93 protein-coding genes, 4 tRNA genes and 2 pseudogenes (2 of these 99 running past the window's edge) are annotated in these 115,343 nt (G+C 56.6%); 65 read left to right on the forward strand and 34 right to left on the reverse strand.

The window, feature by feature from the left end; genetic code table 11:
• The 3 genes from ABRZ26_RS10290 to ABRZ26_RS10300 form a co-directional block, all read right to left on the reverse strand.
• Positions 1-1,816 carry the 5' portion of a TonB-dependent siderophore receptor gene (locus tag ABRZ26_RS10290; protein WP_319604165.1) on the reverse strand. It extends 656 nt beyond the left edge of the window, so the window shows 1,816 of its 2,472 coding nt (coding positions 1-1,816); its start codon is at positions 1,814-1,816; its stop codon lies beyond the left edge, outside the window.
• A 142-nt stretch (positions 1,817-1,958) separates the two neighbouring features.
• Positions 1,959-2,921 carry a FecR domain-containing protein gene (locus tag ABRZ26_RS10295; protein WP_319604166.1) on the reverse strand — a complete coding sequence of 321 codons (963 nt, stop codon included), beginning with the start codon at positions 2,919-2,921 and terminating at the stop codon, positions 1,959-1,961.
• Positions 2,914-3,456: a sigma-70 family RNA polymerase sigma factor gene (locus ABRZ26_RS10300; RefSeq protein WP_319604167.1), complete on the reverse strand. Its 543-nt coding sequence runs from the start codon at positions 3,454-3,456 to the stop codon at positions 2,914-2,916. The genes ABRZ26_RS10295 and ABRZ26_RS10300 overlap by 8 nt, the downstream gene beginning before the upstream one ends.
• Positions 3,457-3,746: 290 nt before the next feature.
• On the opposite strand from ABRZ26_RS10300, the gene ABRZ26_RS10305 reads away from it, so the two are divergent.
• On the forward strand, positions 3,747-5,993 hold the full coding sequence (locus ABRZ26_RS10305) for a TonB-dependent receptor (RefSeq protein ID WP_319604168.1): 2,247 nt from the start codon (positions 3,747-3,749) through the stop codon (positions 5,991-5,993).
• A gap of 394 nt (positions 5,994-6,387) precedes the next feature.
• On the opposite strand, the gene rimI is transcribed toward ABRZ26_RS10305, so the two are convergent.
• Both rimI and ABRZ26_RS10315 read right to left on the reverse strand, forming a co-directional pair.
• Positions 6,388-6,831 carry a ribosomal protein S18-alanine N-acetyltransferase gene (gene rimI / locus ABRZ26_RS10310; protein WP_319604169.1) on the reverse strand — a complete coding sequence of 148 codons (444 nt, stop codon included), beginning with the start codon at positions 6,829-6,831 and terminating at the stop codon, positions 6,388-6,390.
• Positions 6,776-7,213 (reverse strand): DNA polymerase III subunit psi, encoded by a 438-nt coding sequence (locus tag ABRZ26_RS10315; RefSeq protein ID WP_319604170.1) that lies wholly within the window; start codon positions 7,211-7,213, stop codon positions 6,776-6,778. The genes rimI and ABRZ26_RS10315 overlap by 56 nt, the downstream gene beginning before the upstream one ends.
• Positions 7,214-7,392: 179 nt before the next feature.
• Here ABRZ26_RS10315 and rsmC point away from each other — a divergent pair, with 179 nt between their 5' ends.
• Positions 7,393-8,439 (forward strand): 16S rRNA (guanine(1207)-N(2))-methyltransferase RsmC, encoded by a 1,047-nt coding sequence (gene rsmC, locus ABRZ26_RS10320; RefSeq protein WP_319604171.1) that lies wholly within the window; start codon positions 7,393-7,395, stop codon positions 8,437-8,439.
• A 57-nt stretch (positions 8,440-8,496) separates the two neighbouring features.
• Here rsmC and ABRZ26_RS10325 read toward each other — a convergent pair whose 3' ends face one another.
• Positions 8,497-9,489 (reverse strand): aldo/keto reductase, encoded by a 993-nt coding sequence (locus ABRZ26_RS10325; protein ID WP_319604172.1) that lies wholly within the window; start codon positions 9,487-9,489, stop codon positions 8,497-8,499.
• Between the two features lie 114 nt (positions 9,490-9,603).
• Between ABRZ26_RS10325 and ABRZ26_RS10330 the strand changes: the two genes are divergently transcribed.
• The 4 genes from ABRZ26_RS10330 to ABRZ26_RS10345 all read left to right on the forward strand — a co-directional run bounded on the left by ABRZ26_RS10330 (position 9,604) and on the right by ABRZ26_RS10345 (position 10,994).
• On the forward strand, positions 9,604-10,506 hold the full coding sequence (locus tag ABRZ26_RS10330; RefSeq protein WP_319604173.1) for a LysR family transcriptional regulator: 903 nt from the start codon (positions 9,604-9,606) through the stop codon (positions 10,504-10,506).
• 115 nt (positions 10,507-10,621) lie between these two features.
• Positions 10,622-10,708, forward strand: a tRNA-Leu gene (locus ABRZ26_RS10335).
• Positions 10,709-10,777: 69 nt separating this feature from the next.
• Positions 10,778-10,864 (forward strand) — tRNA-Leu (locus tag ABRZ26_RS10340).
• 43 nt (positions 10,865-10,907) lie between these two features.
• A tRNA-Leu gene (locus tag ABRZ26_RS10345) sits at positions 10,908-10,994 on the forward strand.
• 35 nt (positions 10,995-11,029) lie between these two features.
• Here the strand turns inward: ABRZ26_RS10345 and ABRZ26_RS10350 are convergent.
• The gene (locus ABRZ26_RS10350; protein WP_319604278.1) at positions 11,030-11,320 is read right to left on the reverse strand and encodes a DUF1435 domain-containing protein; all 291 of its coding nucleotides are present in this window, start codon (positions 11,318-11,320) and stop codon (positions 11,030-11,032) included.
• 87 nt (positions 11,321-11,407) lie between these two features.
• Complete coding sequence (locus tag ABRZ26_RS10355; protein ID WP_319604174.1) at positions 11,408-12,325, reverse strand: LysR family transcriptional regulator; 918 nt, start codon at positions 12,323-12,325, stop codon at positions 11,408-11,410.
• Positions 12,326-12,453: 128 nt separating this feature from the next.
• Between ABRZ26_RS10355 and budA the strand changes: the two genes are divergently transcribed.
• The 8 genes from budA (at position 12,454) to ABRZ26_RS10395 (ending at position 23,810) form a co-directional block, all read left to right on the forward strand.
• A complete protein-coding gene (gene budA / locus ABRZ26_RS10360) occupies positions 12,454-13,236 on the forward strand; it encodes an acetolactate decarboxylase (RefSeq protein ID WP_319604175.1) in 783 nt (260 codons plus the stop codon).
• 27 nt (positions 13,237-13,263) lie between these two features.
• On the forward strand, positions 13,264-14,943 hold the full coding sequence (gene alsS, locus ABRZ26_RS10365) for an acetolactate synthase AlsS (RefSeq protein ID WP_319604176.1): 1,680 nt from the start codon (positions 13,264-13,266) through the stop codon (positions 14,941-14,943).
• Between the two features lie 127 nt (positions 14,944-15,070).
• Positions 15,071-15,859 (forward strand): siderophore-iron reductase FhuF, encoded by a 789-nt coding sequence (gene fhuF / locus ABRZ26_RS10370; protein WP_319604177.1) that lies wholly within the window; start codon positions 15,071-15,073, stop codon positions 15,857-15,859.
• A gap of 90 nt (positions 15,860-15,949) precedes the next feature.
• Positions 15,950-17,416, forward strand: coding sequence for an alpha/beta hydrolase (locus tag ABRZ26_RS10375; RefSeq protein WP_319604178.1), 1,467 nt, complete (start codon positions 15,950-15,952; stop codon positions 17,414-17,416).
• 429 nt (positions 17,417-17,845) lie between these two features.
• Entirely contained in the window at positions 17,846-18,946 is a 1,101-nt protein-coding gene (gcvT, locus tag ABRZ26_RS10380; protein ID WP_319604179.1) for a glycine cleavage system aminomethyltransferase GcvT, read from the forward strand.
• An 86-nt stretch (positions 18,947-19,032) separates the two neighbouring features.
• Positions 19,033-19,425, forward strand: a complete 393-nt coding sequence (gcvH, locus tag ABRZ26_RS10385; RefSeq protein ID WP_319604180.1) for a glycine cleavage system protein GcvH — start codon at positions 19,033-19,035, stop codon at positions 19,423-19,425.
• A gap of 109 nt (positions 19,426-19,534) precedes the next feature.
• Positions 19,535-22,408, forward strand: coding sequence for an aminomethyl-transferring glycine dehydrogenase (gene gcvP / locus ABRZ26_RS10390; protein ID WP_319604182.1), 2,874 nt, complete (start codon positions 19,535-19,537; stop codon positions 22,406-22,408).
• Between the two features lie 355 nt (positions 22,409-22,763).
• Positions 22,764-23,810, forward strand: coding sequence for a YopT-type cysteine protease domain-containing protein (locus tag ABRZ26_RS10395; protein ID WP_319604184.1), 1,047 nt, complete (start codon positions 22,764-22,766; stop codon positions 23,808-23,810).
• 49 nt (positions 23,811-23,859) lie between these two features.
• On the opposite strand, the gene ABRZ26_RS10400 is transcribed toward ABRZ26_RS10395, so the two are convergent.
• Positions 23,860-24,468 carry an HD domain-containing protein gene (locus tag ABRZ26_RS10400; RefSeq protein WP_319604186.1) on the reverse strand — a complete coding sequence of 203 codons (609 nt, stop codon included), beginning with the start codon at positions 24,466-24,468 and terminating at the stop codon, positions 23,860-23,862.
• Positions 24,469-24,810: 342 nt separating this feature from the next.
• Here ABRZ26_RS10400 and trhA point away from each other — a divergent pair, with 342 nt between their 5' ends.
• Positions 24,811-25,458 carry a PAQR family membrane homeostasis protein TrhA gene (gene trhA, locus ABRZ26_RS10405; protein WP_413556194.1) on the forward strand — a complete coding sequence of 216 codons (648 nt, stop codon included), beginning with the start codon at positions 24,811-24,813 and terminating at the stop codon, positions 25,456-25,458.
• Between the two features lie 40 nt (positions 25,459-25,498).
• Here trhA and ygfZ read toward each other — a convergent pair whose 3' ends face one another.
• Positions 25,499-26,485, reverse strand: a complete 987-nt coding sequence (gene ygfZ, locus ABRZ26_RS10410; RefSeq protein ID WP_319604189.1) for a tRNA-modifying protein YgfZ — start codon at positions 26,483-26,485, stop codon at positions 25,499-25,501.
• 207 nt (positions 26,486-26,692) lie between these two features.
• On the opposite strand from ygfZ, the gene sdhE reads away from it, so the two are divergent.
• The 3 genes from sdhE (at position 26,693) to rlmF (ending at position 28,539) form a co-directional block, all read left to right on the forward strand.
• Positions 26,693-26,959 (forward strand): FAD assembly factor SdhE, encoded by a 267-nt coding sequence (sdhE, locus tag ABRZ26_RS10415; protein ID WP_319604190.1) that lies wholly within the window; start codon positions 26,693-26,695, stop codon positions 26,957-26,959.
• Positions 26,940-27,353 (forward strand): protein YgfX, encoded by a 414-nt coding sequence (locus ABRZ26_RS10420; RefSeq protein ID WP_319604191.1) that lies wholly within the window; start codon positions 26,940-26,942, stop codon positions 27,351-27,353. Before sdhE ends, ABRZ26_RS10420 begins: the two co-directional genes overlap by 20 nt.
• Before the next feature lie 232 nt (positions 27,354-27,585).
• Positions 27,586-28,539 (forward strand): 23S rRNA (adenine(1618)-N(6))-methyltransferase RlmF, encoded by a 954-nt coding sequence (gene rlmF / locus ABRZ26_RS10425; RefSeq protein ID WP_319604192.1) that lies wholly within the window; start codon positions 27,586-27,588, stop codon positions 28,537-28,539.
• A 95-nt stretch (positions 28,540-28,634) separates the two neighbouring features.
• Here the strand turns inward: rlmF and fldB are convergent, their stop codons facing one another.
• Positions 28,635-29,153 carry a flavodoxin FldB gene (gene fldB, locus ABRZ26_RS10430; RefSeq protein WP_319604193.1) on the reverse strand — a complete coding sequence of 173 codons (519 nt, stop codon included), beginning with the start codon at positions 29,151-29,153 and terminating at the stop codon, positions 28,635-28,637.
• A gap of 304 nt (positions 29,154-29,457) precedes the next feature.
• Here fldB and ABRZ26_RS10435 point away from each other — a divergent pair, with 304 nt between their 5' ends.
• From ABRZ26_RS10435 to ABRZ26_RS10455, 5 genes are all read left to right on the forward strand, one after another.
• A complete protein-coding gene (locus ABRZ26_RS10435; RefSeq protein WP_319604194.1) occupies positions 29,458-30,315 on the forward strand; it encodes a YPO3983 family protein in 858 nt (285 codons plus the stop codon).
• Entirely contained in the window at positions 30,316-30,786 is a 471-nt protein-coding gene (locus ABRZ26_RS10440; protein ID WP_319604195.1) for a DUF943 family protein, read from the forward strand.
• A gap of 73 nt (positions 30,787-30,859) precedes the next feature.
• Positions 30,860-31,321, forward strand: a complete 462-nt coding sequence (locus tag ABRZ26_RS10445; protein WP_319604196.1) for a DUF943 family protein — start codon at positions 30,860-30,862, stop codon at positions 31,319-31,321.
• A 67-nt stretch (positions 31,322-31,388) separates the two neighbouring features.
• The gene (locus ABRZ26_RS10450; RefSeq protein WP_413556193.1) at positions 31,389-31,844 is read left to right on the forward strand and encodes a DUF943 family protein; all 456 of its coding nucleotides are present in this window, start codon (positions 31,389-31,391) and stop codon (positions 31,842-31,844) included.
• Between the two features lie 165 nt (positions 31,845-32,009).
• A complete protein-coding gene (locus ABRZ26_RS10455; protein WP_319604198.1) occupies positions 32,010-32,315 on the forward strand; it encodes a hypothetical protein in 306 nt (101 codons plus the stop codon).
• Between the two features lie 172 nt (positions 32,316-32,487).
• Here ABRZ26_RS10455 and ABRZ26_RS10460 read toward each other — a convergent pair whose 3' ends face one another.
• Together ABRZ26_RS10460 and ABRZ26_RS10465 are read right to left on the reverse strand one after the other, a co-directional pair.
• Positions 32,488-32,805 carry a YdhR family protein gene (locus tag ABRZ26_RS10460; protein WP_319604200.1) on the reverse strand — a complete coding sequence of 106 codons (318 nt, stop codon included), beginning with the start codon at positions 32,803-32,805 and terminating at the stop codon, positions 32,488-32,490.
• Positions 32,806-33,030: 225 nt separating this feature from the next.
• Positions 33,031-34,356 (reverse strand): MFS transporter, encoded by a 1,326-nt coding sequence (locus ABRZ26_RS10465; RefSeq protein WP_319604201.1) that lies wholly within the window; start codon positions 34,354-34,356, stop codon positions 33,031-33,033.
• A 382-nt stretch (positions 34,357-34,738) separates the two neighbouring features.
• On the opposite strand from ABRZ26_RS10465, the gene xerD reads away from it, so the two are divergent.
• The 5 genes from xerD (at position 34,739) to lysS (ending at position 41,078) form a co-directional block, all read left to right on the forward strand.
• On the forward strand, positions 34,739-35,638 hold the full coding sequence (gene xerD / locus ABRZ26_RS10470) for a site-specific tyrosine recombinase XerD (protein ID WP_319604202.1): 900 nt from the start codon (positions 34,739-34,741) through the stop codon (positions 35,636-35,638).
• A gap of 82 nt (positions 35,639-35,720) precedes the next feature.
• Entirely contained in the window at positions 35,721-36,437 is a 717-nt protein-coding gene (dsbC, locus tag ABRZ26_RS10475) for a bifunctional protein-disulfide isomerase/oxidoreductase DsbC (RefSeq protein ID WP_319604203.1), read from the forward strand.
• 7 nt (positions 36,438-36,444) lie between these two features.
• On the forward strand, positions 36,445-38,178 hold the full coding sequence (recJ, locus tag ABRZ26_RS10480) for a single-stranded-DNA-specific exonuclease RecJ (RefSeq protein ID WP_319604204.1): 1,734 nt from the start codon (positions 36,445-36,447) through the stop codon (positions 38,176-38,178).
• Positions 38,179-38,452: 274 nt separating this feature from the next.
• Positions 38,453-39,551, forward strand: a protein-coding gene (gene prfB, locus ABRZ26_RS10485) for a peptide chain release factor 2 (protein WP_319604205.1) whose coding sequence is annotated in 2 segments (ribosomal slippage) — positions 38,453-38,527 and positions 38,529-39,551 — 1,098 coding nt in all. Because the reading frame shifts where the segments join, the coding sequence is not laid out codon by codon here.
• A gap of 9 nt (positions 39,552-39,560) precedes the next feature.
• Positions 39,561-41,078: a lysine--tRNA ligase gene (gene lysS, locus ABRZ26_RS10490; RefSeq protein WP_319604206.1), complete on the forward strand. Its 1,518-nt coding sequence runs from the start codon at positions 39,561-39,563 to the stop codon at positions 41,076-41,078.
• Positions 41,079-41,158: 80 nt separating this feature from the next.
• Here the strand turns inward: lysS and ABRZ26_RS10495 are convergent, their stop codons facing one another.
• Complete coding sequence (locus ABRZ26_RS10495) at positions 41,159-42,337, reverse strand: 5-methyltetrahydropteroyltriglutamate--homocysteine S-methyltransferase (RefSeq protein ID WP_319604207.1); 1,179 nt, start codon at positions 42,335-42,337, stop codon at positions 41,159-41,161.
• Between the two features lie 341 nt (positions 42,338-42,678).
• Here ABRZ26_RS10495 and ABRZ26_RS10500 point away from each other — a divergent pair.
• The 5 genes from ABRZ26_RS10500 to ABRZ26_RS10520 all read left to right on the forward strand — a co-directional run bounded on the left by ABRZ26_RS10500 (position 42,679) and on the right by ABRZ26_RS10520 (position 48,664).
• Positions 42,679-42,752, forward strand: a tRNA-Gly gene (locus ABRZ26_RS10500).
• 457 nt (positions 42,753-43,209) lie between these two features.
• Complete coding sequence (locus tag ABRZ26_RS10505; RefSeq protein ID WP_319604208.1) at positions 43,210-44,394, forward strand: winged helix-turn-helix domain-containing protein; 1,185 nt, start codon at positions 43,210-43,212, stop codon at positions 44,392-44,394.
• Positions 44,395-44,713: 319 nt separating this feature from the next.
• Positions 44,714-45,037 carry a Dabb family protein gene (locus ABRZ26_RS10510; protein WP_319604209.1) on the forward strand — a complete coding sequence of 108 codons (324 nt, stop codon included), beginning with the start codon at positions 44,714-44,716 and terminating at the stop codon, positions 45,035-45,037.
• A gap of 167 nt (positions 45,038-45,204) precedes the next feature.
• Positions 45,205-46,149 carry a DMT family transporter gene (locus ABRZ26_RS10515; protein ID WP_319604210.1) on the forward strand — a complete coding sequence of 315 codons (945 nt, stop codon included), beginning with the start codon at positions 45,205-45,207 and terminating at the stop codon, positions 46,147-46,149.
• A gap of 325 nt (positions 46,150-46,474) precedes the next feature.
• Complete coding sequence (locus ABRZ26_RS10520; RefSeq protein WP_319604211.1) at positions 46,475-48,664, forward strand: TonB-dependent siderophore receptor; 2,190 nt, start codon at positions 46,475-46,477, stop codon at positions 48,662-48,664.
• A gap of 76 nt (positions 48,665-48,740) precedes the next feature.
• On the opposite strand, the gene yghX is transcribed toward ABRZ26_RS10520, so the two are convergent.
• Both yghX and ABRZ26_RS10530 read right to left on the reverse strand, forming a co-directional pair.
• Positions 48,741-49,628, reverse strand: coding sequence for a YghX family hydrolase (gene yghX, locus ABRZ26_RS10525; protein ID WP_319604212.1), 888 nt, complete (start codon positions 49,626-49,628; stop codon positions 48,741-48,743).
• Positions 49,629-49,808: 180 nt separating this feature from the next.
• On the reverse strand, positions 49,809-51,434 hold the full coding sequence (locus tag ABRZ26_RS10530) for a Na/Pi cotransporter family protein (RefSeq protein WP_319604213.1): 1,626 nt from the start codon (positions 51,432-51,434) through the stop codon (positions 49,809-49,811).
• Between the two features lie 415 nt (positions 51,435-51,849).
• Here ABRZ26_RS10530 and cbpA point away from each other — a divergent pair, with 415 nt between their 5' ends.
• Positions 51,850-52,806: a curved DNA-binding protein gene (cbpA, locus tag ABRZ26_RS10535; RefSeq protein ID WP_319604214.1), complete on the forward strand. Its 957-nt coding sequence runs from the start codon at positions 51,850-51,852 to the stop codon at positions 52,804-52,806.
• Positions 52,803-53,108 (forward strand): chaperone modulator CbpM, encoded by a 306-nt coding sequence (locus ABRZ26_RS10540; protein ID WP_319604215.1) that lies wholly within the window; start codon positions 52,803-52,805, stop codon positions 53,106-53,108. The genes cbpA and ABRZ26_RS10540 overlap by 4 nt, the downstream gene beginning before the upstream one ends.
• A gap of 105 nt (positions 53,109-53,213) precedes the next feature.
• Here ABRZ26_RS10540 and pfkB read toward each other — a convergent pair whose 3' ends face one another.
• The 4 genes from pfkB to ABRZ26_RS10560 form a co-directional block, all read right to left on the reverse strand.
• Positions 53,214-54,161, reverse strand: coding sequence for a 6-phosphofructokinase II (pfkB, locus tag ABRZ26_RS10545; RefSeq protein WP_319604279.1), 948 nt, complete (start codon positions 54,159-54,161; stop codon positions 53,214-53,216).
• Positions 54,162-54,564: 403 nt separating this feature from the next.
• Complete coding sequence (locus tag ABRZ26_RS10550; protein ID WP_319604216.1) at positions 54,565-55,269, reverse strand: EAL domain-containing protein; 705 nt, start codon at positions 55,267-55,269, stop codon at positions 54,565-54,567.
• Positions 55,270-55,891: 622 nt separating this feature from the next.
• Positions 55,892-56,587, reverse strand: coding sequence for an EAL domain-containing protein (locus ABRZ26_RS10555; RefSeq protein ID WP_319604217.1), 696 nt, complete (start codon positions 56,585-56,587; stop codon positions 55,892-55,894).
• 605 nt (positions 56,588-57,192) lie between these two features.
• Positions 57,193-57,423: a YnaE/YdfK family cold shock protein gene (locus ABRZ26_RS10560; protein WP_319604218.1), complete on the reverse strand. Its 231-nt coding sequence runs from the start codon at positions 57,421-57,423 to the stop codon at positions 57,193-57,195.
• Positions 57,424-57,862: 439 nt separating this feature from the next.
• Between ABRZ26_RS10560 and cspA the strand changes: the two genes are divergently transcribed.
• From cspA to ABRZ26_RS10680, 24 genes are all read left to right on the forward strand, one after another.
• A complete protein-coding gene (cspA, locus tag ABRZ26_RS10565) occupies positions 57,863-58,081 on the forward strand; it encodes an RNA chaperone/antiterminator CspA (RefSeq protein WP_009114380.1) in 219 nt (72 codons plus the stop codon).
• 376 nt (positions 58,082-58,457) lie between these two features.
• Positions 58,458-59,381 carry a kdo(2)-lipid IV(A) palmitoleoyltransferase gene (gene lpxP, locus ABRZ26_RS10570; RefSeq protein WP_319604219.1) on the forward strand — a complete coding sequence of 308 codons (924 nt, stop codon included), beginning with the start codon at positions 58,458-58,460 and terminating at the stop codon, positions 59,379-59,381.
• A 422-nt stretch (positions 59,382-59,803) separates the two neighbouring features.
• Positions 59,804-61,171 (forward strand): NCS2 family permease, encoded by a 1,368-nt coding sequence (locus ABRZ26_RS10575; protein WP_319604220.1) that lies wholly within the window; start codon positions 59,804-59,806, stop codon positions 61,169-61,171.
• A 433-nt stretch (positions 61,172-61,604) separates the two neighbouring features.
• Positions 61,605-63,251, forward strand: coding sequence for a Na+/H+ antiporter (locus tag ABRZ26_RS10580; RefSeq protein WP_319604221.1), 1,647 nt, complete (start codon positions 61,605-61,607; stop codon positions 63,249-63,251).
• A 305-nt stretch (positions 63,252-63,556) separates the two neighbouring features.
• Positions 63,557-64,267 (forward strand): response regulator transcription factor, encoded by a 711-nt coding sequence (locus ABRZ26_RS10585; RefSeq protein WP_319604222.1) that lies wholly within the window; start codon positions 63,557-63,559, stop codon positions 64,265-64,267.
• Positions 64,245-65,702 carry a sensor histidine kinase gene (locus ABRZ26_RS10590; protein ID WP_319604223.1) on the forward strand — a complete coding sequence of 486 codons (1,458 nt, stop codon included), beginning with the start codon at positions 64,245-64,247 and terminating at the stop codon, positions 65,700-65,702. Before ABRZ26_RS10585 ends, ABRZ26_RS10590 begins: the two co-directional genes overlap by 23 nt.
• Positions 65,703-65,931: 229 nt before the next feature.
• A complete protein-coding gene (locus ABRZ26_RS10595; RefSeq protein ID WP_319604224.1) occupies positions 65,932-66,153 on the forward strand; it encodes a Flp family type IVb pilin in 222 nt (73 codons plus the stop codon).
• 5 nt (positions 66,154-66,158) lie between these two features.
• Positions 66,159-66,713, forward strand: coding sequence for an A24 family peptidase (locus tag ABRZ26_RS10600; RefSeq protein WP_319604225.1), 555 nt, complete (start codon positions 66,159-66,161; stop codon positions 66,711-66,713).
• A gap of 47 nt (positions 66,714-66,760) precedes the next feature.
• Complete coding sequence (cpaB, locus tag ABRZ26_RS10605; RefSeq protein WP_319604226.1) at positions 66,761-67,705, forward strand: Flp pilus assembly protein CpaB; 945 nt, start codon at positions 66,761-66,763, stop codon at positions 67,703-67,705.
• A 73-nt stretch (positions 67,706-67,778) separates the two neighbouring features.
• The gene (locus tag ABRZ26_RS10610; protein WP_319604227.1) at positions 67,779-69,290 is read left to right on the forward strand and encodes a type II and III secretion system protein family protein; all 1,512 of its coding nucleotides are present in this window, start codon (positions 67,779-67,781) and stop codon (positions 69,288-69,290) included.
• Between the two features lie 24 nt (positions 69,291-69,314).
• On the forward strand, positions 69,315-69,998 hold the full coding sequence (locus ABRZ26_RS10615) for a CpaD family pilus assembly lipoprotein (RefSeq protein WP_413556171.1): 684 nt from the start codon (positions 69,315-69,317) through the stop codon (positions 69,996-69,998).
• A gap of 14 nt (positions 69,999-70,012) precedes the next feature.
• On the forward strand, positions 70,013-71,212 hold the full coding sequence (locus ABRZ26_RS10620) for a CpaE/TadZ family protein (protein WP_319604228.1): 1,200 nt from the start codon (positions 70,013-70,015) through the stop codon (positions 71,210-71,212).
• Between the two features lie 37 nt (positions 71,213-71,249).
• The gene (locus ABRZ26_RS10625) at positions 71,250-72,647 is read left to right on the forward strand and encodes a TadA family conjugal transfer-associated ATPase (RefSeq protein WP_319604229.1); all 1,398 of its coding nucleotides are present in this window, start codon (positions 71,250-71,252) and stop codon (positions 72,645-72,647) included.
• Positions 72,648-72,668: 21 nt separating this feature from the next.
• Positions 72,669-73,649 (forward strand): type II secretion system F family protein, encoded by a 981-nt coding sequence (locus ABRZ26_RS10630; RefSeq protein ID WP_319604230.1) that lies wholly within the window; start codon positions 72,669-72,671, stop codon positions 73,647-73,649.
• Between the two features lie 19 nt (positions 73,650-73,668).
• Positions 73,669-74,631, forward strand: a complete 963-nt coding sequence (locus ABRZ26_RS10635; protein ID WP_319604231.1) for a type II secretion system F family protein — start codon at positions 73,669-73,671, stop codon at positions 74,629-74,631.
• A 73-nt stretch (positions 74,632-74,704) separates the two neighbouring features.
• Positions 74,705-75,574 carry a tetratricopeptide repeat protein gene (locus tag ABRZ26_RS10640; RefSeq protein WP_319604232.1) on the forward strand — a complete coding sequence of 290 codons (870 nt, stop codon included), beginning with the start codon at positions 74,705-74,707 and terminating at the stop codon, positions 75,572-75,574.
• Positions 75,571-76,077, forward strand: coding sequence for a hypothetical protein (locus tag ABRZ26_RS10645; protein ID WP_413556169.1), 507 nt, complete (start codon positions 75,571-75,573; stop codon positions 76,075-76,077). Before ABRZ26_RS10640 ends, ABRZ26_RS10645 begins: the two co-directional genes overlap by 4 nt.
• Positions 76,067-76,678, forward strand: a complete 612-nt coding sequence (locus ABRZ26_RS10650) for a TadE/TadG family type IV pilus assembly protein (protein WP_319604233.1) — start codon at positions 76,067-76,069, stop codon at positions 76,676-76,678. The genes ABRZ26_RS10645 and ABRZ26_RS10650 overlap by 11 nt, the downstream gene beginning before the upstream one ends.
• Entirely contained in the window at positions 76,668-78,233 is a 1,566-nt protein-coding gene (locus tag ABRZ26_RS10655) for a TadE/TadG family type IV pilus assembly protein (protein WP_319604234.1), read from the forward strand. The genes ABRZ26_RS10650 and ABRZ26_RS10655 overlap by 11 nt, the downstream gene beginning before the upstream one ends.
• 41 nt (positions 78,234-78,274) lie before the next feature.
• Entirely contained in the window at positions 78,275-87,058 is an 8,784-nt protein-coding gene (locus ABRZ26_RS10660) for a beta-propeller fold lactonase family protein (RefSeq protein WP_319604235.1), read from the forward strand.
• A 516-nt stretch (positions 87,059-87,574) separates the two neighbouring features.
• Entirely contained in the window at positions 87,575-89,284 is a 1,710-nt protein-coding gene (locus ABRZ26_RS10665) for a TolC family protein (RefSeq protein ID WP_413556167.1), read from the forward strand.
• Positions 89,284-90,024: an efflux RND transporter periplasmic adaptor subunit gene (locus ABRZ26_RS10670; RefSeq protein WP_319604237.1), complete on the forward strand. Its 741-nt coding sequence runs from the start codon at positions 89,284-89,286 to the stop codon at positions 90,022-90,024. The genes ABRZ26_RS10665 and ABRZ26_RS10670 overlap by 1 nt, the downstream gene beginning before the upstream one ends.
• 13 nt (positions 90,025-90,037) lie before the next feature.
• Positions 90,038-91,378, forward strand: coding sequence for an efflux RND transporter periplasmic adaptor subunit (locus ABRZ26_RS10675; RefSeq protein WP_319604238.1), 1,341 nt, complete (start codon positions 90,038-90,040; stop codon positions 91,376-91,378).
• A complete protein-coding gene (locus ABRZ26_RS10680; RefSeq protein ID WP_319604282.1) occupies positions 91,378-93,513 on the forward strand; it encodes an HlyD family efflux transporter periplasmic adaptor subunit in 2,136 nt (711 codons plus the stop codon). Before ABRZ26_RS10675 ends, ABRZ26_RS10680 begins: the two co-directional genes overlap by 1 nt.
• Before the next feature lie 82 nt (positions 93,514-93,595).
• Here ABRZ26_RS10680 and proR read toward each other — a convergent pair.
• A pseudogene (proR, locus tag ABRZ26_RS10685) lies at positions 93,596-93,724 on the reverse strand (transcriptional regulator ProR); the annotation flags it as partial.
• A 492-nt stretch (positions 93,725-94,216) separates the two neighbouring features.
• Between proR and ABRZ26_RS10690 the strand changes: the two are divergent.
• Both ABRZ26_RS10690 and ABRZ26_RS10695 read left to right on the forward strand, forming a co-directional pair.
• A complete protein-coding gene (locus ABRZ26_RS10690) occupies positions 94,217-95,935 on the forward strand; it encodes a polysaccharide lyase family protein (protein WP_319604239.1) in 1,719 nt (572 codons plus the stop codon).
• A 47-nt stretch (positions 95,936-95,982) separates the two neighbouring features.
• Positions 95,983-96,732, forward strand: coding sequence for an oligogalacturonate-specific porin KdgM family protein (locus ABRZ26_RS10695; protein ID WP_319604240.1), 750 nt, complete (start codon positions 95,983-95,985; stop codon positions 96,730-96,732).
• Between the two features lie 52 nt (positions 96,733-96,784).
• Here the strand turns inward: ABRZ26_RS10695 and actP are convergent, their stop codons facing one another.
• The 3 genes from actP to acs form a co-directional block, all read right to left on the reverse strand.
• Entirely contained in the window at positions 96,785-98,443 is a 1,659-nt protein-coding gene (gene actP, locus ABRZ26_RS10700; protein WP_319604241.1) for a cation/acetate symporter ActP, read from the reverse strand.
• Positions 98,440-98,751: a DUF485 domain-containing protein gene (locus ABRZ26_RS10705; protein ID WP_319604242.1), complete on the reverse strand. Its 312-nt coding sequence runs from the start codon at positions 98,749-98,751 to the stop codon at positions 98,440-98,442. Before ABRZ26_RS10705 ends, actP begins: the two co-directional genes overlap by 4 nt.
• Positions 98,752-98,846: 95 nt before the next feature.
• The gene (gene acs, locus ABRZ26_RS10710; RefSeq protein ID WP_319604243.1) at positions 98,847-100,808 is read right to left on the reverse strand and encodes an acetate--CoA ligase; all 1,962 of its coding nucleotides are present in this window, start codon (positions 100,806-100,808) and stop codon (positions 98,847-98,849) included.
• 703 nt (positions 100,809-101,511) lie between these two features.
• Between acs and ABRZ26_RS10715 the strand changes: the two genes are divergently transcribed.
• A complete protein-coding gene (locus ABRZ26_RS10715) occupies positions 101,512-101,898 on the forward strand; it encodes a transcriptional regulator (protein ID WP_319604283.1) in 387 nt (128 codons plus the stop codon).
• A 1,256-nt stretch (positions 101,899-103,154) separates the two neighbouring features.
• Positions 103,155-104,165 carry an AI-2E family transporter gene (locus tag ABRZ26_RS10720; RefSeq protein WP_319604244.1) on the forward strand — a complete coding sequence of 337 codons (1,011 nt, stop codon included), beginning with the start codon at positions 103,155-103,157 and terminating at the stop codon, positions 104,163-104,165.
• 42 nt (positions 104,166-104,207) lie between these two features.
• On the opposite strand, the gene ABRZ26_RS10725 is transcribed toward ABRZ26_RS10720, so the two are convergent.
• The 9 genes from ABRZ26_RS10725 to ABRZ26_RS10765 all read right to left on the reverse strand — a co-directional run bounded on the left by ABRZ26_RS10725 (position 104,208) and on the right by ABRZ26_RS10765 (position 112,063).
• Positions 104,208-104,558 (reverse strand): hypothetical protein, encoded by a 351-nt coding sequence (locus ABRZ26_RS10725; protein WP_319604245.1) that lies wholly within the window; start codon positions 104,556-104,558, stop codon positions 104,208-104,210.
• 14 nt (positions 104,559-104,572) lie between these two features.
• Positions 104,573-105,052 (reverse strand): efflux RND transporter periplasmic adaptor subunit, encoded by a 480-nt coding sequence (locus tag ABRZ26_RS10730; RefSeq protein WP_319604246.1) that lies wholly within the window; start codon positions 105,050-105,052, stop codon positions 104,573-104,575.
• Positions 105,053-105,262: 210 nt separating this feature from the next.
• Positions 105,263-105,673 carry a MarR family winged helix-turn-helix transcriptional regulator gene (locus tag ABRZ26_RS10735; RefSeq protein ID WP_319604247.1) on the reverse strand — a complete coding sequence of 137 codons (411 nt, stop codon included), beginning with the start codon at positions 105,671-105,673 and terminating at the stop codon, positions 105,263-105,265.
• Positions 105,674-106,205: 532 nt separating this feature from the next.
• Positions 106,206-107,312: a L,D-transpeptidase family protein gene (locus tag ABRZ26_RS10740; RefSeq protein ID WP_319604248.1), complete on the reverse strand. Its 1,107-nt coding sequence runs from the start codon at positions 107,310-107,312 to the stop codon at positions 106,206-106,208.
• A 226-nt stretch (positions 107,313-107,538) separates the two neighbouring features.
• Positions 107,539-108,345 (reverse strand): amino acid ABC transporter ATP-binding protein, encoded by an 807-nt coding sequence (locus tag ABRZ26_RS10745; RefSeq protein ID WP_319604249.1) that lies wholly within the window; start codon positions 108,343-108,345, stop codon positions 107,539-107,541.
• The gene (locus ABRZ26_RS10750) at positions 108,342-109,301 is read right to left on the reverse strand and encodes an amino acid ABC transporter permease (protein ID WP_413556165.1); all 960 of its coding nucleotides are present in this window, start codon (positions 109,299-109,301) and stop codon (positions 108,342-108,344) included. The genes ABRZ26_RS10745 and ABRZ26_RS10750 overlap by 4 nt, the downstream gene beginning before the upstream one ends.
• A 10-nt stretch (positions 109,302-109,311) precedes the next feature.
• Positions 109,312-110,205 (reverse strand): ABC transporter substrate-binding protein, encoded by an 894-nt coding sequence (locus ABRZ26_RS10755; RefSeq protein WP_319604251.1) that lies wholly within the window; start codon positions 110,203-110,205, stop codon positions 109,312-109,314.
• Positions 110,206-110,285: 80 nt separating this feature from the next.
• Positions 110,286-111,080, reverse strand: coding sequence for a deaminated glutathione amidase (locus ABRZ26_RS10760; protein ID WP_319604252.1), 795 nt, complete (start codon positions 111,078-111,080; stop codon positions 110,286-110,288).
• An 11-nt stretch (positions 111,081-111,091) separates the two neighbouring features.
• Positions 111,092-112,063, reverse strand: coding sequence for a substrate-binding domain-containing protein (locus ABRZ26_RS10765; RefSeq protein ID WP_319604253.1), 972 nt, complete (start codon positions 112,061-112,063; stop codon positions 111,092-111,094).
• Positions 112,064-112,207: 144 nt separating this feature from the next.
• Here ABRZ26_RS10765 and ABRZ26_RS10770 point away from each other — a divergent pair, with 144 nt between their 5' ends.
• Together ABRZ26_RS10770 and ABRZ26_RS10780 are read left to right on the forward strand one after the other, a co-directional pair.
• The gene (locus tag ABRZ26_RS10770; protein WP_319604254.1) at positions 112,208-113,539 is read left to right on the forward strand and encodes an aminotransferase class I/II-fold pyridoxal phosphate-dependent enzyme; all 1,332 of its coding nucleotides are present in this window, start codon (positions 112,208-112,210) and stop codon (positions 113,537-113,539) included.
• 273 nt (positions 113,540-113,812) lie between these two features.
• A pseudogene (locus tag ABRZ26_RS10780) lies at positions 113,813-114,210 on the forward strand (type II TA system antitoxin MqsA family protein).
• Positions 114,211-114,703: 493 nt separating this feature from the next.
• On the opposite strand, the gene nifJ reads toward ABRZ26_RS10780, so the two are convergent.
• Positions 114,704-115,343 carry the 3' portion of a pyruvate:ferredoxin (flavodoxin) oxidoreductase gene (gene nifJ / locus ABRZ26_RS10785; RefSeq protein WP_319604255.1) on the reverse strand. Its footprint extends 2,894 nt past the window's final position, so 640 of the gene's 3,534 nt are visible here — the last part of the coding sequence; the start codon falls outside the window, past its right edge; it ends in the stop codon at positions 114,704-114,706.

Consider the following 115,343-nt stretch of genomic DNA (forward strand, 5'->3'; position numbering starts at 1 on the left):
CGCTGTAGCTGGCGTACCAGGTGTAATTGTCGGCGAAATCCCACAGCAGACCCGCGTAAGGAATGAGTTTATCGCGAACTTTGTAGCTGCTGGGATGGGTCGTATTGCCGGTGGCGCGGTTGGTATTGTACATATCGTAGCTGAACGCGCTGTAGCGGCTGCCGAGGATCAGCTTCCAGTCGTCGGCCAGTTCCAGCCGGGTGGTGGCGAACAGGGCGCGTTGATAGATATCGTACTGGTAGCGACGGGTATAATCCGACCAGTCAGGTTCAGCCAGTGAGCTGGGATTCCATTGAAAAATATTGACATTATCGCTATAGGGTGACGTAGTTATTCTACCAAACAGATTATCAAAGTTTTCTTTCTGATAATCGCCGCCCAATACCAACTCGTGGTTACGTCCCAACAGCTCAAACGGACCGCTCAGGCTCAGGTTATAGCCCCATTGGTCTGACTGGTTATCCCGTTGGATGCCGTTATTCAGCTTTGCGCTGCCGCTGCCGTCCACCCCGTTGATACCGTTGCCGAATATCCCGATGAATTTTCCTTCAGAGGTAGACCTGCTGTAATTCAGCGCGCTTTTTAACGTCCAGTCATTATCAAAAGTATGTTCGATTTCGGCGAAGGGATTGATCTTTTCAAAGGTGATGCGGTTCCAACTGGCCCCCAGGAATGTTGAGCGGGGCAGCTTCAGACTGGCGTAGTTGGTGGAGAGCGGCAAGCCGTAGAGATCGGGAACGGTAGCGGTTTTTTGCCAGTTAATCCCGGCGGTAAGCGTGGTGTTGGGCGTCATATCCCAGGCCAGCGTACCGAACAGCACTTTGCGTTCGCTGTCGACATAATCGACGAAACTCTGTTTATCCTGATACACCCCGACAATGCGTCCGCGCAGGCTGGCATCGTCATTGAGCGGGCCGGAAATGTCCATTTCGCTACGGTAATTGTCCCAACTGCCGGCGCCGACGCTGCCGGAAGCGTGAAAATCATAGGTGGGTTTTTTGCGCACCAGATTGACGGTGCCGCCTGGTTCTCCGTTGCCCTGGGTCAGACCGGACGCGCCGCGCAGGATTTCCACGCGATCGTAAATCGCCAAATCGGGCGATTCGCTGGATGCTTCAGAGAAGCCCATACCGGATACGCTGTTTTGGAAAGATGAACTGGCGCCATCTTCTTTAACATTATCCATGGTAAAACCGCGCGACTGGAATTTGGTCTGATAAGAGCTTTCATTCACCACATTGACCCCGGTGGTCTGGCTCATCGCCTCGTCCAGCGTGGTCATATTCTGATCGTCCATGCGCTGGCGGGTGACCACGCTGACCGACTGCGGCGTTTCGCGCGGCGACAGATTCAACTGCGTGGCGGTATTCATGCTGCGCGTGGTGTAAGAGCGGGTGCCTTCCGTCATGCCGTTCTGGTTGATGTTGGCGATCACCAGCATTTCGTCGCTCTTTGGCGCTTGCTGCAAGATATAGGTATTATCCGACTGCCGCACCGCCTGTAGGCCGCTGCCGGCCAGCAGGGCGCGGAATCCGTCCTCCACGCCATAATTCCCCTGTAACGCCGCGCCGCTTTTCCCGCTCGCCAGAGCGGCATCGCCGACCAGATAGACGCCGGACTGAGCGGCGAACTGGTTTAACTGAGCGTTCAGCGAACCCGCCGGGATGGCGTAGGCGTGCGGCGTCTGTACATCCGCCCGCGCCATGCCGGGAGAGATGAGTAAAGGCGCGCCGCACAGCAGAATCCGTATGGCGACGGCGATGGTTTTGGGCGTCCGGCCTGCGCCGCGCCGGGAGAAATATGGTGTGATTGACATAGTGATCCAGCCTTCTGACCCAGAGTGAAAAAAGAGTGCTTTTACTGTGAATCGAAGGACAAGACCAAAAGGGGAACCGAAATGATAATTTTTTTTATTTCCCGTCACCCTTTGGGCCGCCGCAAGCGATGTTGAAGGTTTCTTATTTCCTCTCGACCGTTACCCACCAGGCAAAGCGGCGGTTGATGCGAACGGGGAAGGTTTGCGCCAGCATCGCCAGGGCTTTATCCGTATCCGTCAGTGGGAAGGTACCCATCACCCTTAGCGCCGCAATGTCCGGTTGGCATGCCAGATAGCCGTGTCGGTAGCGCGAAAGTTGCTCGATAACCTCGCCCAGCGGCATGTTATCCGCCTGTAGCAGACCTTTCGACCAACTGGCGTCGGTTTGTCGGTGGGGCAGCAACGATCCCTGACCCTGAAGATCGAAGTTCAACTGTTGGCCGGCATTCACCCGGCGCGAGACATGCCCGTCGCGCGCGGTGACTTCAACCGCGCCTTGATAAACGGTAAGGCGCGTGGCCGCAGCGCGCTGCTCGACGCCGAAGCGGGTACCCAGCGCCTGCATTTGTCCCTGAGCGCTGGAAACAAAAAACGGGCGCTCGTCATGGGCGGTTTCAATCAATACGTCGCCCGCCAGCAGCGCAATCCGGCGGCGTTGATTGTCGTAGTGGATGTCGATGGCGCTGGCGGTATTCAGCCAGATCTGCGTGCCGTCCTGTAGCCTGAGGTATTTGATTTCACCGGTGGCGCTGTGGTGATCCGCGGTTATCGCCAGCAGCGTTTCGTGCAGCGGCGTGTGGCGGTAGGTTGCCCAGGATAAAAGCGAACCGACGCCCAGGAAAGCCATCAGCTTGAGGGCGGCGCGACGATTAACTTCAGCCGGTTGGCGCAGCAGGGCGCTGATGGCCGGTTGCCGAGTATCGCCGCGTAAGGGCTGAAAGCGCTGGCTGACTTTCCGCACGTACTCCCAGGCGAGGCGATTTTCCTCGCTCTCCTCCAGCCAGCGCCGCCAGTGACGGTGCTGTTCATCGTCGGGCGCAAGATCAAGCAACCGGGCGTACCATTGCGATGCCTGTTGTAAGGCGATGAAACCGGGTTTACTCATTGTTTTCCGGCGTGATGCCTTCCAGCTCCGCTTCCAGCAGCACGCAGTGCAGCATGGCCTGCGCCATGTATTTTTTCACCATCCGCTCGGAAACGCCGAGCTGCGCGGCGATATTCCGATAGGTCAGCCCCTGAATCTGCGCCATCACAAAGGCGGCGCGCACTTTTTCCGGCAGCGAGCGCAGCATGGCGTCCACCTGATACAGCGTTTCGAGGATGATGTTGTTGTATTCGGCCGAGAGCGCGACGATTTCCGGCTGATTAGCCAGCGAGCTCAGCCAGACGCGCTCAATTTCCCGTCTGCGCCATAAATCTACGCACATCCCTTGCGCCATCACGCTCAGGTAGGCGCGCGCGCCGGCATGACTGTCGAATTGCCGCGGTTTGATCAACAGGCGTAAAAAAACATCCTGCGCCAGATCGGCCGCATCGCAAAAGTCGCCCAGACGTTTGCGCAACAGCCCCTGCAACCAGCCATGATGCTGGTGATAGAGCTGATTGATATCTGCTGCGGTATCAATAGGGACTGATGACATGTCAATAACCTGAAAGCGAACCGGCAAGGAGAAATGAGATCTGTATCTCAATTTTAATTGAGAATGATTTTTGTTTCAAGCCGATGGCGCTGAGAAGCTTAACGGCGGACTTTTCCACCCGAGGCCACGGCTCATTTTACCGGGTTTTATCGCCCCCCGTTTATGCAGAAAGTTGATCCAGATAAAAAGTTTGCATTGAAATTATTATCCTGCTTGCAATAACGGGAATCACTCGCATAATCACGAAAGCAAATAGTTATTATTTATATTTAACTTTCCCGGAACCCTTCATGACAATTTCAGCGATATCCCAACAGGCGGTCATTCCCCGCAGCGCGCCGACGCTGCTTGCATTGCTGATCGGCGCGGCGGTCGGCGTCGTCGCCATGCCGCTGGCGGCGCAGACTTCCGCCGCCGCGGCGCAGCCCGGCGCATCAGGCAGTAAAGACACCATTACGGTTATCGCCCAGCCGGAGGATAATTTCCGTTCCGGCGGCGATGAGCTGGTTCCCGCCTATCTGGACGGCCAAATCGCCAATGGCGGGCGGGTAGGGTTCCTGGGGCAGCAAAACGCGCGCGATGTGCCGTTCAACGTTATCAGCTATACCGATAAGATGATTCTTTCGCAGCAGGCGGAAACGCTGGCCGACGTCGTGAAGAACGACGCCTCGATCCAAAGCCTGAAAGGGTATGGCAATTTTGCCGAACAGTACCGCATTCGCGGCTTTGTGCTGGACGGCGACGATATCACCTTCGGCGGCCTGTACGGCGTGATGCCGCGCCAGATGGTCTCCACCAATATGATCGAGCGGGTGGAAGTGTTTAAGGGCGCCAATGCCTTTGTCAACGGCGTGTCCGGCGGCGGCGTAGGCAGCGGCGTCGGCGGTTCGGTCAACGTGGAGCCGAAGCACGCCGCCGATGATGCGCTGACGCGCGCGACCGTTGACTATGAACCCGAAGGCAAGGTGGGCGGCGCGTTGGATATCGGCCGGCGTTTTGGCGATAACAATGAGTTCGGCGTACGCGCAAATGTGTTGCATCGCGAAGGGGAAAGCGCCATTCACGACCAGAAAGAGCGCATGTCGCTGGCCTCCGTCGGGCTGGATTATCGCGGCGATCGTTTCCGCACCTCGCTGGACGCCGGCTACCAGCATCAGTCTGTGCATGGCGGGCGCATCGGCGTCGGGATCGGCAGCGCCACCCGCATCCCGGAGGCGCCGGACGCCACGCTGAACTATAACCCCAGTTGGGTTTATACCGATCTGAAAACCACCTTCGGCATGTGGCGCGGCGAATATGACGTGGCCGATAACTGGACGATTTATTCCGGGGTCGGCGGCAGCCGCGCCGATGAAGAAGGGAATTACGGCGCGCCGAGGTTAACCGACGATAACGGCAACGCCACTATTTCCCGCATGTATGTACCCTTCATTCGCGACGCGTTCTCCGGCATGTTGGGTCTGCGCGGGCAGTTTGATACCGGTTTTATCAAGCATAACGTCAATCTGGGCTATTCCGGCGTCTATACCAAAGCGCGCACCGCCTGGGATTACTCATCATCCCGCGCCACCAATATTTATCGTCCCGGCCATATCGACTCCCCGCCGGCGGCCAGCTCGGGCGGCGATCTGCGCGATCCGAAAGTGAGCGCGCGCGTGAGAAGCACCGGGCTGGCGATTTCCGATACCCTATCCGTGCTGGATGATAAGGTCGCGCTGACGTTGGGCCTGCGTCGCCAGGAGATCATGGTGCGCAATTATACTAACAACGGCATCGAAAGCAGCGTATTCAACAGCATGAAGGTCACTCCCGCTTATGGTCTGGTGGTTAAACCGTGGCAACATATTTCATTGTACGCCAACCATATCGAGGCGCTGTCGCCAGGAAAAACCGCGCCGTCCTCATTTGACGGTTTACCGGTGGTTAACGGCGGGAACGTTACCGGCATCTATGTCGCCAAACAGAATGAGGTCGGCGTCAAGTTTGACTACCAACGCGTAGGCGGATCGCTGGCGCTATTCGAAATCAAGCGGCCATACGAATCCGTCGATCGCGCCAGCATGACCTACGGCCTGTACGGCGAGCGCCGCCATCGCGGGATGGAGCTGAACGTCTTCGGCGAACCGACGTTCGGCCTGCGCCTGAACGGCAGCGCCACCTGGATCGCGGCGCAGCAGATTAAAACGCAGGACGGCGGCAACGACGGTAATGATGTACCCGGCGTGCCGCGCTACCAGTTGGTGTTCGGCGCGGAATACGATATCAAACCGGTGGAAGGGCTGACGGCGACGGGAACGGTGATCCGCTCCGGTTCGCAATATGTCAAACAGGATAACTCCCTGAAGCTGAAACCCTGGACGCGGCTGGATCTCGGCGTGCGCTACAGCATGCCGCTGAACGAGCAGACGCTGACCTGGCGCGCCAATATCGAAAACGTCACCAATGAGAACTACTGGGCTTCCGTCGACGATTCCGGCACCTATCTTTACCAGGGCGACCCGCGTTCGTTGAAGCTGTCGATGTCGATTGATTTCTAAATCGTCGCCACCCCTCCCAGCCTCCCCCTTCGCACTGTCTCTTAGTCACATTTTTATGCGGACTCAGAGGCAGTTTCGTGCGCCACAATGCCGCCATTTCCATGCTACGTCGTAGCACGCGCCCGACATAGGGGGCTCAAGCGCCAGCCCCCTATGAACCTGGGCTTGCGGCTAAATTATGCCGCTGCGCGGTGCCATCGGTGTTCTTGACCGCTATTCGAGCCGCCAGTGACGCGTTCCCGACGCGGCACTGGCTTTCGCCGCATCCATGCGGCTCACTCGGCGGCCAAGTCCACCGCTGCATAATTTTTTACGCCGCGTAACAACCAAACCCGTCAGCACTCCCGTATTTGTGTATAAGAGACAGCCCTTCGCAAGGGGAGGCGCTAAACCGTTATCCCAGCGGCAGCGCCATAATAACGGCGTCTTCGCGGCCGGCGGCGGCGGGGTAGTAGTCGCGCCGTAGCGATACCTCATTAAAACCCAGGCTTTCATACAGCGCGATCGCCGGTTGGTTCGAGGCGCGCACCTCCAGCCACAGCGTGAGGATGGCGCGTTTTTCCAGTTCCTGAATCAGATGCTCCAGCAGCGCGCGTCCGTGGCCGTTGCGCTGGTAGTTCGGATGTACGGCCAGATTGAACAGCGTGGCTTCATCCAGCACCGTTTGCGTAATGGCGTAAGCCACCATCTGCCCGTCGCGGCTCAGCTTGAGGTTGAAGTAACGCTCGCCCTGGTTGCCGGCAAAGGTTTTTTCGCTCCAGGGAAACGCGTGGCTGGCTTGTTCAATCTGGCAGGCTTGCGCCAGATCGGCCGGTATCAGGGGGGATATCTCGTTCATGTTCACAGATCTGCCGCCAGAGCGCCCGTTTGGCGTCGGCGTTATGGTATAGCTCGGTTAAGGCCGGGCTGGTGAATTGGACGCCTTCCAGCGCAAGCGGTTCGTCGATGCCTAATCGCCAGCTAGGGCAGCGGGCGGCGGCGGGAAGCATTTCGACCTGTTGCGGCGTCAGGCTGTAGGCTTGATCGGGCGTCAGCGCCAGACTGCGCAGGACATCGGCCAGCAGCGGTTCGTCGGCGGCCAGCGGTTCGGCCGACACGATGATCAGGCGAACCTGCTCAGGCAGACTGACGGCGATTTCGCCCTGCAATACGGCCGGGCGCTTCAGGGTCCACTGTGTAATGCCCAGTTGCTGTAGCAGCCAGTCACGTCTTGATGTCATGCTTTACCCTGTCTGGAACGCGATTATGCCGGGCTATGCCCTTCATCTTTCAAGTTGCGCAGGTGCGCTGGCCGCCTTCCCGCATCTTGAAATCTATTGGGCATATGCTAGCAAACTCATCGAACATGCGCCAACAAAGCACTATAATCCCCGCTCAATTATTAAGGAGCCTCAGCCTGATGTCTGCATTAACCCCAGCCAGTGAAGTCATACTGCGCCATAGCGACGAATTTATCCCACGCCGGGTACTGTTTGCCGGTGATTTACAAGACACCTTGCCCGCGGAGTTTGAAGCGTCTGATGTTCGTGTCCATGCCACGCAGTTTCACCACTGGCAGCAGTTGAAAGGCGTGCTGAAGGACAACGTGCAGTATGGTCTGGTGGCGGATGCCGAGCTGGCGGCGGATTGCGACACGCTGATTTACTACTGGCCGAAGAGTAAGCAGGAAGCCGAGTTCCAACTGTTCAACCTGTTGTCGCTGATGCCGGTCGGCAGTGAAATCTTTGTGGTGGGCGAGAACCGCAGCGGCGTGCGCAGCGCGGAGGCTATGCTGGCCGATGTCGCGCCGCTGACCAAAATCGACGGCGCCCGACGCTGCGGGTTATACCACGGTCGGATTGAAAAACAGACCGCCTTTAATCTTGACGACTGGTGGGAAGAGTATGCTATCGATGGCGTCATCGTGAAGGCGCTGCCCGGCGTGTTCAGTCGCGACGGACTGGATCCGGGCAGCCAGTTATTGCTTTCGACCTTTGAGCCGCATATGAAAGGTAAAGTGCTGGATGTCGCCTGCGGCGCCGGCGTACTGGCGGCGGTGCTGGCGAAGCAGTCGCCTAAAATCCGTCTGACGCTCAGCGACGTCAGCGCCGGCGCGCTGGCCTCCAGCCGGGCGACGCTGGCCGCGAATCAGTTGGCAGGCGAGGTTATCGCCAGCAACGTTTACTCGGAGATTAACGGCCGTTTTGATCTGATCGTCTCCAACCCGCCGTTCCACGATGGGTTGCAAACCAGCCTACAGGCGGCGGAGATGCTGATCCGCGGCGCGGTGGCCCACCTGCCGATCGGCGGCCGGTTACGCATTGTCGCCAATGCGTTTCTGCCTTATCCGGCGCTGCTGGATGCGGCGTTCGGCAGCCATGAGGTGCTGGCGCAGACGGGGCGATTCAAGGTCTATCAGGCGACCGTAGGCCGCCCGCCGCGCACGGCCGGCAAAGGTCGTCGCTAAGGACTGGCGGCGACGCGTGCGGATATCGCGATGTGGCGGCGATGGCGGGGCGAGAGCTTAGCGGTTGATCGTCGCCATGCCTTCTGTGCCGTAACGTTCTCCCGCTGCGGCATTGAAGGGAAAGATGGTTTCAATCGCCGCCAGATCGTCCGCCGTCAGCGTGACATCCAGCGCGGCGACGTTTTCCTCCAGATAGCGGCGTCGTTTGGTTCCCGGAATCGGCACAATGTGTTCGCCCTGCGCCAGCACCCAGGCCAGCGCCAGCTGCGACGGGGCGACGCCTTTTTGCGCGGCCAACTGATTGACCTTCTCGACCAGTTGCAGATTTTTGGCGAAGTTTTCCCCTGCGAAGCGCGGATTATCGCGGCGGAAATCGTCGGCGGCCAGATCGTCCGGGCTGCGGATGGCGCCGGTCAGAAAACCGCGGCCTAGCGGGCTGTAAGGCACGAAACCTACGCCGAGACGTCGGCAGGCGGGCAGGATTTCGCTTTCCACGTCACGCGTCCACAGCGAGTATTCGCTCTGCAAGGCGGTGATGGGATGCACCTTGTGCGCGCGTTCAAGCGTTTGCGCGGAGGCCTCGCTCAGGCCGATATAGCGAATTTTCCCTTCCTTGACCAAATCGGCCAGCGCGCCGACGCTCTCTTCTATCGGCACCGTCGGATCGATGCGGTGTTGATAGTAAAGGTCGATTTCTTCTACGCCCAGCCGTTGCAGGCTGCCTTCAATGGCGCGGCGAATATATTCCGGTTTCCCGCAGACGCCGCGTTCGACGTGGTTGTCCGGGTTGCGCACGATGCCGAATTTGGTGGCGAGAAACACCTGGTCACGCTTGCCCTTGATGGCCTTGCCGACCAGTTGCTCATTGGTGTAGGGGCCGTACATGTCGGCGGTATCCAGCAGCGTGATGCCGAGTTCCAGCGCGCGGTGCAGGGTAGCGATGGATTCTTTTTCATCCTGCGCGGTGAAATAAAAGTCGCTCATACCCATGCAGCCCAGCCCAAGCGCGGAAACCGTTGGGCCGTTCAGGCCTAGTTGACGTTGTTGCATCCTGTCATCCTCATGTTGGTTTGGAAAGCAAGATGAGTGTGGTTGTTTATCAGATAAAGATAAATAACGCATTTCATGCAACACTATTCAAAAATTCACAACAATGGAGGCGTGATGGACCAGATTCAGGCGATGCGCGTCTTTGTCCGCATTGCGGAGCTGGGCAGCTTCAGCCGCGCGGCCGAAATGCTGTCTCTGCCGCGCGCGACGGTCAGCCACACCATCAAACAGCTGGAATCCCGTCTGGGCGTCCGTCTGTTGCAGAGAACCACCCGTCAGGTACAGATCACCGCGGAAGGCGAGATTTATTATCAGCGCTGTATCCAACTGTTGGCGGAAATTGAAGAAACGGATGCGCTCTTTAGCCATCAGCGGCAGCAGCCCGCGGGGAATGTGCGGGTGGATATGCCGCATTCGCTGGCGCGTGAGGTGGTGATCCCGGCGCTGGGCGAGTTTTACCGGCGTTATCCGCGCATTACTCTGTCGCTGAGCGCCAACGATTCGGCTATTAACGTGCTGCGCGAGGGAGTAGATTGCGTACTGCGCGCCTGGAGGATAGAGGATGATTCGCTGGCGACCCGGCATTTACCGTCGATGCCGCAGGCGACCTGCGTGTCTGCCGCTTATCTTGCCGAGTTCGGCATGCCCCGGTCGTTGGACGATCTGGCCGCGCATCAGGCGGTGGGCTACTTTTCATTGCGCACCGGGCGGCGCTATCCGCTGGAGTTTATGCATAACGGCGAGCGCGTCACGCCTATGCTGCCCGGCAAGCTGGAGGTGAACGGGGCCGATGCCTACGTTGCGGCCTGCCGCGCTGGGTTCGGGCTGATTCAGGCGCCGCGTCACAGCTTGCGGCGCTGGCTGGACAGCGGCGAACTGGTTGAAATTCTTAAGGATACGCCGCCGCCGGATATGTCGCTGTATGTGATGTATCCGCCGGGACGTTTCCTTGCTCCGCGCATCCGGGTATTTATCGAATGGTTGAATGAACGCTTTATCCGGCCATCGTCATCCTGAAGGTGATGAATTTTGCAGCAAACCCCGCATTTCAGAGGAAATAATCATTGACCTTGACGCTAAAACCTCTAGAATTCGCCCCCGTGGTGGCATTGCTTGGCAATGTTGCTGGATTGCGAAGGTGGCGGAATTGGTAGACGCGCTAGCTTCAGGTGTTAGTGCCTTAACGGGCGTGAGGGTTCAAGTCCCTCTCTTCGCACCAACATCACCACAATCGTGTTTCACGCCGGTTTGATGTGTGGCATGATAATTTGTATCGCACGGCATTACTGCGAAGGTGGCGGAATTGGTAGACGCGCTAGCTTCAGGTGTTAGTGTCTTAACGGACGTGAGGGTTCAAGTCCCTCTCTTCGCACCATGCGGCGATATAAATTCATAGCGGTAGACGTAGCTTTATCTGTGCGAAGGTGGCGGAATTGGTAGACGCGCTAGCTTCAGGTGTTAGTGCCTTAACGGGCGTGAGGGTTCAAGTCCCTCTCTTCGCACCACGCCTTTCCCTGGCTCCTTTCTTTGTTATATCGTTTTATCCCAACGTAATCTTAAACATCACGGACAACGCCGCCAGTCCGCCGGCCAGCGCCACGCAGGACGGCAACAGCAAGTAAGGTCGTAAGCGACGGTGAAGCAGCATCACTAGCGTCGCCAGCAGCGCGACGGCGATAATCACTTTCAGATGCAGCAGATTAATATCCAGCACGGCCAGCAACGGCATGATGGCGCAGGGCAACAACACGCCCCAGGCGCTCGACAGATGTTTTCCCATACACCAGCTCACGCCCCATAAACCACAGGCGGTAATCATCGCGGTCAGCATTTTATGTTCGCCATGCATGATAATGATAATTAATATCATATAAGAATCTGTGCTGATTGTCAGTTTTTTGGCGAGGGCGAGACCTGGTCAGCGGGGAACAGCGGCGCGGGCGGGTTTTTCCCGGAGATGACTTCGCAATAGTTGCACCATATTCATGACGATGTGCGAGTGTTCGTGCTGGCGCCAAACCAGGGTGATCTGCGTGTTCAGGCCGGCGTCGTCTATATTATGGTACGACACGCCATTCATCCTGATGCAGGACAGGGATTTGGGGATAATGGTAATGCCGAAGCCGGCCGACACCATGCCGATGGTGGCCGTTAACTGCGGCGCCTCCTGGCTCAATTTGGGCTCGTAGCCTGATAAATAGCAGGTACGCAGAATCATGTCGTGCAGAACCGGACAAACCTCCCGCGGAAACATAATCAGCGGATTCTGTTTCAGTTCGCTTAGCTGGATATGGCGCTTGTCATGCAGCGGATGATCGGCGGGCAACACCAGCGTCATAGGTTCTTCGAGCAATGCCTCGCGGTTTAATTCGCTGCTGACATCGCACGGCAGGCGGAGAAAAGCGGCGTCGATATTCCGGTTGTGAAGGGCGGTGATCAGATTCGGGGTATTTTCCTGTCGCGGGTTTAATGATACATGCGGATATCGCTGGCGGTAGGCATGCAAAAGCTGTAGCACGGTAGGGTGGAAGGAGGATGAGGCGGAAAAGCCGACGTTGAAGTTCCCCTCTTCTCCTCTGGCAATGCTTCTGGCCCGGTCAACGGCCGTATCCGTCAGTTTCAGGATCTGACAGGCATCTTCATACAACATTTTTCCCGCTTCCGTCATTTCAACGCCCCGCGTAAGCCTTTTGAATAACGGCGTGCCTATTTCATTTTCGAGCTTTTTGATTTGCTGACTCAGGGGAGGCTGCGAGATGCCCAGCTTTTCCGCAGCCCGGGTGAAATGCCTGGCCTCGGCGACGGCGACAAAATAGCGCAGGTAACGAAACTCCATCAATGCGACTCCATATCTTTTAGATCTTGAAATGACGATCTTTGTATATTGGAACTTTCACGATATTCACGCAATCTTTAAACATGAATTAGAAAAATTTAAGTATGAACAGTCGAAAGAGAAAGCATATGAAAGAAGATATCGGCGTCAACTCTTGTGCGGAAGAGATCGCATCCTATGCTATTAACCATCAGGCGCACCATCCTGATTGCGTTATCTATCAAACATCTTTAATGAGTGGATTGATAAATGGCGTCTATGAAGGTAGCCGGACGATGGCCGAATTGCTGGAGCATGGCGATTTTGGATTAGGCACATTTAACTATCTGGACGGCGAATTGGTGGCGTTTAACAGCCGCATTTTCCAACTGCGCGCCGACGGCAGCGCACGGGCCGCCGAGCCGCACCAGAAGACGCCATTCGCGGTAATGACATTTTTCCGTCCGACGGAAGAGATTCATTTCAGCAGCCGCATCGATCGCCACAGTCTTCATCAGAAGATTGATGCCCTTGTCGGTACGGATAATCTGTTCTGCGCGCTGAGGGTCGACGGGCATTTCGATTACGTTGAAACCCGCACCGTTCCGCGCCAGACGCGACCTTATAAACCGATGCTGGAGGCGATAGCCCAGCAGCCGAAGTTCCATTTTGAATCCTGTCGGGGAAGTATCATCGGCTTTCGCAGCCCGGCTTATACGCAGGGCATCAACGTTGCCGGCTATCACGAACATTTTATTACCGATAATCGTGAAGGCGGCGGTCATGTACTTGATTATAAAATAGAAAGCGGCGTTTTAACCTTTGGGGTGATCTCTAAACTGATTATCGATTTGCCACAGGATCGAGATTTTCTCAGCGCTGACTTGTCACCCGAGAACCTCGATAGCGCTATCCAGTCAGTGGAAGGCTAAGTAAGAACAAAGCACAGGAGTGAGACAATGGAACATTCAACGGCTCTACAGCACTGGAACTGTGGAGCATCCCTGATTGTGAAACATTTGGAACAACAGGGCGTTCAATACGTATTTGGCATTCCGGGCGCGAAAATCGATCGCGTTTTTGATGCGCTGGAGGATTCGCCGATTGAAATGATCCCGGTACGGCATGAAGCCAACGGCGCGTTTATGGCGGCGGCCATCGGGCGCTTGACGGGCAAAGCGGGCGTGACGCTGGTGACGTCCGGGCCGGGCTGCTGCAACCTGGTGACGGGATTAGCGACGGCGACGACGGAAGGCGACCCCGTGGTGGCGATGGGCGGCGCGGTTAAACTTTCGGAAAGTCTTAAGCTGACGCACCAAAGCCTGGATACCGTCAGTCTGTTTCAGCCGGTCACCAAGTTTAGCGCGGAAGTCAAGGCGTCGTCCGCGATTTCCGAAGTGCTGGCGAATGCATTCCGGGCGGCGGAGATGGGGCATCCCGGCGCTTCTTTCATCAGCTTGCCGCAGGATATCGTCAACGATCCGGTCACCAGCGCCGTGCTGGTTCGTCCGACGCTGCCGCCGATGAACGGCGCGCCTCAAGCGGATATCGAAAATGTCGCCCGGCTGATCCAACAGGCTAAAAATCCTATTCTGCTGCTGGGGTTGATGGCGAGTCAGCCTAAAGCTGCCGAGGCATTGCGTCGTTTGCTGCATAAAAGCCAACTGCCGGTCACCAGCACGTATCAGGCCGCCGGCGCCGTCGATCAGCGGCATTTTGACCACTTCGCCGGGCGCGTCGGGCTGTTTAATAATCAGACGGGCGACAAGCTGCTGCAACAGGCCGACCTGATTATTACGGTCGGCTACAGTCCGGTGGAATACGATCCGGTATTGTGGAACAGCGGCAAAGCGAAGCTGGTACACATTGATGTGCTGCCGGCCAATATCGACAGCGCCTATCTGCCGGATGTGGAACTGGTGGGCAATATCGCCGAAACCATTGATGCGCTGACCCAGTGCATTGTTTCGCCGCTATCGATGTCGGCGCAAACGCAGGCTATTTTGCGCGACCGTTGCCAGCAACGCCGCGATCTGGCGATGCGCGGCATGGACATGCGGGGATTCGCCATTCATCCGCTGCGGCTGGTCAGGGCGATGCAGGACATCGTCAACCAGGACGTCACGCTGTGCGTCGATATGGGCAGCTTTCATATCTGGCTGGCGCGCTATCTGTACAGCTTCCGCGCGCGGCAGGTGCTGATGACCAACGGTCAGCAAACCATGGGTGTGGCTTTGCCCTGGGCGATCGCCACGTCGCTGATTCACCCTCATCAGAAGGTGATTTCGGTTTCAGGCGACGGCGGGTTTATGCAGTCCAGCATGGAACTGGAAACCGCCGTGCGCCTGAAGAGCAACCTGTTGCATATTATCTGGGTGGATAACGCCTACAACATGGTGGAAATTCAGGAGCAGAAGAAATACCACCGCGCTTCCGGCGTCAAATTCGGTCCGATCGATTTTAAAGTGTATGCGGATGCCTTCGGCGCAACGGGATTTGCGGTCGAGTCGGAAGACGAGCTGGTCAGTAAGCTACGACAGGCTATGGATACGCAGGGACCGGCGGTCATCGCCATCCCGGTGGATTATTCGGATAATCAGCGTCTGATGGAAGATCTGAATATCAGTCAGCTTATCTAGCCCGTCCGGGCCAGGGAACGCGTAAACGGGAAGCGCGTCGTTTGTCATTAGTGATAAACGCGGATACTATTGGCAATAGTTATCATTTCGCTTTCCGTTTATTTACGCATCCTGCCGGAACCCGCCTATGCCGATTGTCAAAAACATCGCCAATTCCGTTGAACATCCGGTTTTTGCCGGGTGCGACCGGCAGTTGGCCGCCGCGTTAAGCGCTTTGCTGCGCCGGCATCGTCCTCATTGCCTGGATAGCGTGAAATTCGGCGAGTCGCCCCCGGAGGACGGCATGACGCTCGCCGAGTGGTCGCGGCCGGAGGTGTTTCATCGGCTGGTGCGGCGTTACGGCGACGAACTGTATCGCCGGCATCCGGATAAGCCGCGTGAGGAAAAGCCGCTGCAATCGCTGTGGGCGCAATGGTATATCGGGCTGCTGGTGCCGCCGTTGATGCTGGCTTTGCTCAAACACGATGCGGCATTGGACTGTGCGACGAATCGGATATACGTCGGATTTGACGCGGGGAAAGGGCATCCGGCGGTGTTTTATATTGCGACCCGGACGTTGACCGCGGCGGACGACTCGCCGCGCGCGCGTCTGGAGCGCATGCTGCATCAGCATGTGGCGCCGGTAATTAACACGCTGGACAGCTTCGGCGCGCTTAACGCCAGGCTTGCCTGGAATAATACCGGCTATCTGATTCACTGGTTTTTGGACGATATAGCGCCGTTGATACCACAGGAGGAACGCCGCCTGCTGCATGACGCGCTGTTCTTTTCCCGTTCATGGCTGGATGGCGGCGACAATCCTCTTTATCGCACGGTAATTCCCCGCGGCGGCGTTATTCAGCGCCGCAGCTGTTGTCAGCGCTACCGCATTCCCGGCGTCGCACGTTGCCGGGACTGTACGCTGAACGAGGTTTAATACCATCGGCGGGCCGGATGGTTTACTCTTTCAAACGTGCGGACTGCCGGAAAGCAGGCGGTTAAACGGTAAACAGGAAGGGATAGAACCATGCTGATGAGGTCGGCCGGACGGGGGATTAAACGCGTCGCCATTATTTTTATCGTCGCGGCGACGACGCTGCTGGCTATTCGCATTTATGACACGCAACGCGGTCCGGCGCTGGCGCCCTGGCATACGTTTGTGCCGGATGAGTTGTCGGCGGATGAGCTCGATCGTGCCGATTGGCCGACTTATCTGCGCGCCGAAGAGACGATTTTCCGCCAGGTCGAACAGCATGTGACCCAGGAGCTGGATGACGATGAGCAGCGGCCGATTAACCGCTATTTCTCCGGCAGCCCGGTGTACCCCGGAAAGTTTCAGCACGACTGGAATCGTTCTTACGAAATGATGCCGGCGGGAACGCCGAAAGGCGCGGCGGTGCTGCTGCATGGGCTAACGGACTCGCCTTACAGTTTGCGGCATATTGCCGAACGTTACCGTCAGCGCGGTTTTGTGGTGGTCGGGATTCGTTTGCCCGCCCACGGCACGGTGCCTGGCGCGCTGACGGATATCCACTGGCAGGATTGGCTGGCGGCCACCCGTCTGGCGGTGCGCGAAGCGCAGCATCGACTGGCGGCGGATTCAGGCAAGGCGTTGCCGCTGCATATTGTGGGCTTTTCCAATGGCGGCGCGCTGGCGTTGAAATATACGCTGGATGCGTTGGATGACCCAAGGTTGACGCGGCCGGATCAGCTGATCCTGATTTCGCCGATGATCGGCATCACCAGTTACGCCCGCTTCGCCGGATTGGCCGGCCTGCCGGCGATATTCCCGGCGTTCGCCAAATCGGCATGGCTGGGTATTTTGCCGGAGTTTAATCCATTCAAATATAACTCGTTTCCGGTTAACGGGGCTCGCCAGTCCTGGTTATTAACCCACGAACTCCAGGGGCAGCTCACCCGTAAAGCGCAGCAACATACGCTGCAACAATTGCCGCCGGTGCTGACTTTTCAGTCGGTGATGGATTTTACGGTGAGCACGCAGGCGGTGATCTCGTCGTTTTATAATCTCTTGCCGGCGAACGGCAGCCAACTGGTGCTGTTTGACGTCAATCGCACTATCAATTTCGGACCGCTGCTGCGGGATTCGGCGGATCGCGCCGCCAGCCAACTGTTGCCGCCCGCGCCGCGCCGCTATGACACGACGGTAATCACCAATGCCGCCCCGGACAGCGCGCATGCCGTCGCCTTCGATGTACAAGCGGGAGAAGCGCAGGGCGGTTCCCGCGCGCTGGGGATTGATTACCCGCGCGATGTGTACTCGCTCTCGCACGTCGCTCTGCCTTTCCCGGATACGGACTCCCTGTATGGCCGTTTTTCGCAGAATCCCCGCGAGTTCGGCCTGCCGCTGGGGACGATCGCGGCGCGGGGCGAGCGTTCGGTGCTGGTCGTGGATCTGGACACCCTGCTGCGATTGTCCTCCAATCCGTTTTTCCCTTATCTGATGCAGCGTATTGACGGAAAGATCCCGCAATAACCAAAAACGCCGCCGGATAAGTCGATCTGTTAAGGGCGTGGAGAGCGCGCCTTCATTTCAATACCCTGTTTATGCCAGGCGGCGTTTTGGTTGAAATAATCTAATTTTGCTGCATTTTTCGCATTAGTTTAAATAATGCGTTGGGCGTTTTCTTTGCGCTGGCGATCGGCAGACAATCCATTTTTCATATCAATGATTTCATCTTTTCTCCAAATTGCATTGGTTTTATGCCAGTGAGTGATTATTTTTTGGAGGATTTATCTATTGTCGGTGGTTTCACCTTGCATGGGTCGAAGCATTTTCCATATAGATTATCTTATGCCTGTGGGGATAGTTTAACCGACGTTTCGGTGGTAAGTTCATTATCAAGATATCGTTTGCGCGGCGGTGGCGATCGCCCGAACGCAGAGCTACGAACAGAGGGAAGACATGGCTAAGCAGACTCCGTTGTATCAACAGCACCTGACGGACGGTGCCAAAATGGTTGATTTTCACGGCTGGATGATGCCGCTGCATTACGGCTCTCAGCTTGACGAGCATCACATCGTACGTCGTGATGCCGGTATGTTTGATGTATCTCATATGACCATCGTGGATTTGCACGGCGTGCGAACCCGCGAGTTTCTGCGTTATCTGCTGGCGAACGATGTCGCCAAACTCACCCAGCCCGGCAAAGCGCTTTATACCGGTATGCTGAATGCCTCCGGCGGGGTTATCGACGATCTGATCGTTTATTTCATGACGGAAGACTATTTTCGTCTGGTGGTCAATTCGGCCACCCGTGAGAAAGACTTAGCCTGGATCGTCCGGCACGCCGAGCCTTTTATGGTCGATGTCCGCGAACGCGAGGATCTGGCTCTGGTGGCCGTGCAGGGGCCGCAGGCGCAGGCAAAGGTACAGCGTCTGCTCAACGAGGCCCAGCGGGCGAAAATCGCAGGTATGAAGCCGTTTTTCGGCGTTCAGGTCGACGATTTTTTCATCGCGACAACGGGTTATACTGGTGAAGCCGGCTATGAAATCGCGCTGCCGAAGGAGCAGGTTGTCGCGTTGTGGCGACAGCTTCTGTCCGTCGGGGTTAAGCCATGCGGATTGGGCGCGCGCGACACGCTGCGGCTGGAAGCCGGCATGAACCTCTACGGACAGGATATGGACGAAGGCGTTTCGCCGCTGGCCGCCAATATGGGCTGGACCATCGCCTGGCAGCCGGAAGAACGCCAGTTTATCGGGCGTGAAGCGTTGGAGCGGCAGCGTGAAAAAGGCACTGAGCAGTTGGTCGGTTTGGTGATGACCGAAAAAGGCGTGTTGCGCAATGAGTTACCCGTACGTTTTACCGATAGCGAAGGCGTGATGCGGGAAGGCGTGATTACCAGCGGCTCTTTTTCACCCACGCTGGGGTTGAGTATTGCGCTGGCGCGCGTTCCGAGCGGGATCGGCGAACAGGCGATTGTCCAGATCCGTAACCGTGAACTCCCGGTGCATGTCACCAAACCCGGCTTTGTGCGCGCCGGCAAACCGATTGTGCAATATTAACGCTATCCCCGCGGTTTCAGAAGCAGCCAGCGGCGTCGATATGCAGTCCAGTTTTAACCGTTTTGTGAAGGAAGGAGAGGGTGGCAATGAGCGATGTTCCAGCAGAATTAAAATATACCGCTTCGCATGAGTGGGTGCAGTCTGAAGGCGAGGGCGTTTATCTGATCGGTATTACCGAACATGCACAGGAGTTATTGGGCGACATGGTGTTTATCGATTTGCCGGAAGTGGGAACCATCGTTTCCGCCGGCGACGACTGCGCCGTAGCCGAGTCGGTCAAGGCGGCGTCTGACATTTATGCGCCGATCAGCGGCGAGATTATCGATATCAACGCGGAGCTGGAAAGTTCGCCTGAACTGGTCAACAGCGCGCCCTATACCGAAGGCTGGCTGTTCCGCATCAGATCGTCCGACGAATCCGATCTGGACGAATTGCTTGATGCCGAGGGATATCAGGCCGCGCTGGACGAAGAAGAATAGTCACCGCGCCCCGGACTCTACCGAGCCGGGGCGTTTTATTTTGTTCCCTCGCTCTGCGTTATCCCGCCGGGTATGACGCGGAGAGCGTTATATGCAGGAAATTTTCGTAATGACCCAGACTCTCAGTCAACTTGAACATAACAGCGCTTTCGTTGAACGTCATATTGGTTCCTCCGCCAGCCAGCGACAGCAGATGCTGGCTGCGGTGGGCGCGGATTCGCTTGATGCGTTAATTCGGCAGATTGTCCCTGCCGATATCCAGTTGCCCAGCCCGCCCGCGGTCGGCGATGCGGCGACGGAGCATCAGGCGTTGGCTGAGCTGAAGGCGATTGCCGGCCAGAATCAGCGTTACAAAAGCTATATCGGCATGGGCTACGGCGCCGTGCTGATGCCGCCGGTGATTTTACGCAATGTGCTGGAAAATCCGGGTTGGTATACGGCCTATACGCCGTATCAACCGGAGGTTTCTCAAGGGCGTCTGGAAGCATTGCTGAATTTTCAGCAGGTGACTCAGGATTTAACCGGTTTGGAACTGGCTTCCGCCTCGTTGCTGGATGAGGCGACGGCGGCGGCGGAAGCGATGGCGATGGCGAAACGCATCAGCAAACTCAAGCAGGCCAACCGCTTCTTCGTCGCCGACGATGTCCACCCGCAAACGCTGGATGTGGTGCGCACGCGCGCCGAAACCTTTGGATTTGACGTCGTGGTCGGCAAGGCGCAAAGCGCATTGAGCGACGACGGCGTGTTCGGCGTGCTGTTGCAACAGGCCGGCACCACCGGCGAGTTGCATGATTACAGCGCCCTGATGGCTGAATTGAAAACGCGCAAGGTGGTGAGCTGCGTCAGCGCCGATATCATGGCGCTGGTGCTGTTGACCGCCCCCGGTAAACAGGGCGCCGATATCGTCTTTGGATCCGCCCAGCGTTTTGGCGTGCCGATGGGCTACGGCGGGCCGCACGCGGCGTTTTTCGCCTGCCGGGACGAATACAAACGCGCCATGCCGGGACGGATTATCGGCGTCTCCGTGGACGCCGCCGGCAATACCGCATTGCGTATGGCGATGCAAACCCGCGAACAGCATATCCGCCGTGAAAAAGCGAATTCGAATATCTGTACCTCGCAGGTGCTGCTGGCCAATATCGCCGGTATGTATGCGGTGTACCACGGCCCGGAAGGATTGAAACGCATTGCCGGACGTATTCACCGTCTGACGGATATTCTGGCGCTCGGCTTGCTTCAGGGCGGGCTGACGCTGCGTCATCAGACCTGGTTCGATACGTTAACCGTGGCGGTGGAAGACAAAGCCGCCGTGCTGAGCCGGGCGCTGAGCTTCGGCGTCAACCTGCGGGCCGATCTTGACGGCGCGGTCGGCGTGACGCTGGATGAAGCCACGACGCGGGAAGACGTGCTGACGCTGTTCGCCGTCCTGCTGGGCTATTCCCACGGTCTGGATATCGACGATCTGGATACGGCGGCGGGACAGCGGGACGCGTCGATACCCGCGGCTTTGCAACGTGATGATGCTATCCTTGCTCATCCGGTGTTTAACCGTTATCACAGCGAAACCGAGATGATGCGCTATCTGCACCGTCTGGAATGCAAGGATCTGGCGCTGAATCAGGCGATGATCCCGCTGGGCTCCTGCACCATGAAGCTCAATGCCGTCGCCGAAATGCTGCCGATTACCTGGCCCGAGTTCGCTGAACTGCACCCGTTTTGTCCGCCGGAACAGGCGCTCGGCTATCGGAAGATGATCGAACAGCTATCCGGCTGGCTGGTGCAACTGACCGGATACGACGCCGTATGCATGCAGCCGAACTCCGGCGCGCAGGGCGAATACGCCGGACTGTTGGCGATCCGTCGTTATCACCAAAGCCGTAACGAATCAGCGCGCGATATCTGTCTGATCCCCAGCTCGGCGCATGGCACCAACCCGGCGTCGGCGCATATGGCCGGCATGAGCGTGGTGGTGGTGGCCTGCGACAAGCAGGGCAATATCGACCTGAACGATCTGCGTGAGAAAGCGCAGTCCGCGGGCGAGAAGCTGGCCTGCATCATGGTGACCTATCCCTCCACCCACGGGGTTTACGAAGAAACCATCCGCGAAGTGTGCCAGATCGTGCATCAGTTCGGCGGTCAGGTGTACCTGGACGGCGCCAATATGAATGCGCAGGTCGGCATTACGTCGCCGGGCTATATCGGCGCGGATGTTTCGCATCTCAACCTGCATAAAACGTTCTGCATCCCTCACGGCGGCGGCGGGCCGGGCATGGGGCCGATCGGCGTAAAAGCGCATCTGGCGCCGTTTGTGCCGGGACATCAGGTGGTGAAAATCGATGGCGTGTTGACCAGTCAGGGCGCGGTGTCCGCCGCGCCGTTCGGCAGCGCCTCTATTCTGCCGATTAGCTGGATGTACATCCGCATGATGGGCGCCGACGGTCTGAAGCAGGCGAGCCAGATGGCGATCCTCAACGCCAACTACATCGCCGCGCGGCTACAGTCGTCTTATCCGGTGCTGTATACCGGGCGGGACGGACGGGTGGCGCACGAATGTATTCTCGATCTCCGCCCGCTGAAGGAAAGTACCGGCATCAGCGAGATGGATATCGCCAAGCGTTTGATTGATTACGGTTTCCATGCCCCGACCATGTCATTCCCGGTGGCCGGTACGCTGATGGTGGAACCGACGGAATCCGAGAGTCTGGCGGAGTTGGATCGTTTCATTGACGCCATGCTGGCGATTCGCGCGGAAATCGATCGCGTGGTTAACGGCGAGTGGCCGCTAACGGACAATCCGCTGGTGAACGCGCCTCATACGCAGAGCGAGCTGGCCGGCGAATGGCCGCATCCTTACAGTCGTGAGCTGGCGGTATTCCCGGCAGGCAGTGAAAATAAATACTGGCCTACGGTAAAACGTCTGGACGATGTTTATGGCGACCGTCATCTGTTCTGTTCCTGCGTGCCGGTGGAGGATTACCAGTAACCGGCGTCCTCTCTGAGAAATCGGCTCGTGAGTTATCCGCGAGTCGATTTCTTTCCTCGCCGCCGCCAGGTTTGCCGACAGGCAACCGCGGCAAACGCGGGTTCATTTCAGGTTCCCGCCTCTTCCGCTGTTCCGTACCGGAAAATTGAGTGGGAACCGTACCACTGTTTGAGCCACTCAGAATGGCTGACAGCGTTTCTTTCTGACCGTCCATGGCTTGAAATCGCCGCGATTTTATGGGCATTCCGTTGTTTCTGCACTACAGAATATTTCCCGCATGTCAGCCTGCGTGTTTTCTCTTGTAGAGAATTCATGGGGTTATTTCCTGTTCCTGGATAGCTAATGGAGTGTACTCGTGATTGGGATACGAGATTTGCCAGCGGTGAATTTATTCACCAATGGTCGTAATGGGAATAAAGAGCCGCAGACAAAAAAGATAGCGATAAAAACGCTCGACGAAGCCCGTACTTATGTCAACGCACAGCGACTTACGGATAAAACGCAGGCGCGGCAGTATCTGGAAAAATTGCATGGAGAGAAGCATAACATAGGGGATGACGCTTTTAGTCTGCTGACGTCGGTAATCCGCGGCGAGATGAAAAGACTACCGGACAGCGCCGAAAACGCGAATCAAAGGGGAGCCGATAAAACCGGCCAGCGGCATTTTCCCGCCGATCCCGGCGCGGCGGATAGACGCGCGCCATCTCATCCGCTTACGCTCGGCGTTTTCTCCATCATGCATGGTTTATGCTCGTCGCAGCCGCGGGTGGATGAGCATTACACGGCGGCTTATGGAGACAATACCCGCGGACTATCGCACCGAACCGCCGCATTCGACCAGCTTGAGGCGTTGGAACGTTTCGAGCGCGGCCATCCTGGCGCTTGCGCTATTTACAGCACGATGTGGTTAAAACAGATTGGCGATAGCCCTTCAGACAGCGCCGCTGCGCGCACACGCTTTCTTGAGGACGCCACTGCCGATGTGATCGCGCGGCAGCGCGAATATGCCGACAGAGTGGATGAAGCCAATCAGCGTTCATATGAAGTTGAAGATCCGTTTTATGCCACGATTCGATCCCTCGGGGTAAGGCCCGGCGCTGAAGATAATCTGCTGATCGATATTATCGGCGATGAAGAAGGCGCAATGAATGAAATTGCTAATGTGCTGAGCAGCCGAAACAGTTCAAATCTGCTTTGGCTGGCCAGACCGGATGACAGTTCCGCCAGCGGGCATATCGTCGCCTCTCACGCTCATGGGGATAGGGTGGCCCTGTTCGATCCTAATCTGGGTGAGTTCAGGGCAAGGCGAGATGAAATACCCGCCGTCATGCGGGCTATCATCGGGGCCAGCTCTACTGATGTCCCCATCCCCGATGTGATGATTGTGCGTGTTTATCCCTAGCCTGCCGCCGGTGATATTGCTTGTGGGAAAACGCGCCCGTCAACCGCGGTTAAAGCAACCAGCCCTTGTCCTGCGCGGCTTCCAGATGTTGTTTCAGATGTTGCCACAGTTCAGGGTTAATGCCGGCGATAAACTCGGTGCGGCCAAGCACCTGGTCCAGTCGAATGCCGTTTTCCACCCAGCTTTGTCCCTGATTATGCAAATTCATCAGAACCGGCATCACGCGGTCGAGCATCAGGGCGAAGCGGGCGCTGGCGGTTTCGCCGGCTTCATATTCCAGCCACAGTTGATGAAAATGCCGGCGCTGCGGTTCGGGCAATAAACCAAACAGGCGGGCGGCGGCGGCCACTTCCTGATCGTGTACGGCGGCGCGGGCCGCCAGGTCATAAACAATGACATCCCCGGCGTCGATTTCGACGATATCGTGAATCAGCGCCATTTGAATAACGCGGTTGATATCCACCTCTTTCCCGGCATAGGGCGCCAGGCTCATGGCGGCGACGGCGAAGTGCCAGCTATGTTCGGCCGAGTCTTCATGGCGTGGGCTGCCGATAATTTTCGAGCGACGCTGAACGCTTTTTAACTTATCAATTTCCATCAGAAAACCGACCACATCGGTCAGCGTACCGAAATCAAGCGCGGATGGGGATAACGACATTGGAACAACCTCTTTCAATTGAGACCGGATAAAGGGCTAAACGCGTGCGGCCTGCATAGTGGCGGATACCCCTTAACGACACCGGAAAGCACGACGGTATGAGCGTGTTTCAGAAGCGGATAATTGTAGGGGATGTCGCCGCAGATTTACACGCATGATTTGGGTTGAAATTGACATAGCGGCGGGGGAAAATCATTTTTAGCTTACAGGTGTACACTGAAACTATTCTCAGCTAAGCTGCTTGAAGATTATTCTCCGGGGCGGTATTGATGCGTTTATCGGGTCGGCGTTTTGCGCGCGATGACGATCGAGCCGGTGGAATAGGCGTTAATGAGGTAAATGATGGCGAAAAATTTGTGGGAATCAGGCTATTCGCTGGCGGAAGAAATAGCCAACAGCGTCAGCCACGGAATCGGCCTGGTTTTCGGTATTGTGGGGCTGGTTTTGCTGTTGATGCAGGCGGTTGGGCAGGGCGCCGATGGTCTCGCCATCACCAGCTACAGTCTTTACGGCGGCAGCATCATCCTGCTATTTCTGGCTTCGACGCTGTATCACGCCATCCCTTCGCCGCGGGCCAAACCGTGGCTGAAGAAATTCGATCACTGTGCGATTTATGTGCTGATCGCCGGCACTTATACGCCTTTTCTGCTGGTCGGGCTCAACTCGCCGCTGGCCCATGGGCTGATGGTGGTGATCTGGAGTATGGCGCTGCTTGGCGTGATCTTCAAACTGGCCTTTGCTCACCGTTTTGAAGCGCTCTCGCTGATTACCTATCTGGTGATGGGGTGGTTGTCGTTAGTGGTGATTTATCAGCTGGCGATGACGTTGTCCATCGGCGGCGTTACGCTGCTGGCGGTCGGCGGCGCTGTTTACACCCTGGGCGTGATTTTCTATGCCTGTAACCGCATTCCTTATAATCACGCCATCTGGCACGGCTTTGTGCTTGGCGGCAGCGTCTGCCATTTTCTGGCGATCTACCTGTACGTTTAAGTTCAATCGATGCCTGCCGAAGCAGGCGTCGTCATGGCCGTTAGTCCGTGATGTCATACGGCAGCGGCTGGATCGCCAGTTTGCCGTCGGCATCGTCCCGCACGCGCAGCACGCTGTCGGCTGCCAGATCGTTGTTCAGCACCGCCTGAATCCAGACGGCGTTATCCCGCAATCGGCAGGCCGCCAGTACGGTGCCGGTGCGGCGCCAGTTATCGCCCAGTCGTAACTCCAAATCGTCCCCGGCCGCCGGTATCCGTCCGGCCTGACCCGCCAGCCAGTAAAGCGCCCGCTTATTGGCTCCGCGGTATTTGGCGCGGGCCACCATTTCCTGCCCGGCATAGCATCCTTTACTGAAGCTGATCCCATTTAATGCCTGCAAATTAGCCGCTTGCGGGATGAACTGCGTACTGTTTCCGCTGTCAATGATTGGCAGGCCGGATTCAATATCCAACGCCAGCCACTGGCGGCTATCATTGAATTCGCTCTTGCCGTCGAGCTGTTCCAGCAGGGCGGTATAGCGCGCTGCGGTCAATACCAGCAGAAAACGTTCGGCAGGATGGGAGAAATGCAGCAGGGTGGCATCCTGATCCTGCGTCACCGGGTGTTCGGCATTGGGCAGGTCGTTGAACACGGACTGAAGCTGCGCGCGAATATTCGCGCCGGCGGCGCCCAGCAGGATGACGCCGTCGTCTGCCGCAATCGTCGTTTTGGAGAACACCGCGTACTTTTTCAACTCGTTGAGTTGCGTATCGCGCAAGCTGCGGCGTTCGATGAAGGCGAAACCTTCCGCTCGCTGGAACAAGCGCAGAACGCTCCACATTTTCCCTTTGGCGTCACAGTGCGCGCAGAGTACATGCTGGTCGGCGGCGAGCGCGTCCACATCGGCGGTGACCTGACCCTGAAGGTATTTGACGGTGTCGGGGCCGGTCAGGGTGACCAGCGCCCAGTCATCAAGCGAGATCAGGGTAGCGGGTAAATCGGCGGAGGCGAACAGGGGTTGTGAAGCAAAAGACGGTTGATTGGCCATGATATGATCCTGCACAACTAAGCGGTAAGCGAATGCGTTAATGGTAAAAGAGCGGCACGGGTTTGCAAGCGGTTATTGCGCCGGCGCTTGATACAATCCTGGTCGATAGCGAGGTAAAATATGTCAAAGTGTTACTATTCATTGAATACCTGCCGTTGAAATCGGGTTACACTAATAGGTATGAACGATAATAAGGTGGTTTTAAGCATGGAAATTGAAAATAAATCACGGATTCATTGGGCATGTCGGCGTGGTATGCGCGAATTGGACATTTCTATCATGCCGTTCTTTGAATATGAATACGACGCGCTAAGCGATGATGATAAACGCGCCTTTGTCCGTCTGTTGCAGTGCGACGATCCGGACCTGTTTAACTGGCTGATGAATCACGGCGAACCGCAAGATCAGGATCTGAAACGCATGATCTCCCTTATCCAGACGCGAAATAAAGACCGTGGCCCAGTGGCAATGTGACCTTCGCGTTTCCTGGCGTATGCAGCTTTGTTCACTGGTTGCGCACGGGCTATTGGTTTTACTGATTCTGCTGGCTCCCTGGCCGGACCGCTACACGGTGTTGTGGCTGGGGCTGGTTACGCTGGTGGTGTTCGGTTTTATCCGCAGTCAGCGCAACATAAAATCCCGCCACGGCGAAATTTTATTGCATAGTGCGACGCGACTGCGCTGGCAGCAGCAGGAATGGCTGATTGTCAAACGCCCCTGGATGCTGAGAAATGGCGTTCTGCTATCGCTAAAAGCGATCGATGGTAAAGGACGTAAACGCCTGTGGCTGGCATCCGACAGCATGGGGGAGGCTGAATGGCGTCATTTACGCCAACTGCTATTGCAGCATAAAAACTGGGCCGGGTAATACTAAAACCGGCCGCGTCCCTTTATCCTCTCGGTGAATGTTTTTTCCTGATTGATTTCCCGTCATGCTTTATCAACCGACAATTTTACGTTGCCGACGTGACTCCATCCGCCCTGTTTCGGCTTAGCGCAGGGGTTGACCCCGCAGGGCGGATGGAACAAAAACGATCGCAATGATTTACGCAGGCCGGCGCAGCAGGTATCTTACGCGCCGTACAATAAGAGAGAAACTGATGACAACGCCCGCTGATAAACCTGCCGCGCAGAAAAACGTGCTGCACCCGCGTAATCGCCACCGCGGCCGCTATGATTTTACCGCGCTGAAGCAAATCCACCCGGCGCTGATCCCCTTTGTGAAGGTGAATGCCTATGGCGACGAGTCGATTGATTTTGCCGATCCGGCATCCGTCAAGGCGCTGAATCAGGCGCTGCTGCACCATTTCTACCAGATTGAACACTGGATTATTCCAGACGGTTTTCTCTGCCCGCCGGTTCCGGGGCGGGCTGATTACATTCATCATCTGGCCGATTTGCTGGCGGAGGATAATCAGTCCGTGGTGCCGCGCGACGCCAGCCTGTTGGATGTCGGCTGCGGCGCCAACTGTATTTATCCGCTGATTGGTCATCGTGAATATGGCTGGCGTTTTACCGGCAGTGAAATTAATCCGCAGGCGATGCAGGCGGCCAACGCCACCATCGAGGCGAATCCCGGCCTGAATCGCGCGATTCGTTTACGCCGCCAGAAAAACAGCAAAGCGATTCTCGCCGGCATCATCCATAAGAACGAAATTTTTGATGCGGTGCTGTGCAATCCGCCGTTCCATGCGTCTGCCGCCGAGGCGCGTCAGGGCGCGCAACGTAAGTTGCATAACCTGGGTTTGGATAAAAACTCGCCGCTCAACTTTGGCGGGCAACAGGATGAACTGTGGTGCGACGGCGGGGAAATCGCGTTTATCCGCCAGATGATTAACGAAAGCGTCAACGTGGCTCGCCAGTGTCTGTGGTTTACCTCGCTGGTTTCGCGCAAGGAGAATCTGCCGGAGATTTACCGTGCGCTGGAGGAAGCCGGAGCGATAAAAGTCAGAACCGTCAATATGGCGCAGGGACAGAAACAGAGCCGTTTCGTGGCCTGGAGCTTTTTCGATACCCCCGCGCGCGCAAGATGGTGGCAACAGAAGCGGCGCTAGCCAGGTGATGATGACGGGGCGAACGGCGCCTGTAAGGGTAAGAGGAATCATGCCTTTCGCCTCGCGGCGCCTTCGTCAGCGCCGCGAGGCGCGTTTTACAGCTGCGCGGCCATTTCCTGCAAAATCTGCCCGCACCACTGCTCAAGGCGTTCGTCGCTGAGATCGTACTGATTGACTTCATCCAGCGCCAGTCCGACAAAATGCTTGCCGTCGGCGGTCAGCGGTTTCGGGCTGGTAAAATCGTAGCCCTCGGTCGGCCAGTAGCCGATAAATTTCACGCCGGACGATTGCAATTGCGTATGCAACATGCCCAGCGCATCCAGGAACCATTCGCCATACCCTAACTGGTCGCCCATGCCGTACAGCGCCGCTATCTTGCCGCGCAGGTTAAGCGCGGGGAGTTGCGCCCAGATGTTTTCCCAATCTTCCTGTATTTCGCCGAAATCCCAGGTTGGAATACCCAGAATCAGTATCTCGTACTCTTCCATCCGCTGCGGGTCGACATCCTTGACGTTGTGCAGATCCACCAGATCCTCACCCAGGATGTCGCGGATTTTTTCTGCCGCCATTTCGGTATAGCAGGTGCTGGAGCCGTAAAACAGACCAATTTTCATCGTGTGTTCCGTAAAGCCATGATTCTATGCCATTCAATGTATTGACAGATATTGCTGCAAACAGTTTTGCATAGTGGTGAGCATGATCGTCTTGTTGCGTAAAATCAAGGGTATTCATCGAACGCAATCGTTATAGCATCCGCCAGCCAGGCTTGAGCCTGTTCTGATTACTTTTACGGGTAATGATGCTACTGGACGTATAGGGTAAACTGCACGGGTTATTATTGTTTGAAACGGAAGAGAGAGATGGCCCGCGCGGCGATAGTTCTCCATTAAACAGACAGGGTAAAAGGAATTCCTGGTAATGACTGAATTGACGATAAGACCGGCCGCATTGCACTTTCCTCATCGCGTTTTTGAAAGCCAGAATAAAATGGATGACTATCAGGCGCCGGACATGCGTTATGGCGACCATAGCGAATACACCCTCAAAACTATCTTCGGCCTTACGGACGTGTCTGCGCGGGTTAATCCCTATACGCGCGCCGAGATAGCGGCTCCCGGCTGGACTTACCCGTATGAGTTGGGTCGCAGGCCAAACACCCGATACCTCTCCACAGAAGAATGCCTGAGCCGCCTGTTCGCCGAATTTCACGATCTTGCATGGCCTTTCACCATGATTGGTCCTTACGCGCCCCTTATCCATCAGATGATCGACCATATGCGCTACGGCAACGGCGCGACCTTCCGCAGCCCGCTGCTTGATCAGGCGCTGAGAGAACAGCTTGTCGAGGATTTGTCGAAAGACAGCACGGTACTTAATATCAAGGAGTCTCTCCGTAAGAATATTGACTGGAAAAATAAACTGTTTCCGGCAGCGGCAGAAAGCGAAATTAAAGATGCGATTATAGAAAGTATATTGCCAAAGTTTAACAGACCGATTGATAGCGTAAACGGTATGGGCATCACCGTCCATGATATCTGGTCTGCCCATATTACCCTAAAGTCCCTGTATATTGGCGATAACGACTTTCGGGCAGTGATCCACTACCGGGTGCAGGACCATTTCGGGCTGAATGACGAGGATATTTTGAAGTGGCTATTTCGCCAGTTTATTTTCTTTCGCATCTGGTTTGTTCTGCAACACTACGGCCCGCTGGCGCAGCGGCCGTTTATCACCGAGATGGAAACCGAGGTAGAAATTACCGGGACGAGGGGATAAATGAAGATTCTATCGAAAAAGCGTGTAATCGCCGTTTTGAGCATTTTGACCGCCGTGTATGGCATTATCTGGCTTTCCCGGCCGGTAAAAATCGTGGCGATTCATCAAAGAAATAATTTCAGCGATGTGCTGGTGCTGAATTTCCCGCTGACCAACCGGGGAAAGATCGACTGGTGGTTGAAGCATAAGGATATGCTCAAAGAGCAATACGCCATCCCCAAACGCTCGTCTTATGGCTCCTTCAACATCACCTTCTGGGATTTCGGCGAGGGTTACAAGGAAGGTGAATACGACCGGCTGTGCTTTGAGGATATGCCGGCACAGAAAAACTGTATTGAAAAACAGCGTTTTTTCTCTATACACGACAACGGCAGAGGAGATATTACGTTTAAAACATCCAGTCAGTTGTACAAACAACAGCCGGATGGAAAGATCGTTCCTGTTGAATCCCGCGTGCGTATAGTCAGATGAATGCTGGCATAAGGAATGATGCTGTAAACAGACCGTTTATCACCGGGATGGACATCAGGATGAGCGTATAAAGATGTTGTCGAAAAAGCGTGTAGTTGCCGTTTTGAGCGTTCTGGATGCCGTGTATGGCATTATCTGGCTTTCCCGGCCGGTAAAAATCGTGGCGATTCATCAACGCAACAATTTCAGCGATGTGCTGGTGCTGAATTTTCCGCTGACCAACCGGGGAAAGATCGACTGGTGGCTGAAGAATAAGGATATGCTGCAAGAGCAATACGCCATCCCCAAATACTCGTCTTATGGTTCTTTCACCATAAACTTCTGGGATTTCAGCAAGGGTTATAAGGAAAGTGATTATGACCGCCTATGTTTTGAAGATATGTCAGTAGAGAAAAACTGCATTGAGAAACAACTTCTTTTTTCTATAAATGACAATGGTGCAGGCAGTATTCTTATCGAGACATCGAATCAACTCTACAAACAGCAGCCGGATGGAGAGATCGTCCCTTACGAATTTCACATACAAGTCAGATGAATGCCGATATAAGGCATGATGCTGTAAACAGACCGTTTATCACCGGGATGGACATCAGGATGAGCGTATAAAGATGTTGTCGAAAAAGCGTGTAATCACCGTTTTGAGCGTTCTGGCCGCCGTGTATGGCATTATCTGGCTTTCCCGGCCGGTAAAAATCGTGGCGATTCATCAACACAATGATTCCAGCTATGTGCTGGTGCTGAACTTTCCGCTCACCAATCGGGGAAAAATCGACTGGTGGCTGAAGAATAGGGCGATGCTGAAAGAGCAATACGCCATCCCCAAACGCTCGTCTTATGGCTCCTCCTCCATCACTTTCTGGGATTTCAGCGAAGGCTATAAAGAAGAGGGTAAATACGATCGCCGATGCTTTGAGGATATGACGACAGAGAAAAACTGCGTTGAAAAACCACCGCTTTTCTCTGTCGATGACAATGGGAGAGGCAGCATCATGCTCACAACCTCTAGTCAGAGGTATAGACAGCAGCCGGATGGAGAGATTGTTCCTTACTGGAATTAAGTTGAATGTCGGCATAAGGAATGATGCTGCCAAACAGATCGTTTATCACCGAGATGGAAATCAGGATGGCATATGAAAATTTCATCGAAAAAGCGCGTAATTGCCCTTTTAGCCGTTCTGGTCGCCGTCTACGGTATTACCGGCCAGCAATAACAGGAGTGATTTGTGAGGAAGTTGATAACGGCACTTGCTGCCGTGCTGTTGCTCGCCGGAGCGGCGTTTGTTTTTGTCTGGGCATACTTGAAAATGGAGTTCGCCAGCTCCGCGCATTATACCGAGCAGGACAAGCGCGAGTATGCGTATTTTACGCCAGATCTACTAAAGAATATGCCCATGATCTCAAATGATTACAGGTTTGAATATGGTAATGTTACTGGTCCAGAGGCGCATGTATTTACAGTTCATTTTTATGGTACGACTGATAGCAATGTAATTCGGGATTACTTAAGGTCTGAGGGGGATGAACTCTGACGGATTCTAAATGATCCTTGTGAGCTCCTTTTCTTCTACGCGTAGTATCTTGATTCAGAAAAGAAAAAAACGCCCGGCAAGGCGGATTTTTTGAATGGGCTCAGTGTCAGTAAACATTTTTAACCTGTGGCAATTGGCTTGGTGAAGCACGGCTACCGGCTCGTCTCTTCTTTTACTTAACCCATGACCGGGGGGTATTCCAGGTCAGCGCGGTAAAGTCGTCAAGCACCTCAAAAATATGCGCTTGCATATCGGTAGCGCCTTCTTCTGTTCTGGCGCGCATCACTTCATCGCGCCAGGCCTCGGCATGCGCGCGGTCATCGAACAGGTAGGTGCCGCCGCGTAAACCGGCCTGTGGGTCGGACATCCATATCTTCGCGATCAGCCCGTCAATTTTGTTGATTTTCTGCGCGAGCTGGAATGTTTCGGCGCGCGTGCTGCCGAGTTGTCTGGCTGATGGACGGTAAGTCACTTGTAGCAGATAGGCCATCGGGGATCTTTATCTCTGGGATGAATCACGATTGCTTCCGGCCTGAACGCCAGAGCAATATTTCATGTATTCAACGGGTTGAACAATAATCAGCATCATACTCCCGCGCAGGGAAAACGTCGACGGCCGGGGATGTCATTGCGTTGCCGCGTTGTTTTAGGAGAAAGGGACGGTTGAGGTGGAAAGGAAGCGGTGAAGGCCGCAGCCTTCACCTTATGGAATGGTTTAGTCGAGAGACTGATGGCGGGTTTCTTTGCTCAACAGCAACGCGATCAGCGTCAGCGACGCCATGGCCGCCAGATAAACACCCACGTAGAACAGGCCGTAAGTGACGGTCAGCCAGGTGGCGATATAGGGAGCGACGGATGCGCCCAGGATGGATGACACGTTATAGGAGAACGAGGCCCCGGTATAACGGACTTCCGTCGGGAACAGTTCCGGCAGCAGCGCGCCCATCGGACCGAACGTCAGCCCCATCATGCCCATGCCGCAGATCAGGAAGGCCATCACGATCGCCGAATTGCCGGAACCGAGCATGGACGGGAACAGCATGGCGAAGACCAGCATCAGGCAGGTCACGGCGATCATGGTTTTGCGGCGTCCGAAGATATCCGCCAGATAGCCCGCCAGCGGAATAATGATGGCGAAGGCGATAACGGCGATCATCAGCATCCACAGGAAGGTGTTGCGTGAGAAACCCAATCCTCGCGGCGCCGGCGTGGTGCCGTACGTCATGGAATAGACCGTCATGATGTAGAACAGCGTGTAGGTCGCCAGCATGATGAAAGTACCCAGAATAGTGGCTTTCATGTGTTTGCTGAACAGGGTGCCGATCGGCACGCGCACTTGCTTACCGGCTTTGGCGACTTTGGCGAATACCGGCGTTTCATGCAGGGAAACGCGCACGTACAGGCCGATCAACACCAGTACGGCGGAGAAAATGAACGGTACGCGCCAGCCCCACTGCATGAATTGCTCGTCGGTCAGCAACCAAGAGAGCAGCAGGAAAGTGCCGTTGGCGAAGAAGAAGCCAATCGGCGCGCCAAGCTGAGGGAAGGAACCGTATAGCGCACGCTTGTGGGCCGGCGCATTTTCGGTCGCCAACAGCGCCGCGCCGCCCCATTCGCCGCCCAGACCCAGGCCCTGGCCGAAACGGGCCAGCGCCAGCAGCATCGGCGCGAAGATGCCGATGGTTTCATAGCTGGGCAACAGACCGATCACTACCGTGGAAATCCCCATGGTCAGCAGCGATGCGACCAGCGTAACTTTACGGCCGACGCGGTCGCCGAAATGCCCGAACAGCGCCGAACCGATTGGGCGCGCGATGAAGGCGATGGCAAAGGTCGCCAGCGACTGTAACGTCGCCGCAGCCGGGTCGCCCTGCGGGAAGAAAATGTGGGGAAATACCAGCACGGCGGCGGTGGCGTAAATATAAAAATCAAAAAACTCAATCGCGGTTCCCACCAGAGAGGCAATAATGACTTTACTTCTGGAATTGACCGGTGGAGAGTCCGCCTCTGCGTCGATAGTGGGAGTGATGGTAGCTTGCATGGTGATTCATCTTTTTTAACAACACGAACGACTATTCTATGCATAGAGAAATCGGCTTTTCAACGGAGATTCCGTAAGGGGATAGGACGGAGAAAAGCCGCGACTGGAGGCTATTCCAGCATATGCCGCATAAGTAAAATATAATCTTATCGTATGATGTTTATACCGGAGAATGTTATGACGATGTGAGGTCTGACGGAATATGTGAGATCTGGCGATTTCTACGATTATTATCCCCTTCATCCTACGATTTGCAGCGAGATGGCTGCATTTTCGACATCCAATGTCCCCGCGGTTTGAAAGATGACGCGGATAACGACGATTAGTCGGTTAACGAATTACTCAGGCATAATAGGTGCTCATGCTGAAAGAGGATATCGCGATGCACGCGCAAGATCAGGCGTTTATTGAGCAATTTCTTGATGCGCTGTGGCTGGAGCGCAATCTGGCGGAAAATACGCTGGCTTCTTATCGGCTGGATTTGCGCTCTCTGGTGGAGTGGCTGGCGCATCACGACAGCGATTTGCAGCGGGCGCAGGCTATCGATCTGCAATCTTTTCTGGCTGAACGGATGGAAGGCGGCTACAAGGCCACCAGCTCCGCGCGTTTACTGAGCGCCATGCGCCGGTTGTTCCAGTATCTTTACCGGGAAAAAGTTCGCAGCGACGATCCCAGCGCGGCGTTGTCATCGCCAAAACTGCCGCAGCGCCTGCCGAAAGATTTGAGCGAGGCTCAGGTTGATGCGCTGCTCGAGGCGCCCAATGTCGATCAACCGCTGGAATTACGCGATAAAGCCATGCTTGAGGTATTGTATGCCACCGGGCTGCGGGTCTCCGAACTGGTGGGGCTGACGCTCAGCGATGTCAGTCTGCGTCAGGGCGTGGTGCGGGTCATCGGCAAAGGGAATAAGGAACGGCTGGTGCCGCTGGGCGAAGAGGCGGTGTACTGGATTGAGCAATATCTGGAGCATGGCCGCCCGTGGCTGCTCAACGGAAAGACGTTGGATGTGATGTTTCCCAGCAACCGCGCGCAACAGATGACGCGTCAGACATTCTGGCATCGCATCAAACACTATGCGATTCTGGCGTCGATCGATAGCGAAAAATTATCTCCGCACGTGCTGCGTCACGCGTTCGCCACCCATTTATTGAACCACGGCGCGGATTTACGCGTGGTGCAAATGTTGTTGGGACACAGCGATCTTTCCACCACGCAGATTTATACCCATGTGGCGACGGAACGTTTGAAACAGCTTCATCAGCGGCATCACCCACGGGCGTAACATATTCATTGATAACCGGCAGGCGACGGTCACCGGTCAGTTGCGGGTTATCACGGCGTATTCACCGAAACAGGATTATGAAATGAAAAAAGGGTTATTGGCGTTTTCTCTCTTGGCGGCAATGGCGTCGGGTTTCGCCCACGCCGACGATGCGGCGATCAAACAAACGATGGCGCGTTTGGGGATGTCGGATGCGGAGGTTCAGCCCGCGCCGCTGGCCGGGATGAAAACCGTCCTGACGGGCAGCGGCGTGTTTTACATCAGTGAAGACGGCAAGCATCTGATTCAGGGGCCGCTGTACGACATTAGCGGCAACGCGCCGGTGAACGTGACGAATCAGATTCTGAAAGGGAAAATGGACGCGTTGCAGGATCAGATGATTGTCTATAAAGCCGCTCAGGAAAAACATGTGATTACGGTGTTTACCGATATCACCTGCGGCTACTGCCAAAAGCTGCATGAACAGATGAAAGATTACAATGCGCTGGGCATTACCGTGCGCTATCTGGCGTTCCCGCGTCAGGGGCCGAATTCTCAGGCCGAGAAAGATATGCAATCTATCTGGTGCGTGGCTAACCGCAACAAGGCGTTTGACGATGCGATGAAAGGCGAGGAAATATCCCCGGCGACCTGCAAAGTCGACATCAATGCGCACTATCAGCTTGGCATCCAGTTTGGCGTCAATGGCACCCCGGCGATTGTGCTGGAAGACGGCGCGGTGGTGCCGGGTTATCAGGATCCGAAAGAGTTATCGACGATGTTGAATGCGCATAAGGCGTCGATGAAGACAGGCGGTTGATAACAGCGTGGAACTGATAACTCAGCTTCGCCGGCGTCCCCTGGCGGAAGATATTGATTTACCCATGACGATGCCGCCGCTGCTGCGTCGTTTATATGCGCAACGCGGCGTCAAAGGCGCGCAGGAACTGGAGCGCGGTCTGCGCGGTCTGCTGGATTATCGGCTGCTTGATGGTATCGGGCAGGCCGTTGACTTTCTGCAACAGGCGCTGGCGGATCGGCGCTGTATCGTCATCGTCGGCGATTTTGACGCCGACGGCGCCACCAGCACCGCGCTGACGGTGCTGGCGCTGCGCAGTATGGGCGGCGTCAACGTCAAGTATCTGGTGCCGAACCGCTTTGACGATGGCTACGGGCTTAGCCCGGAAGTGGTGGCGCAGGCCGCCGGGCTGGGCGCGGAGGTCATCGTCACGGTGGATAACGGCATTTCCTCCCATGCGGGGGTGGATGAGGCGCGCCGACGCGGTATCGCCGTGCTGGTCACCGACCACCATCTGCCGGGAGAAATTCTGCCTGACGCCGATGCGATGATTAACCCCAATCTGCGCGACTGCGCCTTTCCGTCGAAAGCGCTGGCGGGCGTCGGCGTCGCCTTCTATCTGATGATGGCGCTGTTTGTCCGCTTGCGCGATAGCGGCTGGTTCGCGCAGAAAGCGCTGGCGGAACCGAAACTGACCGAATTGCTGGATCTGGTGGCGTTGGGTACGGTGGCGGACGTGGTGCCGCTGGACGCCAACAATCGCATTCTGGTGGCGCAGGGGTTGAGTCGTATTCGCGCCGGACGGTGCCGACCCGGCATCCGCGCGCTGCTGGAGGTGGCGAACCGTGAAGCGACTCAACTGGTCGCCAGCGATCTGGGTTTCGCGCTGGGGCCGCGGCTCAATGCCGCCGGTCGGCTGGATGATATGTCGGTCGGGGTGGCGCTGCTGCTCAGCGACGATATCGTGCAGGCGCGCATGCTGGCCAGCGATCTGGACGCCTTGAATCAAACCCGGCGTGAAATCGAGCAGGGGATGCAGGTCGAGGCGCTGCGATTATGCGAAAAGCTGGAGCACAGCCGAGACGAGCTGCCCTATGGGCTGGCGATGTACCACCCTGAATGGCATCAGGGCGTGGTGGGCATTCTGGCGTCGCGGATCAAGGAGCGGTTTCATCGTCCGGTGATTGCTTTCGCCCCCGCCGGCGACGGCATCCTGAAAGGGTCGGGACGATCGATCGCCGGATTGCACCTGCGCGATGCGCTGGAGCGCCTGGATACGCTGTATCCGGGGATGATGGTGAAATTCGGCGGTCATGCCATGGCGGCGGGACTTTCGCTGATGGAAGATCGGTTTGATGAATTTCGGCTGCGCTTTGGCGAACTGGTGGGCGAATGGCTGGATGCGTCCCAACTGGAAGGGATTATCTGGTCGGACGGCGAACTGGCGCTACCCGATTTGTGCCTGTCCACGGCGGAAATGCTGCGCGATGCGGGGCCGTGGGGACAGGCTTTCCCCGAGCCGACGTTTGACGGCCGGTTTCGCCTCCTGCAACAGAGGCTGGTGGGCGAACGTCACCTGAAGGTTATGCTCGAACCGTTAAACGGCGGCCCGCTGCTGGACGGCATCGCGTTTAACGTGGATACGCGGCTATGGCCGGACAGCAGCGTACGCGAAGTCGAACTGGCGTATAAGCTGGATGTGAACGAATATCGCGGTAAACGTTCGGTGCAATTGCTGATCCAGCATTTATGGCCGTTATAACGGAAAAGTCGCAGGTTGGATCAACCTTGAAAAAACCTCGTTTGCCGGCGCGTTATTTTCGCCTGTTGCCACGTGTCATCCGCGCCGGCTATCACGGGGATCGGCTGCTGAAACCGCGAGCAGCCATGGAATGATGCCCGCCCTGGCGGGCATGGCGAGGATAAAACCACTTTGCCGACAATCCGAGGGTATATAAACCCTGCCCTTAATCCGTTAGAATAAGCGGTTTAAATCTATCCCATCACCAACGACTTAACGTAAGAACATAAAAATCATGTTTGAAATCAATCCGGTAAAAAACCGCATTCAGGACCTGACCGAACGTACGGACGTCCTTAGGGGGTATCTTTGACTATGATGCCAAGAAAGAGCGCCTTGAAGAAGTAAACGCCGAACTGGAACAGCCGGACGTCTGGAACGATCCGGAACGCGCGCAAACGCTGGGTAAAGAGCGTTCCTCGCTGGAAGCCATCGTCGATACCATCGACCAAATGACGCAAGGGCTGGAAGATGTTTCCGGTCTGCTTGAGCTGGCGGTGGAAGAAGACGACGAAGACACCTTTAATGAAACCAGCGCCGAGCTGGATGTGCTGGAAAAGAAACTCGCTCAGCTCGAATTTCGCCGCATGTTCTCAGGCGAATACGACAGCGCCGACTGCTATCTTGATATCCAGGCGGGTTCCGGCGGCACCGAAGCTCAGGACTGGGCCAGCATGCTGGTGCGGATGTACCTGCGTTGGGCGGAAGCCAAAGGTTTCAAAACCGAAATTATCGAAGAGTCCGACGGCGAAGTGGCCGGCACCAAATCCGCCACCATCAAAATCATGGGCGACTATGCGTTCGGCTGGCTGCGTACCGAAACCGGCGTACACCGTCTGGTGCGTAAAAGTCCGTTTGACTCCGGCGGTCGTCGCCATACGTCGTTCAGTTCCGCTTTCGTTTATCCCGAAGTGGATGACGATATCGATATCGAAATCAACCCCGCCGACCTGCGTATTGACGTGTATCGCGCATCGGGCGCCGGCGGTCAGCACGTTAACCGGACGGAATCGGCGGTGCGTATCACCCACATTCCGACCAACATCGTTACGCAGTGTCAGAACGACCGTTCCCAGCATAAGAACAAAGATCAGGCGATGAAACAGCTGAAAGCCAAGCTGTACGAGTTTGAGATGCAAAAGAAAAATGCTGAGAAACAGGCGATGGAAGACAACAAGTCGGATATCGGTTGGGGCAGTCAGATTCGTTCCTATGTTCTGGATGATTCACGCATCAAGGACTTACGTACCGGGGTGGAAACACGCAACACCCAGGCGGTGCTCGATGGCGATCTGGATAAATTTATTGAAGCAAGTTTAAAAGCGGGGTTATAAGGAATTCTCATGGCTGAATCACAATCACAGGGTGCCGATCAGGCGCAGGAACTTAATAACGAACTGAAATCGCGCCGTGAAAAGCTGGCTGCGCTGCGTGAACATGGCATCGCGTTTCCGAATGATTTCCGCCGCAACAGCACGTCCGATCTTCTGCATGCCGGGTATGACGGCAAAGAAAATGAAGAACTGGAAGCGCTGGACATTGAAGTCACCGTCGCCGGCCGCATGATGACGCGCCGTATCATGGGGAAAGCCTCTTTCGTCACGTTACAGGACGTCGGCGGACGCATTCAGCTGTACGTATCCCGCGACGATTTGGCCGAAGGCATCTATAACCAACAGTTCAAAAAGTGGGATTTGGGCGACATCCTCGGCGCGCGCGGCAAGTTGTTCAAAACCAAAACCGGCGAGCTTTCCGTTCACTGCACCGAACTGCGTTTGCTGACCAAGGCGCTGCGTCCGCTGCCGGATAAATTCCACGGCCTGGCCGATCAGGAAACCCGCTATCGCCAGCGCTATCTGGATTTGATCGCCAACGAGGAATCCCGCAACACCTTCCGTATCCGCTCAAAAGTGCTGGCCGCTATTCGCAACTTTATGGTCGATAACGGCTTTATGGAAGTGGAAACGCCGATGATGCAGGTGATCCCCGGCGGCGCTAGCGCCCGTCCGTTCGTCACGCATCACAATGCGCTGGATATCGATATGTATCTGCGTATTGCGCCGGAACTGTATTTGAAACGTCTGGTGGTGGGCGGTTTCGAACGGGTGTTTGAAATCAACCGCAACTTCCGTAACGAAGGGCTCTCGCCGCGTCATAATCCTGAGTTCACCATGATGGAGCTTTATATGGCGTACGCCGATTATAAAGACCTGATTGCATTGACGGAAACGCTGTTCCGCACTCTGACTCAGGACGTATTGGGCACCACGACCATCGAGTATGGCGATCAGACCTTCGACTTCGGCAAGCCGTTCGAGAAGCTGACGATGCGTGAAGCCATCTGCAAATATCGCCCGGAAACCAACGTCGCCGACCTGGACGATCTGGCTAAGGCCACCGCGATTGCGCAGTCTCTCGGCATCAAGATCGAGAAAAGCTGGGGGCTGGGCCGTATCGTCACCGAGATCTTTGAAGAGACGGCGGAAAGCAATCTGATTCAGCCGACCTTTATCACCGAATATCCGGCGGAAGTCTCGCCGCTGGCGCGCCGCAACGATCAGAACCCGGCCATCACCGACCGCTTCGAGTTCTTTATCGGCGGTCGTGAAATCGGTAACGGTTTCTCCGAGTTGAACGACGCGGAAGATCAGGCGGAACGGTTCGCTCAGCAGGTGAGCGCGAAAGACGCCGGCGACGACGAAGCGATGTTCTACGACGAAGATTACGTCACCGCGCTGGAGCATGGTTTGCCGCCGACCGCCGGTCTGGGCATCGGTATCGACCGGATGGTGATGCTGTTTACCAACAGCCATACCATCCGCGATGTGATCCTGTTCCCGGCGATGCGCCCGCAGAAATAACGCGCGGCCACGTTGGTTGAAATAAAAAACCGGCGCCTTGGGCGTCGGTTTTTTTTACTGCATGATTGGGGGAATCGCGATTAGCCGCCCCAGACTTCGTCGGCGATTTCTTTAACCAGCGCGATCTTGTCCCATTGCTGCTGTTCCGTCAGCGCGTTGCCTTCTTCCGTCGACGCGAAACCGCATTGGGTGCTTAAACACAAACGTTCAAGCGGAAGATAGCGGGTCGCTTCTTTAATACGCGCGATAACCGCCTGTTTATCTTCAAGCTCGCCGATTTTGGATGAAATCAGTCCCAAGACGACCTTTTTGTCGCCGGAAACTTCCGCCAGGGGAGAAAAATCGCCGGCACGCTCGGTATCGAATTCAAGGTAGTAGGCGGCAACGTTTTCTTTTCCAAACAGGATGCCGGCGATAGGTTGATAACCGCCGCTCGCCGCCCAGGTCGAACGGTAGTTGCCGCGGCAGACATGCGTGGCCAGCGTCAGATCTTGCGGCGCGCCGGCAATCGCCGCGTTGTTGACCTCCAGCAGCAGCTCCGCCAGTTCCTGAACGTTGTCGCTGATGACGGTATGATCGGCGTGCTGAGCGCAACCGCACGCGCCTTCTTCTTTGACGGCGACGCCGGCATTGTTATAACGCGCGTCCACCATCATGCCCCATGTGCAATCATCGAGCTGTAGGCTGCGGCAACCGACCGCATACACTTCACGGATAAACGTCTGATAGGCGGCGGCGATATCCGCGACCAGATCGCTCTGACGGGGATAGTATTGCAGCGTGCTTTCCCGGTTATCCGGCCGGTATAGCTCTTTCAGAAACTGGGCGGGCGCGGGGATGGTGAGACGCGGAACAATGCCGTCTTCGGCGAACGTCAGCAGAAAACGGAAATGATCGATAAAGGGATGATTTTCGCCGCTGATTTTGCCGGTCAATCGGGCTGTCTCAGGGCGAGTTTCCGTACCGGCGAAATTGTAACCATGCGACAACGCCGCTTTTTCAACGCCGTTCAGCCCCCACATGAAATCCAGATGCCACCAGCTGCGACGGAATTCGCCATCCGTGATGACCTGAAGACCGGCCGCCTTCTGTTTGGCGACCAATTCGCTAATCGCCTTATCTTCAACGCGTTTTAATTCGTCATGATCGATCTCGCCCCTGGCATATTGCGCGCGCGCCGCATGCAAATAGTCCGGACGCAGATAACTGCCGACAACGTCGGCGCGAAATGGAGGCGTAACGGTTTTTAGGTTTTCCATCGCTGCTCTCTTTTTTCCTTGGGAAGCACATATTTTATCGATCTTTTGACCATACCATGTCTGAAGCGCGTGGGGATATGAAAGAAATTCAACATAAAAAGGCAACGTGAAAAAATTGCACGAATAAGACGCCTGATTCGTTTCGCTGCATGCGCCGGCGGCGATGAGCGCGGAACCGGCTCCGCGTCGCCAGAACATTTACCGGGAAACATGGCCGGGGAGCGCCATCTGGGTTCAATGCGCGGTCAGACGAGTTGATTGATTATTCTACCAGCAGTTTAGCGGGGTTTTTTACTTGCCCGGCAACGGGATAGCGCTATAATGCCAAGCGCATCTCCGGCGCGAGTGTAGTTCAATGGTAGAACGAGAGCTTCCCAAGCTCTATACGAGGGTTCGATTCCCTTCACTCGCTCCAAGTTCTCTTCTCTGCATGTCTCCTGAACTCAATAAAAATAAGTAAAATCAACGACAAAATATTTTTGTGGACCTCTGCGCGTCAACTCATATCTACCTAAGTGGGGCGTTGAATGTGTATAGTCATGTGCGTAGAGGGTGTTATAGACACGCATAGCGATACATTCCGGAACCCCAAGCCGGAGGGCATGTGATTAGGCGTAGGATAGACGATCGCGCCGGATCGGCGTATGGCATGACCGCCCAAACTGACCGGATCGAATGACGCCACATTAGTCGGATTGCCCTGAATAGCGGCGGCTACGGCCTGTATTGTCTGGATATCGCCTTGTACACGTCTGTTGCACCTGTTTCGACATGCCCGGGTGCGGCTATCGCCAGTCGGGTATATTACGGCATGCGGCGATGGCGTTGGCCGATGTGCGGGGATTCATCGCCACAGAAACGGGATTGAAATCATGAAGCTGGAACTCAGCGTGTCCGAAGCTCGACGCATCGCGCTTACGGCCCAGGGCTTTAACGCGCTATCGCGGGAAGGCGACATCGGTTGCGCGCAGTTGCGCAAGTCGATCAACCGGCTCGGCCTGCTGCAAATCGACAGCGTGAATGTCCTCGTCCGCGCGCATTACCTGCCGCTGTTCTCACGTCTGGGCGCATACAAGCCCGCGGCTCTTGATGCGCTCGTCGCGACGAACCCCAAGGGTTTTTTTGAGTATTGGGGACATGAAGCGTCTCTGCTGCCGATTGACTGCCAGCCCCTGCTGCGTTGGCGTATGGCGCGCGCGCTCCGCGGCGAGGGGGTGTGGCGCCCGCTTGCAGCCTATGCGGGTGAGAAGCGCCCGGAGGCCGATGCACTGCTTGCCCGCATACAGGCCGAGGGGCCGCTGTCCGCCTCTGACGTGACGAGCCGCAGCGCCGCCAAAGGGATGTGGGTATGGAGCGATGCGAAGCACGCGCTTGAATGGCTGTTTTGGGCCGGGCTGGTTGTGGCGACGCACCGCAAGGGGAACTTCGAGCGGGTGTATGACCTGCCTGAGCGTGTGCTGCCGCGGGCGATCCTGGCGCTTCCCACGCCCTCCGGCGTCGACGCGCGGCGAATGCTGCTGGCGCGTTCGGCCCGGGCGCTGGGGATCGCGACGGCGGACGATCTGCGCGACTATTACCGTATCCCTGCGACGGACGCGCGGCTGCCGATCGAACAGTTGGTCGAGGAGGGAACTATTCTCCCCGTGCGAGTGCGCGGTTGGCGGCAGCCGGCCTATGTACACAAGGACGCGCGCGCCGGGCGCAAGCTCGCCGGCGCGACGCTGCTGTCGCCGTTTGATCCGCTGATCTGGCATCGTCCGCGAACGGAAAGAGTATTCGGGTTTCGCTATCGGCTCGAAATCTACACGCCCGCGCACAAGCGCGAACATGGTTATTATGTTCTGCCTTTTCTGTTGGATGGCGCGCTTGTCGCGCGGGTGGATTTAAAGGCGGATCGCAAAGCGGGCGAGCTGATCGTCCGGCGGGCGCATCTTGAGCCCGGCGCGCCGCAATGCACGCGCGAACGGCTGACGCAGGAACTACGCCTGATGGCGTCATGGCTCGGGTTGTCGAGCCTGTCGGCCGGGCCGATCGAGTCGATTACCGCGCCCTCATGAGCCTGAACGCGCTGTATCGCGAGGTATTTCCCGCCGGCGCGGATGTTACGCCGCAGGGCGTCGGGCCTGCGTCAGCGGCGCGCCGAAGCCGATCATCATGGCGCCGCTGACTTTATTCACCCGGCGCATCGCCCGCGGGCTGCGGATATGCCTGCAAACTGACGTCGTTATACAGGAATGCGATTTAGCGAGCGTGGTGCCACGGTACTAGAATGACGGTAATGGGGTTTCGCTACAGTGCAAGTTACGTATTTTTGTCCATTAAGCGATCCATGTTGTCTGGCTTGCTGAAAACGGAAAACAGTCATTGGAGTTTTAAATGATACGCCACATTTTGTTGATAGCTTTTACGGAGAAAGCATCCGCCACAGAAATAGAACAGGTGAAAATGGCCTTTTTACACATGACCGAGAACGTTGAGGGCGTACAGGCCGTGGAGTGGGGATGCAACGATAGCCCGGAAGGAAAGAATGCCGGCTTCACTCACTGTGTGATGATGACCTTTTGCGACGAACAGGCGCGTCAGCGCTATTTGCCGCATCCCCGGCACGATGAACTGAAAGCCATCTTCAGGCCGGTGTTGAACGATATTATCGTACTGGATTATCCGCTGCTGCCGGAAAATCACCGCACGCATGGATAACGGCCCGCACCATGGGGGAGCGCGGGGTCGAAAAGGAACTGTCCATTTTTTCAGATATGTTTTTTAATCGGCATAAATAGCGCGATCCGCGGCTAGCCATTGCGGTTATTGTCGCTCCTCTATTGAAACCAAACTGTGGGTTACTGATTCACCCGATCGGAGACATTATGGCGCGTTCCTCTGCTTCATCGTTTTCTTTGCTGGCCTGGTCCACACTGATTGTGCCGCCGCTGTTGTGGGCGGGCAATTTCGTTGTTGGGCGGGCGGTGCGCCATGATTTAACGCCGATGACGCTTTCTTTCTGGCGCTGGGTGATCGCGTTGATTTGTCTGTCGCCGTTTGCATACGTCACGTTGAGGCGAGACTGGCGACGCTACTGGGATTGCCGTTGGCAAGTGCTGGGCGTTTCCGTGGTTGGCGTGGCGGCATTCAATTCTTTGATCTATCTGGGATTGCGCACCACGACGGCCAATAATGCGTTGTTGCTTAACTCGCTGATCCCGCTGCTGATCGTCTTGCTGGGAGCCTGTCTCTATCATCAGCGGCTGAAGATGAACCAATACGTGGGGCTAATCCTGTCGTTTGCCGGTGTCTTGACGCTGGTTATGCATGGTAACTGGTCTCAATGGCAGGACATCCATTTTGTTCCCGGCGATGCCATCGTACTTGCGGCTATGGTTTGCTGGGCATTTTATACGCTGTGGCTGCGTCAGTTGCCGGGCGATCTCGATCGGATCGGCTTGATGGTCGTGCAGATAGTGCTGGCGCTGATTATGCTGTTGCCGTTCTATGTCGCTGAATATAGCTCCGGACTCCGGCCAACCTGGGGCGTCGTTTCATTTTCCGCATTGGTTTATGTCGGTATATTCCCTTCGGTCATCGCTTATCTGCTTTATATCCAGGCCATTAGCCGTTTTGGGCCGGCGCGGGCGGGGTTGACCATTCACCTGATCCCGGTTTTCGGCGTGATGTTGTCAGCCCTGTTTCTGGGGGAACGGTTGCATGCATACCATGCGGTCGGTATTGCGGCTATTGTCGCGGGCTTGATCTGCTCGAATATCAGGAGTAAACGGGAGCTAAATCCCCAGGCGACGCCTCAAGCCAAAAAGTAACCTTTCAACCTCAAAAAACCGCCCTTCAGCAATGCTGAACCTGATTTCAGGGATATCAGAACGCTATCCCTGATAAATGCTCCTCAAGCGGGCGTTTATGACGCACATCGCCGCTTTTACCAATCTCAAGATTCAACGATTTGTTTTTATTCTGTTTTTATAATCCTTTGTTGATGTTCAACCAGCGGTAATCCTGTTTTTATTCCCCTGAACTTTCACATTATGGAGAAAATGTGAGGATTTTTACCGCGTATATACAATGATAATCATTATTATTATCATAAACGTTTGCTTGCAAATACATACATAAATGGGGATGACATTAATGAATGCAACAAATTCTTACATCAAGCGACCATTGGCCGTACTGCTGGCGGGGGTTTTGGGCAGTCATGCCTACGCGGCGGAAACGAAAGAAGATGTCATGGTCGTTCAGGCAACGGCGGAGGAGGCGCTGAAACAGCAGCCTGGCGTCTCCATTATCACCAAAGAAGATCTCGAAAAGCAGCCGCCGGTCAACGACCTGTCGGATATTATCCGCAAAATGCCCGGCGTCAACCTGACCGGCAACAGCTCCACCGGCCAGCGCGGCAATAACCGCCAGATCGATATTCGCGGCATGGGACCGGAAAACACCCTGATTCTGATCGACGGCAAGCCGGTCACTTCACGCAACGCCGTGCGCTATGGCTGGCGCGGCGAACGCGACACCCGCGGCGATACCAACTGGGTGCCGGTGGAAATGGTTGAACGCATCGAAGTGCTGAGAGGACCGGCGGCGGCGCGCTACGGTTCCGGCGCGGCGGGCGGGGTGGTGAATATTATTACCAAACGACCCACCGACGACTGGCACGGCTCGCTTTCCCTCTACACTAATCAGCCGGAGGACAGCAAGGAAGGCGATACCCGGCGCGCCAATTTCAGCCTGAATGGCCCGTTGATCGACGACGTGCTGACCATGCGGCTGTATGGCAATATCAACCGCACCGACGCCGATGCCGCCGATATCAACAGTTCCGTTGCCAATACCACCGCCGCCGGGCGCGAAGGGGTACGCAACAAAGATATCAATACGCTGCTGTCATGGAAGATCAATCCCCAGCAGATTCTGGATTTCGAATATGGTTATAGCCGGCAGGGCAATATCTACGCCGGCGACGTGCAGAACAGCAACCATAGCAGCCTGCCAGTCAACCAAAGAGATATCGTGGAAGGCATGTACGGCCAGGAAACCAACCGCATGTACCGTCAGAGTTATGGCATCACCCATAACGGCATCTGGGATTGGGGCCAGACGCGCACCGGCTTCTATTATGAGAAAACCAACAACACGCGTCTGGGCGAAGGCTATGCCGGGCGTACGGAAGGGGCGCTCAACAGTACCGATTATAATACCAGCCGGCTGGACAGCTATCGGGGCAGCGTCGAAGCCAACGTGCCGTTTAATTGGCTGGCGGAGCAGACCGCCACCATCGGCGCCGAATGGAGCCGCGAGGAACTCGACGATCCGGCCGCAACCGGCTACGACGCCTCCAGTACCGACGGCGCCATCGGCGGCATATCGGGGAATCCGAACGGACGCAGCAGCAAAAACAGCGCCACGCTGAGCGCGCTCTACTTCGAGGACAATATCGAAGCCTTGCCGGGTACCAATATCATCCCCGGTCTGCGTCTCGACTATCACGACCAGTTCGGCGCCAACTGGAGCCCGAGCCTGAACTTCTCCCAGGATCTGGGCGACTACTTCAAGCTGAAAGCGGGGATCGCCCGGGTGTTCAAGGCGCCCAATCTGTATCAATCCAGCGAAGGCTACCTGCTCACCAGCAATGGCAACGGCTGTCCGATCGGCACGACCGTCTCTTGCTATCTGATTGGTAACGACGATCTGGATCCGGAAGTCAGCGTGAATAAGGAGATCGGGCTGGAGTTTACCCATGAAGGCTACGACGCCGGCATCACCTACTTCCGCAATGATTACAAGAACAAGATTGTCTCCAGTACGACATCGCTGGGGACGACCGGCTCCGGCCGCAATGTCTACCAATGGGAAAACGGCGGTAAGGCGATAGTGGAAGGGCTGGAGGCCAATCTGGTGGTGCCGGTGGTGGCGGACACGCTGAACTGGCGCACCAACGCCACCTATATGTTTAACTCCAAGGATAAGGACACCGGCAACCCGCTGTCGATTATTCCCAAATATACCGTCAACACCATGCTGGACTGGCGGGTAACGGAAGATCTGTCCGCCAACGTGGCCTGGACCCTGTACGGCCGCCAGAAACCGCGTCAGAACGCGGAAACCCGTCTGGAAAACAATAGCGGTCTGTCCGGCAAGGAGATCGGCGCTTACTCCGTGGTCGGGTTCGACGTGAACTATAACCTCACCAAAAACGTGCGTCTCAACGCAGGCGTCAGCAACGTGCTGGATAAGCGCGTCTACCGCGAAGCCGATGGCGCGGCGACCTACAACGAGCCGGGCCGCGCCTATCACGCCAGCGTGACTTACAACTTCTGATCCTGTCTCGTTAATCCCCCTGCCCGGCGTAATCCGGGCAGGGCGGATGACATCCGCGGGCAGGAAAAACGCTTCATCACGTCAGATAGCGGTTGAACCAGGCGAGGGTGCGATCCCAGGCCAGATCGGCGGCGGCTTTATCGTAGCGCGGGGTCGAATCGTTATGAAAGCCGTGATTCACGCCGGGATAGATATGGGCCTCATAGATTTTTCCCTCCGCTTTTAACGCTTCCTCATAGGCCGGCCAACCTTCGTTGATTCGGGTGTCCAACTCCGCGTAATGAAGCAGCAACGGCGCTTTGATTTTGGCGACATCTTGCGGATTGGCCTGACGCCCGTAGAAAGGAACGGCTGCCGCCAGCTCTGGAAAAGCGACTGCCGCCGCATTTGATACGCCGCCGCCGTAGCAGAAGCCGGTGATCCCCACTTTACCGGTGGCGTCCGGGTGGCGCTGCATGAAGTCGATGGCCGCAAAAAAATCATTCATCAGTTTGGTCGGATCAACCTGCTGTTGCAGTTCGCGTCCCTTATCGTCATTACCGGGATAGCCGCCTACCGAACTCAGGCCATCGGGCGCCAGCGCAATGAAACCGGCTTTCGCCACCCGACGGGCCACATCTTCGATATAGGGGTTCAACCCGCGATTCTCATGCACCACCACGACCGCCGGAACCTTGCCTTTTGTCGCCGCGGGACGCACAAGATAGCCTCGCACGTCGCCATGACCGGAAGGCGAGGGGTAATGGATATATTCGGGAATAATGGCGGGATCGGTGAAGTCGACCTGTTGCGCCAACGCGTAATTGGGACTCAGCAAACTGAGCAGCGTCATGCCGGTCATTCCGCCGATGGCGAATTTTGCCGCCATAGAGACAAATTCACGCTTGGTGATCTTGCCATGCGCATAGTAATCGTACAGCTCAAGCAATTCCGGCGAGAAATCTTTTGCAGTCATACGTGCCATCGTCGATCCTCTATACTTTAGTTAATGGAAAGTTAAGGATGAGTAACTCACAAGTAACGCTGCTGGAAAGATAGCACGGGTTGTTTAGCGGGGCCAGATCGGGGTCTTTCGAACCTTCTGTGCGACAAGATTTACCATGAATGACCCTCTAAACAGGGACGGGCGCGGGAAAGGCCGGCGTTATTCCTCTTCCCGCTCGTCATTGGGTCGCTCCAGTACGCTGTAGGCCACTGCGCAAAACAACGAGTTCATGCGTTTCATATCACCCAATAAACCTAAATGCAGCGAGCTGGTTTCGATGCTCTGGACATTTTGCTGATGCAGGCGATCGACATGTGAATGGGAAAAACGGCGGGTGGTCAGGTTAAAACGATGTTTGGCGCGGCGTAGCCGTTTGGCGCTGGTGACGTCACGCGATAAAAACACCGATAAACTCAGACGCAGGTTATTCAGCAACAGTTCATGCAGGGTTTCCAGTTCCTGGAGTCCTTCGGGCGAGAACGCCCGCCGGGGCGCCAGAGACTTATCCGCGACGTCGCCGCTGATGCGTTCAACAATATCGCCGGCCTGCTCAAGGTTCACCGCCATTTCTATGATTTCCGCCCAGCGGCGCGAGTCTTCTTCCGGCAAATCTTCTTTCGGCATTTGGGCTAAATAGAGTTTGATGGCGGTATAAAGCACGTCAACGTCATCATCCAGCTTACGTATTTCACGCGCCTCACGCGGGACGCCGTGTATCACTTTGTTAAATGCGTTCAGCATCTGCTCCAGGACATCGCCTATGCGCAGCGTTTCGCGCGAGGCGTTGGCCAGCGCCAGCGCCGGGGTATCCAGCGCGCTGGTATCCAGATGTTTGGGTTTCAGCCGCAGATCGTTTTCCGCTTCGTCGGCGATCAGCCGCTTGCAGAGTCCGGCCATCGCGCCGGCAAAGGGCACCATGATGAGGCAGCGGATCAGGTTATAGAAAACATGGAAGAAAATGACCAGTTCTTCATCGTTCATCGGCAGTTTATCCAGCCAGTCCGCCAACAGATGCACAAACGGCAACACCAGCACGCAGCCGATGAATTTAAACAACAGGCTGCCGAGTGCGACCCGTTTGCCGGCGGCATTCGACGCGCTGTTATTGAGCACCGCCAGCAAACCGCTGCCGAGATTGGCGCCGATCACCAGGCAGAGCGCGACCTGAAACGAGATCATGCCGGTAGCGGTCAGCGTCGCGGTCAGCAGCACCGCCGCCAGACTCGAATAGCTGATAATGGCGAACACCGCGCCAATCAATGCATCCAGCATGATATCGCCGGTCAGCGAAGAGAAAATAACCTTGACGCCGGAAGCCTGGGTAATCGGCGTCGCCGCTTCCACAATCAGATGCAGCGTCAGCAGGATTAATCCCAACCCGATACTGACGCGGCCAAGCTGCCCGGCGCGCGACTGCTTGCGGCCGAGGAAAAACACCACGCCGAAAAAGATAAACAGCGGAGAAAGCCAGGAGAGATCGAAGGTGAGCAGGCGCGCCATTAGCGCCGTACCGACGTCGGCGCCGAGTATGATCACCAGCGCCGGCGTCAGGCCCACCAAGTCCTGCGCCACAAACGAGGCGACCAGCAGGGTGGTGGCGTTACTGCTCTGCACCAGCGCGGTAACGCCGATGCCGGCGATAAAAGCCAGCGGTTTTTTTTCCACGCTACGGCTCAGCACACGGCGCAATTCGGCGCCATACACGCGCATAATACCGGTTCGAACAATGTGTGTACCCCACACCAGCAATGCGACGGCAGAAAGCAAATTAAACAGAGTCAACAAAGGTTCAAGGCTCCTTGAGCATCGCTGACCGGCCAGATGTTTGGTCAGCCGGATGCCGATTTATAAGGGTTCCAATTTCCACAGGGTCTACGCGTTTTATGGCGCGAGCATTGATCGTCAGACCATCATCTTACCTAACTGTAGGACAGGAATGCCACCCGCGACGTAATCCGGCGCAATAGCTTGAAAAAAGCGCAATATCAGGTACATCAGCATGCTGAAAATGGCCTTCCCGGCGAGCGAATTATTTCTCGCCATCCCCACCAAATGTTATTTCATCGTCTACCTTTTTAAGGGATGTAGCCGCTTTATCAAAGGTGTATGATCGATGAAACAGCCGAAAGATAATGAGTGACCTATCTAAAAAAACAGATGATTTCTATCGCATAACCTATTGAATTTAAGGTATTACCGCATGGAGTTTAAAGATTACTATGCTGCGTTGGAAGTAGACCCCTCCGCCGATCTGAAAACGATCAAAACGGCCTACCGCAGGCTGGCGCGTAAATATCACCCCGATGTCAGCTCCGAACAGAATGCAGAAAGCAAATTCAAGGAAGTCGCCGAAGCGTATGAGGTGTTAAAGGACAGCGAACGTCGCGCTGAATATGATGCGTTACGTCAGCATCGCAACGATCCCCGTTTTTCAGAAACCCCGCCGAACTACGGTCGCCAGGAGCAAACCTGGCATAGCGCGCAAGGCAACCCCGGCGATTTTTCCGATTTCTTTGAATCCATTTTCGGCCGTCATGCCGCCGGAGGACAACGCGCTTCCGCTCATACGTCCCACGGCGCCCGCGGTCAGGATTTCGAGATGGAGGTGCCGCTATTTTTAGAGGAAACCTTAACCGAGCAAACCCGACCTATTTCTTACCATTTGCCGGTTTATGATGAGCTGGGACGACAGACCAAAGAAATCAGCAAAACGCTGAATGTAAAAATTCCCGCGGGCGTCGGCGATGGCGAACGTATTCGGCTGAAAGGACAGGGGAGCGCTGGCTTCGGCGGCGGCCCGAACGGCGATTTATTCCTGATTATTCGTATCGCGCCGCATCCGCTGTTTGATATCGACGGTCATGACCTGCATATCGTGGTGCCGCTGGCGCCTTGGGAAGCGGCGTTAGGCGCGACGATTGAAGTGCCGACCCTGACCGGCAAGATTGCCTTGACGATCCCGCCCGGCAGCCAGAGCGGCAGGCGATTGCGGGTTAAGGGGAAAGGACTGGTCAGCAAGCAGAAAGGGGCGGGCGATCTGTATGCCGTCCTGAAAGTGGTGATGCCCCCGAAACCGGATGAAAAAGCCAGCGCGCTGTGGAAACAGCTCGCCGAGCAGGCGGCGTTTAATCCTCGGGATGGATGGGAGAAAATATGATGACTGAAGAAATGACATTTACCATGGTGGAGCTGTGTCAGTCAGTGAATATTTCTCAGGACGAACTTGTGGAAGTTGTGGAACTGGGCGTCATTGTTCCTCTGCAAGCAGAGGAACCGGGTTGGGTTTTTGATTATCACGCGCTGAGCTGTCTCCGGCGCGCCCGGCGGTTACGGGCCGAACTGGATTTAGACTGGTCCGGCATCGCGATGACGCTGACGCTGCTGGATAAGATTGATGAGCTCAAAAAAGAGAACAATCAGTTGCGCAGACGTCTGGGGCGTTTTTTGACGGCATCTTAACGTCTAAAAAAAGGGGGTTCCGTATTTCCCGTGATATTCCCCGACGGATTTCAAGCTGAGGCTCATCAGGCGTCAGCTTGAAAGCGCAAGACGATACAAATCCACTTACGCGCTTAATGCCTTGCTTTGACAGATATAGTCATACAGGCGCTGTGTATCTGCTTTCGAACACAGACGCGTACCCTGGTTCAGGGTGGCCGCCGTCCCCGCGGCGACGCCGTAGCGCACCATTTCACCCAGTCCGGCTCCCGCCGCCAGCTTTAACGTCATTGCGCCGACCATGCTATCCCCGGCGCCCACGGTGCTCATTTTTTTTACCGGCGGCGGAACGGCCTGAATACAATCCTGGCGATCGACGGCCAGCGCGCCCTGCGGCCCCAGCGAAACCACAACCCGCTCGGCCGACCCTTTGCGTATCAGTTCAGATGCGGCGTTATAGACATCGTCGGGGTTTTCCAACGGGCGTCCCACCAGCGACGACAGCTCATTGTGGTTCGGTTTCACCAGCGCCAGTCCCCCCAGTTTCAGACAACCTTCCAGCGCGGCGCCGGAGCTATCGACGATGCAGCGTAATTCACGGGCCTGAGCCTGTTCGACTAAGTCGGTTAATTGTTCAACATCGCATCCCGGCGGCAGGCTGCCGCTGATAACCAGCAGTGCGCCCGGCGGGATCTTCAGTATGCGCGCCACTAACTGATCAAACTCGTCATGACTCAATTTGGCGCCGGGCATGACAAAGCGGAACTGTTCGCCGCTGTTGTCCGCGTGGACATGCAGATTCTGTCGCGTCCAGTCCTGCGCGCGCAGCGTTTCGGTTGCCACGCCTTCCTGTTCCAGTAACTCCGCCAGATGTTCGCCGGTCGGGCCGCCGATAGGGAAGATGGCGCAGGCTTTGCCTTCCAGATGAACAATGGCGCGGGCGACATTAATCCCGCCGCCGCCGGGTTCAAATACCGGCGCGGTGCAGCGCAGTTTCCCTTCGGGGTAGATTTTAGGGGTAGTGGTGGCGCAATCGAGGGATGGGGCGAGGGTGAGCGTAAAAATCTGGGGCATCATATATCCTCCATTCAGATTTACCTATACCCGTCATACTGCAAGTTGCCGGCGCGTACCTTGATGACCCGGCTCATCCTTAAGCCTCGCAACTTGAATTATTTCGGATATAAGTTTTTATTCTTTCAGGCCGTGGTTCCGTTGGCCGGCGTCAGCCGTTTTTCCGTCCTGATGATTATCTGATTATGTAGGAAGAATGCGTAAATTTCCTGTCGCTTGTATAAAACCATTTGAAATATAGGATCTTTTATTATCAATAGAAATGATATACCTGTCATCCCGACGCTTGTCCTGCATGAGGATAGGCATAGGAAATGATATGGTTAGCATTTGATGTAAGGCGGTTTTACGCGAATAAAACCCGCTCAGATGCAACTAATTATCAGGAATATTATTGCTATGCCTATTCGGATAATGCGGGTAGATTTTCAAGTCGATATGTTGGATAAAGCCGTCCTTGCATGCCATCGATCCCGCAGCGTTTTAAATACGCATGCTCAGAGTAATCCTGTACGCCCTCAACGATAATGCCGTTGCAGAATTTCTTTATATTTCCGATCAATGATAAGAAGATATAGTCTTCTTTGCATTTCATCATCTCATAATAGAAATTCTTATCTAATTTAATATAGCTGAAAATAGATTGACTCACGGCATAGAGATTGGCGTCGCCTTTGCCCATGTCATCCAACCAGAGTGGATAGCGTTCATAAAGCTTTGCCAGAAGCGGGTTGCGTTTTCCGTCATTGAGATTGGGGAATATCTCATTTATTTTCAGATGGGTGAACGGCAGGCCATCAAGCAAATCACTAGCGTACTGATTCTGCAACAGAAATACGGCCATGACAAAATCGATGTCTATCGTTACCAGCACGTTGTTATCAATGAAGTATGACTGTTTTGCCGAAATACATTCCAGTTGATCTATCAGTAAGTTTTGTTTTTCTGATGGGCTCATCTGTTGGCTGTGTTTCGTCGAGCTTAGCCCTCTATTTTTATATCTTGCCAGTAGTTCTACGGCGAACATCTTTTGCTGGAAATTATAGACAGGCTTGGCAACGTAGTGCCTCCTATCATCTATATCTAGTATTGAATCTACCATTGGCATAGTTTCCAGGTTAAGAATTTATGGCATATTATTGATCGATCAGTAAAACTGATCAATATGGCAATTATCGATTGATTAAAATTATTGATTTACCGATCGATATAGTTGTTTTGATAGGCCTGACCGTGAGGATGTTTTGAAATAACGCAGGGTTTGAAGTAATCGAAGAACATTAGTCATATGCAAGAAAGTATTGTTTATCAGTATATAATTAACAAAATCGAAGATTTTTTCATTATACTGTCATGTTGCGCGATTTACCACGACACTTTTATGCCTGCCTTGCCCAAATGCATGTAATAACTAATAATTAGTGAGCTAATTATTAGTTATTCACCACATGCCGCAAGCAAGATGTATGCCATTTTTCAGGCGACATTTTTGTCATCCATAAGGTCGGAATCTATGATGTTTGAGAGCTAATCTATGGAGGGGACGGCTTTATTCAGCCCTTGCGGATGCAGATCTTCGATTCTGTCATTGTTATAACAAGGTAGGCGCTATCTTTTCGTTTTTTTTAATTTCTTTTTTGTAAATAACCGATTATGAGCACTATTTATATAGTGCCTGATGAATGCATAGGCAACGATTAACGCCAATACTGATAATATGATTAATTCGCTCATTTTTTTAATATCGGTAGAGTGTCAAGTGTATAGGTAGGGTAGATATACCCCTGTATTCCTTCTATGCCGCAGTTTTTTAACAGATAATATTCTGAGTGGGTTTGCACTCCTTCAATAATGATGCCATGACAGTATTTTTTAATGTTTTCCACTAGTACGGATAATGTATAGACTTTTCGGCTTCTTATCATTTCCCAGTAGAAAATCTTATCCAACTTAACATAGTCAAAGGTTGATTGACTGACGGCGTAAATATTGGAATTTCCGCTGCCGAAGCCTTCCAGCCAAAGCGGGTAGCGCTCATAGAGCGTTGCAAGTAATGGATTGCGTTTCCCGTCATTGAGATTAGGAAAACTTTCACCTATCTCCAGGCAAATAAAGGGTAAGTGGTCTGTCAAGTTTCTGGCTTCCCGATCCTGGGATAAAAACATCGCCATGGTGAAATCGATGTTTATCGATAAACGTATATTATTTTCAATAAAGTAACGTTGTTTTTGGGTGATAGATTCCAATTGGTCCATAAGTAACGCTTGTTTTTCAGCGCGACTCATTTGCTGAATGCGTTTTTCCGAGCATGGCCCCTCATCGTTAAATCGGGTAAGCAGCTCCATTGCGAATATCCGATTCTGACAACTGTAAATCGGTTCTATAACATAGTGCCGCCTAGCGCATGATATTGAATTAGCAGTCATCGCGATTCCCTGGGGTGGCCAGTTTCGACCATTATTGATCGATCTATAAAACTGATCAATATAAATATATTTACCTGTAAAACTGATTGATTTTCCGATCGATTTTAGCTGTTTGATAGGTCAATCCTTTGATCGGGCTAGAAAAAAAAGATCGCCGTGAATTTGCAAAGAATGGACAAAAAAATTGAATAAAAAAGTATTATTCCGCTGGCCGCAAGCAAGCCTGGTGACTTGCTTCACAGTTTTTTGGAAGGTTTAGAGATATTTTTCACTACCATTCATATTCAGCAACATTCAATTTTTTGCAAGTTGAATCACCTACTGTATGTAGTACTTTCAGTTATTTCCTATGCGCTTATACAGAATGTGATGTATCGATTATCGATTTTTATATAACAATGAATTGTTGACGCGCGCTTATGGCGGATTTTGCGCCCGGCCGTTTCAATGGCCAGGTGATTGGGGGTTTAGTGATTTGTTGGCGGAGACATTGCAACAATTATGCCCATTTAAGCGGGGTGCTTACGATTTTATTTATTCGATTTTCTTATTTTATATTAGCCGTCAATGCGCGAGGTTTATGTCGATCCCGGTGAAAAACGTGGCTATTCCTTGGCGTGCGCATTCTGATTGTTTTCCAAAATGGATATCGCGGTCATCATGCCTTCCCGGTCTTCTTTTTTTCCCATTGCGCTGAGTTGCACATACATTAAATCGAGTAGCGTTCTGGCATTGATTGGACGCTCTTGTTGGCAAACCGAGATTACGGCCTGGCCGATAATTCGCTCGACGCGTGAACGTTGCGCCGGATACCAGGATAAATTATGAATATTCATTGAAGCTCTCCGACTTTTCTAATTGGTCATCATAACATCATTTGCCGCCGACCGCGGAAATGATGCCGACGATGGTGAATGACGGGAAAAAGGATATCGGGAGAGAAAGTGATGTTTATCATCAGCATGAGTGGATTTCGCGTCTTTTCTATCCGGCGTTCTAAATAAATTTAACCTAAGGTTGTTTCTCCTCACGGCGCTTTTTGAACTTGTCAGAAATAAAGTCTTGCTATAAAAATTCATTCGTGCGTTAATGAGTCATCGGCCTGGAATACAGACCTATTTATGAAAGACATTGTAATTAAGCGGTTCCTAGTTCAAGCGATGCACCCAGTCTCTTATCCGACGAATTTCCTTCTTATAAGTGCCCATAAGTAATCACTGTGACAGACCATCTCCGCCCTATAGTGGCTATCTAAATATATAAAGGAAATTTTCTATGTCTAATAAAATGACTGGATTGGTAAAATGGTTTGACGCTGGCAAAGGTTTTGGTTTCATCACCCCGACTGACGGCAGCAAAGATGTTTTCGTTCACTTCTCCGCCATTCAAGGCCAGGGTAACGATTACAAAAGCCTGGACGAAGGCCAGAAGGTTGAGTTCAGCGTTGAAAGCGGCCAGAAAGGCCCATCAGCAGTTAATGTCAGCGTAATCTAAAGGTCTTCGGCCGATGATGATGGCTCCGGCGTTCTTCGTCTGCGTTTAACTCTCATCGCTGAAAATACCTGATTATGCATAAGCCCCGCAGAGATTCTGAGGGGCTTAATTATTTCTATCGTTACTACTCCTCTCCCTGTAATGAATCGGGTATGATGTCCGGCACGGTTACCGACGGCCGGTAGGATTCGTTCACTTCTTTTGACCCCCTCCATAACCAGCCCTCCCTGCCTGTTTTTAGCTCGGGGATTAAGACGGTTAAATCGAATTTCGTACAGCATGGCAACTATATACGATAAGCAGTGTCACAGTTGTTGTAGCGCGACGGAGCGATGCTTTATGCGATACGCACTATGGTCACTGACAGACGAGTCTCATGAAAATTAAACAAAAATTTACCCGATCGTTACTCCATCCGCGTTACTGGTTCACCTGGTTTGGTTTAGGCGTTCTATTCCTGTTGGTTCAACTGCCTTATCCGTTACTGATGAAAATCGGCAGTAGCGCCGGCCGTTTTTCCCGACTTTTTCTAAAACGCAGGGTGTCCATCGCCCGGCGTAATCTTGAACTGTGTTTTCCCAATATCTCAGTTGAAGAGCGAGAGGCGATGATCGTCAATAACTTCTCTTCACTGGGGATGGCGCTGGTGGAAACGGGGATGGCCTGGTTTTGGTCGGATCGCCGCGTTCGCCACTGGTTTGATGTATCGGGACTGGATAATTTGCAGCAGGCGTGTGCCAAAGGGCAGGGCGTGATGGCGATTGGCATTCACTTTATGTCGCTGGAGCTGGGCGGCAGGGCGATGGGGCTGTGTCAGCCGATGATGGCGATGTACCGTCCCCACAACAATAAAGTGATGGAGTTGGTGCAAACCTGGGGCCGCTCGCGTTCCAACAAGGCGATGATCGAGCGTCGGGATCTGCGCGGCATGGTGCATGCGCTGAAACGCGGAGAGGTGGTATGGTTTGCTCCCGATCAGGACTATGGTCCGAAAGGCAGCATTTTCGCCCCGTTCTTTGCCGTGAAAAATGCGGCGACCACCAGCGGCACCTTTACGATTGCCCGCCTGGCGAAGCCGTCAATGATCACCATCGTCTTAATCCGTAAGCCGCGGGCTTCCGGGTATAAGCTGGTGATTCAGCCTGAATTACAGGATTACCCCTACCACGACGAGCATGAAGCCGCCTGCTATATGAATAAGGTGGTGGAAAAAGAGATCATGCGCGCACCTGAGCAATACCTTTGGCTGCATCGCCGCTTTAAAACGCGACCGAGCGGGGAAGTCTCGCTATATGCCTGATCGGAATAATGATTTTGTTGGGTAAAGTTTGAAATGCGCGTCGAACGGTCAAATTTTTCTTCTTCTATTCCCTTCCTGCCGTTTTGATTTCGTCGCTCAGTTACTCAACCATCTAAAATGGCTGCCCGCGGGCAGCCATTTTACGCTGAGCGGATAATGGCGCGCGGTAAACCTCATTTCGCCGTTGGCGATAGGTAAATAGTCTTGCTGATCAGTTGAAATGGACGCCGGGGAAGCAGGATAATCAAAGGCTTCGAATAATTCGGCAAAACTTTGCTTTTTTGCAGCGAACGGGGTAATCGTTTGCGTGCATAATCTCGGGGTTCAGGGTGTGTCGGCGGTACTGACGCATACTCAGCGCAAGACTGGGCGAACAGCCTACGATTTACCTTAATAATAATGGCATTTCAGGGGATAACAGCATGTCAAATACCACTCGTCAGGCTGATGATGCGGCACGTCCGCATGGCGCGCTTGATGCATTTTTTAAAATAACCCAGCGTGGCAGCAACGTCCGTCAGGAAGTCCTGGCCGGGCTAACCACATTTCTGGCCATGGTCTACTCGGTGATTGTCGTTCCGGGCATGTTGGGCAAGGCGGGCTTTCCGCCGGCAGCCGTCTTCGTCGCAACCTGTCTGGTCGCCGGATTGGGTTCACTGCTGATGGGGCTGTGGGCGAACCTGCCGATGGCTATCGGTTGTGCGATTTCTCTGACCGCCTTCACGGCATTTAGTCTGGTATTGGGTCAGCAGATTAGCATTCCGGTGGCGTTGGGGGCGATTTTCCTGATGGGGGTTTTGTTCACCCTCATTTCCGCCACCGGGATCCGTACCTGGATCCTGCGCAATCTCCCGCTTGGGGTGGCGCACGGCACCGGAATCGGTATCGGTTTGTTTTTACTGATTATTGCCGCCAACGGCATCGGTCTGGTGATTAAAAACCCGATTGATGGTTTGCCGGTGGCGCTGGGCGACTTTACTTCTTTCCCGGTTATCATGGCGTTGCTGGGGTTGGCGGCCACCATCGGGTTGGAAAAGCGTCGCGTTCCGGGCGGCATTTTGCTGGTGATCGTCGCCATTTCCATTCTCGGTCTGATCTTCGATCCGAATGTGAAATATCAGGGCTGGTTTGCCTGGCCGAGTCTGAGCGACGAAAACGGCACTTCTCTGATTTTCAGTCTGGATATTCTGGGCGCGTTGCAGCCGGTCGTGCTGCCCAGCGTGTTGGCGCTGGTGATGACGGCGGTATTTGATGCGACCGGCACGATCCGCGCGGTTGCCGGTCAGGCTAATCTGCTGGATAAAGACGGACAAATCGTCAATGGCGGCAAGGCCCTGACGTCCGACTCCGTCAGCAGCATTGTTTCCAGTCTGGTCGGAACATCGCCGGCGGCGGTCTATATCGAATCCGCCGCGGGTACGGCCGCCGGCGGTAAAACCGGTCTGACCGCAACCGTCGTCGGCGTACTGTTCCTGCTGATTCTGTTCCTGTCCCCATTGTCTTATCTGGTACCCGGCTATGCGACGGCGCCGGCGCTGATGTATGTCGGTTTGCTGATGCTGGGCAATGTGACGAAACTGAATTTTGACGATTTCGTCGATGCGATGTCAGGTCTGGTTTGTGCGGTGTTTATCGTGCTGACCTGCAACATCGTGACCGGCATTATGCTGGGATTCGGTTCGCTGGTGCTGGGGCGCGTTTTCTCCGGCGAATGGCGCAAGCTGAATATCGGCACCGTGCTTATCGCGATTGCGCTGGTGGTGTTCTACGCCGGCGGCTGGGCGCTGTAAGCCGCTTCGAATCCGGGGGGCGGCGCTCCCCGGACGTCTGCCATATCCCGTCTGCGGTTATCGCCGCGTCTCCTCCCGTCCGAACGCTTTGCCGGCGTACTTTAACGCCGCGTTGGGCGCGCGTTTTCCCCCAGGTTCATCATCTTTTTATGGCGCGCGGCGCTTCCATTGGTTATCAGTTGAAGTTGGCTATGGGAAAATACGAAAAATATAAAATTTTCCTCTCAGACGTTCATTTTAGTGACAGAATAGATACGTTAAATATTCAGTAGCGTCTCATGGGACTGGCGGCGGTTAAGCGTTTTCCCATCAGGACGATTTCACTTGCCGTTTGGGCGCTGTCCGCGTCCAAACTGGCTGCCAATAACGCCCGCTGGGCTGGGATAGGCCTTAAGCCGATTTTTAATGTTGCAGGAGAGAGTCTAAGGAAAGCATGGAAATCTTTTTTACTATTCTTATTTTGACCTTGGTGGTTTCTCTATCAGGGGTGGTTACCCGAATTCTACCTTTTCAGATACCTCTCCCATTAATGCAGATTGCCGTCGGCGCCATCCTTGCCGTACCGCAGTTTGGTTTGCACGTTGATTTCAATCCCGAGCTGTTTATGGTGCTGTTTATTCCGCCGCTGCTGTTTGCCGACGGCTGGAAGACGCCGACGCGTGAATTTCTCAAGCACGGGCGCGAGATTATTAGCCTGGCGCTGATTTTGGTATTGATTACCGTGGTGGGGGTGGGGTACTTCATCTACTGGATGGTACCCGGCATGCCGCTGATTGCCGCTTTCGCGCTGGCTGCCGTGTTGTCGCCCACCGACGCCGTGGCGCTTTCCGGTATTGTCGGCGAGGATCGTATCCCGAAGAAACTGATGGGGATCCTACAGGGCGAAGCATTAATGAACGATGCATCCGGTCTGGTGTCGCTGAAGTTCGCCGTCGCCGTCGCCATGGGCACCATGGTGTTCAGCGTTTCCGGCGCCACGCTGGCGTTTATTAAAGTCGCATTGGGCGGGTTGCTGGCCGGCGTGGCGGTGACCTGGCTGTACAGTAAATCATTGCGCATTATCAGCCGCTGGAGCGGCAATGACGCCGCAACGCAAATCGTGTTGCTGCTGCTGTTGCCTTTCGCCGCCTATCTGATCGCCGAGCACATCGGCGTTTCCGGCATTCTGGCGGCGGTCGCCTCCGGGATGACCATCGGCCAGTCCGGCATCATCCGCAATGCGCCATTGACGATGCGGCTGCGAGCGAACAGCGTCTGGTCGATGCTGGAGTTTGTGTTTAACGGCATGGTGTTCATCATGCTGGGTTTACAGTTGCCGGGCATTCTGGATACCTCCATCACCCAGGCGGAGCTGGATCCGACGGTGGAAACCTGGATGCTGTTTACCGATATCGTGGTCATTTACGCGGCGCTGTTATTTCTGCGTTTTGGCTGGCTCTGGATGATGAAAAGATACAGTCTGCATATCCGGAAAAAGAAACCAATGGTATTCGCCGAATTCACGACGCGCGAATTATGGATATCCTCTTTCGCCGGCGTACGCGGCGCCATCACGCTGGCCGGCGTGCTTTCCATTCCTTTATTGCTGACCGACGGCACGGCTTTCCCGTCACGCTATCAACTGGTGTTCATCGCCACGGGCGTCATCCTGTTTTCTCTGCTGTGCGGCGTATTGGCGCTGCCGCTGCTATTGCGCGGGATTGTGGTGGCGGATAAAGCGGTCTACCTCAAAGAGGAAAGGATGGCGCGCAGCGCCGCGGCCGAAGCGGCGATTACCAGTCTGCATAAGATGGAGGAGCGTCTGGCCGCCGATCGTGAAGAAAATATTGACGAGCAGGTACTGAAAGAGGTCAGCGCCCGGGTGGTCGGCAACTTACGTCGGCAGGTGGCGGGGCAGAGCGATATCGAACACAGCCTGATGATTGAGAATCTGGAGCGCCGTTTTCGGCTGACGGCGCTGAATTCAGAGCGCGCCGAGCTATATCATCTCCGCGCCACTCAGCAAATCAGCAACGAAACGCTGCAAAAAATGTTGCGGGAGCTGGATCTGCTGGAGGCGGTGCTGAGCGAGAACGAGTAAATAAGGCGGATCGTCACGTCCGCCGTCCGCTGTTTTTTTCTTTCCCGATCGTCCCCATCGCTTTGGCGGTGGGGCTCTTTGCTCAATCCTTACATTCAAAACGCCCTGTTCGATTGTAAATGTCTTGTCACTAAATGATAATGATTGTTATTATCTGGCTAATAATACGAAGATGATACTTTCAGCCCCTGCCGTTTGCGGCTGGCGTGGGGAAATATCGCGGCTTGTTATGGCCGACTGAAATAATAAATGGGTATTACCCATAATTAAAATATGTGAATAGCGACGTTTAGCAGGGGAAAAAAATGCGTGTACTGGTGGTTGATGACGATTCCGTATTGTGCCATTGGTTAGGGTCTAAATTACATTCACATGGCCATTCCTGCCGTATGGTTCACGATGGCGCGCATGCCTTAAAAGCAATAAAAGATGAAGTCTATGATGTCGTGCTGCTGGATAGAATGCTGCCGATTATGGACGGCTTTACCGTATTGCGTGAATTACAGGGGTCGCGTCACCCGCCGATTATGTTGCTTTCCGCATTGGACAGAGATGTCGATCGGGTGATGGGATTAGAACTGGGCGCGGAAGATTATCTTGGCAAACCGTTTAATTTTAATGAATTAAGGTTGCGTCTCGATATTATGGCGCGGCGCGGCAAACGTCATGCGGATAATGCCGCTGTTCTGACGTTTGAAGATTTGCAGCTTGACCGCCTGCAACGGGTCGCCTGGCGCGGCGGTCAGCGTATCGAACTGACCGATAAAGAAATTAAGTTATTGATTATATTAATGGAAAATCCCGGTCAGGCCATTACCCGCACCATGCTGCTGGAGCGGGTCTGGGGCTATCATTTTGATCCGCAGACCAATTTAATTGATGTGCATATGTCGAAACTGCGGGCAAAAATCGATAAGGGTTTCCCGCGGCCATTAATTAAAACCCTGAGGGCGATGGGGTATGCATTAGGTTCTGTTGATAAGGATAGAACGGATGTCGGCAGCTACACTGAATAAAATAAAAATAAAGAAGCTGGGTCTGCGCTGGCAAATAAAAATAAAACACTGGCAGTTAGTCGGGGCAAGCCAATACCCTGGCTTTGTCTGTACGGCTAATTTCAGGCAAGCGATAACCATTGTTTTTTTATTCTTATTAATGATGCTGATGAGTATTATCGGCTTCAGTTCACTCAGTGAAACCTTAATCCGCACGCATGTCCGCGAAGTTATTCTGGGCAATATTTATGATTATTCCGCGCAGTCGCGTTTAACCGACGCCGACAGCCTGATTGCGCAGCTTCGTCAGGATAATTTGGCCGGCAATGATGAATTGCCGCTATTTCTGGTGATGGATAAAAGCGGCGATATCCTCTATAACAACCATCCGCTGAAAAATCCGCACAGCACCCGCTGCAAGATGGACGTCGCATGCCTGAAAGATATCCTTTCCAGTAAAAACGACCCTAATCTGATCGGCCTGTCCGTCATGTTGAATGACGGCGGCGTGTTATTTACCGCCTATAATATCCGGCCAATGCTGGAGCGGGTCAGGACGATCCCGCTGGTGGCCGGCGCCGGACTGTTCGTCGTGCTGTTGTTCTGTCTGTTGGTCAGCCGGCATTTCAGCCTGCGAAGTTTACGCAGCGTGGAGCAGATCCGTTCGGCTTTGCATCGTTACAGCACCGGCGAACAGCAGGTCAGAATGCCGCTCTCCCCCTATGGCGATGACTTCGACAGCCTGAGCGCGGATATCAACCAGAACCTGGAGCGCATTGAACGCCTGATGGAGCAGGTGCGCAGCACCTCCAGCCATATCGCCCACGAGCTGCGCACGCCGCTAACCCACCTGCAAAACCGGTTATTCAACCTGACCGAGCGCGCCGGTCTGGATGCCGATATCCGCGACGAATTGAACCTGGCGGTGGGCGAGGTTCATAACGTTCTCGGACTGTTCCGCACGGTGATGCGGATTGGGGAAATTGAGAGCGGGCGCTGTATCCATCAGTTCGAACAGATTGAAGCGCGGCAACTGCTGGAAGACGTTATCGAATACTATCAGCCGCTGGCGGAAGAGCGCGGCTGTCGTTTTCTGATAGAGATTAAGGCCGGCATCCAGCTGTTTGCCGATCGGGCGCTGTTGTTCCAGGCGCTGGCCAACCTGGTGGAAAATGCGCTGAAGTATGCCGCGCAGGGCAAAGAGATCACCCTGGGGGTGAAGCTCTATCAGGGCTGGATCGCGCTGAGCGTCGCCGACCGGGGGCCGGGTATTCCGGCGGTGCAGCATCAGAAGGCGCTCCAGCGTTTTCAGCGGCTGGAGGCCAAGCCGCAGCAGTCCGGTTATGGGCTGGGCCTGTCATTGGTGAAAGCGATCACCGACCTACACGGCGGCACACTCTGTCTTGAGTCTGCTAATCCGGGATTGACGGTCTATTTATGCCTCAAGCGTTGTTAAATTCGTATTATTCCCCGGTAAAAAACCGCGAATTCATTAACATTGCACTTGCTGTGACTTTATGTTAACCATTGATTTATATGATTAATCTTTCGCGTTAAAAGATTAATTAATATTAATGTTCTGCTTCTTGTCGTTCTTGATAATAAGTCTCATTATTAGCCCTGTTAGCATCATGGCCCCCGTTAATCGCCATGATTCCTTTGGCAGCGGATAAGAGACCTTCCCCATGAATAATATGAAAACCAAACTGCGCGCTTTCCTGCGCGATGAAAGCGGTGTGACGGCAATCGAATACGGCATTCTGGCGGCGGCGATGGCGGCGGCGATCGGCGCTATTTTCGGCAGCGACGGTATTTTTGTGCAGGCGCTGAATGAGAAATTCCGTGAAATCGCCGATCAGATCACCGGCGCCGGCACCAGCAGCTCCGCGTCGGGAACGGCGAAATAAGTTCAGTGGCCGCGTCTTACACGCACTGGCTGCAAACGGCATTGCTGGCCGGATGTCTGTTGTGGTGCGTCTGTAGCGACTTGCTGGCGCGCAAGATCCCTAATCAGGCGATAGTGATCTTACTGGCGGGCTGGCTGGCTTTCAGCGCGCTGGACGTTCTGCAATCCGGCGCGTTCGACAAGCCGAAGCTACAGCTTGCGCTGTGGGCGTTGCCGGGCGCGGCGGTGGTGCTGATTGTCGGTTTCCTGCTTTTTCTCACCGGCAGGCTCGGCGCCGGCGACGTCAAGCTGATGAGCGTTTTATGCCTATGGGTGGGGCATGGACATCAGATCGTCTTTGTCATGATCACCGCACTGGCCGGCGGCGTGCTGGCGCTGGGGTTGCCTTTACTCAATACCGTACCGACCGCGGTTGCGATGGGGATTCAGATAACCAACCGGATGTTTAAAAGCCGGTTACCCATGCCGCCCGCGTTGCCGGCCAATCTGTCGCAGGGCATCCCTTACGGGCTGGCGATTGCATTCGGTGCGACGTACGTCCTGATTTTTCCCTTGTTTTAATTCTGTCGCTGTTGTTAAGACGCGCACGGCTTAGGTAGGCAAATTGAATGAAAGTTAACTCTACATACGTACTGTCAGGGGCGTTGATCCTGGCAGGGATTGTGGCGCTGATGGTGCGCAGTCATTTGTCATCCCCTCCGCCGGCGGCGCCGATCGCGGCAAAAGCGCCGGAACAGGCCGCGGTGCTGGTGGCCGCCAAAGATCTCCATCCCGGTGATTTCCTTGATTCATCCTCGCTGCGCTGGCAGGTCACTACAGAGCCGGTTTCACGCACGTTCAATTTTATCCGCGGCAAAGACAGCCAAACGCTATTGCTGGGCGCCACGCTGCGCGAGACGGTTGCCGAGGGAACGCCGTTAACCAGCAATGTGGTGGTCAAGCCGAATGAACCGGGTTTTGTCGCCGCGGTATTGCGTAAAGGCATGCGCGCCATCTCGATTCCTACCAATGCGGTAGCCAGCAACGCGGGTCTGGTGGCGGCCGGCGACCGGGTAGACATCATCCTCAGCCTGAAAAAAGACGACCAGCCGGGCCAGCCGGCGAGCAGTACGCAAACGGTCGCGTTACCGCTGCTGGCGTCGCAAACCATCGTGCGCGATTTGCGTGTTCTGGCGCTGAATAATCAAACCGATACCGACGTTCGTCCCCGGCAGGATGTGGTGCTGGAAGACAGCGCTGAAGAGACGTCGGGCCGCAGCCGCGCAAACGCCGGCAACAACCGGCCGCGCGCGGTGAGCTACCAAACGGTCACGGTGGAGGTCACGCCGGAACAGGCCGAGGTGCTGGCGGTGGCGAAAGAGGTCGGCATGCTGCATCTGGCTTTACGCAGCTCGACGCCGGACGAACAGGACGATCGCCGCCAGGATACGGCGCCGCGGGTCACGACGCTCTCGCAAAGCACCAGCATCTATAACGGCCTCTCCGGCGACGGTCATCAGGTTAAGGTCTACCGCGGGGCTGAGAAAGATGTACTGACGTTTCCATCCCGATAGCACGAATCGCCAGCCTGTGAATAACCAGAAGGTTGCGCCTGGAAAAAATGAAGCCCTTACGGAAATTAAGTAAATGACGATGTTTTCCTTATTTTTGAAAACGAATTTTTTGCGCATGCAGGATAAACGCTCCGGCGCCGTGATTGCCGCGCAGCCCGTCCCGCCGTCTGTTCACGGCCGGATCGCCCGCCTGTTCATCTCAACCGTGCTGGCGATGGCGTCGCTGCCCGTCACGACGTTCGCCGCGGGGATTTCTGAAGTCGCGGAAACCAACGTGGTTCACATGACGGTGCATCAGGGGCGTTTATTACAACTTGAGGCGTTGCCTGACAGCGTGCTGGTAGCCGATCCGAACATCGCCAGTTTCGAACTGCCTTCGCCGGGCAACCTGTTTATTTATGCCAAGAGTGTCGGCACCACCACCCTGTATGCCATGGATGAAAACGGCAATGTCATTAATGCGATCCGCATCGTTTCCGAACACGATCTGAAAGCCCTGGCCGAACGCATGAAGCGGGAGTTCCCCGGCGCGGATATCCAACTGGAAGCCGGCATCCCCAGCGGCGTCATTGTGCGCGGCAGCGTCGATACGCCGCAGGATGCCAAGCGGGTCATCGATAGCGTGCAGGCTTATATCGTCGCTTCTTCTTCATCCTCATCCTCTGCCGGCGGCGCGGGGGGAGGCGGCGGCGGCGGCGGCGGACAAGGGTTGCCCGGCAGCAGCGAAACCTCCGGCAAAGTCATCAATCAGTTGAAGATCAAAACGCCTTCGCAAATCAATATTCGCGTTCGGGTCGTGGAAGTCTCCCGCAACCTGACGCATGAGCTGGGCTTCAACTGGGAAGCATCGCTTAACCGGGGCAGCGCCAACTTCGGTCTGGGTACCGGGACGCTAAGCGGCTTTTTTGATTCCAGCACCGGCGCGTTTACCGGCGCCGACGGCAGCAGCTTCTTCGGCGCCAATGTCGGCGGCGGCGAAGGCTCGCTCAGCGGATTGCTGTCCGCGATGAACAAACAGGGCATGGCTTCCGTGCTGGCGGAGCCTAACCTGACGGCGATGTCCGGCGAAACCGCCGCTTTCGCCGCCGGCGGCGAAGTGCCGGTGGTCATCATTACCAATAACAACGTCAATATCGATTACAAAGCCTACGGCGTGATCCTGCGCATGACGCCGACCCTGCTGTCCGCCAACCGCATCAGCCTGCATATTGCGCCGGAAGTCAGCGAGCTGACCTCGGTAGGCTCGGTGACGCTGGATGGCGGCTCGACCATTCCGGCGCTGACCGTGCGCCGCGCCGACACCACGGTGGAGCTGGCCAGCGGGCAGAGCTTCGCGCTGGCGGGGATGTTGCGCAGTTCCAACAGTCAGACGGTGACCGGCGTGCCGGGGCTGAGCAGTATTCCGGTGATTGGCCGCGCCTTTGAAAATGAATCATCAAGTCATGAAGAAACCGAACTGGTGATCATCGCCACCGCCTATGTGGTGGAGCCGGTGAACGCCGGCGATCTTCAGATGCCGGGGCAGGGCGTCAAAACGCTCGACTCCGTGATGCCGAGCTATGGCGCGGTGGGCTACCTCTACTGAACCTGATGATGAAACGGTGAAAAAATGAATAACCAGAATAACGCAATGAAATCGTCAGCCAATCCGCTCTGTCGCCTGACGCTGTGCGCCGTCTGTTTATTGCTGGCGGCCTGCGGCGACAGGTCGATGAACGACCAGCGTATGCAGCGTTATGCGCAACCGGCGCTGACGCCGATTGAGGTGCGTCCCTCCTCGCTGGCGGTCACGCTACAGGTGGCGGCGAACGGGCGCGGCTTTACCCCGGAATCGCTCAGGCAGCTCAACGTCATGCTGAAAGACCAGGGGCGGCTATCCAAACAAACGCTGACGCTGATCCCCCGCAGCGCGCGCGGCGAGCAAATGGCCGGGCGGCTGGCCGGCGTGCTGAAAAACGCCGGCGCCGAGCCGCAAAAGGTGAAGCTGATGCGGGTGTCTTCCGCCGGCGGCCAGTCCGGCGATCTGGAGGTGATTTCCGAAGCGCTGGCGGTAAAAACCAGCCGCTGTCAGGTGAACGATCCCGACCTGCTGATGGTGAAACCGTTTGAAGGCGTGGGCTATCTGGGCTGCGCGACGCAAAACAATCTGGCGATGATGGTGGCGGAGCCCCGCGATTTGATTCAGGCGAAAACGCTGGATGACGCGGACGGCGTGGCGGCGGTCAACAGCATCGAACGTTATCAGGCCGATGATGTGAAAGAGCTCATCGATATTAACTTTGATGAAGATTAAGGGAGCGGCGAGCCATGAGTGAAATGACCCTGGTTGACGGCGAAGAGCCGAGCGCGCCGCTGGCGGCGTTTGTCCGTGCCGGTGATGACGTCGCCGACCTGTGCGACCAGTTCACGCGCCTGAAACAGCAGCATGTTCCGGTGATGGCGGGGGGGATTGCCGCCGCGCGCGCCTGGTGCGAACAGAATGTTCCGCCGCAGATTTTGCTGGTGGATTTGGAAGACACGCATTGGCCGTTGCCTGAACTGGAGGCATTGCTCGGCATCTGCGGCCCCGCGACGCAGGTGATCGCCACGGGGAAAGCGCAGGATGTCGCGCTGTATCGCGCCCTGCTGCAACTGGGCGTGGCGGACTACCTGCTCAAGCCGTTCACGCTGGATCTGCTGGCATCGACGCTGGCGAAATGCGAAGGCCGCCAGTCGGGGCCGGAATATGCCCGCATGGGACGCACCATCGCGGTGGTCGGCGCCAGCGGCGGCTGCGGCGGCAGTACGGTGGCCATGGGGCTGAGCCGGCTGCTGTCCGGCGAACGTCATTTGCCGGTGGCGCTGGTGGATTTCGATCGCCGCAACGGCGATCAACTGCTGTTGCAGGGACAAAACGCCGATGCCGGACTGGCCGCGGTGCTGGCAACGCAGGAGCTGGATACCCGTTTGTTGCAGCGCGCCATGCTGCGCATCGACTCGCGTTTGCATCTGCTGGCGCAGAAACCCGAACTGGGCGAATTAAGCCCGGTGGAGGTGGACAACGTGCTGAATCTCGGCGGCGCGCTGTGCCGCATGTTCAACCAGGTTATCTGGGATTTACCCAGCAGCTACCCGCCGGGGGCGCTGGATGTGCTCACCTATGCGGATTTACGCATCATCGTGACCGAACTGACGCTACAGGATGCCCGCAATATCCGGCGCGTGCTGCATGAAATCGGCGATGAAAGCGAGGGACAGCGCCTGCTGCTGGTGCATAACCAGAGCCGTTTCGCCGGCACATCGCCCCTGAGCCGCGAACAGTTCGAGCAGTTTACCGGGCGGAAGATCGATGCCGTGCTGCCGCATGCCGGTCATGCGCTGGCGCAAAGTCTGGCGCTGGGCGCGCTGAACCTGGCGGCCGCGCCGGCGTTTCAACAAGGGTTGCGCCAGCTCGCCGATCTGGCCTGCGGCGTGCGCGTTAAACCGGTGGAAAAACGCTGGTTTTCACGCTGGCTGAAACGGGCATGAAAATCATCGCCATGTTTTATCAAAGGGTTAACCGAACATGCTGATTCGTAAACATCTCCAGCAAAAAGGCGAAACGCAGAAAAATACGCCCCAACCCGCCGTCGCCAATGTGACCGAACTGAAAACGCGTCCGACGGCGGAAAACCGGGCGCAGCCCGCGGCGGGCAATGCGGGCGCATCCACGCCGGCGACGCGACAGGCGGATAGCCGTACCAGCCAACGGCGTTTGATCCGCGCGCAGCTCTACGATCAGATCGATGCCGGCAAGGCCGCCATGATGGGGCGCGATAACTTGCTGGTGCAGATCGAAAGCGTGATCCGCCACATTTGCGACGAGCAGCGTTTGCAGCTGTCCCGGCAGGAAGAAGAGACCATCGCCGGGGAAATGCTGGATGAAATGACCGGCATCGGCCCGATCCAGCCGCTGCTGGCCGACGATACGGTCAACGATATTCTGGTGAACGGCGCCGGGCAGGTGTTCGTCGAACGTTTCGGCAAGCTGGAACTGACGCCGATCACGTTTATTGACGAAGAACACGTCTTCAACACCGCGCAGCGCATCGCGGCGGCGGTCGGCCGCCGCATCGATGAAGCCAGCCCGATGGTCGACGCCCGCCTGCCGGACGGCAGTCGCGTCAACGTCATTACCTATCCGCTGGCGATCGACGGCACCACCATCTCTATTCGTAAATTTATGCGCCGCAACCTGTCGCTGGAAGCGCTGGCGGAAAGCCGCTGCATGTCGTACGCCATGGCCGACGTGCTGAATAAGGCGATGCAGGCGAAGATTAACGTGATTGTGTCGGGCGGGACGGGGGCCGGTAAAACCACGCTGCTCAACGCGCTGTCGCAAAAAATCGGCAGCGACGAACGCATTATCACCATTGAAGACGCCGCCGAACTGCAATTACAGCAAGAGCATGTGATTCGGCTGGAAACCCGCCCGATCAGCGCCGAAGGCACCGGCCGGGTCGATCAGCGCGATCTGGTGCGTAACGCCCTGCGTATGCGTCCTGACCGCATCATCCTCGGCGAAGTGCGCGGCGGCGAAAGTTTCGACATGTTGCAGGCGATGAACACCGGCCACGACGGCTCGCTCTGTACCGTTCACGCCAATACCTCGCGTGATTCGATCCAGCGTCTGGAAAATATGGTGATGATGGCCAACATGCAACTGCCGCTGATGGCGATCCGCCGGCAGATCGCCAGCGCCGTGCATTTGATCGTGCAGATCGAGCGGATGCGCGACGGCGTGCGCCGCGTGGTGTCGATCACCGAAGTCTGCGGTATGGAAAACGAAGTGATCCAGCTACAGGATCTGTTCACTTTCCAGATCCAGGGCAAGGACGCGCAGGGCATGCTGACCGGCGAATACGTTCAGCATATCCAGCGCCCGCAGTTCTACAGCGATAAAGCGCATTTGTTTGATGCGTGATGACGAACAGAGGAGACGCCGATGACCCCGTTACGCCTGAATCTGATCACGCTGTGCGTATTTTGCGGCGTCCTGCTGCTGTGCTTTGCCGTCTATCGCTGGCAAAGGGCGCGTCAGCGCCGCGAGCAGAGCGAACAGCGCTGGCGGCAGATTTTAGCGCAGGTGGAGCCGCAGCCGACGCAGCCGATCGCCGATTCCATTCTGCGCGATGAGATCAAAACGCCGTTGATGCAGGTGCCGGTGTTGGGGCGCTGGCTGGCCGGCATCTGGTCGCAGCTGGCGTTTATCGGCTGGAAAAAGAACCTGCGCCGGCGCGCGCTGATCCTGGCGGCGCCGAGCCTGCTGCTGGGCATGATGCTGGGTCAACGAACCCTGCTGCCGCTGACGTTGGGGCTGGTTTTCGCGCTGTTGCTGTTTGCCGGCGTCGGGACGCTGCTGTTTCGTTCCGCGCTGCAAAAGCACCTGAAAGCGCTGCGCGAAAGTCTGCCGGAGGCCATTGACGCCATCACCCGCAGCTGTCGGGCGGGGGTGCCGGTGGCGAATACGTTTGCGATGGTGGCGGAGCATTTGACCGGCCCGCTGGCCAATGAATTTAAAACCATCGATCACTGGCTGAAACTGGGGATCCCGCTGCGTCAGGTGATCCAGGCATCGGCGGGCAGAGTGCCGATGTCGGAGTACCGCTTTTTTGTCGTGATCCTGATTATCAACCAGGAAGCCGGCGGGCGGTTGGGGGAAACGCTGGAACGCCTGTCCGCCACCCTGCGCGCGCGCCGCGAGCTTCAGCTTAAAGTGCAGTCGAAAACGTCGGAAGCGCGGGCGTCCGCCAAGATTGTGGCGGCGCTGTTTCCCTGCTGTCTGGCCTATCTGTATATGCGTTCCCCCGCTGATTTCAACTTCTTGTTTGCCGATCCGGTGGGAACCACGGTACTGATTTACGCCCTGTGCAGCGTCACGCTCGGCATGCTGGTGACGCACTTCATGGTCAGGCGGATCAGTTGACGTCGGGAGAGGAGCCAAGATGACCGGATTGATCGATCCCTTATTACTGCTGGCGCTGGGGCTGATTGGCGTCGGCGTATACCTCGTCGGTTTTCGCCCTCGTCAGCAACAGCATAAACAGCTGGCGGAGCGGATGCGCGCGCATTTGCCCGACGCCTCGGTCGAGTCGTCCGCGCCGGATATGAATATTCTGCGCGGTCAGGGAAAGGAGATGGCGCCGTGGCTGGAAACACTGCTGCTGCCGGCGGCGGCGCAGGGCGAGCGGCTGGCCGGAGCGGAGAAAGATCGGCGTAACCTGCGCCGTCTGTTGGATCTGGCCGGTTTCCGCCGCTACGAAGCGGTGGGCTGGCTGGTGATGGGCAAACTGTCGACCGGCGCGCTGTGCGCTTTGGCGCTGGTGTGGGGCTGGCTGCCGGCCGCCGATCGGATGAGCCTGACGGGCGTCGCCGCCGGCCTGATCGGTTTTTTTGTCGGCGCGCTGCTGCCGGAGTGGTGGCTGAAATTGCGCGCCGCCAGCCGGGGCGAAAAACTGGCGCGGGCGGTGCCGGACGCGCTGGATTTGATGGTGGTCTGCGCCGAGGCCGGGTTGCCGATTGGCCGGGTATTGCAGGTGGTGTCGAAAGAGTTGGGGCTGTCGTCGCCGGAAATGGCCGATGAGCTGCACTACACCGCCGCTGAATTGCAGATCCTCTCCGATCGCACCCTGGCCATGATGCATCTGGCGGAAAGAACCCGCGTGGCGGAAATCGAAAGCATGGTCGCCACGCTGATTCAGGCGGAACGCTACGGCACGCCGTTATCGCAGGCGTTGCGCACCATCGCCGACGAGAGCCGCAAGACGCTGATCCTGGGGCTGGAAGAGAAAGCGGGCAAATTGCCGGCGCAGCTTAGCGTGCCGTTGATGGCGCTGATTCTGCCGCCGATCGTCGCCATCATGGCGTCGCCGGCGCTGGTGCGGGTGATTCGGCTGCTGACGCAGTAGCCGCGACGGAATTCGTTATCCCCATGCAGGCGGGGATGTTACAGCAGAAAGAGAGTACTGAGGGAAGGCGAACATGGTTGGTCTGGTGAAAAAAATGGCGACCGGATGGCAGGGGATGGGACGTTTGGGTCTGGTGCTGCTGTTGGGCGCGCTACTGGCGGGCTGCGGCAGCAGCGCCATGAAGATTAAAGGCACCAAAGACGAAGGGCTGCGGCTGGCCCGTTTACTGCGCGATCAGGGGCGCATGGAAGCGGCGACGGAAGTGTATGCCCGGATCGATACGCGCGGAGAACTCAAAGGCGCCGAACTGCTGGAGTACGCCAGCGTGGCGTCGTCGGTGCGCTCCCCCCAGCAAACGCTGGCGCTGTACGGCCGCGCCCGGCAGTCGCTGGGCGGCGATAGCGACAAGCTGAAGCCGCAGGAAGCGCTGGCGGTTTGTCTGGGGATGGGGCGCGCGCAGTTGGCGCTGGGACGCAATGCGATGGCGCAGAAAGATTTCGCCTGCGCGCTGCAAGCGCAGCCGGACAATGCGAGCGCGCTCAACGGCATGGGAGTGGTGATGGATGCGGCCGGCAAACACGCCGAAGCGCGTCAACTGTTCGAAAAAGCGTTGCAGGTCAATCCGGCGGATGTGGCGGCCATCAACAATCTGGCGCTTTCCTGGCTGGCAAGCGGGGATGCGGAGAAAGCCATCGGTTTACTGCGCTCCGTCGACAGCGGCAACCCGACCGGCAAACTGAATCTGGCGCTGGCTTATCTCTACAACGATCGGCGGGAAGAGGCGCGCGCCGCGTTGGCGACCATCGCCCAGCCGCAGCGCATCGACGGACTGATGGAGACGCTGAGCCAGCGCGTGGCGCAGATGCGTCAGGATACCCGCCGCGGCGAAACCCTGCTGCTGTCCAGCCGTCAGCCTTTGCAGCTTAGCAATCCGGAACGATGAAGATGTTTCGACGCAACGACCTGGATTGGCGCAGCACGCACGGCGTGATCGCCGTTGAAGTGGCATTCCTGGTGCCGGTGGTCTTGGTCGGCGTGATGATGCTGTTCGAACTGGCGCGTATCGGTCTGGTGATCGCCGTGGGCAGCGCGGCGCTGGACAAGGCGGTGCAGACATTTCGCCTCGACGATCTCGATACGATCAGCGCCGAACAGATGGAGGCGCGACTAAAAGAACGGATGATCGATTCGGCCTACGGCTACCTGCAAGGGGATGACCTGACCGTCAGCGTGCTGCATTTCGACAACCTGAGTCAGTTGGGCGGACTGGAGATCGCCTCGGATGAGGATCAGGACGACGCCCAGGATACCCTGCCGGTCTGGTCGGTCACGGTACAGATAAAAAAAGCGTTTTTGACGCCGTTGCCGGAAGTGCTGACGCTGGGCGATACCTTCCGCTATCAGTACAAACATGTTTTCGGTACGGAACTGCGTAATGAAGCGTAACCCTTTGGCCCGGCTGCGCCGTTTTTGCGCCGACCGGCTGGCTTCCGTCACGGTGGAAACGGCGCTGGCGCTGCCCATTGTGCTGGCGATCGGCACGCTATGTGCGGATATCTATACCGTCGGTCTGGAACGTGAACGGATGGAGCAGCGCGCCGGCGCCATCGTCGCGGTTCTCGGCTTACAGCAGGAACTGACGGCGGAGGGGTTGAAGGGTTTGCTGGATACGGTGTTGCCGCAGACAGGATTGGGGAATTATCAGTTGCTTATCAGTAATGTGCGCCAAACCGGCGCGGTGTACTGGCAGCTTGATCGCGGCAACGCGGACGGCATCTGCGGCGAGAATCTGGCCGCGTACGGCGAGGTTTATCCGGGGGAATTGCCGGAAAAGGATGAAGAGGACGGCAGCGAGAGCGTCGCGATGCTGGTGGTGGAGTTATGCCGTGAAGGCAAGGATATCTCGCTGCTGGGCGGACTGTCGCTGAGCAATCTGCTGCGCGTCGCGCAGGTAAACCGGACGGCGGGCGGCGTGATTGCGCTGGATAGCGCGCTGGGGCGCGAAGCGGGGCAGCCGGAAGAGGAGTATGCGGACGATGAAGAATAACACCGGCGGCCGTGGGCGGCGTTTAACGCGAGCGTTAAGGCTTTTCCTGCGCGACGATCGCGGCGCCGGCGCGGTGTTTTATGTGCTGGGAACCATGGCGCTGCTGGTGACCGCCGCGTTTATCGTCGACGCCACCACCGCGACAGGCGACGCGGCGCAAATCAAGCGCGCCACCGACGCCGCCGCGCTGGCGGTGGGACGGCAGGCGGTGGTCAGCGGCGATGAAAATAACGACTTCGATGACCAGCAGATGGCGGAACTGGCGTTCGACTATGTCAGGGCCAATCTGGGGCTGAACGCGCAGTTGGCCGAAGCGCTGTCGCGCGACAAGGTGAGCGTGCGCGAAGGGCGCAGCGATAATGACTATCCGACCTATACCGTCGCCGTCAGCTTTCGCACCGCGCCCGAACTGCTGCGGACCGGCGACGTCGAACAGACGATCTACTCCACCGCCGAGGTGCGGAACCGCTCGCTGGAAGTGGCGCTGGCGCTGCCGGTTACCGTCAGAGAGAGTTTCCAGCCGGCGGATTTGGATGTCCTGAAGCGGGTAGGGAAAAATTTTGCCGCAAATCTGATCGGCGGCAGCGACAACGCCTGGCTGGCGCTGGTGCCGTATGCGGTCGGCGTCAACGTTTATGACAACGCGGTTCCCAATCGCATTAGCCGCTGGATGGAATCGGGCGCGGAGAACGCCGACGGTCTGGTCGATTTCAAAGGCAATGCGGCGAGTTTTATCGATCGCCGGAAAATCCCCGATCGCATAGATAACCGCCTTTGCCTGTACCGGGGGATGGATGTCGGCGAAAATTTCCGCTGGGAGCAATCCCCGGCCAATGATTTCCGCATCGCTTTCTGGCACTACCCGAACAGCGACGATGACTCGATCGCCGGGATCAGCATCGATGCGCGCAAGTTTCAGTTCACCCCATACAACACCTATTCCCGAGGACAGGCGGTGAGCATAGCGGGAAATGATGAGTCCGGTCAGTTAGTGGTCTCGCCCGCCTGCCCGAAAACTCCGCTGTTGCCGTTGACCAATGAACTGACTGATATCGACGATCGGCTGGACGCGCTGCGCCAACAGCGAGTCAACACCCTCAGCAAGATCGATTTTGCCCTGGGCTGGAGCGCGATGGCGTTGTCGCCGGCGTTTCGCGGCGAAACGGGCTGGAATCTGCCGGATGACAGCCTGCCGAAAGATTTCGATGAAGGCCGCAATGAGCGGGTGAAGGCCATCGTCATGCTAATTCATTCCGGCAGTTACCAGAACGCATACGGCAACGAAACGCGATCATTTGTCGCCCGCCTGTGTTCCAGTTTCAAGGCGCGCGGGCTTGACGTCTACCTGATCGCCACCAATCCAAGCGGCAGTTATCAAAATGCCGTCAACAGCGATATTCGTGATGGGTTAACCAGTTGCTTTGCCAGCAATTTATCTCAGCTGTATTTATCAGGCGAGCGTTTTTCCGATGAAGAAGATGAAATTCAGGCGCGTCTGGACGCCATCGCCGCGGAATTGCATCAAAAGAGCGCCTTTGTACGATTGATCGAATAAACACGCCGACCTTACAACATACTTAGTTGCGGAAAACCACGATGACCACAAACAGATTAACGACTCGTTACCGCCAGGCCTGGGTGCTGGAACCCCGTATGATGTTTGACGCCGCCGCCGTCGCCACCGCCGCGGAGGTCGTCGCCGCCACCGACGTCGCGCCCGGCGTGACGGCCAGCGGCGTGGAAGCGACGGTCGCCATTGACGATGGTTCCACCACCGAAACGGTGGATCTGTTCAGCAATGTCACGGTATCGGCGGATCAAAACGGCGAAGAAATCAGCCAATTGATCATCACGGTCGACAGCAGCGGCGGCAATCAGGCGCTGGTGATCGATGGCACGCAGATTGCGCTGACGCCGGTTAGCGCGGAACAGGCGGTGAGTGAAAAAAATTATTCCTATACCGTGGCCGTCAACGAGGGCGTCACCACCATCACCCTGAATCTGGGGATTGTCAGTGAAACCTCAACCGCGGAGGTGGCGACGCTGATCGATAATATTTCCTATCGTTCGCTGGACAACAGCGTGCCGAGCGGCGATGTCACCGTGACGCTACAGAGCCTGAGCGATGCGGGCGGCGATGCCGCCGCGCTGGATATTCGCTCCACCGTGACCATCGACAGCCGCGTTAACGTCGCCCCGGTGCTGAGCGACGACGGCGCGCTGGAGCCGGCCGAGTCTTTCACCATCGACGATCTTGGCGATAATGTGACGGTGGTTTACGCCGGCGGCGGCGACTACGCCTACGCCGCCGGAGACGGCGTGTTGTCGGTATTTGCCGTCGACGACGCCGGCCGCCTGACGCTGGTCGGCACCCAGGCCGTGGCGGGGTTGGGCAGCGTCGCCGATATGGCGATCAGCGCCGACGACCAGTCGCTCTATCTGGTTAACGCCGGCAGCGGCGACGTCTATAGCGTCAGCCTGGCCGATGACGGTTCCCTGGGCGAGGTCGCCACCGTTTCGGCCGGCGACACCACGCGCAATATCGCCCTCTCTTCCGACGGCGCTTACGTCTATGTCACCTTGCAAAACAACGGGATGGCGGTCTTCGCGCGCGACGGCGACAGCGGCGCGCTCAGTCTGATCCAGACCGTCAGCGAGGATGACCTGGGCGTGGAGCGGGCGGAGACGGTGATCAGCGCCAACGGCTACCTGTTCGTCATCGGCGATCAAAGCTCGTTCGTCGCCTACACGGATACCCTGTCGGTGCTGAAGATCAACGACGACGGCACGCTTACCCGCATCGATTCGGTCACCGCCGGCGCCGTGCGCTCCAGCAGTTCGACCTACCTGATGGCCGTCAGCGAGGATGCCGCTTTCCTGTACCTGGGCAGCAGCGCGGACAACAGCATACAGGTCTACCGCTTCAGCGACGGCGCGCTTACTCTGCAAAGTACGCTGAGCCTTGAGGGGATTTCCGGCATCGCCCTGAGCCGCGACGGCGGCCTGCTGTACGCGGCCACTTCCGGCGGCGTCATCGGCGTGTACGCGGCGGATGGGGAGGGCGCTCTGACGCTGGTCAGCAGCATCGACGGCGGCGGCGTCAGCGATATCGCCGTCTCCGGCGACGGCCTGTCGCTACTGGCGGTCGGCAGCGGCGGCGTCGCCCGCTACAGCGCCGCGCAAACCCTCGATCGGGGGACGGCGCTGACGTTCGCCGACGGGATCACTTTGGCCGACGGCAATTTCGACGCGCTGAACGACGGCGCCGGCAACTATAACGGCGCCGGCCTCACCGTCAGCGCCAACGTCGAGGGCGGCAGCTTCGGCTTTGCCGACGGCGGCGGCCTGAGCTATGCCGACGGCGTGGTCTCGCTTGACGGCGAGGCCATCGCCACCCTGAGCGTCAGCGACGACGGCGCGCTGACGGTGAAATTTACCGCCGACGTCGGCACGGCGATCGCCAATCAGGCGCTGCAACAGCTGACCTACGCCAACGACAGCGCCGTCGTCGGCAGCTACATCCTGCTTACCGTCGCCGCCAGCGACGGCGCGCTGACCAGCAACAGCCTGGTCGCCGCCCTGCGCGTCAACGCGACGCCGCAGGTTAATACCGATGCTTCCACCGGCTATGCCCTGAGCAGCGCGATCAGCGAGACCGACTACAGCTTCACGCTGTTCTCCGGACTGTTCAACGACGCCGACGGCGATAGCCTGATCTGGCGCGTCAGCGGTCTGCCGGAAGGGCTGACTTTCGATGCCGCGACCCGCACCATTTCCGGTTCCACCACGGAAACCGGCGATTTTACCGTCACCGTCACGGTCAGCGACGCTTCCGGCGCCGGCGCGTCCCTGGATCTGAATCTGACGGTGGAGCAGATCGCCAACCGGGCGCCGCAAATCAATGAAGAGGTTCCCGCCGCGCTGGCGAACGCCGCCGAAAACACCGACTACAGCGCCACGCTGGATACCGCCTTGTTTATTGATGCCGACAGCGTCTACGGCGATGCGCTAACCTGGCGCGTCAGCGGGCTGCCCGACGGGCTAAGCTTCGATGCCGAAACGTTGACCATTTCCGGCAACGCCGGCACGGTGGGCGATTACGCCGTTAGCGTAACGGTCACCGACGCGTCGGGGGCCAGTACCAGCGCTGAACTGACGCTGAGGGTGATTACGCAGAACGAGGCCGACAACAGCGCGCCGGGACTGAGCGCGGACGACAGCGCGCTGGTGTACAACTACGACGGTTCGATCAGCGCCCATGCCAACTATATCGGCGGCCTCTCGCTTTCCGCGGATGGCACTATCCTGACCGTGCTCAGCAGCACCGGCACCAACTACGGCGGCACGGCCTATATCAGCATCTACTCCCGCGACGTCGAGAGCGGCGCATTGACGCTGATCCAGACCTTCACGCAGGGCGCGGCGGACGACGCCGAAACGTCGCTGGTCGAGGTCGATGGTTTGTCCGGCAGCACCGCGGTGGCGACCTCTGCCGACGGCCGGACGGTTTACGTTTCCGGCGCGACCAGCGACGGCGAGTATGCGGTGCTGACGTTCAGTTACGACAGCGAGAGCGGCGCTTACGCGTTGGCGGGTACGGAAACGATGGCGGCTAAGGTCGTCAAGCTCGAACTGTCATCGGACGGCGACACGCTATACGCCATGACCGCCGGTGCGCTCTATGCTTATTCGCTTGACAGCGACGGCGCGCTGACGGAGAGCGGCGGTTTCACGGAGAATTTCACCGGCGCGATCTCCCTCGCCGTCAGCAGCGATGATACGGTTTACGTGCTGAGCAGCAGCGGGACAATCTCTATCTACCGCACGGATACGGACGGCGCGCTGAGCTATGCCGGCCAATTGATCCGCAGCGGCACCGCATTGAGCTGGGTCGATAGCGACGGCAACGCCGCGGATGCCGGCACCCTGGCTTCCAGCAGCGAACTTAACGGAAACTTTTCATCCATTACGGTGCGGGACGACGGCTACATTTACGTGACGACCGGCACCAATAACCGCCTGACCGTCCTGCACTACGACAGCGCCGACAACACCGTCGGCTATATTACTGCCTACAATCCATACTCGACGCTGGGCAGAAGTTCCCCCTGGTCGGTCGCGCTCTCCGCCGACGGCTCCGCCCTTTACGTGGGCAGCGCCGGCTCCACCTTAGCCATCTACAGCATCAACGACGATGGCACGCTGACCCTGGCGAGCACGCTGTCGGTTCGCTCCTCGACCACCATCGAGGTCGCCAGCGACGGCAGCTCCGTTTATACCGGCGCCCGCTACTACAATGCGGCGCTGAATACCATCAGCATTGCCGATACCGTGGCCGTCGCCTACACCGAAGGCGGCGCCGTCAACCTTGCCGGCAGCCTCACTCTGGCCGATACCGACTACGACGCGCTTAACGACGGCGCCGGCAACTATAACGGCGGCACCCTCAGCATCGCCCGCGAGGGCGGGGCCGATGCGGCGGACAGCTACAGTTTTACCGAGGGTAACGGCCTGACGCTGGCCGATGGCGTTATCTCGCTGAACGGCGCGGCCATCGGCACCTTCGCGAGCGTGGACGGGACGCTGACCGTGACGTTCACCGCCGACGTCGCCACCGCCATCGCTAATCAGGTGCTGCAACAGATCGCCTACGTCAACACCAGCGCCGACCCCGGCGACAGCATCCTGCTGACGGTATCGGCGGGCGACCAGTATACGGCCAGCGCCATCAACGTGTTGCTGACGGTGACGGAAATCAACGACGCGCCGACGCTGCAAACCAGCGGCGGCGGCGTGGTTTACACCAGCGGCGGCAACGCGGTCAAACTGTTCGACGACAGCGCGGTCTCCACGGTAGAGGAGGGGCAGGCCGTCAGCAGCCTGACCCTGACCGTCTCCGGCCTGACCGACGGCGAGAGTGAGACGCTGACGGTGGGCGGCGTCGGCGTGGCGCTGACCGACGGCGCCAGCGCCGGGGGCGCCATCACGCTGAATAACGAGGACGGCGGCACCGGCGACTACAGCTATACGCTCTCCGTCAGCGTGATCGATGGCGTCGCCACCGTTACGCTCAGCGGCAGCCTGCCGACGGAGGCCGCCGACGCCTTGATCGACAGTATCGCCTACGCCAATGCCAGCGATAGCCCGACTATCGGCGAGCGCATTATTACGCTGACCTCGATTCAGGATAACGGCGGCACGGACAACGGCGGCGTCAACACCAGCGAACTGGCGATCGCCAGCACCGTGGTCGTGGCGCTGACCAACGCCGCGCCCACCGTCAGCGCCACGCCGGCCGTCGCCAGCTACGTCGAGAATGCCGATGCGACGACGCTGTTCAGCGATGTTGCCCTCTCAACCGGCGAGGCGGGTCAGGCCATCAGCAATATCGTGCTGACGGTCTCCGGCCTGAGCGACGGCGCGAGCGAAGCGCTGGTTATCGACGGGACGACGGTTTCTCTGATCGCGGATGCCGCCGGGGAAACGACGAACGGCTACCGCTATAGCATTACGGTGGACGGCGCGACCGCCACGGTGACGATTAGCGGCAGCGACGGTATCGCCGTACAGGATGCGACGGCGCTGATCGCCGGACTAGGCTACGCCAACCAGAGCGACGATCCGACTTCGGGTACGCGCACCGTGACGCTGGCATCAGTGCAGGACGACGGCGGCACGGCCAACGGCGGCAGCGATAGCGTGGCCCTCTCCATTGCGGCCAGCGTCGCGGTGGTCGCGGTTAACGATGCGCCGCTGGTCAGCGCCACGCCCGCGGATGCCATTTACGCCGCCGCCGGCAGCAGCGCCGGTCTGTTCAGCGATGTGTCCCTCTCGACGGTGGAAAGCGGTCAGACGCTCTCCGCCATCACCTTTACCGTTGCGGGTCTGGCGGACGGCGCCAGCGAAACGCTGACCGTCGCCGGCGCCCGTATCGCGTTGGTCGCCGGCAGCGGCACGCTCGATAACGGCTACGCCTATAGCGTTACCCTTGACGGCGATACCGCCGTCGTGACCATCGCCAGCGACGAGGGCATCGCCGCCGATGCCGCCGCGGCGCTGATCGAGCAGAGCAGCTACGCCAATCTCAGCAATACCCAGACCGCCGGCGTGCGTACCTTCAGCCTCAGCGTGCGCGATAGCGGCGGTCAGGACAACGGCGGCGGCGACACAACCTTGCTGGAAAGCGCCGCGGCGATTGAGGTGGTGAACAACTCGGCGCCCGAGTTCAGCGCCGGCGCCGATTACACCAGTCTGGCGGTCGCCACCAGCCTGACGGCGGTCAGCGGTCTTAGCGATATCTCGGCCAGTGCGCTGACCGCCGACGGCGATTACCTGTATGTGACCAGCAGCGACGGCGGCATCGCCATTTTCAGCCGCAACACCGGCTCCGGCGAACTGACGCTGTTGCAGACGCTGGATAGCGGCGTTTCGTCCGTTTCGCTGATCGAGGTGAGCGCCGATGGCGGCACGCTTTATCTGCTGGGCGCAAACGGGGACAGCATTACCATTTTCAGCCGCGACGGCGGCGACGGCGGCCTGACGTTGGTTCAGACATTGGCGACGGAAAGCGTCGTCGACCTGACCATCTCCGCCGACGGCGGCGCCCTGTATGTGGTGGACGGCAACTACTCCGGCCTGCTGGTCTATACGCTGGACGCCGAGAGCGGCCAGTATGCGTTGAGCCAGTCCGTTGGCGCATCCACCGGCAGCGAGCCTTATCTGTTTACCGCGGTTGGCGTGCAGACGGTGGGCGACTATGTGTATGTGGCGACCGATCCGGCCGCCGAGACGGTCGCCAATACCCTGATCGTCTACCAGCGCGGCGAGGACGGCACGCTCAGCGCGGTCGCCTGGCTGCGTGACGGCGCGGCCGTTGGCGAAAGCGCCATCAACATGTCCGGCCCCGTCGATATCGCCGTTTCCAGCGATGGCGGTACGGTTTACGTCGCCAGCGAGGATGGCGTCGCCGCTTTCAGCTTTGACGCCGCCGGCGGCGCGTTGAGCTACATCGGCGCGGTGGACGACCTGTCCGGCGTCACGGCTCTCTCGCTGTCCGACGACGACGGCACCCTGTATGTCGTCAGCTCGGACGGCAGTCTCAGCCGCTATAAAGCTGATGGCTCGCTGACGCTGGTCGACACGCTCTCCGGTTCGTCGACGGCCGAGCTGGCCGGCGCCCGCAGCGTGGTGAGCGGCGCGCACGGCGCGGTGGCGGTCATCGGCAGCGGCGGCGTGGTCAGTCTTAAAGATGGTCTGACGACAATCGCCGTTGATTATCAGGAACAGGGAACGGTACAGCCGTTCAGCGCCATTACCCTCAGCGATGCCGACTATGACGCGCTGGCCGACGGCGCCGGCAACTACAACGGCGCGATTATCACGCTGGCGCGCGACGGCGGCGCCAACGGCGACGATGGCTATAGCTTTATCGACGGCAACGGCCTGACGCTGGCGGACGGCACGCTCTATCTCGACGGCGCGGCCATCGCCGCCTTCGCCGACGTTGAGGGGACGCTGACGCTGACCTTTACGGCGGATGTGGCCACTGTCACCGCCAATCGGGTATTGCAACAGATCGGCTACGCCAATACCGGCGACGATCCGGGCGCCGGCGTGAGTCTCGTCCTGAGCGTGACCGACGCCTACGGCGCCAGCGCCAGCGTGACGTTGTCTCTGAACGTCACGGAAGTTAACGACGCCCCGCTGCTGACGACCACGCCCGCCAACGCCGGCTATGTGGAAGGCGACGAGGCCGTCAGCCTGTTTAGCGAGACGAGCGTTTCCACCGTGGAAGCGGGCCAGACGGTGAGCGCCCTGACGCTGAGCGTTTCCGGCCTGAGCGACGGCGTCGACGAGACGCTGACGATTGACGGCACGCTGGTGCCTCTGGTCGCCGGTTCCGGCACCACCGCCAGCGGCTACGCCTACAGCGTTGCGGTCAGCGACGGCGTCGCCACCGTGACGATCTCTGGCGAATCGGGTATTTCCGCGGCGGACACCGCCGCTCTGGTGGATAGCATCGCTTATGCCAACGCCAGCGACGATCCCACCGTCGGCACGCGCGGCATTACCCTGAGCGCCATTCAGGATAACGGCGGCACGGCGGACGGCGGCGCGGATACCACGACGCTCGCCGTCACCGCCGCCGTGACGGTGACGGCGGTTAACGACGCGCCCATGCTGAGCGCCGCGCCGGTCAATTCAGACTACGCGGCGGGCGACGATGCGCTGCCGCTGTTCAATGGGGCCGAGGTCGCCACGGTGGAAGCGGGGCAATCCATCGCGGCGTTGACCGTAACGGTTTCCGGCGTCGCCGATAATGCCGAGCGCCTGATCGTCGACGGCACGAGCGTTGCGCTGACCGACGGCGTCGTGAGCACCGCCAGCGGCCTGACGGTCGCGGTGACGCTCGACAACGGCACCGCCACGCTGGTCATCTCTCGCGCCGACGGACTTTCCGCCGCCGGCGCGGCGGCGCTGATCGACGGCCTGGCCTATGTCAACGACAGCGCCGTGGTGACGGCGGCCGAGCGCGTGATTACGCTGGCGGCGGTGCAGGATGACGGCGGCACGGCGAACGGCGGCGCGGATACCGCCGTCCTGAATATCGCGGCGACGGTCAATATCGTTAACAGCGCGCCGCAGGCGACGGACGCCGAGGCGGAGCTGCCGACGGCCACGCAGGCTGCGGCGTACCGCGCCACGCTCTCGGACGATCTGTTCAGCGACGCCAACGGCGACGCGCTGATCTGGCGCGTTGACGGGCTGCCGGACGGACTGAGCTTTGATGCCGCTACGCGCACCCTCAGCGGCAGGACGCTTGCCGTCGGCAGCTTCGAGCTGACGATAACGGTAAGCGACGGACAGGGGGGAACGGCCGCCCGAAGCCTGACGTTAACGGTTGATAAACAGCCGGTATCGCCGGTCTTCCTGCCCGCGGCCAACGCGCCGGACATGATGGAACGGTTGCGCGAAGAACAGGAGGATAAGCGTCGCGAAGAGGCGCAAAACGCGTCGCTGCGGCCGATGGCTCCGCCGATCGTCGCGCCGCTTGATCCTGCGGCAACGGTGCAGGATGGCGAGAGCTTATCCAGAGAGCGCTATCCGCTGACCAACGGCGCGCTCGACTATGCCGCCACGCCCTGGCTGCTCAATCCGGCGCTGACGGAACTGATGCCGCCGCTGGAGAACGTGGATTTTTCACCGCTGGCACGCACGCCGGCGCGGGAAAGTGAACGGCCGGATCCGCAGACGGTACGGGCGGATATCCCGGCCGGCAAGGCGGCGTTTTCCGCCCAGTTGCAGCAGGAGAGAGCGGAGTATGACGACCTGCTGAGCGCATTGCAGCAGCTAACGGCAAACAATGCGTCGCCTGAGTAGTGTTTCACCCCACCCCAACCCTCCCCTTCGCAGAGGCTGTCTCTTATACACAAATACGGGAGTGCTGACGGGGTTGGTTGTTACGCGGCGTAAAAAATTATGCAGCGGTGGACTTGGCCGCCGAGTGAGCCGCATGGATGCGGCGAAAGCCAGTGCCGCGTCGGGAACGCGTCACTGGCGGCTCGAATAGCGGTCAAGAACACCGATGGCACCGCGCAGCGGCATAATTTAGCCGCAAGCCCGGGTTCATAGGGGGCTGGCGCTTGAGCCCCCTATGTCGGGCGCGTGCTACGACGTAGCATGGAAATGGCGGCATTGTGGCGCACGAAACTGCCTCTGAGTCCGCATAAAAATGTGACTAAGAGACAGTCGCAGGGGAGGGAGTTGGCACCTCCCCCTGACAAGGGGGAGGCCGGGCGGGGGTAGCGGCAGGCGTCGCCGCTCACGCAGTGACGTGGATTTTGTATCGCAACCTATAACAACATCAACATACAACATTGGATGGGGAGAACCCTGGTGAATCAGCACATAGCGAAACTCTGGGATAGTAAGCCAAAATCCGCCGGTTCCCGGGCTCTGAGGTTGGCGGTGACGCTGGCCTGTCTGGGGCTGGCCGGGTGCGCGGTAAAGCCTGAACCGGTAACGACGGAGCAACAGGTGGCGCAGGCGCTCAGCGATCGGACGCAAATGTTCGCCAATCAGGAGCCGGTACGCGGCACCATTACGCTGGACGAGGCGATTGCCCGCGCGCTGAAATATAACCTGCAACAGCGGGTGGCGCTGATGGAGCAGGCGATGGAGGATAACCTGATCGGCGTTTCCAGTCTGGACATGCTGCCCAAGCTGGCGGCGCGGGCCGGGCTGCAAACGCGCAACAACGTGGCCGGCTCCAGCAGTGAGTCGGTGACGACCGGCCAACAGTCGCTGGAAGCCTCCACCAGTCAGGATAAAACCATGCGCACGGCGGATTTGTCGCTGAGCTGGAACGTATTGGATTTCGGCATCAGCTATTTCAACGCCAAAATGCAGGCCAATAAATCACTGGCGGCCGAAGAACGCCGCCGCCGCGTGGTGGCCGATATCACCCGTCAGGTGCGCACCACCTACTGGGAAGCCGCCACCGCCCAGCGTTTACAGCCGGAGGTGACGGCCGCGCTGGTCGAGGCGCGTCAGTCGCTGGAATATGCCCGTCAGACCGAACAACAGCGTCTGTTGGCGCCGGTGGACGCGCTGCGTTTCCAGAAAAATATGCTGGAAATGGTGCGCCAGCTTGAGATCGTCGATAGCGATCTGGTGATGGCCAAATCCCGTCTGGCTTCGCTGATGAACCTGCCGCCGGCCAGTAAATTCGATGTCGTCGTGCCGGCCGAAAGCAGTCTGACGGCGCCGAAACTGGCCTATAGCCTCGACGATCTGGAAAACTTTTCGATGGTGCAGCGTCCGGAAGTACGCGAAGAAAGCTATCAGGCGCGCAACGCGGTGCTGGAAACCCGTAAATCGCTGCTGCGGCTACTGCCGGGCGTGTCGCTGTTCGCCGGCATCAACGGCGATAGCAACAGCTATCTGGTCAATCACCAGTGGGCCAGCGCCGGGTTGCAGGTCAGCGGCAACTTGCTGAACGTACTGTCCTGGTCGCCGGTAAAACGCGCCGGCGAAGCCAATGAGGAACTGGCGCAGGCGCGGCGTCAGGCGCTGCGGATGGCGGTGCTGACGCAGGTGAACGTGGCGTGGCAGGAGTATCAGCAAAGCACGCGCATGTTCAGCCGCTATCAGGAACTGGCCCGCATTCAGCGCGGTATCCTGAATCAGACCGAGCTGAGCGTGCGCAATCAGGCGGCGACGCAAATGGAACAGGCGCGCGTCAGCACGGAAACCATCCTCACCACCCGCGCGCGCGACCGCAGTTTCGCGGACGTACAAAACGCCTTAGGCGCGGTATATCAGGCCGCCGGTCTGGATGTGCTGCCGGATAACGTCGGCGATACCAGTCTGGCCGCATTGAGCAATACCATTGCCCGCACCACCGGTAATATCGAAACCGGCCGCGTACCGGTGCCGCGTCTTTCCCTGGCTGCGCCGACGGCGGTCGCCGCCGCGCCGACGCCGGCTGCCAAACCGGCCGCGGTCGTTACGCCGCCGGGCGCCATCGCCGGCAAACCCTATCGCAGCGTGAACACCGATATGTGGGATAACCTGCAATCGTTGCAATCCGGGGGATCGCACTGATGAAAGCGCAGCGGTTTCTGCTGGTCGGGGCGTTGCTGACGCCCTTGTGGGGACAGGCGGCCGGCGGCAATGATATTCGCGTACAGCTTAGCGCGTTGCGTTACACCACGCTCTCCAGCGAGATTGCGGCTAAAGTCACGGATATCGCGGTGAAAGAGGGCGAACACTTCAAACAGGGCGATACGCTGCTGACCTTTGACTGTACGGTGCTGAAAGAAAAGCTGAATTATTCCGCCGCCGCCGAAAATGCGGCGCGGAAGAAACTGGCCATCGCCAACCGGCTGGATAAGCTCAATTCAATCAGTCTGTCCGACGTGGATCAGGCCCGTTCGGCGGTATCCATGGCGCAGGCGGAAACCGGCGTCAACCGCGCCATGCTGCAACGCTGCGTCATTAAAGCGCCGTTTTCCGGCCGGGTGACGGAAAGCAAAGTGAAGCGCTGGGAGTCGGTGCCGGAGGGCAAGGAACTGCTGTCGATTTACGATGACAGCGCCTTTGAGCTGGAAATGATCGTGCCGTCGCGCTGGCTGGTGTGGCTTAAACAGGGCAATGCTTTTCAGGTGACGCTGGATGAAACCGGGCTGAGCTATGCGGCGGAAATCAGCCGCATCTCCTCGGCGGTGGAGCCGGTGAGTCAATCGGTGAAAGTGTTCGGCCGCATCACCCAATCCACCGCCGGGCTGCTGCCGGGGATGAGCGGGGCGGCGCAAATCGCGCCGCCGGACGGCGGCCAACCATGAGCGCGCTTTTGTTATGACCAACGCAGGCAACGAACAGGATACCCGCCTGGCGCTGCTGGCTGAGCTGTTGCAGTTACAAAGCCGCGCCAGGGCTCGGGAAACGCAGGATGAACTGGCGTTTTTCATCGTTAATGAAACGCACAATCTGGTGAAGTATCGCCAGGCGCTGCTGTGGGATTGTGAAAAACAGCGCCTGCGCGCGGCGTCCGGGCTGGCGGCTCTCGATGACAACGCGCCGTTTTGCAGCGCATTCAGCCGCCTGTGTCGCCAGTGGCAACAGGAAGATCGGCAAACGCAGGCTTTAAGCTGGCGCGATCTGCCGGCCGACGACCAATCGCTCTGGCAGGAATATTTGCCGGAATTTGTATTGTGGCTGCCTTTACGGCGACCGCAGGGAGAACGGCCGCTGGCGCTGATTCTGGCGCGCGACCGCGCCTGGCGGCCCGCCGAGCTGGTGCTGTTGGAAAAGCTGGCCGACGCCTATTCCCATGCCTGGCTTGGCTTACGCAAAAACCGGCGCGGCAACGGCGCCGCCCCGCCTAAGCGGCGTCGTCTGCTGTTGGCGGGTGTAGTCGCGTTGCTGCTGATTATGCTGATCCCGGTGCGGCAATCGGTACTGGCGCCGGCGGAGATCGTCGCGCATCGTCCGGTGATGGTGCGCGCGCCGGTGGCCGGGGTAGTAGACGATATTCTGGTTCGCCCCAATCAGCAGATCGCGGCAAATCAGCCGCTGGTGCGGCTGGATGCCCGCGAACTTGAAAACCGGCTGGAGTCGGCGCGGCAGACGTTCGCCGGCGCCGATGCGCAGTACCGGCAGGCCCAGCAGCAGGCGCTGTTTGACGCCAATAGCAAGGCCAGTCTGGCGGTGCTGCAAAGCCGGCGGGAGCAGGCGCGTAGCGATGTGGATTTTCTGCAACGGCAGCAGGCGCGTATGCAACTGGTCTCTCCGCGCGACGGCGTGGCGATTTTTGATGACGTCAGCGACTGGATCGGACGATCGGTGTCGATCGGCGAGCGGATCATGATGGTTGCCGATCCGCACGATGTCGAGCTGGAGATCCAACTGCCCGCCGCCGACGCCATCGCGCTGGAGAAAGGGGCCGATGTGCGCCTATTCCTTAACGTTGCGCCCAATGCGGCGCAGTCGGCGCGGCTTGAGCATATCGGCTATCGTTCCGCCCCCACCCCGGACAACATTATGGCCTATCGGCTGCGGGCTCGCTTTACGCAAACGGATCCGCTGCTGCGCGTCGGGTTGAAAGGGACGGCGAAAGTGTACGGCCAGCGCACGGTGCTGTTCGTCTATCTGTTGCGTAAACCGTTGACGACGCTGCGTGTGTGGCTGGGCGTGTGATGAAGATCGAGGGGACTAACCCGCCCTGTACCCGGCTTAGTCCGCTGCGGGACGAACTGATCCTGCATGCCGGGCCGTCCAACCGGGACGGATCGCCCAGTTGGACGCTGGAAGATCCGCTGCGCGGCCTGTTTTTCCGCCTCGGCTGGGCGGAAATGGCGATGTTGTCGCACTGGTCGCTGGGCGAGGCGGACAAGATCGCCGCCGCCATTCGCCGGACGTCGACGCTGAACCTTGACGACGACGAGGTGGCGCATTTTAGCCGTTTCTTGCAGGCCAATAGCCTGACGCGGGCATCGGGCGACGAGGCGCTGGCGCAGTTCGGCCGGCAGTTGGCGCGAACGCAGGTCTCCGTATGGCGTAAATTGCTGAAGAACTACCTGTTTTTCCGTATTCCGCTGTGGCATCCCGATCGTTTTCTGTCCGCCAGCTTAGCGTGGGTGGCGCCGTTGTTCAGCCGCGCCTTTTTAACGCTGACGCTGATGGCGGCGCTGCTGGGGCTGTTTCTGGCCGGGCGGCAGTGGGAAACCTTCAAGCATACCTTTTTGCATTTTTTTACCCTGGAAGGGGCGGCGCTGGCGGGCCTGACGCTCTGTTTCACCAAAGTTCTGCATGAGCTGGGACACGCCTATACCTGCAAGCGCTTCGGCGCCAACGTCGCCGCTATGGGCGTGGCCTTTCTGGTGATGATGCCGGTGCTGTATACCGATACATCCGGCTCATGGAAACTGACCCGCCGCCGGCAGCGGATGGCGATCGGCGCGGCCGGCATGGCGACCGAACTGACGCTGGCCGCCTGGGCGACGCTGGCCTGGAGCTTCCTGCCGGACGGCATGCTGCGCAGCGCGGCCTTTATGCTGGCCACCACCACCTGGATTATGACGCTGGCGATCAACCTCAGTCCCCTGATGCGTTTCGACGGCTATTTTTTGCTGTCCGACTGGCTTCAGATACCGAATCTGCAACAGCGGGGTTTTGCCATCGGCCGCTGGCGGATGCGCGAATGGTTGTTCGGACTGGGGGATGAAGCGCCGGAACCGTTTCCCCGCTGGTTGCGGCGCACGCTGGTCGGCTACGCCTTCTGCGTGTGGGTCTACCGGTTCTTCCTGTTTACCGGTATCGCCATCCTGGTTTATCACATGGCGTTTAAACTGCTGGGCATCCTGCTGTTCGCGGTTGAGATCGGTTATTTCGTCATCATGCCCGTGGTTAATGAACTGCGCGAGTGGAGTAAACGCCGCAAGGATTACCGTATGAACCGTAATATGATCGTGACGCTGACCTCCGTTTGCGTATTGCTGCTGCTGTTGGCTATTCCCTGGCAGAACACCGTGTATGCGCCGGCGCTGCTGCGCGCCGAACAGCAAAGCAGCGTGTATATGCCGTTGCCGGCCATGATTGAGCGCATCGAGGTGCGGGTCGGCCAGTCCGTCGTGGCCGGGCAGCCGTTGTTTACGCTGTCGGCCGATGCGCTGCTGCATGAACAACAGCAATTGGCGCGGCAAATCGCCACGCTAAGCTGGCAGGGCGCGTTTCAGGTGTTTAATAAAGAGGCCGCGGGCGAGCATCTGCGGGTGAAGCAGGAACGTGAAGCGGCCGAGCAAAAGCTGGCGGTATTGAAACGTCAGTCGGCGCAATTGACGGTGCGCGCGCCGCTGAACGGCGTGGTGGCGGATATCGCCGAGCCGCTGGCCGCCGGCGAATGGCTGGCGCAGGGCGAATGGCTGGCGGTGGTGGTCAAACCGTCAGGCGGTCTGGTGGAAGCCTTTGTGTCGGAAAAGGACTGGCAACGGCTGAAGGTCGGCGGGAAAGGGCGTTTTTATCCGCAGGATGTCAGCCGCGACGCTTTGCCGCTCACCATTGTGGATATCGATCATACCGCCACCCGTGATCTGAGCGCCGTACCGGAGCTGGCCTCGACTTACGGCGGCGATATCGCCGCCTTAAGCGATGCGCAGCGCAAGCTGCATCCTGAGCAGGTGGTTTACCGCATCCTGTTGAGTCTGCCTGCCGACAGCGGCCGTCAACAGCAGATGTTGCGCGGCACGGTGGCGCTGGACGGCGACGCGCAAAGCCTGCTGGCGCGCGGCTGGAAGGTGGTCTCGGCGGTATTGATACGGGAACTGGCGTTTTAACGCCGCGCGGTTATGCGCCGTCAGCGTCTTGCGATAAGCAATACCGGCGATGGCCGGGCGGCATTAACCACAGCCCGGCCGTTCAGACGGAAAAACCGTAGCGGGTGCCGTCGGGCAGCTCAATTTCGAGGTGCAGTTTAGCGACGGTGGCTTCAACGTAACGCTTCAGCGATGACAGTTTCAGATCGCGGCCTCGCTTTTCCATAGCGGCGCCGATCCGCGTTCTTTCAGCACCATAACGGATAAATAACGGCGGCCAAGCCGGAGAAACAAAATCGGGTACGCGCTGCGCAAAAAGAGCGGTCTGTCTGCGCACGATAATTTTTTAATAATTAATAAATAGTTTAACGGTGATAAATAACGTCTTTTATCTGAGGTGCGAATGATTATTTCTGAGAGATAAAACAGGTCAATCTTCATTTTATTGCCTGATGAAATATCCCGATGGCAATAATTTGAAGGTGGGCGAGGCGGACATCCCCTATTTTAATTCGGCTGTACGGGGAATGTTAATATTAGCGTTTTCAGTAAAACGAGTTTAATTCCACAGTTTTTTTACTGTTTTTCGTTAACACGCGCGTCCCTTTTTTATGATTCAGTATTTTTCCAATCGCCAGCGTGGTTACAAAAAGAGCGTTCCTCAAAAAATAAGCCGTTTCGCGGGGATTTTTGGCCGTTACGCTGAATATCAAGAGGATTGACTGTGAAGAAAAGCATCTTGTTGCTAATAATGGGTACAGTACTGGCGCCCTACGGCTATGGCACGCAGAATAACGCCGTATCGCTATCCGTTTCCGGTATGAACGCGGTACTGGATAATGGCTCGCTGAAAGTTGAATTCAGAGAGGACGGCAGCGCGGCGAGCATCATTAAAGACGGGGTGAATATTATTGCCAACCTTTCCGGCGCGCAGCGAGATCCCAGTAAGACACGCAGCGCTTATCTCGATTATTACGTTAAAGGGGTAAAGGATTTCACGCCCGAGCGAGTCGAGGTAATCAGCAATAGCCGTGATATGGCCCATATTGCTTATATCGATGATAAGGAAGGGCTGTTGCGCCTCGAATATCATCTGATTATTCGCCGCGGCGTGAGTGGTATTTACAGTTATGTGGTGGCGGAAAATAACGGCGCTCAGGATGTAAAAGTCAGCGAACTACGTAACGTATACCGTTTCGATCCGGCGCGGCTTGATCATCTCTATAACGGCGTTCGCACGGGGAAGCCGTTGCTTTACCGCCAGCTTGAACAATTACCGAAAGTGCAGGATGAAACCTGGCGTTTGCCTGACGGCCATGTGTATTCCAAATATGATTTTGCCGGTTATATGCGACAAACGCCTTTCTGGGGCGTGTTCGGTCATGGCGTGGGCGCCTGGCTGATTCACGGCAATACCGAGTATTTTTCCGGCGATGCGCTCAAACAGGATCTGCTGGTTCATCAGGACGCCATTATTCTCAATTATATGACCGGCGCGCATCTAGGCACGCCGGACATGATCGCCACGCCGGGCTGGAAAAAATTCTACGGCCCGTGGTTGCTGTATATCAATCAAGGCGATGAACGGCAGGTGATCGCCGACGCCCGACGCCAGTCGGCGACGGAAAAAGTCTCCTGGCCTTATCGCTGGCTGAACGATGCGCGTTATGCCGCGGATCGCACCCAGGTCAGCGGACAAGTGAATGCGCAACAGCCGGCGACGGTGGTGCTTTCGTCATCCCTGGACGAGCCGTTTGATTTGCAGACGCGCGGTTATTCCTATCAGGCCGACACGGACAGTCAGGGGAAATTCCGCATCGACCATGTGCGGGGCGGGGAATATCAGCTGGTCGTCTATGCCAATAGCGGTACGCAACCCGGCGTGCTGGCGCGGCAGAGGGTAAAAATTAACGGTGCGAGTCAACGGCTGCCGGATATATCCGTCCCCGCCGCTGCGCCGGTTATCTGGGCCATCGGCCAGGCGAACCGGCAGGCCGGCGAGTTCCGCTTCGGCAACGAAGCGCGTAATTACCGCTGGCAAAATGCGGTGCCGGCGGATCTGGTCTTTGATATCGGTCGCAGCGACTATCAGCGGGAGTGGTATTACGCCCAGACCAAACCGGGGAAATGGGATATCCGCTTCGCCATGCGGCCGGAAAAGAAAACCTATTACCTGAATATTGCTCTGGCCGCGGCCAGTAATTTCGGCATGACCGACGCCACCACGCCTGAACTCGCGGTGCTGGTTAATGGCAAAAACGTGGCGACGCTGAAATATGAGAACGATAAAGCCATTTATCGCGGGGCGTTAAACAGCGGCCGTTATCATTTCGAGCGAATTCCCGTCGACGCCGGATTACTGCGCAACGGAAATAATCGCATCTCGCTTAAATTGCAGGGCGGCAGCCTGATGTATGACATCGTCACGTTCAGCGAAGAGTAATCACTGTTTTCTGATAAATCCGATTAATTATTAATAATGAGATAATAATGAAAACTTCAAATAAAGCATTGATTGCGGCTTCCCTGTCGCTGGTTTTCGTCGGGCAGGCGAGCGCCGATGTGGTATTAAGAAATGTGTCGATGGATTATCGGCATGAATATCGACTACGGGACCGGACGCACTACGATAAGCTGACGCTGGCGACGCAACTTCCCAATGATTTTTCATTCGCGGTGGAAACCAAATTTAAAACCGGCGGTTCCAACGTTAAGGATAAGGCCTATAAAGATCCGGTATTAAATGCGGTGGAAATGACGCTGGCGAAAAAATATCAGTTTGGCAACTGGACGATATCGCCGTTATTTCAGCCGGAGTTTAATTCCACTCGCACCGAGTGGAAATTCGGCGTGTCGCCCTGGTATAAAATTAATGACAGCTGGTCGGTCGGCGGGTTATATCGCCTGGAGTTGACCGATTATGCGCATGACAGCGAATGTACCAAAGTGGGGACGGTGTGTACCACCAATAAGCATCGCACCGTTAATCGGGTAGACGGTTATTTACGTTATCGAAACGGCGATCTGACCACCACCTATAAGATTATCTTTCAGCACGGCGATGAAAACTTATTCGCCAAAAAGAAAAATAATTATGAACAGGAGCTACAGTTCAATTATGCCCTGGGCGATAAAAAGGAGTGGAGTCCCTATATCAGCTTTGGCGATATCAATCGTTCTTCCCAATCCAGCGAGCGGCAACTTCGGCTGCGTGCCGGGGTAGCTTATACCTTTAAATAACCGCATCAAAACACAGGGCGCCCGGTGAAGCATGCCGGGCGCCCTGCATTTATTAATGCGCGCCGCTGCGCGAAGCGCCGACCCCGGTCTGGGAACGCACGAACTGCGAATGGAAGCGGGCGCGATCCTGCTGGCCGCTTGCCGAGCGATCCGTTATCGAGAACAGCCAGATGCCGATAAAGGCCGCCAGCATCGAGAACAGCGCCGGATATTCATACGGATAGATAGGCGTCGCGTGGCCGAGGATTTTCACCCACACCGTCGGCCCCAGGATCATCAGGATCACCGCCGTCAGCAACCCGGCCCAGCCGCCCACCATCGCGCCGCGGGTGGTGAGTTTCGACCAGTACATCGACAGCAGAATAATCGGGAAGTTACAGCTGGCGGCGATGGAGAAGGCCAGCCCCACCATAAAGGCGATGTTCTGATTTTCAAACAGAATGCCGAGCGCGATGGCGACGATGCCCAGCACCAGCACGGTGATTTTCGACACTTTCAGCTCATTACGCTCGGTGGCTTTCCCTTTCTTGATGACGTGGGAATAGAGGTCATGGGAAACCGCCGAAGCGCCCGCCAGCGTTAACCCCGCCACCACCGCCAGAATGGTGGCGAAGGCGACGGCGGAGATAAAGCCGAGGAAGAAGTTGCCGCCCACCGCGTCCGCCAGATGCACCGCCGCCATGTTGTTGCCGCCGATAAGCTGGCCGGTCGCATCCTTAAAGTCCGGATTGGCGCTGACCAGCAGGATGGCGCCGAAGCCGATGATAAAGGTGAGAAAGTAGAAATAGCCCATAAAGCCGGTGGCGTAGAACACGCTTTTGCGCGCCTCTTTGGCGTCGCTCACGGTGAAGAAGCGCATCAGGATATGCGGCAAGCCGGCGGTGCCGAACATCAATCCCAGCCCTAGCGACAGCGCGGATATCGGGTCGGACACCAGTCCGCCGGGGCTCATGATGGCCGCCCCTTGCGGATGGACGGCCATCGCCTGCTTAAACAGGCCGTCGAAGCTGAAGTTGACGGCTTTCATCACCATCACCGCCATAAAGGTGGCGCCGAACAGCAGCAGCACCGCCTTGATGATCTGTACCCAGGTGGTGGCCAGCATGCCGCCGAACATCACATACATCACCATCAGGATCCCCACCAGCACCACCGCAATATGGTAGTTAAGGCCGAACAGCAGTTCGATCAGCTTGCCGGCGCCGACCATCTGGGCGATCAGGTACAGCGCCACCACCACCAGCGAGCCGCAGGCGGACAGGCTGCGAATCGGTCTCTGCCCTAGCCGGTATGAAGCCACGTCGGCAAAGGTGTAACGTCCCAGATTACGCAGGCGTTCGGCGATTAAAAACAGAATGATCGGCCAGCCGACCAGAAAACCGAGCGAGTAGATCAGGCCGTCATAGCCGGAGGTGTAAACCAGCGCCGAGATGCCGAGAAAGGACGCCGCCGACATATAGTCGCCGGCAATCGCCAGCCCGTTCTGAAAGCCGGTAATATTCCCCCCGGCGGTATAATAATCGCTGCGCGAGCGCGTGCGTTTGGAGGCCCAGTAGGTGATATACAGCGTGGCGCCGACAAACAGCAGGAACATCACGATGGCCTGAATATTCAGCGGCTGACGCTGAACGTCGCCGGTCAGGGCATCGGCGGCCAGCGCCGCCGGCGCTGAGGCGAGCAGCCCGAACAGCATAATAAGACGTGTATTCATGGCTTTACCTCATCCAGTAACCGTTTGGTCAGGCGATCGAATTCCCCGTTGGCGCGGTAGACATAGATGCCCGTCAGCACAAAGGAGGTCACAATCAAACCTACGCCCAGCGGGATGCCGCGGGTAATGCTGGAGCCGGGTGCTATCGGCGTTCCCAGCCAGCCCGGCGCGAAGGCGATCAGCAGAATAAAGCCGACGTAAAGCGCCAGCATGATAAGGGAAAGCAAGGCGGCGAAGCGCTGTCGTTTATTCACCAGTTCTCTGAACAGCGGGTTACTTTCAATCCGTTGATAAATGGCGTCATTCATCGTAAGTCTCCGGTAATCTGTTGGTGGGGCAGCGTTGTGTCAGGCCGTCGCTCCACCCGGCGCGTACGACGGGCGGGGCGAGTTTCGTCGGAGGATCATTGGGAAGCGGCGCTCATGGCCTGCTTTTCTTCCAGCAGCTTTTCGACCACGCCGGGATCGGCCAGCGTCGAGGTGTCTCCCAGGTTGCTGGTATCGCCGGCGGCGATTTTGCGCAGAATACGGCGCATGATCTTGCCCGATCGCGTTTTCGGCAACGAGTCGGTCCAGTGGAGTATGTCGGGGGTGGCGATCGGGCCGATTTCCTTGCGTACCCAGTTGCGAACTTCCTGATACAGCGCGCCGGAGGGCTCTTCGCCGTGATTCAGCGTGATATAGGCATAAATCGCCTGGCCTTTCAGGCTGTGCGGGATGCCCACCACCGCCGCTTCGGCGATTTTGGGATGAGCCACCAGCGCGGATTCGATTTCCGCCGTACCCAGCCGATGGCCGGATATGTTCAGCACGTCATCGACGCGGCCGGTGATCCAGTAGTAGCCGTCTTCGTCGCGACGGGCGCCGTCGCCGCTGAAGTACATGCCTTTAAAAGTGGAAAAATAGGTTTGCTCGAAACGGTCGTGATCGCCGAACAGGGTGCGCGCCTGACCGGGCCAGGAGTCGGTAATCACCAGATTACCCTCGCTTGCGCCTTCCTGCGGATTGCCCAGATTATCCACCAGCGCCGGCTGAACGCCGAAGAAAGGGTAGGTCGCCGAACCGGGTTTGGTTTCGATGGCGCCGGGCAGCGGGGTGATCATCAAGCCGCCGGTTTCCGTCTGCCACCAGGTATCGACGATCGGACACTGGCCGTTGCCGATGGTATTGAAGTACCACTCCCAGGCTTCCGGGTTGATCGGCTCACCGACGGAACCCATGATTTTCAGCGAAGCGCGCGAGGTGCCTTCGATGGCCTTGGCGCCTTCCGCCATCAGGGCGCGGATCGCCGTGGGGGCGGTGTAGAGAATATTAACCTGATGTTTATCGACCACCTGCGCCATGCGCCGGGCATCCGGCCAGTTGGGTACGCCTTCGAACATCAGCGTAACGGCGCCGCAGGCCAACGGGCCGTACAGCAGATAACTGTGGCCGGTGATCCAGCCGACGTCGGCGGTACACCAATAGATATCGCCCGGATGATAGTCAAAAACGTATTTGAAGGTCAGCGCGGCATACACCAGATAGCCGCCGGTGGTATGCAACACGCCTTTGGGCTTGCCGGTGGAACCGGATGTATAGAGGATAAACAGCGGATCTTCCGCGTTCATCTCCGTCGGCGGACAGCGATCGTCGGCCTGTTCGATCAGATCGTGCCACCAGCGATCGCGGTCGGCGAACCATTGCGTTTCTTTCCCGGTTCTGCGCAATACGATAACGTTGGCGATGGTGTCGACGCCCGGATTGTTCAGCGCTTCATCAATATTTTGCTTAAGCGGGATAACGCGTCCGGCGCGGATGCCCTCGTCGGCGGTAATCACCAGTTTGGCGCTGGAGTCGATGATGCGCCCGGCGATGGCTTCCGGGGAAAAACCGGCGAAAATCACCGAGTGAACGGCGCCGATGCGGGCGCAGGCCAGCATGGCCACCGCCGCTTCCGGCACCATCGGCATATAGATGGCGACCACATCGCCTTTTTTTATTCCCAGTGATTTCAGTGCATTAGAAAAACGGCAAACCGACTGGTAAAGCTCGCGGTAGGTAACCTTTTTACTTTCTTTGGCGTCGTCGCCCTCCCAGATTATCGCCGTCTGATCGCCGCGTTCGGCCAGATGACGATCGAGACAGTTGGCCGCCACGTTTAGCGTACCGTCTTCAAACCAGCGAATCCGAATATGACCGGGATCAAATGAGGTGTTTTTTACCTGCTGATAAGGTTTGATCCAATCAACAATTTTTCCCTGTTCGCGCCAGAAAGCGGCAGGATCGTCAATGGAATGCCGGTACATTTGTTGATATTGGTCGGCGTTTATCAGGGCATTTTCCGCAATGGCGGCTGGTATGGCGTGTTTATGATATTGAGTCATGTGCGCTTCTCCTTAACCATGTTAAGGATATGTCAACAAATGGTTAACGGTAGTGGACAAGTAAGCTTTGTTTCTTTTTTGAGCGACAGATCACGCAATGTGCCAGAAGCAATAAAGGCATGACTTGAAGAATAAGGTGAATAATTGAGGAAAATAAGTCACTTGCTAAATCTTGAGGTGCTACTGTTGGTGATATATGTCACACTATAAAAAATTATAAGAATTATTCCCTGTCGTGTTATGAATATAACGATCAATCTATTGTTTTCAATAGATTACATCTATTGTTATCAATGTTTTGATCGTCCTTTACGATCAAACCGTATAAAGATATCCTTTATTCCGCCGATAGTGACATGACTATTCAGGTTATATTTTTATCCGGAGTCGCTATTTGGAGTTATCTGATTATCAGTTGACGAAATGTATGGATAATCGGCATGTATTTCAGGCTTCTTCATTAAGGTCGTCAAGCCATCGATTAGAAATAGATGTAAATGGTTTGAGTATCGGACAGGAAAATCCGCTTTTTATTTTTTGTTTTTTATTCAGCAGGATCCGGTTTTCAGAACTAAACAACTTAGATAATTACATTATGCCGGAGCACCCCTGGGGATGCCGGTGAGTTGAGTGCTTATCGTTAGGCGGTTGCCGTTTGGATTTTGTCGTCAGCCTTTACCGATACATGAAGCAGAGGGAAATAATGAGTCTGATATTCGGCCGGAACGAGATCATAGGCATGCTCAGCCAACCCGTTCAGAATGAACGGCGGGCTGTCGCAGTTATTGATGAGTCGTGCAAAGTTGTTTGCGCCAACTCTGCTTTCAATGCGCATTTCGGGCTGCGTACTGAAATGAATACCCCGATCTCTATCGATGACGTCCTGCCGATTAGCGTGAAGTTCGCTTACCAAAATTTTATGATGGACTCCAATGTATTAAGCACGCATGTCGTGTCGGATCTGTTGTCCGACGGCTTTACGAAAAAGCGGCTTGGGACGTTATCCTTTTCCAAACTGAATGTTGGGAATCGCGTGCTATCGCTGTTGATCCTCAATCAGGACGAGCCCTCCGCGGACCTGGTTTCTTAAGCGCGGGGCATTGCTGGTTACCCGCCTGTCGTCGGTGATTGCAGCGCTCGCTGCAATCCGCTCTCCTGATAAGCGTAAAGTCAGATGTGATGCGCAGTGATGTCAGTAACGTTAATTGTATTGGTCTGGTATTGGTATTGTAATGGTTGCTTCTTTTTTTTCACGTCAGCGTTTTTTAGCCTGAAATCTATAATCAGGACTTATTAATCCGCTTTGCAGCGCGGCAAAAGGTTAATCGTTTCCTGCCTTATACTTTTATCCGCCAACGGGTTTGAGACATAAAGCCGTTCCAATGACTATTGATATTCGTGTCCTGACAAAAAATAATCAACCAGGAAGAGACAGGATGGGTTGCCAGACGATATTGAGGTTAATTTTTTTAAAAATGATTAATTATTTTTGATTTATTTGTTTGTTAAGAAGTTTCTTAAATGCGGCGCTGTCATTGCGTTGTTTGCCGTCGCCTGTTTTTTTAAAAAAGCATTTTTTGATAAATATTGGATGCGGCGTATTCATCGATTTCTGAAGACCTTTATTATTCTTCCCGTGCTCCTGTATCGTCCAGATTGCGTGACGGCCATCCATCCCTGAGAGTTTCTTATGCTTTTATCGCTTTGATAGTTCAAGCGGCAGGGCGTTGGCTATATTACTCGCGCTGTCCTGGGCCTCGTCTGGCGTGGTCGCAGAAATCGATGGTGGTTAGTCCGCACGAAACCCGCACTGCGCTGGCGACATTCCTTTACCCGATTGACTCGAATTATGTTGGGTATGATTTCTCAATTGTTAATTTTTGTCATTTCTGAGAAGCCGCCCCGGGGGGATTATGGCTGACATGCGCCTGATTGCTATATATGCATACAATTAAAGAGCATGTTATTAACATTGCATCTTCCCCTAACATTCTGAAAACGATGCGGCCCGTGAGTGTTCGTTTATGTCGTTGCGCCAGCGCTGCGGCGATGCTCTCTGCAATGATAATTAATTCTAATATGAAGCGGCAAGCTACCTCGTTGTTGCGCTATGGCGGCGATGCTCGAGTGGCTTCATCGGGTTTTAAGCTTATATTCATATGCGGCGACTGGCAGGCGGATGGCGGCCAATAAAAAACCCGCTGGCGTTTCTATGCTAAAACGCGAAGAATAAGTCGTCTCGCAGCCGAAACCGCGCCGCTCGTTCCATACCTTTCATGCTGAAATTTATTGAGTATTTCCGCATTTTTACCTTTAGCTTTGGTTTTACGTATACAGGACGTCATCATGCAGTTACTGAATCTGAAACAAGCTCGATTTTTGAGCTTTTTCTTTATTATGGGGGGCTTGTTACTGTTGTTGCCCTTGCGTCTGTTGGCTTGTTTTATCGCCGGTTTTCTGGTTTATGAGATCGTCAATCTGCTGACGCCGTATTTTCAGAAAGTGATTAGCGGCAAACGAGCCAGATGGATGGTGGTGGCGATTATCAGTACGTTAGTGGTCAGCTTACTGAGCCTGCTTTTCGGCAGTCTGGTGGGCCTGCTGATGCAGGAAATGAAAGACACCACGGCATTTAATACGCGTATTGCCTACATCCTCAACGATATCCAGCAGCAACTGATGGTGTATTTACCGGGATATTTGCCGGTCAGCGTGGAAGAACTGCAACATGAGTTTTTGCAGTGGGTACAGCAGCATATCGCGATCCTGCAAAATATGGGGAAAAGCTTCCTGCACGGTTTTGTCACCATGCTGATCGGGATGGTGCTGGGGGCGATTATCTCTTTGTATAATGTGGAAAATAACGATGATAAACCGCTGCTGAAGGCGGAATTGCTGCGCCGGGTCGCGCTGTTGTCCGCGTCATTCCGCAACATCGTTTTCGCCCAGGTAAAAATTTCGCTGGTGAATACCGTGTTGTCCGCCATTTTCATCCTTGGCGTGTTTCCCTGTTTCGGCGTTCACCTGCCATTCTCTAAGACGCTGGTGGTGTTGACGTTTGTTTTCGGTTTGTTGCCGGTGATTGGCAATTTGATCTCCAACTCCATCGTCTTTATTTCCGCTTTATCCATCTCCCTGCCGATCGCGCTGATTGCGCTGGTGTACCTGATGCTGATTCATAAGCTGGAGTATTTCCTCAATGCGCAGATTGTCGGCACCCGCATCAAGGCCCACGCCTGGGAGATCTTGCTGGCGATGCTGGTATTCGAAGCGGCGTTCGGCCTGTCCGGCGTGATTGCCGCGCCGATTTATTACGCTTACCTGAAGAGCGAGCTGAAAGAGGCGTCATTGATTTAAGCCGGAAGGTTGCAGGCAGCCGCCTGCAACCTGATGACGGTATTACCGCTCGTCGGGGATGGCTTTCAATCTTGAGACGCGGCCGCGAATAAACAAGGCGGGGATTATCGCGGCGAAGAAGCACATCGCCACCATGTAAAAGCCATCCTGATAGGCGAACATCTGTGCTTTAGACGCCAGCGTGCGTTGCATAAATTCCATGACGCCGGGATTGGCGCCGAGCGGTTCGCCAAACGGGTTGCCCCAATGGGCGTATAACCCGTTGAGCTGACGGATGGCGTCCGTACCGACGGCATTGCCCCGAGTCAGCGATTCAGCCAGTATCTCCCCGTGTAAGGCGCCGCGGCGTTCAATAAAGACCGACAGCAGGTTTACCCCCAGCGCGCCCCCCAACTGACGGATAAAGTTCAGGCTGCCCGCGCCCAGTACGCTGCCCAGCAGGCATCCACCGCAATATCGACTTTTTGTCCGACTTTAACCTTTTCGATGGCCGTTTCTTTGATATTGGCTTCAACCCACAGATTCAGGGGATCGTGTACCATCATGACCCACTGCCCCTCCTGAATGTAATCGCCGACGTTGCCGAACGTCCGATCCACCACGCCGTTCACCGGCGATCGCAGCGCGCGATCGGCGATGTCCTGCTTCAATTGATCCGCCTGAGCCAGCAAAGCGAGCCGCTGCCGGCGTTCCATCTCGATTTGCCGATCCAGCACCGTCAGGTCATTGCGCGGCGCCTGTCGGGATACCCGCTGCGCCCGGCTGTAATCGATCTGCGCATCCGCGGCGGCCAGGCTGCCTTCCAGCGCCGCCAGCCGCAGTTTGGCGTCCCGGTCGTCGATCTGCGCCAGGATCTGATCTTTTTTGATCTCATCGCCGTCGATCACCGGACGCGCGGTTAGCCATCCGCTTTCCCGGCTGGCGAGGGAGATGACTTCGCCGACGATATGCGCATCGCTCTCGTTAATATGCGTCAGGCGCTGGTGCAGCCAGAAAACCAGGCCAGATCAAGACGAGCGTCAGGATCAATAGGCCGGACAACAGCATGATCCGGCGGCGGCGATGCCAATGCTGGAATGAACGGACAAATTTGCTGCTCATATATCGCTTCGTTCAATAGCGGACAGGTTGGCGATGACGTGTTCCACGGCTTGATTCACCTGGGCGATGTTTTCTTCGCTGAGGCCGTTTAAGGCTTTGATTCGCACCTGCCTGGCGATGTCCTCAACATTTTTGACCTGTTCGACGCCCTGCGGGGTGAGATGGATTTCCTTAATCCGGCGGTCCGCTCCTTCGCGGCGTTCGATCAGCCCCTGCTTTTGCAGATTGTCCAATAGCCGGACGACGGCGGAAGCTTCAAAGCCGATGGCTTCCGCCAGTTCCTTTTGATTCATGGGCGTCGTTGAGCGGGAGATATGCAGCAGCGGTAGCCAGGTGGCTTGCGTCAGCCCATAAGGCTGTAATTCTCTATCGATAACGCGACGCCATAGACGAGTGCTATGTCCCATCAGGAGCGCGAATCGGCGACGTGGGGAGGATTTCGCTATAGACATTAGGGGATATGATTATTAATTGACATGTCAACTAATTATCTATGCAACTAATGACATGTCAATTAATTTTATTGAAGCCCGCAGCCGGCGTTATGGATTTGGCACCGCCCTTTGCAGGGGAGGGAGTATGCTCCTCCCCCTGACAAGGGGGAGGCTGGGAGGGGGGAGCAACCGGCGTCGTCAGCGCAGCGATTGACCCCACCCCGATCCTCCCCTTCGCAGGGGAGAGAGTAAGCTCCTCCCGCTGACAAGGGGGAGACGGGAAGGGGTAGCAACCGGGGCTGTCAGCGCAGTGATGGACCCCATCCTGACCCTCTCCTTCGCAGGGGAGGGAGTCGCTCCTCCCCCTGACAAGGGGGAGGCCGGGAGGGGGTAGCAACCGGGGCTGTCAGCGCAGTGATTGACCCCACCGACTCTCCCCTTCGCAGGGGAGGGTGTTTAGCTCCTCCGGCTGACAAGGGGGAGTCGGTGATGGAGCTTGCGTCGATCAGGAATGGCTGGCGCTGGATTCTGGTTCGGCAATATCCATTTCGGCGTCGCTGTTTTCCTGCTCCGGGGAATCTTGCTCTTGCGCCGCGTTGTCCTCAACGACATTCTCTTGCCACGGCGTTTCCGGCGCGGCCTCAGGTTCATCGGCCGATTCAATCGGCGCCGCCAGCGGGGACTCCTCTTCGCTCAGTCCGTTGATTTTGGTCGGGATACCGCTGCGTAGCTGAAGCGCTTTGTCGAGCTGGCTCTGATTGGTGCTGGCATCGGCGACCACTTTGCCGACGCTGGCGCTAATGGTCAGCGGCGCGGGCGCGTCGGAGTTAAACTCTTCTATCGTTCGCGACAGCGGATGGTGTACTTCCACATAGCGGGAACCGTCCGGTTCCACCGTGGCCTTGATCGGTTCGTTGATGAACTGTACGCGCGTGCCGACCGGGACGTTGTCGAACAGATATTTAATATCGTCCGCCCGTAAACGCACGCAGCCGTGGCTGACGCGCAGACCGATGCCAAAATTGGCGTTGGTGCCGTGGATGGCGTACAGACGGCCGATATAGAGCGCGTAAAGCCCCATCGGGTTGTCCGGGCCGGCCGGGAACACTTTCTGCAAGGTTTCGCCGCGGGCGGCATATTCCGCATGCATCGCGGCGGTCGGCGTCCAGGTCGGGCCGGCTTTTTTACGCTGCACGGAGGTGATCCAGTTAATCGGCGTATCTTTACCTAACTCGCCAATGCCAATCGGTAACACCACGACGGTTTTGCTGCCTTTGGGATAGTAATATAAACGCATTTCAGCGCTGTTAATCACGATGCCTTCACGCGGCGCGTTCGGCAGAATCAACTGATGGGGAATAACCAGCGTGCTGCCCGGCGTCGGCAGGTAAGCGTCAACGCCTGGGTTGGCTTCCATCATATTGCTCAGTCCCATTTGATACTGGGCGGCAAAATGTTCCAACGGCAGCGTACTGTCCGACGGGATAGTAATTTCCAGATTTTCTCCCACCAGTCGGCTATTGGCCGCCGGCAGAGGATAGACAACGGCAAAGGCGGCCTGGCTGAATGCCGCAGCAGCTACAACCAGAGTTAGGATCGCGCGAATACTCATTTTCATGTCTTTATTAGAAGGATAAATGCCATACCAGAAAGACGATATCTGGTTTGTTCTGGGTTCATGAACCGGATGCGCATTATATGTGCAGAATGGCGCCGGAGGGAAATAACATGTGTAACTAATCACACATTTTTTGCAACCAGCCAAGGATGTTCTTACTTGTTTTGCCGACGCGATCGAAAAAACACGGCGATATTCCATCACCGTGTTCCGGTTTGCGTTAAATAAAACGGCTGAGAAATGCCTGGGTGCGCGGATGCTGCGGATTGACCAGAACATCCTCCGGCTTGCCCTGTTCCACCACCACGCCCTGATCCATGAAAACCACCCGGTCCGCGGCTTCCTTGGCAAAACCGATTTCATGCGTCACCACAATCATGGTTAACCCCTGCAACGCCAGGTCTTTCATGGTGGATAACACTTCGCCCACCAGCTCGGGGTCCAGCGCGGAGGTCGGTTCGTCAAACAGCATCAGTTTGGGGCGAATGGCCAGCGCCCGCGCGATGGCGACGCGCTGCTGTTGTCCGCCGGACAGATGGCGGGGATAGGCGTCCGCTTTATGGCTGAGCCCGACGCGCTCAAGCAGTTCCAGCGCATAGGCCCGCGCTTGCTGACGGTTTTGCTTATGAACGCCAATCGGCGCTTCAATGATGTTTTGCAGCACGGTCATGTGAGGGTAAAGGTTAAATTGCTGAAAAACCATCCCGATCTCGCTGCGCTGATGGGCGATCTCACGGGGCGACAACGGATAGAGTTTCCCTCCCCGCAGTTGATAACCGATCTGTTCGTCGCCCATCATGATATAGCCTTCGTCCATCTCTTCCAGATGGTTGATACAGCGCAGGAAGGTCGATTTTCCTGAACCGGAGGGACCCAGAACCACCACCACTTCACCGGCGTGGACATCTAAATCGATGCCCTTCAGCACGTGGTTATCGCCAAAATGCTTATGGACGTTGCGCGCCTTTATCAGCGGCCGATCGCCGGTCAGTACGGTTTCCTCGGCGGATAGATGAAGTTTAGTCATGGGGTTGGTTGGTCCTTACCGATCGCATCATTCAACACATTCGCTTTTGCCGGCCCGGTGCGGCGGGTTTCCGACGCCGGGCGGCGAATACCGCGCGAATAGTAACGTTCAATGGCGGATTGGCCGATATTCAGCAGAGAGGTGATAAATAAATACCAGATAACCGCGACCATCAGCATCGGGATCACTTCAAACGTACGGTTATAGATGGCCTGTACCGAGTAAAGCAGATCGCCCATCGCAATCACGCTGACCAGCGATGTCGCTTTAATCATGCTGATTAACTGGTTGCCGGTCGGCGGTATAATGGCGCGCATCGCCTGGGGAATGATGATCCGTCGCAGCGCGCGGCTCCGGCTCATGCCAAAGGCCTGACTGGTTTCCACCTGACCATTATCCACGGACAGCAGTCCGCCGCGGATGATTTCCGCCATATAGGCGGCTTCGTTCAGCGCCAGACCGGCAATCGCCGCCGTCAGCGGCGTGATCAGGTCATTGGTGTTCCAACTTATCCACTCCGGTCCGAACGGGATGCCCAGCGATACCCGAGGGAAAAGGGTGGAGAGGTTGTACCAGAAAATCAGCTGTACCAGCAGCGGCGTACCACGGAAAAACCAGATATAAAGGCCGGAAAGCCCGCTCAGCAGCACGTTCGAAGACAGCCGGGCTATCGCCAGCAGCAGGCCGAGCGCCACGCCGATCGCCATGGAAACCACCGTCAGCCCCAGGGTAACGCTTAAGCCCTCCATAATGGTTTTTTCAGTGAACCACTGATAAACCACGGGCCACTCAAAGTTTTTATTGGTGCTGACTGACCATATAACATAAGCCGCGATAATCAGCGTGAACGCCCATGACAGCCGCTGTCTGACGCGGCTGGGCGGTTGGGCTCTGGCTACATTTCTCAGCGCATCCACAGTCGAAGAATTCCTCTTGTTGTCGATGTTATGACTCATAACGGCAGCGTTACTGTTTTCCCGCCAGGTTAATGCCCGGCGCCGGCAGCATGTTTCCTTCCAGATGCCATTTTTTCATGATGGCGGCGTAGGTGCCGTTATCAAACAGCAGTTGATAGGCTTGCAGAATAACCGGCGCCAGCGGGGAGTCTTTGGCGAAAACCGAACCTTGATACAGATCGGCAAAGCCGTTGTGCTGACCGGTGCCGGACAGTTCCAACTGGCCGTTGGTCTGATCGACAAAGTAGGTGAGCGGCGCCTGTGAAGAGAAGAACGCATCGGCTCGCCCTGAGCGAACCGACAGGATGGACGTCGGCTGGTCGGTATAAGACTGGATCGCCACCGCCGGTTTGCCGGCGTCGGTACAGGCTTTCGACTGTTTCACTATCACCTGTTCCGCGGAGCCGCCGGCCATGACGGCGATACGCTTGCCGCAGGTATCGTCCAGCGTGTTGATTTTTTCCGGATTGCCGGAACGAACGGCAAACACCACGAACTCACGCACGAAATCGACGAAATCATTCTTTTCCTGACGCGCCGGGAAATCGCCAATCGGCCCGATGGCGAACTGATAGCGACCGGACTGAATGCCGCTCAGCAGGCTGGATAGGCCGCTGACGGAAGCGTGTTCGATTTTAACGCCCAGCACTTCGCCCAATGCCTTCGCCAGATCGGCGCTGGCGCCTTCCAGCGAGTGCGTGCCGCTGACGATTTCATACGGAGGAAAGGAGCCATTGTTCACGGCCTTGAGCACGCCGGCCTTTTTGATATCGTCCGGCAAACGGGCGCGCAGACCGTCATTCACCTGCTGGGGGGAAATCTCGGGCGTCGTCGCGGCGAATACGCCGGCAGAAAAGAGTAAACCTGTTAGCAGAGCAGTTTGCCCCAACTGTTTCATTTTCATCGCTCAATCTCCTTCGCCCTCTGGAAAGCAGGCTGCGTGTAGTGTTGATAATATTTATATGAAGTGAATAAAAGATCCCGTTACTCGTGCGACAAACGCGGCGTATCGAAACGGCGGTTAGCCAGCGCGGGGAGAACCTCCCGCGCATAGGAAAGGCGTTCGGGGTCTACATTAGCGTAGACCAGCGCCGGGGCTTCCGGCGCCTGAACCACCACCACGCCCAACGGATCGACAACCATGCTGTTGCCGATATTTCTCACGCCGCATTCGCCGACCGCCACGACATAGGCGGTGTTTTCCAGCGCGCGGGCGCGAACCAGCAGTTCCCAATGGGACTCTTTCAGCGGCCCTTTGACCCAGGCGGCCGGCAGTACCAGAACCTGAGCGCCATCCAGCACCAAACGGCGGGCCAGTTCGGGGAAACGCACGTCATAACAGGTCATCAGGCCGACTTTCAGTCCGGCGACGTCGACCAGCGGCGGCACTTCATCGCCGGGGGTGACGTTTTCCGACTCCTGCATGGAAAACGCATCGTATAGATGCAATTTCTTATACTGGGCGATGATTTCGCCGTCGCGAATGGCAATCAGCACGTTCCAGACTTTTTCTGCGCCGTTCGGTACGTGAATGCTCATCATGGTGGTCATGCGGCTGCCTTTGCTGGCCGCCAGCAATTGGCTGACGAAAGGGCCGTCCAGCGGCTGAGCCGCGGTCAGCACCAGTTTGGGATCGGTAATATCCCGCGCCAATACGCCTTCCGGCAGCACCAGCAGGTCGGCGTCCGCCTGTTGTGCGTCCGACATCAGCTTCAGCGCGGTGACGACATTGTTTCGCCATTCGCGGTCAACGGCGAACTGTCCAAGTGCGACTTTCATATCAATCCCTCTTAATCTTCAGACAAAACAGAGGACGCCCACGGGAACAAGGCTTCCGGAGTCAGGCATTGCGCCGTTATCCCCTGTAAGTACAGTTCACTGGCGAAATCGGCAATCATGGTTTTATTGATGGCGAAACCATTGTCGTTCCAGTGAACGGGTAAGTCCTGAGCGGTGCGGCGCAGATCGTCCAACAACCAGGGCGTGGTATCGGCATACTTGATGCGCTTGCCCATCCACACCTTATACGACTGGTCGATGACCTCGCTGAGCGCCTGCGGCAGCCAGGGGTGTTCCGCCGCCAGCGCGGGTTTTATCGCCAGCACATGCATGCCCGGCACATAGCCGACCTGGTGGAAATAGTCGATTTCCGCCTGACGGAAATCGGGTTGCAACTGTCGTAAACCGGAGCCGCCGTTAAAAAATCCTTCCGGCATGAACGGGGTGAAGATGGCGTCCAGACCGCCGTTTTTCAGCAGCGTAATCAGCGGCTGCTCGCCCGGCGCGGCTTCTATGCGTCCCGGCCGGCCGAATCCGGCCAGACGATCGACAATCGGATGCGCTTCCGTCAGACGGCCTACGTACCAGTAGGCATCGTCATTGCCGATGCCTTCACGGCGCAATAGCGCGCGCGTCCAGGTATTGCCGGAATCCTGCCAGCCCGTCAGGCCGATCTTTTTCCCCGCCAACTGCGACAGCTCGGTCAGCGGACTGTCCTGCGTGGTCAGAATGCAGCGCTGGCGGAAACCGCGCATCAGAAAGTGCGGCAGGGCGACTAAACTTTCATCGCCCTGAGCGCGGCTTTGCGCATAGCGGCTGAATGACACCTCGCCCGCATCGTACTGACTGCTGGTCGCCAGATTGTCCGGCAACGTACCGACCCGATCTATTTTTAGTTCAAACCCTTCTGGTTTGATATCGCCCAAGGCGAGTGGGGTGAAATAATCCCAATCCCTCACTGCCAGTCTAATTGTTATCGTCAACTTGGTGATTCCCTGGTGAAGGCGCGAGCTAACTCGCTCATAACAAATATGTCTGATATTTGCACATAATGTGCTTTTTTTTGATACTAGATCGATGTTCATACGTGTACAATAATATTTTTGTTATTGTACAAAATATTATTTATGACTAAACCAATCGATACCGGCTGGCTGGCTGAACAACTGCATAATCACAGTATCCGTGGCATTGCGATGGATATGTCGGCGCTGATCCGGGCAGGAAAAATTGAAATCGGCCGGCAGTTGCCGCCGGTAAGGGAACTGGCCGAAGCGCTGGGCGTGAGTCCGGCGACGATTTCCGCGGCCTGGAGCCAGCTGCGGCGACAAAAAGTGATTGCGGGGCGCGGCAGAACGGGCATGTGGGTGTCCGGTCAGCAGGTTTCCCCGCGACCGGAGCGTTTTGAGAAGATCGGTAACTTTGGCGATACGATCATCGCCGATCTGACCTTGTCGGCGCCCGATCCCGCGCTGTTGCCGGATCTCGACGAAGCGTTGTTATATGGCGCCCGGGTTAAGAATTTAAATAGCTATCAGCGTACGCCGATCGTTCCCGAACTTGAGCAGCAGTTGCGCAACAACTGGCCGTATGCGGCGGAAGCGTTTATGACCGCTGACGGCGGGTTTGACTGCGTGAATCTGACCTTGCAGACGCTGATTTTCCCCGGCTCCACGGTGGTGATTGAAAGCCCGACCGCGGCGCGGCTGCTGGATTTGCTGGATCATATCGGCATCAACGCCATTCGGGTCGAATGCGATGAACATGGCCCGGTCATCGAGGCGCTGAAGCAGGCATTGCAGCATAATCCCGCCGCGTTTATCTACCAGCCAAGAACCCATTCGCATACCGGTCATTCGGTAAGCCCGGCGCGTATGGCGGCGATGGCCGCGCTGTTGGCGGATAACCCGATGACGATGATTATTGAAGACGACGGCGTCGGCGAGATCTCGTCCTATCCCGCGCTGAGCATGGGCGCGTACTATCCGGCGCAGACCATTTATATCCGTTCCTATTCCAAAGCCTATGGCCCCGATTTGCGTATGGCCGCAATCTCCGGTTCGGCGGAAGTCATCGGCAAGATCCAGTCCTTTCGTAATTTCGGCGCCGGCTGGAGCAGCCGGATACTGCAAGGCGCGCTGAGCTTTTTACTCGCCGACCGGAAAACGCAGCAGGGGATTGAACATGCCCGCGAGGTGTATCATCAGCGGCGGCAACGGCTGGCGAACGCGCTGGCGCGGCGGGGGATTTACGTGCCGGAAAACGACAGCCTGTGTATCTGGCTGCCGGTGCCGTCGGAGCGCTATGCGCTGATCACCATGGCTGCCCATGGCGTCGCCGTGCAGCCGGGAGAGCGGTTCGGCACCAAAAGCGGCCATTATGTGCGGCTCAGTATTTCGCAGTTGCAGGAATCGTTAATCGAGACGATTGCGGAAGCGGTAAGCCAGATTTATCGCTGATGGGCTGCCCGGCAACGGGTTATCTTTTATTTAAGGCCATCTACATGGATGTGGTATATGGAAAAACGAACACCCCATACTCGACTGCACGTCGTTAAGGCGCTAATCGCTCAGGGCAAGGTCAGGGCGACTAACACGGCGCTCAATGGCGCAGATTTACTGGGATTAGATTTTGACGGAATGTCTATCGCCCCAGGATTAACACCGTTGATCTCTATGTAAAAATCACGGTTATTGACGACTTGCTCATCGTCTCATTTAAGGAGAAATAATATGAAATGTCCTAACTGTGGCGGTGCCGAACTGATACAGGAAGCAAAAGATGTACCCTACTCATTTCGTGGAAAAAAACCATGTTGCCGGCCATAGAGGGATTGCACTGTCCGATCTGTCATGACGTCACGATGAACAAGGACGAGTCTGCGGCGTACCTGGCAAAAATCGTTGCTTTCAAAAATTCGGTTATCAAAGAAACGATTGAACCGGCGTACATTAGTCGTGTGCGTAAAAAGTTGGATTTGACGCAACGTGAAGCCAGCGCCATTTTTGGCGGCGGCGCGAATGCATTTTCCAGATATGAAACAGGCAAGGCACAACCTCATCCTTCCACGGTGAAATTACTGAAAGTTCTTGATCGTCATCCAGAATTGCTAGGTGAGATCCGTAGTTAAACGATAGCGGAGCGCACTGGCGACGTCTGTTGCTACCCCCTCCCGGCCTCACCCTTGTCAGCTGTCTCTTAGTCACATATTTACCGATAACGGTATATGTAGGCTCAGTGTTATTTCGTGCGCGAGAAGGCCGTCATTTCTCTGCGATGTCGCAGTACGCGCCCGACGCAGGGTGGTTCAAGCGCCACCACCCTACGAACCCGGGCTTGCGGCTAAATTATGCCGCTGCGCGGTGCCTTCGTCGGTATCAGGCTTAACGGATCGCTTGCGACACGTTCCCGACGTGGCGCAAGCTTTCGCCGCGTCCATGCGGCTCATCCTAAGCCTGCTATCTCCTCAGCATAATTTTTTACGCCGCGTAACAGCCAACCCCATCAGCGCTCCCGCATTTGTGTATAAGAGACAGCCCTTGTCAGGGGGAGGAGCCAACTCCCTCGCCTGTGAAGGGGAGGGTCGGGGTGGGGTTAGGACTCTGTCGCAAAGGATAGTCGCGTCACTCCTGCGGACTTTTCTCCGCTTTACCCGCCATCATGGTCAGGAAATCATAACGGCGGCGCAGATCGATTTCGGCCTCTTCGTAAAGCTGCGCCGTTTCTTCCGGCAGCATGTTGTTCAGGCGGCGGAAACGTTGCTCGTGCAGCAGGGTTTCGCTCAGGCTGTTTGAGGGCGGACGGGAATCCGTCATCAATGCCGGTTTGCCTTCCTCGATGCGGCGCGGATCGAAGCGGTAGAGCGGCCAGAAGCCGGTGGCGGTCAACTGACGCATTTGATCGTGGCTGAACGCCAGGTCATATCCGTGCTCTTCGCAAGGGCTGTAGGCGATGATCAGCGACGGCCCCGGCCAGGCTTCCGCTTCCTGAATGGCTTTCACCGTCTGGTTCAACTGCGCGCCCAGCGATATCTGCGCTACATAAACGTGGCCGTACATCATGACGTTGATGCCCAGATCCTTGCGCGCCTTACGCTTGCCTTTCTCGCCGAACTTGGTGACGGCGCCCAGCGGAGTGGCTTTGGACTGTTGACCGCCGGTGTTGGAATAACACTGGGTATCGAGCACCAGCACGTTGACGTTTTCGCTCAGGCTCATGACGTGATCCAGACCGCCGTAGCCGATGTCGTAAGCCCAGCCGTCG

It is taken from the genome of Brenneria sp. L4-2C, from assembly GCF_040240335.1.
In the GTDB taxonomy this organism is placed as follows: domain Bacteria; phylum Pseudomonadota; class Gammaproteobacteria; order Enterobacterales; family Enterobacteriaceae; genus Brenneria.

Bases quoted from the DNA above. Each gene is read 5' to 3' on its own strand.
- ABRZ26_RS10585 (WP_319604222.1), top strand. From the start codon at position 63,557: ATGCGTGTACTGGTGGTTGATGACGATTCCGTATTGTGCCATTGGTTA.
- fldB (WP_319604193.1), bottom strand. From the start codon at position 29,153: ATGAAAATTGGTCTGTTTTACGGCTCCAGCACCTGCTATACCGAAATG.
- ABRZ26_RS10510 (WP_319604209.1), top strand. From the start codon at position 44,714: ATGATACGCCACATTTTGTTGATAGCTTTTACGGAGAAAGCATCCGCC.
- ABRZ26_RS10560 (WP_319604218.1), bottom strand. From the start codon at position 57,423: ATGAATATTCATAATTTATCCTGGTATCCGGCGCAACGTTCACGCGTC.
- ABRZ26_RS10375 (WP_319604178.1), top strand. From the start codon at position 15,950: ATGCTGATGAGGTCGGCCGGACGGGGGATTAAACGCGTCGCCATTATT.
- alsS (WP_319604176.1), top strand. From the start codon at position 13,264: ATGGAACATTCAACGGCTCTACAGCACTGGAACTGTGGAGCATCCCTG.
- ABRZ26_RS10650 (WP_319604233.1), top strand. From the start codon at position 76,067: ATGAAGCGTAACCCTTTGGCCCGGCTGCGCCGTTTTTGCGCCGACCGG.
- ABRZ26_RS10705 (WP_319604242.1), bottom strand. From the start codon at position 98,751: ATGAATGACGCCATTTATCAACGGATTGAAAGTAACCCGCTGTTCAGA.
- ABRZ26_RS10330 (WP_319604173.1), top strand. From the start codon at position 9,604: ATGGACCAGATTCAGGCGATGCGCGTCTTTGTCCGCATTGCGGAGCTG.
- lysS (WP_319604206.1), top strand. From the start codon at position 39,561: ATGGCTGAATCACAATCACAGGGTGCCGATCAGGCGCAGGAACTTAAT.
- ABRZ26_RS10770 (WP_319604254.1), top strand. From the start codon at position 112,208: ATGACTAAACCAATCGATACCGGCTGGCTGGCTGAACAACTGCATAAT.
- ABRZ26_RS10640 (WP_319604232.1), top strand. From the start codon at position 74,705: ATGGTTGGTCTGGTGAAAAAAATGGCGACCGGATGGCAGGGGATGGGA.
- ABRZ26_RS10680 (WP_319604282.1), top strand. From the start codon at position 91,378: ATGAAGATCGAGGGGACTAACCCGCCCTGTACCCGGCTTAGTCCGCTG.
- ABRZ26_RS10520 (WP_319604211.1), top strand. From the start codon at position 46,475: ATGAATGCAACAAATTCTTACATCAAGCGACCATTGGCCGTACTGCTG.
- rlmF (WP_319604192.1), top strand. From the start codon at position 27,586: ATGACAACGCCCGCTGATAAACCTGCCGCGCAGAAAAACGTGCTGCAC.
- fhuF (WP_319604177.1), top strand. From the start codon at position 15,071: ATGCCGATTGTCAAAAACATCGCCAATTCCGTTGAACATCCGGTTTTT.
- ABRZ26_RS10750 (WP_413556165.1), bottom strand. From the start codon at position 109,301: ATGAGTCATAACATCGACAACAAGAGGAATTCTTCGACTGTGGATGCG.
- cspA (WP_009114380.1), top strand. From the start codon at position 57,863: ATGTCTAATAAAATGACTGGATTGGTAAAATGGTTTGACGCTGGCAAA.
- ABRZ26_RS10625 (WP_319604229.1), top strand. From the start codon at position 71,250: ATGCTGATTCGTAAACATCTCCAGCAAAAAGGCGAAACGCAGAAAAAT.
- xerD (WP_319604202.1), top strand. From the start codon at position 34,739: ATGCACGCGCAAGATCAGGCGTTTATTGAGCAATTTCTTGATGCGCTG.
- ABRZ26_RS10755 (WP_319604251.1), bottom strand. From the start codon at position 110,205: ATGAAAATGAAACAGTTGGGGCAAACTGCTCTGCTAACAGGTTTACTC.
- yghX (WP_319604212.1), bottom strand. From the start codon at position 49,628: ATGGCACGTATGACTGCAAAAGATTTCTCGCCGGAATTGCTTGAGCTG.
- cpaB (WP_319604226.1), top strand. From the start codon at position 66,761: ATGAAAGTTAACTCTACATACGTACTGTCAGGGGCGTTGATCCTGGCA.
- ABRZ26_RS10590 (WP_319604223.1), top strand. From the start codon at position 64,245: ATGTCGGCAGCTACACTGAATAAAATAAAAATAAAGAAGCTGGGTCTG.
- ABRZ26_RS10435 (WP_319604194.1), top strand. From the start codon at position 29,458: ATGACTGAATTGACGATAAGACCGGCCGCATTGCACTTTCCTCATCGC.
- ABRZ26_RS10735 (WP_319604247.1), bottom strand. From the start codon at position 105,673: ATGGGACATAGCACTCGTCTATGGCGTCGCGTTATCGATAGAGAATTA.
- ABRZ26_RS10515 (WP_319604210.1), top strand. From the start codon at position 45,205: ATGGCGCGTTCCTCTGCTTCATCGTTTTCTTTGCTGGCCTGGTCCACA.
- ABRZ26_RS10400 (WP_319604186.1), bottom strand. From the start codon at position 24,468: ATGTCGTTATCCCCATCCGCGCTTGATTTCGGTACGCTGACCGATGTG.
- ABRZ26_RS10550 (WP_319604216.1), bottom strand. From the start codon at position 55,269: ATGCCAATGGTAGATTCAATACTAGATATAGATGATAGGAGGCACTAC.
- trhA (WP_413556194.1), top strand. From the start codon at position 24,811: ATGGCGAAAAATTTGTGGGAATCAGGCTATTCGCTGGCGGAAGAAATA.
- ABRZ26_RS10445 (WP_319604196.1), top strand. From the start codon at position 30,860: ATGTTGTCGAAAAAGCGTGTAGTTGCCGTTTTGAGCGTTCTGGATGCC.
- ABRZ26_RS10675 (WP_319604238.1), top strand. From the start codon at position 90,038: ATGACCAACGCAGGCAACGAACAGGATACCCGCCTGGCGCTGCTGGCT.
- ygfZ (WP_319604189.1), bottom strand. From the start codon at position 26,485: ATGGCCAATCAACCGTCTTTTGCTTCACAACCCCTGTTCGCCTCCGCC.
- ABRZ26_RS10580 (WP_319604221.1), top strand. From the start codon at position 61,605: ATGGAAATCTTTTTTACTATTCTTATTTTGACCTTGGTGGTTTCTCTA.
- ABRZ26_RS10670 (WP_319604237.1), top strand. From the start codon at position 89,284: ATGAAAGCGCAGCGGTTTCTGCTGGTCGGGGCGTTGCTGACGCCCTTG.
- pfkB (WP_319604279.1), bottom strand. From the start codon at position 54,161: ATGCCCCAGATTTTTACGCTCACCCTCGCCCCATCCCTCGATTGCGCC.
- gcvP (WP_319604182.1), top strand. From the start codon at position 19,535: ATGACCCAGACTCTCAGTCAACTTGAACATAACAGCGCTTTCGTTGAA.
- ABRZ26_RS10720 (WP_319604244.1), top strand. From the start codon at position 103,155: ATGCAGTTACTGAATCTGAAACAAGCTCGATTTTTGAGCTTTTTCTTT.
- ABRZ26_RS10695 (WP_319604240.1), top strand. From the start codon at position 95,983: ATGAAAACTTCAAATAAAGCATTGATTGCGGCTTCCCTGTCGCTGGTT.
- gcvT (WP_319604179.1), top strand. From the start codon at position 17,846: ATGGCTAAGCAGACTCCGTTGTATCAACAGCACCTGACGGACGGTGCC.
- ABRZ26_RS10635 (WP_319604231.1), top strand. From the start codon at position 73,669: ATGACCGGATTGATCGATCCCTTATTACTGCTGGCGCTGGGGCTGATT.
- ABRZ26_RS10630 (WP_319604230.1), top strand. From the start codon at position 72,669: ATGACCCCGTTACGCCTGAATCTGATCACGCTGTGCGTATTTTGCGGC.
- ABRZ26_RS10575 (WP_319604220.1), top strand. From the start codon at position 59,804: ATGTCAAATACCACTCGTCAGGCTGATGATGCGGCACGTCCGCATGGC.
- budA (WP_319604175.1), top strand. From the start codon at position 12,454: ATGAAAGAAGATATCGGCGTCAACTCTTGTGCGGAAGAGATCGCATCC.
- ABRZ26_RS10620 (WP_319604228.1), top strand. From the start codon at position 70,013: ATGAGTGAAATGACCCTGGTTGACGGCGAAGAGCCGAGCGCGCCGCTG.
- ABRZ26_RS10760 (WP_319604252.1), bottom strand. From the start codon at position 111,080: ATGAAAGTCGCACTTGGACAGTTCGCCGTTGACCGCGAATGGCGAAAC.
- ABRZ26_RS10325 (WP_319604172.1), bottom strand. From the start codon at position 9,489: ATGCAACAACGTCAACTAGGCCTGAACGGCCCAACGGTTTCCGCGCTT.
- ABRZ26_RS10595 (WP_319604224.1), top strand. From the start codon at position 65,932: ATGAATAATATGAAAACCAAACTGCGCGCTTTCCTGCGCGATGAAAGC.
- rimI (WP_319604169.1), bottom strand. From the start codon at position 6,831: ATGAACGAGATATCCCCCCTGATACCGGCCGATCTGGCGCAAGCCTGC.
- ABRZ26_RS10355 (WP_319604174.1), bottom strand. From the start codon at position 12,325: ATGGAGTTTCGTTACCTGCGCTATTTTGTCGCCGTCGCCGAGGCCAGG.
- ABRZ26_RS10505 (WP_319604208.1), top strand. From the start codon at position 43,210: ATGAAGCTGGAACTCAGCGTGTCCGAAGCTCGACGCATCGCGCTTACG.
- ABRZ26_RS10740 (WP_319604248.1), bottom strand. From the start codon at position 107,312: ATGAGTATTCGCGCGATCCTAACTCTGGTTGTAGCTGCTGCGGCATTC.
- ABRZ26_RS10555 (WP_319604217.1), bottom strand. From the start codon at position 56,587: ATGACTGCTAATTCAATATCATGCGCTAGGCGGCACTATGTTATAGAA.
- ABRZ26_RS10660 (WP_319604235.1), top strand. From the start codon at position 78,275: ATGACCACAAACAGATTAACGACTCGTTACCGCCAGGCCTGGGTGCTG.
- ABRZ26_RS10615 (WP_413556171.1), top strand. From the start codon at position 69,315: ATGAATAACCAGAATAACGCAATGAAATCGTCAGCCAATCCGCTCTGT.
- dsbC (WP_319604203.1), top strand. From the start codon at position 35,721: ATGAAAAAAGGGTTATTGGCGTTTTCTCTCTTGGCGGCAATGGCGTCG.
- ABRZ26_RS10715 (WP_319604283.1), top strand. From the start codon at position 101,512: ATGAGTCTGATATTCGGCCGGAACGAGATCATAGGCATGCTCAGCCAA.
- ABRZ26_RS10350 (WP_319604278.1), bottom strand. From the start codon at position 11,320: ATGCTGACCGCGATGATTACCGCCTGTGGTTTATGGGGCGTGAGCTGG.
- ABRZ26_RS10495 (WP_319604207.1), bottom strand. From the start codon at position 42,337: ATGGAAAACCTAAAAACCGTTACGCCTCCATTTCGCGCCGACGTTGTC.
- ABRZ26_RS10540 (WP_319604215.1), top strand. From the start codon at position 52,803: ATGATGACTGAAGAAATGACATTTACCATGGTGGAGCTGTGTCAGTCA.
- rsmC (WP_319604171.1), top strand. From the start codon at position 7,393: ATGTCTGCATTAACCCCAGCCAGTGAAGTCATACTGCGCCATAGCGAC.
- ABRZ26_RS10440 (WP_319604195.1), top strand. From the start codon at position 30,316: ATGAAGATTCTATCGAAAAAGCGTGTAATCGCCGTTTTGAGCATTTTG.
- actP (WP_319604241.1), bottom strand. From the start codon at position 98,443: ATGAATACACGTCTTATTATGCTGTTCGGGCTGCTCGCCTCAGCGCCG.
- ABRZ26_RS10295 (WP_319604166.1), bottom strand. From the start codon at position 2,921: ATGAGTAAACCCGGTTTCATCGCCTTACAACAGGCATCGCAATGGTAC.
- lpxP (WP_319604219.1), top strand. From the start codon at position 58,458: ATGAAAATTAAACAAAAATTTACCCGATCGTTACTCCATCCGCGTTAC.
- ABRZ26_RS10460 (WP_319604200.1), bottom strand. From the start codon at position 32,805: ATGGCCTATCTGCTACAAGTGACTTACCGTCCATCAGCCAGACAACTC.
- ABRZ26_RS10610 (WP_319604227.1), top strand. From the start codon at position 67,779: ATGACGATGTTTTCCTTATTTTTGAAAACGAATTTTTTGCGCATGCAG.
- ABRZ26_RS10315 (WP_319604170.1), bottom strand. From the start codon at position 7,213: ATGACATCAAGACGTGACTGGCTGCTACAGCAACTGGGCATTACACAG.
- ABRZ26_RS10645 (WP_413556169.1), top strand. From the start codon at position 75,571: ATGAAGATGTTTCGACGCAACGACCTGGATTGGCGCAGCACGCACGGC.
- sdhE (WP_319604190.1), top strand. From the start codon at position 26,693: ATGGAAATTGAAAATAAATCACGGATTCATTGGGCATGTCGGCGTGGT.
- ABRZ26_RS10465 (WP_319604201.1), bottom strand. From the start codon at position 34,356: ATGCAAGCTACCATCACTCCCACTATCGACGCAGAGGCGGACTCTCCA.
- ABRZ26_RS10305 (WP_319604168.1), top strand. From the start codon at position 3,747: ATGACAATTTCAGCGATATCCCAACAGGCGGTCATTCCCCGCAGCGCG.
- cbpA (WP_319604214.1), top strand. From the start codon at position 51,850: ATGGAGTTTAAAGATTACTATGCTGCGTTGGAAGTAGACCCCTCCGCC.
- ABRZ26_RS10300 (WP_319604167.1), bottom strand. From the start codon at position 3,456: ATGTCATCAGTCCCTATTGATACCGCAGCAGATATCAATCAGCTCTAT.
- acs (WP_319604243.1), bottom strand. From the start codon at position 100,808: ATGACTCAATATCATAAACACGCCATACCAGCCGCCATTGCGGAAAAT.
- gcvH (WP_319604180.1), top strand. From the start codon at position 19,033: ATGAGCGATGTTCCAGCAGAATTAAAATATACCGCTTCGCATGAGTGG.
- ABRZ26_RS10655 (WP_319604234.1), top strand. From the start codon at position 76,668: ATGAAGAATAACACCGGCGGCCGTGGGCGGCGTTTAACGCGAGCGTTA.
- ABRZ26_RS10745 (WP_319604249.1), bottom strand. From the start codon at position 108,345: ATGACTAAACTTCATCTATCCGCCGAGGAAACCGTACTGACCGGCGAT.